This is a genomic window from Paenibacillus xylanilyticus, assembly GCF_013359935.1.
GTDB classification, from domain to species: domain Bacteria; phylum Bacillota; class Bacilli; order Paenibacillales; family Paenibacillaceae; genus Paenibacillus; species Paenibacillus xylanilyticus.
Genome location: NZ_JABMCB010000179.1, coordinates 57,672 through 173,014 on the forward strand (window position 1 = coordinate 57,672; position 115,343 = coordinate 173,014).

The 115,343-nt window shown below is 46.3% G+C and carries 112 protein-coding genes and 1 pseudogene (2 of these 113 cut by a window edge); 2 read left to right on the forward strand and 111 right to left on the reverse strand.

Features of this window, described 5'->3' with window-relative positions:
* From recA to HP552_RS14110, 90 genes and pseudogenes are all read right to left on the reverse strand, one after another.
* On the reverse strand, positions 1–624 hold the 5' portion of the coding sequence (gene recA, locus HP552_RS13670; protein WP_095358574.1) for a recombinase RecA. Its footprint begins 441 nt before the window's first position; the window shows 624 of its 1,065 coding nt (coding positions 1–624); the start codon lies at positions 622–624; its stop codon lies off the left edge, out of view.
* 238 nt (positions 625–862) lie between these two features.
* The gene (locus HP552_RS13675) at positions 863–2,119 is read right to left on the reverse strand and encodes a competence/damage-inducible protein A (protein ID WP_175396011.1); all 1,257 of its coding nucleotides are present in this window, start codon (positions 2,117–2,119) and stop codon (positions 863–865) included.
* Positions 2,120–2,227: 108 nt separating this feature from the next.
* Positions 2,228–2,815 (reverse strand): CDP-diacylglycerol--glycerol-3-phosphate 3-phosphatidyltransferase, encoded by a 588-nt coding sequence (gene pgsA, locus HP552_RS13680; protein WP_175396012.1) that lies wholly within the window; start codon positions 2,813–2,815, stop codon positions 2,228–2,230.
* A gap of 325 nt (positions 2,816–3,140) precedes the next feature.
* A complete protein-coding gene (locus HP552_RS13685; protein ID WP_175396013.1) occupies positions 3,141–3,632 on the reverse strand; it encodes a YajQ family cyclic di-GMP-binding protein in 492 nt (163 codons plus the stop codon).
* Between the two features lie 151 nt (positions 3,633–3,783).
* Entirely contained in the window at positions 3,784–3,948 is a 165-nt protein-coding gene (locus HP552_RS13690; protein ID WP_167350848.1) for a hypothetical protein, read from the reverse strand.
* Between the two features lie 74 nt (positions 3,949–4,022).
* Positions 4,023–5,081 carry a helix-turn-helix domain-containing protein gene (locus HP552_RS13695; RefSeq protein WP_175396014.1) on the reverse strand — a complete coding sequence of 353 codons (1,059 nt, stop codon included), beginning with the start codon at positions 5,079–5,081 and terminating at the stop codon, positions 4,023–4,025.
* 64 nt (positions 5,082–5,145) lie between these two features.
* A complete protein-coding gene (locus HP552_RS13700; protein WP_095287700.1) occupies positions 5,146–5,913 on the reverse strand; it encodes a DUF3388 domain-containing protein in 768 nt (255 codons plus the stop codon).
* Positions 5,914–6,100: 187 nt separating this feature from the next.
* Positions 6,101–6,364, reverse strand: a complete 264-nt coding sequence (locus HP552_RS13705; RefSeq protein WP_175396015.1) for a DUF3243 domain-containing protein — start codon at positions 6,362–6,364, stop codon at positions 6,101–6,103.
* A gap of 112 nt (positions 6,365–6,476) precedes the next feature.
* Positions 6,477–7,226: an elongation factor P 5-aminopentanone reductase gene (ymfI, locus tag HP552_RS13710; RefSeq protein WP_376768957.1), complete on the reverse strand. Its 750-nt coding sequence runs from the start codon at positions 7,224–7,226 to the stop codon at positions 6,477–6,479.
* Positions 7,227–7,249: 23 nt separating this feature from the next.
* Positions 7,250–8,530 (reverse strand): EF-P 5-aminopentanol modification-associated protein YfmH, encoded by a 1,281-nt coding sequence (yfmH, locus tag HP552_RS13715; protein WP_175396017.1) that lies wholly within the window; start codon positions 8,528–8,530, stop codon positions 7,250–7,252.
* Between the two features lie 4 nt (positions 8,531–8,534).
* On the reverse strand, positions 8,535–9,815 hold the full coding sequence (yfmF, locus tag HP552_RS13720; RefSeq protein WP_175396018.1) for an EF-P 5-aminopentanol modification-associated protein YfmF: 1,281 nt from the start codon (positions 9,813–9,815) through the stop codon (positions 8,535–8,537).
* Positions 9,816–9,945: 130 nt separating this feature from the next.
* Positions 9,946–10,773, reverse strand: a complete 828-nt coding sequence (gene sleB / locus HP552_RS13725; protein WP_175396019.1) for a spore cortex-lytic enzyme — start codon at positions 10,771–10,773, stop codon at positions 9,946–9,948.
* A 187-nt stretch (positions 10,774–10,960) separates the two neighbouring features.
* Positions 10,961–13,690, reverse strand: a complete 2,730-nt coding sequence (locus HP552_RS13730; protein WP_175396020.1) for an FtsK/SpoIIIE family DNA translocase — start codon at positions 13,688–13,690, stop codon at positions 10,961–10,963.
* A 90-nt stretch (positions 13,691–13,780) separates the two neighbouring features.
* Positions 13,781–14,011: a YlzJ-like family protein gene (locus HP552_RS13735; protein ID WP_175396021.1), complete on the reverse strand. Its 231-nt coding sequence runs from the start codon at positions 14,009–14,011 to the stop codon at positions 13,781–13,783.
* Positions 14,008–14,715 carry a ClpP family protease gene (locus tag HP552_RS13740; protein ID WP_246310890.1) on the reverse strand — a complete coding sequence of 236 codons (708 nt, stop codon included), beginning with the start codon at positions 14,713–14,715 and terminating at the stop codon, positions 14,008–14,010. Before HP552_RS13740 ends, HP552_RS13735 begins: the two co-directional genes overlap by 4 nt.
* Positions 14,716–14,997: 282 nt before the next feature.
* The gene (locus HP552_RS13745; protein ID WP_175396023.1) at positions 14,998–16,677 is read right to left on the reverse strand and encodes a ribonuclease J; all 1,680 of its coding nucleotides are present in this window, start codon (positions 16,675–16,677) and stop codon (positions 14,998–15,000) included.
* Between the two features lie 471 nt (positions 16,678–17,148).
* Complete coding sequence (gene dapA / locus HP552_RS13750) at positions 17,149–18,024, reverse strand: 4-hydroxy-tetrahydrodipicolinate synthase (RefSeq protein ID WP_175396024.1); 876 nt, start codon at positions 18,022–18,024, stop codon at positions 17,149–17,151.
* 45 nt (positions 18,025–18,069) lie between these two features.
* A complete protein-coding gene (dapG, locus tag HP552_RS13755) occupies positions 18,070–19,287 on the reverse strand; it encodes an aspartate kinase (protein ID WP_175396025.1) in 1,218 nt (405 codons plus the stop codon).
* 233 nt (positions 19,288–19,520) lie between these two features.
* A pseudogene (locus HP552_RS35800) lies at positions 19,521–19,657 on the reverse strand (Asd/ArgC dimerization domain-containing protein); the annotation flags it as partial.
* Between the two features lie 48 nt (positions 19,658–19,705).
* On the reverse strand, positions 19,706–20,302 hold the full coding sequence (locus HP552_RS13760; protein WP_175396026.1) for a dipicolinate synthase subunit B: 597 nt from the start codon (positions 20,300–20,302) through the stop codon (positions 19,706–19,708).
* The gene (dpsA, locus tag HP552_RS13765) at positions 20,299–21,198 is read right to left on the reverse strand and encodes a dipicolinate synthase subunit DpsA (RefSeq protein WP_175396027.1); all 900 of its coding nucleotides are present in this window, start codon (positions 21,196–21,198) and stop codon (positions 20,299–20,301) included. Before dpsA ends, HP552_RS13760 begins: the two co-directional genes overlap by 4 nt.
* 143 nt (positions 21,199–21,341) lie before the next feature.
* The gene (gene dut, locus HP552_RS13770; protein ID WP_175396028.1) at positions 21,342–21,788 is read right to left on the reverse strand and encodes a dUTP diphosphatase; all 447 of its coding nucleotides are present in this window, start codon (positions 21,786–21,788) and stop codon (positions 21,342–21,344) included.
* Positions 21,748–23,031 (reverse strand): M16 family metallopeptidase, encoded by a 1,284-nt coding sequence (locus HP552_RS13775; protein WP_175396029.1) that lies wholly within the window; start codon positions 23,029–23,031, stop codon positions 21,748–21,750. The genes dut and HP552_RS13775 overlap by 41 nt, the downstream gene beginning before the upstream one ends.
* A gap of 96 nt (positions 23,032–23,127) precedes the next feature.
* On the reverse strand, positions 23,128–24,123 hold the full coding sequence (locus HP552_RS13780) for a polysaccharide deacetylase family protein (protein ID WP_175396030.1): 996 nt from the start codon (positions 24,121–24,123) through the stop codon (positions 23,128–23,130).
* Positions 24,124–24,301: 178 nt separating this feature from the next.
* Positions 24,302–26,404 carry a polyribonucleotide nucleotidyltransferase gene (pnp, locus tag HP552_RS13785; RefSeq protein WP_175396031.1) on the reverse strand — a complete coding sequence of 701 codons (2,103 nt, stop codon included), beginning with the start codon at positions 26,402–26,404 and terminating at the stop codon, positions 24,302–24,304.
* A 231-nt stretch (positions 26,405–26,635) separates the two neighbouring features.
* On the reverse strand, positions 26,636–26,905 hold the full coding sequence (rpsO, locus tag HP552_RS13790; protein ID WP_056700672.1) for a 30S ribosomal protein S15: 270 nt from the start codon (positions 26,903–26,905) through the stop codon (positions 26,636–26,638).
* 159 nt (positions 26,906–27,064) lie between these two features.
* The gene (locus tag HP552_RS13795) at positions 27,065–28,003 is read right to left on the reverse strand and encodes a bifunctional riboflavin kinase/FAD synthetase (protein WP_175396032.1); all 939 of its coding nucleotides are present in this window, start codon (positions 28,001–28,003) and stop codon (positions 27,065–27,067) included.
* Positions 28,004–28,073: 70 nt separating this feature from the next.
* Positions 28,074–28,997: a tRNA pseudouridine(55) synthase TruB gene (gene truB, locus HP552_RS13800; RefSeq protein WP_175396033.1), complete on the reverse strand. Its 924-nt coding sequence runs from the start codon at positions 28,995–28,997 to the stop codon at positions 28,074–28,076.
* A complete protein-coding gene (locus HP552_RS13805; protein ID WP_175396034.1) occupies positions 28,991–29,968 on the reverse strand; it encodes a DHH family phosphoesterase in 978 nt (325 codons plus the stop codon). The genes truB and HP552_RS13805 overlap by 7 nt, the downstream gene beginning before the upstream one ends.
* A gap of 19 nt (positions 29,969–29,987) precedes the next feature.
* The gene (gene rbfA, locus HP552_RS13810; RefSeq protein WP_095287719.1) at positions 29,988–30,347 is read right to left on the reverse strand and encodes a 30S ribosome-binding factor RbfA; all 360 of its coding nucleotides are present in this window, start codon (positions 30,345–30,347) and stop codon (positions 29,988–29,990) included.
* A gap of 25 nt (positions 30,348–30,372) precedes the next feature.
* Entirely contained in the window at positions 30,373–32,979 is a 2,607-nt protein-coding gene (infB, locus tag HP552_RS13815; RefSeq protein ID WP_175396035.1) for a translation initiation factor IF-2, read from the reverse strand.
* Positions 32,972–33,301, reverse strand: a complete 330-nt coding sequence (locus HP552_RS13820; protein ID WP_029880929.1) for a YlxQ family RNA-binding protein — start codon at positions 33,299–33,301, stop codon at positions 32,972–32,974. The genes infB and HP552_RS13820 overlap by 8 nt, the downstream gene beginning before the upstream one ends.
* The gene (gene rnpM / locus HP552_RS13825) at positions 33,291–33,599 is read right to left on the reverse strand and encodes an RNase P modulator RnpM (RefSeq protein ID WP_095287722.1); all 309 of its coding nucleotides are present in this window, start codon (positions 33,597–33,599) and stop codon (positions 33,291–33,293) included. The genes HP552_RS13820 and rnpM overlap by 11 nt, the downstream gene beginning before the upstream one ends.
* 25 nt (positions 33,600–33,624) lie before the next feature.
* Positions 33,625–34,722 carry a transcription termination factor NusA gene (nusA, locus tag HP552_RS13830; protein WP_095287723.1) on the reverse strand — a complete coding sequence of 366 codons (1,098 nt, stop codon included), beginning with the start codon at positions 34,720–34,722 and terminating at the stop codon, positions 33,625–33,627.
* A gap of 123 nt (positions 34,723–34,845) precedes the next feature.
* Entirely contained in the window at positions 34,846–35,307 is a 462-nt protein-coding gene (gene rimP / locus HP552_RS13835) for a ribosome maturation factor RimP (protein ID WP_175396036.1), read from the reverse strand.
* Positions 35,308–35,563: 256 nt separating this feature from the next.
* Entirely contained in the window at positions 35,564–39,886 is a 4,323-nt protein-coding gene (locus tag HP552_RS13840; RefSeq protein WP_175396037.1) for a PolC-type DNA polymerase III, read from the reverse strand.
* A gap of 147 nt (positions 39,887–40,033) precedes the next feature.
* Positions 40,034–41,488 (reverse strand): proline--tRNA ligase, encoded by a 1,455-nt coding sequence (gene proS / locus HP552_RS13845; RefSeq protein ID WP_175396038.1) that lies wholly within the window; start codon positions 41,486–41,488, stop codon positions 40,034–40,036.
* Positions 41,489–41,551: 63 nt separating this feature from the next.
* Entirely contained in the window at positions 41,552–42,823 is a 1,272-nt protein-coding gene (gene rseP, locus HP552_RS13850) for an RIP metalloprotease RseP (protein WP_175396039.1), read from the reverse strand.
* A 114-nt stretch (positions 42,824–42,937) separates the two neighbouring features.
* On the reverse strand, positions 42,938–44,077 hold the full coding sequence (locus HP552_RS13855) for a 1-deoxy-D-xylulose-5-phosphate reductoisomerase (protein WP_175396040.1): 1,140 nt from the start codon (positions 44,075–44,077) through the stop codon (positions 42,938–42,940).
* Between the two features lie 76 nt (positions 44,078–44,153).
* Positions 44,154–44,948, reverse strand: a complete 795-nt coding sequence (locus tag HP552_RS13860) for a phosphatidate cytidylyltransferase (RefSeq protein ID WP_175396041.1) — start codon at positions 44,946–44,948, stop codon at positions 44,154–44,156.
* Between the two features lie 16 nt (positions 44,949–44,964).
* Complete coding sequence (gene uppS, locus HP552_RS13865; RefSeq protein ID WP_175396042.1) at positions 44,965–45,732, reverse strand: undecaprenyl pyrophosphate synthase; 768 nt, start codon at positions 45,730–45,732, stop codon at positions 44,965–44,967.
* A gap of 89 nt (positions 45,733–45,821) precedes the next feature.
* Complete coding sequence (frr, locus tag HP552_RS13870) at positions 45,822–46,376, reverse strand: ribosome recycling factor (RefSeq protein WP_175396043.1); 555 nt, start codon at positions 46,374–46,376, stop codon at positions 45,822–45,824.
* Positions 46,377–47,105, reverse strand: a complete 729-nt coding sequence (gene pyrH, locus HP552_RS13875) for a UMP kinase (RefSeq protein WP_095287801.1) — start codon at positions 47,103–47,105, stop codon at positions 46,377–46,379.
* Positions 47,106–47,336: 231 nt separating this feature from the next.
* Entirely contained in the window at positions 47,337–47,987 is a 651-nt protein-coding gene (gene tsf, locus HP552_RS13880; RefSeq protein ID WP_175396044.1) for a translation elongation factor Ts, read from the reverse strand.
* A 113-nt stretch (positions 47,988–48,100) separates the two neighbouring features.
* Positions 48,101–48,799 (reverse strand): 30S ribosomal protein S2, encoded by a 699-nt coding sequence (gene rpsB / locus HP552_RS13885; RefSeq protein WP_047842496.1) that lies wholly within the window; start codon positions 48,797–48,799, stop codon positions 48,101–48,103.
* A 271-nt stretch (positions 48,800–49,070) separates the two neighbouring features.
* On the reverse strand, positions 49,071–49,700 hold the full coding sequence (locus HP552_RS13890) for an endolytic transglycosylase MltG (protein WP_175396045.1): 630 nt from the start codon (positions 49,698–49,700) through the stop codon (positions 49,071–49,073).
* Between the two features lie 3 nt (positions 49,701–49,703).
* The gene (locus HP552_RS13895) at positions 49,704–50,273 is read right to left on the reverse strand and encodes a hypothetical protein (protein WP_175396046.1); all 570 of its coding nucleotides are present in this window, start codon (positions 50,271–50,273) and stop codon (positions 49,704–49,706) included.
* Between the two features lie 66 nt (positions 50,274–50,339).
* Positions 50,340–50,654 carry a hypothetical protein gene (locus HP552_RS13900; RefSeq protein ID WP_175396047.1) on the reverse strand — a complete coding sequence of 105 codons (315 nt, stop codon included), beginning with the start codon at positions 50,652–50,654 and terminating at the stop codon, positions 50,340–50,342.
* A 51-nt stretch (positions 50,655–50,705) separates the two neighbouring features.
* The gene (locus tag HP552_RS13905; protein ID WP_175396048.1) at positions 50,706–52,115 is read right to left on the reverse strand and encodes a flagellar assembly protein A; all 1,410 of its coding nucleotides are present in this window, start codon (positions 52,113–52,115) and stop codon (positions 50,706–50,708) included.
* A 60-nt stretch (positions 52,116–52,175) separates the two neighbouring features.
* Complete coding sequence (locus HP552_RS13910; RefSeq protein WP_175396049.1) at positions 52,176–52,964, reverse strand: FliA/WhiG family RNA polymerase sigma factor; 789 nt, start codon at positions 52,962–52,964, stop codon at positions 52,176–52,178.
* A gap of 15 nt (positions 52,965–52,979) precedes the next feature.
* Positions 52,980–53,426: a hypothetical protein gene (locus HP552_RS13915; protein WP_175396050.1), complete on the reverse strand. Its 447-nt coding sequence runs from the start codon at positions 53,424–53,426 to the stop codon at positions 52,980–52,982.
* 1 nt (position 53,427) lies between these two features.
* Positions 53,428–53,925 (reverse strand): chemotaxis protein CheD, encoded by a 498-nt coding sequence (locus HP552_RS13920; protein WP_175396051.1) that lies wholly within the window; start codon positions 53,923–53,925, stop codon positions 53,428–53,430.
* Positions 53,918–54,538 (reverse strand): chemotaxis protein CheC, encoded by a 621-nt coding sequence (locus HP552_RS13925; RefSeq protein ID WP_095287977.1) that lies wholly within the window; start codon positions 54,536–54,538, stop codon positions 53,918–53,920. Before HP552_RS13925 ends, HP552_RS13920 begins: the two co-directional genes overlap by 8 nt.
* Positions 54,539–54,547: 9 nt before the next feature.
* Positions 54,548–55,009 (reverse strand): chemotaxis protein CheW, encoded by a 462-nt coding sequence (locus HP552_RS13930; protein WP_175396052.1) that lies wholly within the window; start codon positions 55,007–55,009, stop codon positions 54,548–54,550.
* Between the two features lie 41 nt (positions 55,010–55,050).
* Positions 55,051–57,117, reverse strand: coding sequence for a chemotaxis protein CheA (locus HP552_RS13935; protein WP_175396053.1), 2,067 nt, complete (start codon positions 57,115–57,117; stop codon positions 55,051–55,053).
* 33 nt (positions 57,118–57,150) lie between these two features.
* Positions 57,151–58,563: a protein-glutamate methylesterase/protein-glutamine glutaminase gene (locus HP552_RS13940; protein ID WP_175396054.1), complete on the reverse strand. Its 1,413-nt coding sequence runs from the start codon at positions 58,561–58,563 to the stop codon at positions 57,151–57,153.
* A 33-nt stretch (positions 58,564–58,596) separates the two neighbouring features.
* Complete coding sequence (locus HP552_RS13945; RefSeq protein WP_175396055.1) at positions 58,597–59,481, reverse strand: MinD/ParA family protein; 885 nt, start codon at positions 59,479–59,481, stop codon at positions 58,597–58,599.
* Complete coding sequence (gene flhF / locus HP552_RS13950; protein ID WP_175396056.1) at positions 59,478–60,830, reverse strand: flagellar biosynthesis GTPase FlhF; 1,353 nt, start codon at positions 60,828–60,830, stop codon at positions 59,478–59,480. Before flhF ends, HP552_RS13945 begins: the two co-directional genes overlap by 4 nt.
* The gene (flhA, locus tag HP552_RS13955; RefSeq protein WP_175396057.1) at positions 60,827–62,860 is read right to left on the reverse strand and encodes a flagellar biosynthesis protein FlhA; all 2,034 of its coding nucleotides are present in this window, start codon (positions 62,858–62,860) and stop codon (positions 60,827–60,829) included. Before flhA ends, flhF begins: the two co-directional genes overlap by 4 nt.
* Positions 62,861–62,884: 24 nt before the next feature.
* The gene (gene flhB, locus HP552_RS13960) at positions 62,885–63,967 is read right to left on the reverse strand and encodes a flagellar biosynthesis protein FlhB (RefSeq protein WP_175396058.1); all 1,083 of its coding nucleotides are present in this window, start codon (positions 63,965–63,967) and stop codon (positions 62,885–62,887) included.
* Positions 63,968–63,991: 24 nt separating this feature from the next.
* Complete coding sequence (fliR, locus tag HP552_RS13965; RefSeq protein WP_175396059.1) at positions 63,992–64,780, reverse strand: flagellar biosynthetic protein FliR; 789 nt, start codon at positions 64,778–64,780, stop codon at positions 63,992–63,994.
* A gap of 10 nt (positions 64,781–64,790) precedes the next feature.
* Positions 64,791–65,060: a flagellar biosynthesis protein FliQ gene (gene fliQ, locus HP552_RS13970; RefSeq protein ID WP_024630226.1), complete on the reverse strand. Its 270-nt coding sequence runs from the start codon at positions 65,058–65,060 to the stop codon at positions 64,791–64,793.
* Between the two features lie 25 nt (positions 65,061–65,085).
* The gene (gene fliP, locus HP552_RS13975) at positions 65,086–65,841 is read right to left on the reverse strand and encodes a flagellar type III secretion system pore protein FliP (RefSeq protein ID WP_175396060.1); all 756 of its coding nucleotides are present in this window, start codon (positions 65,839–65,841) and stop codon (positions 65,086–65,088) included.
* On the reverse strand, positions 65,838–66,374 hold the full coding sequence (locus tag HP552_RS13980; protein WP_175396153.1) for a flagellar biosynthetic protein FliO: 537 nt from the start codon (positions 66,372–66,374) through the stop codon (positions 65,838–65,840). The genes fliP and HP552_RS13980 overlap by 4 nt, the downstream gene beginning before the upstream one ends.
* A gap of 11 nt (positions 66,375–66,385) precedes the next feature.
* A complete protein-coding gene (locus HP552_RS13985) occupies positions 66,386–66,751 on the reverse strand; it encodes a response regulator (RefSeq protein WP_095287820.1) in 366 nt (121 codons plus the stop codon).
* 28 nt (positions 66,752–66,779) lie between these two features.
* On the reverse strand, positions 66,780–68,045 hold the full coding sequence (gene fliY / locus HP552_RS13990) for a flagellar motor switch phosphatase FliY (RefSeq protein WP_175396061.1): 1,266 nt from the start codon (positions 68,043–68,045) through the stop codon (positions 66,780–66,782).
* Positions 68,035–69,033 carry a flagellar motor switch protein FliM gene (fliM, locus tag HP552_RS13995; RefSeq protein ID WP_175396062.1) on the reverse strand — a complete coding sequence of 333 codons (999 nt, stop codon included), beginning with the start codon at positions 69,031–69,033 and terminating at the stop codon, positions 68,035–68,037. The genes fliY and fliM overlap by 11 nt, the downstream gene beginning before the upstream one ends.
* A gap of 39 nt (positions 69,034–69,072) precedes the next feature.
* Positions 69,073–69,534, reverse strand: coding sequence for a flagellar basal body-associated FliL family protein (locus HP552_RS14000; protein ID WP_175396063.1), 462 nt, complete (start codon positions 69,532–69,534; stop codon positions 69,073–69,075).
* Positions 69,534–69,755: a flagellar FlbD family protein gene (locus HP552_RS14005; RefSeq protein ID WP_024630220.1), complete on the reverse strand. Its 222-nt coding sequence runs from the start codon at positions 69,753–69,755 to the stop codon at positions 69,534–69,536. Before HP552_RS14005 ends, HP552_RS14000 begins: the two co-directional genes overlap by 1 nt.
* Positions 69,756–69,820: 65 nt before the next feature.
* Positions 69,821–70,639 carry a flagellar basal body rod protein FlgG gene (gene flgG / locus HP552_RS14010; protein WP_175396064.1) on the reverse strand — a complete coding sequence of 273 codons (819 nt, stop codon included), beginning with the start codon at positions 70,637–70,639 and terminating at the stop codon, positions 69,821–69,823.
* Between the two features lie 81 nt (positions 70,640–70,720).
* On the reverse strand, positions 70,721–71,104 hold the full coding sequence (locus HP552_RS14015; RefSeq protein WP_175396065.1) for a TIGR02530 family flagellar biosynthesis protein: 384 nt from the start codon (positions 71,102–71,104) through the stop codon (positions 70,721–70,723).
* Positions 71,101–71,640: a flagellar hook capping FlgD N-terminal domain-containing protein gene (locus HP552_RS14020; protein WP_175396066.1), complete on the reverse strand. Its 540-nt coding sequence runs from the start codon at positions 71,638–71,640 to the stop codon at positions 71,101–71,103. Before HP552_RS14020 ends, HP552_RS14015 begins: the two co-directional genes overlap by 4 nt.
* A 19-nt stretch (positions 71,641–71,659) precedes the next feature.
* Complete coding sequence (locus tag HP552_RS14025; protein WP_175396067.1) at positions 71,660–73,030, reverse strand: flagellar hook-length control protein FliK; 1,371 nt, start codon at positions 73,028–73,030, stop codon at positions 71,660–71,662.
* Positions 73,031–73,067: 37 nt separating this feature from the next.
* Positions 73,068–74,006, reverse strand: a complete 939-nt coding sequence (locus tag HP552_RS14030) for a MotE family protein (RefSeq protein ID WP_175396068.1) — start codon at positions 74,004–74,006, stop codon at positions 73,068–73,070.
* 43 nt (positions 74,007–74,049) lie between these two features.
* Positions 74,050–74,502, reverse strand: a complete 453-nt coding sequence (fliJ, locus tag HP552_RS14035) for a flagellar export protein FliJ (RefSeq protein WP_175396069.1) — start codon at positions 74,500–74,502, stop codon at positions 74,050–74,052.
* 11 nt (positions 74,503–74,513) lie between these two features.
* Complete coding sequence (fliI, locus tag HP552_RS14040) at positions 74,514–75,833, reverse strand: flagellar protein export ATPase FliI (RefSeq protein WP_095358626.1); 1,320 nt, start codon at positions 75,831–75,833, stop codon at positions 74,514–74,516.
* Positions 75,820–76,674: a FliH/SctL family protein gene (locus tag HP552_RS14045; RefSeq protein ID WP_175396070.1), complete on the reverse strand. Its 855-nt coding sequence runs from the start codon at positions 76,672–76,674 to the stop codon at positions 75,820–75,822. The genes fliI and HP552_RS14045 overlap by 14 nt, the downstream gene beginning before the upstream one ends.
* Positions 76,667–77,683 carry a flagellar motor switch protein FliG gene (gene fliG, locus HP552_RS14050; protein ID WP_095287832.1) on the reverse strand — a complete coding sequence of 339 codons (1,017 nt, stop codon included), beginning with the start codon at positions 77,681–77,683 and terminating at the stop codon, positions 76,667–76,669. The genes HP552_RS14045 and fliG overlap by 8 nt, the downstream gene beginning before the upstream one ends.
* Before the next feature lie 11 nt (positions 77,684–77,694).
* Positions 77,695–79,278, reverse strand: a complete 1,584-nt coding sequence (fliF, locus tag HP552_RS14055) for a flagellar basal-body MS-ring/collar protein FliF (RefSeq protein ID WP_175396071.1) — start codon at positions 79,276–79,278, stop codon at positions 77,695–77,697.
* A 148-nt stretch (positions 79,279–79,426) separates the two neighbouring features.
* A complete protein-coding gene (fliE, locus tag HP552_RS14060; protein WP_175396072.1) occupies positions 79,427–79,738 on the reverse strand; it encodes a flagellar hook-basal body complex protein FliE in 312 nt (103 codons plus the stop codon).
* A 60-nt stretch (positions 79,739–79,798) separates the two neighbouring features.
* The gene (gene flgC / locus HP552_RS14065) at positions 79,799–80,248 is read right to left on the reverse strand and encodes a flagellar basal body rod protein FlgC (protein ID WP_175396073.1); all 450 of its coding nucleotides are present in this window, start codon (positions 80,246–80,248) and stop codon (positions 79,799–79,801) included.
* Positions 80,249–80,253: 5 nt separating this feature from the next.
* On the reverse strand, positions 80,254–80,661 hold the full coding sequence (flgB, locus tag HP552_RS14070) for a flagellar basal body rod protein FlgB (protein WP_175396074.1): 408 nt from the start codon (positions 80,659–80,661) through the stop codon (positions 80,254–80,256).
* A 993-nt stretch (positions 80,662–81,654) separates the two neighbouring features.
* Positions 81,655–83,055, reverse strand: a complete 1,401-nt coding sequence (gene hslU / locus HP552_RS14075; protein WP_175396075.1) for an ATP-dependent protease ATPase subunit HslU — start codon at positions 83,053–83,055, stop codon at positions 81,655–81,657.
* Positions 83,056–83,185: 130 nt separating this feature from the next.
* Complete coding sequence (gene hslV / locus HP552_RS14080; RefSeq protein WP_312884293.1) at positions 83,186–83,728, reverse strand: ATP-dependent protease subunit HslV; 543 nt, start codon at positions 83,726–83,728, stop codon at positions 83,186–83,188.
* 28 nt (positions 83,729–83,756) lie between these two features.
* The gene (gene trmFO, locus HP552_RS14085; RefSeq protein ID WP_376768958.1) at positions 83,757–85,100 is read right to left on the reverse strand and encodes an FADH(2)-oxidizing methylenetetrahydrofolate--tRNA-(uracil(54)-C(5))-methyltransferase TrmFO; all 1,344 of its coding nucleotides are present in this window, start codon (positions 85,098–85,100) and stop codon (positions 83,757–83,759) included.
* Between the two features lie 15 nt (positions 85,101–85,115).
* Complete coding sequence (topA, locus tag HP552_RS14090; RefSeq protein WP_175396077.1) at positions 85,116–87,215, reverse strand: type I DNA topoisomerase; 2,100 nt, start codon at positions 87,213–87,215, stop codon at positions 85,116–85,118.
* 111 nt (positions 87,216–87,326) lie between these two features.
* On the reverse strand, positions 87,327–88,457 hold the full coding sequence (gene dprA, locus HP552_RS14095; RefSeq protein WP_175396078.1) for a DNA-processing protein DprA: 1,131 nt from the start codon (positions 88,455–88,457) through the stop codon (positions 87,327–87,329).
* A 244-nt stretch (positions 88,458–88,701) separates the two neighbouring features.
* Positions 88,702–89,631, reverse strand: coding sequence for a succinate--CoA ligase subunit alpha (gene sucD / locus HP552_RS14100; protein WP_175396079.1), 930 nt, complete (start codon positions 89,629–89,631; stop codon positions 88,702–88,704).
* 183 nt (positions 89,632–89,814) lie between these two features.
* A complete protein-coding gene (sucC, locus tag HP552_RS14105) occupies positions 89,815–90,975 on the reverse strand; it encodes an ADP-forming succinate--CoA ligase subunit beta (protein WP_175396080.1) in 1,161 nt (386 codons plus the stop codon).
* Positions 90,976–91,222: 247 nt separating this feature from the next.
* On the reverse strand, positions 91,223–91,678 hold the full coding sequence (locus HP552_RS14110; RefSeq protein WP_175396081.1) for a MarR family winged helix-turn-helix transcriptional regulator: 456 nt from the start codon (positions 91,676–91,678) through the stop codon (positions 91,223–91,225).
* Positions 91,679–92,090: 412 nt separating this feature from the next.
* Here HP552_RS14110 and HP552_RS14115 point away from each other — a divergent pair, with 412 nt between their 5' ends.
* Positions 92,091–93,695: a YifB family Mg chelatase-like AAA ATPase gene (locus HP552_RS14115; protein ID WP_175396082.1), complete on the forward strand. Its 1,605-nt coding sequence runs from the start codon at positions 92,091–92,093 to the stop codon at positions 93,693–93,695.
* 268 nt (positions 93,696–93,963) lie between these two features.
* On the opposite strand, the gene HP552_RS14120 is transcribed toward HP552_RS14115, so the two are convergent.
* The 8 genes from HP552_RS14120 to rplS all read right to left on the reverse strand — a co-directional run bounded on the left by HP552_RS14120 (position 93,964) and on the right by rplS (position 101,158).
* Complete coding sequence (locus tag HP552_RS14120; protein ID WP_175396083.1) at positions 93,964–94,521, reverse strand: nitroreductase family protein; 558 nt, start codon at positions 94,519–94,521, stop codon at positions 93,964–93,966.
* A 257-nt stretch (positions 94,522–94,778) separates the two neighbouring features.
* Positions 94,779–95,192 carry a YraN family protein gene (locus HP552_RS14125; protein ID WP_175396084.1) on the reverse strand — a complete coding sequence of 138 codons (414 nt, stop codon included), beginning with the start codon at positions 95,190–95,192 and terminating at the stop codon, positions 94,779–94,781.
* A complete protein-coding gene (locus HP552_RS14130; RefSeq protein ID WP_110822623.1) occupies positions 95,186–95,494 on the reverse strand; it encodes an EscU/YscU/HrcU family type III secretion system export apparatus switch protein in 309 nt (102 codons plus the stop codon). The genes HP552_RS14125 and HP552_RS14130 overlap by 7 nt, the downstream gene beginning before the upstream one ends.
* The gene (locus tag HP552_RS14135) at positions 95,491–97,542 is read right to left on the reverse strand and encodes a TP0910 N-terminal domain-containing protein (protein WP_217506420.1); all 2,052 of its coding nucleotides are present in this window, start codon (positions 97,540–97,542) and stop codon (positions 95,491–95,493) included. The genes HP552_RS14130 and HP552_RS14135 overlap by 4 nt, the downstream gene beginning before the upstream one ends.
* 27 nt (positions 97,543–97,569) lie before the next feature.
* Positions 97,570–98,310 (reverse strand): ribonuclease HII, encoded by a 741-nt coding sequence (gene rnhB / locus HP552_RS14140; protein ID WP_376768959.1) that lies wholly within the window; start codon positions 98,308–98,310, stop codon positions 97,570–97,572.
* Between the two features lie 561 nt (positions 98,311–98,871).
* Entirely contained in the window at positions 98,872–99,735 is an 864-nt protein-coding gene (gene ylqF / locus HP552_RS14145; RefSeq protein WP_095287850.1) for a ribosome biogenesis GTPase YlqF, read from the reverse strand.
* Positions 99,736–99,897: 162 nt separating this feature from the next.
* Entirely contained in the window at positions 99,898–100,515 is a 618-nt protein-coding gene (gene lepB / locus HP552_RS14150) for a signal peptidase I (RefSeq protein ID WP_175396085.1), read from the reverse strand.
* Positions 100,516–100,816: 301 nt separating this feature from the next.
* Positions 100,817–101,158, reverse strand: coding sequence for a 50S ribosomal protein L19 (gene rplS / locus HP552_RS14155; protein ID WP_024630190.1), 342 nt, complete (start codon positions 101,156–101,158; stop codon positions 100,817–100,819).
* A gap of 311 nt (positions 101,159–101,469) precedes the next feature.
* Here rplS and HP552_RS14160 point away from each other — a divergent pair, with 311 nt between their 5' ends.
* The gene (locus HP552_RS14160) at positions 101,470–102,435 is read left to right on the forward strand and encodes a polysaccharide deacetylase family protein (RefSeq protein WP_175396086.1); all 966 of its coding nucleotides are present in this window, start codon (positions 101,470–101,472) and stop codon (positions 102,433–102,435) included.
* A gap of 10 nt (positions 102,436–102,445) precedes the next feature.
* Here the strand turns inward: HP552_RS14160 and HP552_RS14165 are convergent, their stop codons facing one another.
* The 13 genes from HP552_RS14165 to fabF all read right to left on the reverse strand — a co-directional run.
* Positions 102,446–103,687 (reverse strand): hypothetical protein, encoded by a 1,242-nt coding sequence (locus HP552_RS14165; RefSeq protein ID WP_175396087.1) that lies wholly within the window; start codon positions 103,685–103,687, stop codon positions 102,446–102,448.
* 140 nt (positions 103,688–103,827) lie between these two features.
* Positions 103,828–104,208 carry a VOC family protein gene (locus tag HP552_RS14170; RefSeq protein ID WP_175396088.1) on the reverse strand — a complete coding sequence of 127 codons (381 nt, stop codon included), beginning with the start codon at positions 104,206–104,208 and terminating at the stop codon, positions 103,828–103,830.
* Between the two features lie 252 nt (positions 104,209–104,460).
* The gene (trmD, locus tag HP552_RS14175; RefSeq protein WP_175396089.1) at positions 104,461–105,234 is read right to left on the reverse strand and encodes a tRNA (guanosine(37)-N1)-methyltransferase TrmD; all 774 of its coding nucleotides are present in this window, start codon (positions 105,232–105,234) and stop codon (positions 104,461–104,463) included.
* 1 nt (position 105,235) lies between these two features.
* Positions 105,236–105,748 carry a ribosome maturation factor RimM gene (gene rimM / locus HP552_RS14180; RefSeq protein ID WP_175396090.1) on the reverse strand — a complete coding sequence of 171 codons (513 nt, stop codon included), beginning with the start codon at positions 105,746–105,748 and terminating at the stop codon, positions 105,236–105,238.
* 320 nt (positions 105,749–106,068) lie between these two features.
* Positions 106,069–106,299: a KH domain-containing protein gene (locus tag HP552_RS14185; RefSeq protein WP_024630185.1), complete on the reverse strand. Its 231-nt coding sequence runs from the start codon at positions 106,297–106,299 to the stop codon at positions 106,069–106,071.
* Positions 106,300–106,322: 23 nt separating this feature from the next.
* A complete protein-coding gene (gene rpsP, locus HP552_RS14190; RefSeq protein ID WP_175396091.1) occupies positions 106,323–106,595 on the reverse strand; it encodes a 30S ribosomal protein S16 in 273 nt (90 codons plus the stop codon).
* A 54-nt stretch (positions 106,596–106,649) separates the two neighbouring features.
* Positions 106,650–108,026 carry a signal recognition particle protein gene (gene ffh / locus HP552_RS14195; protein ID WP_024630183.1) on the reverse strand — a complete coding sequence of 459 codons (1,377 nt, stop codon included), beginning with the start codon at positions 108,024–108,026 and terminating at the stop codon, positions 106,650–106,652.
* Positions 108,027–108,084: 58 nt separating this feature from the next.
* A complete protein-coding gene (locus HP552_RS14200; protein WP_175396092.1) occupies positions 108,085–108,435 on the reverse strand; it encodes a putative DNA-binding protein in 351 nt (116 codons plus the stop codon).
* Between the two features lie 261 nt (positions 108,436–108,696).
* Positions 108,697–109,344 carry a PAQR family membrane homeostasis protein TrhA gene (gene trhA / locus HP552_RS14205; RefSeq protein WP_064639088.1) on the reverse strand — a complete coding sequence of 216 codons (648 nt, stop codon included), beginning with the start codon at positions 109,342–109,344 and terminating at the stop codon, positions 108,697–108,699.
* A 135-nt stretch (positions 109,345–109,479) separates the two neighbouring features.
* Positions 109,480–110,502 carry a signal recognition particle-docking protein FtsY gene (gene ftsY / locus HP552_RS14210; protein WP_175396093.1) on the reverse strand — a complete coding sequence of 341 codons (1,023 nt, stop codon included), beginning with the start codon at positions 110,500–110,502 and terminating at the stop codon, positions 109,480–109,482.
* Between the two features lie 78 nt (positions 110,503–110,580).
* Positions 110,581–114,156: a chromosome segregation protein SMC gene (smc, locus tag HP552_RS14215; RefSeq protein WP_175396094.1), complete on the reverse strand. Its 3,576-nt coding sequence runs from the start codon at positions 114,154–114,156 to the stop codon at positions 110,581–110,583.
* A gap of 196 nt (positions 114,157–114,352) precedes the next feature.
* On the reverse strand, positions 114,353–115,051 hold the full coding sequence (gene rnc / locus HP552_RS14220) for a ribonuclease III (protein ID WP_095287860.1): 699 nt from the start codon (positions 115,049–115,051) through the stop codon (positions 114,353–114,355).
* A gap of 13 nt (positions 115,052–115,064) precedes the next feature.
* Positions 115,065–115,343, reverse strand: partial view of a beta-ketoacyl-ACP synthase II gene (gene fabF / locus HP552_RS14225; protein ID WP_175396095.1) — the 3' end only. 960 nt of this gene lie beyond the right edge of the window; only the last 279 of its 1,239 coding nucleotides appear in the window; its start codon lies off the right edge, out of view — the gene reads right to left on this strand; its stop codon occupies positions 115,065–115,067.

The following is a 115,343-nucleotide window of genomic DNA, read 5'->3' on the forward strand; positions in this document are numbered from 1 at the left end:
AGGTGTTGTCTCTGGGTTACCAAACATTACCCCAACTTTTTCACGAAGTTGGTTGATGAAGATGGCAATCGTTTTGGATTTGCTGATTGCCCCGGAAAGTTTACGCAGTGCCTGGGACATCAGACGTGCTTGCAAACCAACGTGGGAATCCCCCATCTCGCCTTCAATCTCAGCTTTTGGTACCAATGCTGCTACAGAGTCAACAACGATAATATCAACAGCGCCACTGCGCACAAGTGCTTCAGCAATTTCCAGCGCCTGCTCACCCGTATCAGGCTGGGACAAAAGCAATTCATCGATGTTAACGCCCAGTTTACTTGCATACTGGGGATCCAGTGCGTGCTCGGCATCGATAAATGCAGCTTGTCCACCGACTCTTTGCACTTCAGCAATCGCATGCAATGCCACAGTTGTTTTACCTGAAGATTCAGGTCCATATATTTCAACAATCCGGCCTTTTGGCAAGCCGCCTGTTCCTAGTGCTATATCCAGAGCTAAAGATCCGCTGGGTATGATTTCCACTTGCATGTGAGTTGACTCACCCAGTTTCATGATAGATCCTTTACCAAATTGCTTCTCTATTTGACGGAGCGCCATATCAAGCGCGGCACGACGGTCTGACAATATGCTCACACCCTTTACTGTTTATAAGATAATGATACCTTGTTTTAACACGTTTGCCAAGCTTTTTTTCGAACATACATTCGTTTTTTTTGTGAAGGCCGAGGCGCCTCTTCCTGGGCGAAACTTGCAATGAAACAGAAAAAAGAACCGCAAATAAGGCTGAAATGCCTGATTCTACGGTTCTTCCGTCTGTTTAGATTATACTTCATACTGCCTGCAAAAGCAATTCAGTGTCCAACTAGTCCACAGCAACGAGCTTGCGCCATAAACGGTACAAAATGGCTTTGGTTGAACGGATGCGGACCGTCTCCCGATTTCCGTTGATACGCAGTTCGTGGATCTCCGTCTCTTTTCCCCGCTCAGCCAGTGCGATAAAAACGAGTCCTGGGGGCTTGCGTTCCGAATAACCGGGACCTGCTACACCTGTAACCGACAGACCAAAATCGGAATCACCGATCATGCGTACCTGCTCAGCCAAAACTTTGGCCACTTCAGGACTCACAGCCCCGGGAGCCTCCTCACCTTCCAGATAATCATGAGGAACATTCAGCAGCTTTTCCTTTATTTCGTTGGAATAACATACAATTCCGCCTTTGAGCATGGACGCACTGCCAGGAACCGATGTCAGACTTTGCATGACAAGCCCTCCTGTACAGCTCTCAGCCGCGCTAAGGGTCAGACCCATATCAGCCATCATCGTCACGATTGTGTACTCTATAGGCACATCCTCGTTCGCGTAGAGGTGTTCTGGCAACCGCTCCCTGATTAGTACCTCCATTGCATCCAGTTTCTGCTTGGCCTCATTTTCACTCGGCGCCTTGGTGGAAACCCGTACTGTTACTTCTCCCTCACTAGCATAGGGAGCGATCGTCGGGTCAGTTTGACTATCGATCAGATCAAGCAGACGGTCTTCCAAAGCCGACTCGCCGATCCCTGCGAACTTCAACATTCTCGAATAGATGGGCATTTCATTCGTAAGCACGTGCTGGAACAGCCAAGGTTTGACCTCCTGCTCAAACATGGGGATCAACTCTTTCGGCGGCCCAGGCATGACAATATAATGTTTGCCATTGTCCGTAATGGCGTTCCCTGCTGCAAGACCCGTTTCATTAGCAAGCGGGGTTCCTCCCTCAACCACGATGGCCTGGCGCCGATTGTTCTCAGTCATCTCCACATTGCGATCCCTGAAGAAGCTTTCGATCTTATCCATTGCCATCCGATCAATATGTAGATTACGACCCAAAACTGCTGCTATCGCATCCTTGGTCAAATCATCCTGTGTAGGTCCGATGCCGCCAGAGAACAAAATAACGTCTGCGCGTCCCTGGGCTATTCGAATGGCTTCACTCAGACGGTTCAAATTGTCCCCCACTACAGTTTGAAAATAAACATCAATACCGATAGCTGCCAGTTCGCGGGATAGATATCTGGCATTTGTATTCACGATCTGCCCAAGCAGCAACTCTGTTCCGACTGCGATAATTTCTGCCTTCATTCAGCATCCTCCTGTGCACAATGTGAGTGATCAAAGGGCAATAGGATGTTTTCCTATTGCCCTTTGCGCAAGCTGTTCTTCATAAATTACCCGTTTGACCTCAAACGGTTACGCTTTTGATAAATTAAGCAAATTTTTGTTTTTGATGAAATAGTCAACACCTGACCAGATCGTAATAAGCGCTGCCGCCCAAACTGCAATAACATCAACTTGAATTCCCGTGTAGGAGAATGGGAAGTTGTTAAGCAGCAGCAATACAATGGCGATGATTTGCACCACCGTTTTCAGCTTGCCCCAGCTGCTGGCCGCAACAACCGATCCATCCAGCAAAGCAATTTGGCGAAGCCCCGTAACCGCAAACTCCCGACTGATAATAACAACAGCGATCCATGAGTCCAACTTGCCCATCTCAACAAGTGAAATGAGCACTGCAGTCACAAGCAGCTTGTCTGCCAGTGGATCAAGCAATTTGCCCAAATTGGTGACCATATTGTTTTTCCGTGCCAGATATCCATCAATTCCATCCGTACTGGCTGCAATGACAAATATAATGGCAGCGACCAGCTGATTGTACGGAAGCGATAAACTTCCAATCTGCAAAGGCTCCGGATAAAATGGAAAGTCCACGAGCAGAAACACCATCAAAAAAGGGATTAAGCAAATTCGTGCAAGCGTAATCCGGTTGGGTAAATTCACAAGACGCCCTCCCTCTTATCCTCCAATACTCCAAACAATCATCTTAATCCCGTATCCATCATCCGGAAGGTGAACATTTACAGTTTCACTGCGTACACCACTGCTCTCATATGTAAAAACGCAAAAAATAAAGTCAACCGTTCAAACGCAAAAACCGTTTTAAACGTTCCGGCGACTTCCAGAAGATGTACTGCTTTTCACAAAGTCAGCAAAACGATGATGACTGGGCTTTTATGCTTGTTTGCTAGCAATGCACACTTAGTATAATATACGCCAATTGCAGTGTCAAAACACGTTTTCCCACCACAAAGCGCGCATAACAAATTTATTTGAAATTGGTATATTGCAAATCAAGAGGCAAATTGGCACCATTCAAAAGCTGCATTACGGCCTGCAAATCATTTTTACTCTTACCAGTTACCCGGAGCTGATCTCCTTGAATCTGACTCTTCACCTTCATTTTGGAGTCCCGGATCAGAATATTGATCTTTTTGGCGATATCCTGGTCAATCCCTTGTTTAAAATTTAAACGCTGACGGACTGTCCCCGATGAAGCTGGCTCCACTTTGCCATAGTCAATGTTTTTGAGCGGCAGGTTCCGCTTCGCCATTTTGGATTGTAGTACATCAATAACAGCCTTAAGTTTGGTCTCATCATCGGATACGATCGTCAACGCATCCTTGTCCAATTTCAAACTGCTTTTGCTTCCCTTAAAATCGTAACGTGTGCCGATTTCCTTCTCCGTTTGTGTAACGGCATTCGTTAATTCCTGCAAGTCCATTTTGGACACGATATCGAACGAATTTTCTGAACTCAAACTGGTCACCCTTTCAATTAATCATTTGTTCTGTGTAACATTATAGAGGATTCGCCACGGAAAAGTCTAATTTTAAAGGGCTGATGGAACGAAAAAAGCATTTTTGGCCACCACTTTCGCAGTAGCCAAAAATGCTTATACGCACAGCAATCTAATATCGGCTGCGGTTGGGCTGTCTGAACATGTCAAGCACACCCAAAAGGACATGCGCAAGTCCAAAACCCAGAATTCCATAACCCCAAGCGCTTGGAGTCAAATAATACCCCAGGAGGCTGACAATGATACCCAAACCTGTGACGATCCAGCTTACTGTCATAGCCTTCCCACCTCGCTTTACCGAAAGTTAACTGCAAGTGAAAACAACCTTATTGTCCCCAGCAGTTAAAGCCCTTATTCGCTGCCTGTGCCAGAGCCTTCGTTTCCTGCTCCTGATCCTTCAGCAGAGCCTCCGTTCGTTTCGGTAGATGTGCTTGTACTTTCATCTCCCAATTGAAGACGAATCCGGTTTGTAGCCTTCCCATCCGTTACCACTTGCCCGCCAACCTCAATGGTCGTGGCCGCAGCATATCCGGATTTAATGTACAATCCAGTACTGTCCAGATCAAAAGACATACTGTCTCCATCGGCTGTCATGCCAAATTGCAGTTTTTCCCCGCTTGAATTTTCACCTTTATACACTTCAAGCCAGCTCTGGCCCGAAGCATTAATGGTAACCTTAACCGGTTTCCCTGCACTTCCATTTACTTTGAAATTAGTAATATTACCGGATTTACCATCTTCGGCAACCACTACAGCTCCGGCATTATCCGTATTTTCTTCATCTTCGGTACCATCTGGTGTTTGTTCATCCGTTTGACCTTCAGGATCCGTCTGATCCGTGACATCGGTACCACCACCATTGCCGCCTGCTTCCCCGTCGCCTTGCCCAGTTTCTTCCCCACCCGCTTCATTCGTAGGTGGAGTCGATGCCTGACCATTGTCCGTTGTCTCATCAGGTTGATCATTTGGTTGCTGCTGACTGTCTGTAATTTTGGTTTGGTCCACGCCTTGAGTATCTGCATCATCTTTGTTCATGACCACATACACGTACAGCAGGGCAACAATCAGAATCGGAAATGTCCACATTAACGCTACGGACATCCAGCGATTGCTCCGCTCCACCGGACGACTCGAACGCTTTTGGATCACGGGCTCCATGGTTGCTTCCGTTTCCTCTGCCGGTACATCTTTTTTGTGCCCCTCCAGCAGCTCATCAGGGTTCAGTCCCACCGTTTCCGCATAGGTTTTAATGAAAGCTCGCACATAAAAACTGCCAGGCAGCACCTTATAGTCCCCAGCCTCTATTGCTTCCAGATACCTCTTGCGAATTTTAGTCATTTCCTGTACATCATCGAGACTCATCCCTTTTTGCAGCCGGGCCTCTCTTAACTGCTGACCCAGTTCAGACATGCCATCTCCTCCTTATTTTTTCTCTTTAGTTGTTTCTATCTATTCCATGATCCCGTACGGAGCCTTACAGTTCATCGGTGTAGCTGGCCGTAAACGTATCATAAATAATTTCTTCGTTTGGATTGTTCCGAAGTTCAATAATAATATCAAAATCATTATAGTCATATTCCGATTCCTGCACAAAAATATCAGGATGCTCAATGACTTTGGTGCTCGGCATCGTCATAATATCCTGCAATAAGTTATAATGCCGTTCACTTGAACGAATTGTACTTACAATACCATCAATGATAAATACATTGTTTGGGTTCATTTCGTCCTCGGAGAGCTGACTCCTTATCGTTTGACGAAGCAAGGTCGACGAAACAAACGTCCATCGTTTCATCGCACAGACACTGCCCGCGATAATCGATTCCGTTTTGCCGACCCGCGGCATTCCCCTTAAGCCAATCACCTGATTGCCTTCCCTTTTAAATACTTCACCCAAAAAGTCTACCAATAACCCAAGTTCATCCCTTGTGAAACGAAAAGTTTTGCGGTCGTCCGAATCGCGGTCAATATAACGGCCATGACGCACGGCCAAAATATCCACCAGTTTGGGTTGACGCAAAGCCGACACGGTGATGCTGTTCACCTTTGCAAGCATTTCACCGAGCAAACGGATCTTTTCATCGTCATCGGATTCGAGCAGCATGCCCCGGGTTTTGCCTTCCACACCGTTAATGGTCAATATATTCACTTCAAGCATCCCCAGCATGGAGGCAATATCCCCCAGCAAACCAGGTCTGTTCTTATGTATTTTATATTCCATGTACCATTGTTTAGATTCCATTTAAACACCCCGTAATGCATTATTCCACATTATTCGACAGCAGCAGAACGTGTCCACAGGACAACGAACTGAGACATCTTCTAAAAATGGGTCACGTTAATGATATATAAAATGAAAATGAATTACAAGAACAGGTCTGTAATCATTAGAGAAAAGCCCCCTTGCGGGAGCTTTCCATCAGTGCAGCTTATGCGTTTTGTTTGGCCAATTTGACCATCAGGCGCGCAATCGTACGACGCTCTTCAGCATCGCCGACATCCCATATTTCTTTTAATGCCCGGTTGGAATGGTTCGCTGGGTCCACTTTCTCATCCAGAAAGTCACCAATCTCATACGCAAGTTTGTTGATGGTTTCTTCATTCATCCCCATCTTCTCTGCTTGCAGTACGCGATCACCCAAGAACTTCTTCCATGTGTCAAAGCTGCTGAGCACCGTTTTTTCTGTTGACATGATAAATCCTCCTTAGCGACGCATGAGATTTAAAATCAACAGTTGTAATATGTGCCTGCCGGGCAATTAATATACAGGATAAATTCTCCAGATAACAACGACCGGTCAAATTTTACGTAAGCCAGCCTCCATTGGGGCTAATGATCTGCCCATTGATATAACCGGACTCTGGCAGTGCAAGAAAATAGACAAGAGAGGAAATTTCATCAGGCTGTGCAAGTCTCCCAGCAGGAATTTCCTCTTCCAGCATTTTCATTTCATCCTGATCCAGATGATTCAGCATCGAAGTCTGTACCGCCCCGGGAGCTACAGCATTTACAGTAACTCCGGATGGGGCCAGTTCTTTGGCAAGAGCCTTCGTAAACGCATTTACGCCACCTTTAGTGGTGGAATACAGCACCTCACAAGATGCACCCGATAGCCCCCAGATGGAAGATACGTTAATGATTCTACCGTATCTTTGCGAGATCATGTGTGGCATCATGGTCTGAGTACACAAGAACGTGCCTTTCAGGTTAATCGCCATTACTTCATCCCAGATTTCCTCTGTCACGTCGGATAAGAGCCCATAATGCGAAATGCCTGCGTTATTCACCAGAATGTCAGGCATTAAGCCATGTGACTCCAGTTTTTCACGCATGCGTTCGATTTGTTCCCGGCTGCGAAGATCGGCAGATACGGTCATCACTTTGCCACCGCCCTTTTCCATGCATCTTCTGGCGGCTTCGTTGGCGGCTTCATGCGATTTCATATAGTGAATAACCACATTCATACCGACCGTTGCAAAACGCTCTGCAATGGCTGCTCCTATACCTCCGCTCGCTCCAGTAACAAGTACTGTCATATCTCCAATCGGCTTCATTTGTCCTGTTCCCCTCTCCATGTTTACGGACTCACGACAAGCGATACAGCCAGTTGATCCCAGCGAATATGCTCTTCCAGTCTACGGTTTACTTCTTCCAGCGTGATTGATTCATATATGGGAATCATATTGAAGAAATCACCGCCGCGAAATTGCTCATGAGTAAATTCATGCGCAATATTTTCCGGTGAGTTAAGCATGCGCAGATAACCACCTATTTTCTTTTTGCGTGCACGCTCAAAATCCGAAGCTTCAAATCCTTTCTTAACCATGGCATCGACCTCTTCACGTATGCGGGCAAGCAGCAGATCCGGGTCTTTTGTATCACCGCCGACGACGGAGAACGCATACTGCGACGAACTGATGTATTCATGTCCGAAGCTATCCGAGATGAGATCTTCATCATACAACTTTTGAAACAACGTCGTACTTGAACCAAACAAGAGATCCAGCATTAATTTGGTCGTCATGTCGCGTCGCAGCAGGTCTTCTCCCGAGAATCCAACATCCGTTTCCTTAAAACCAAAAAGACATTTTGGCAAAGAAACCGCCAATCGGGCTTCTTTTCTCGCTTCCACCACATGTGCCGGCTCCGGTTCAAATATCCGTTTGATCTCGCCTTGAGGTTCATAATTTTTCTCAGCCTGGTTCGAACGAACCATGTCCATCACTTCCTGCGGATCTACTCCACCTACAACAAACAAAAGCATGTTGCTTGGATGATAAAACGCGTTGTAACAAGTGTACAATGTCTCTTTTGTAATCGTGCTGATGGATTCCACCGTTCCTGCAATATCAATGTGGACTGGGTGTTTTTGATACATCGCTTCGATTAATCCAAAATAAACACGCCAGTCCGGATTGTCGGCGTACATATTAATTTCCTGACCAATAATGCCTTTTTCCTTGTCCACATTCTGATCAGTGAAATAAGGATTTTGCACAAAGTTGACTAATGTTTGTATATTTTCATTCACGTTTTCTGTGGCCGAGAACAAATAAACTGTCTGATCAAAACTGGTAAAAGCATTCGCAGATGCTCCATGAGACGCAAAAGTTGCAAAAATATCACCAGTTGGTTCCTCGAACATTTTATGTTCCAGAAAATGAGCAATTCCGTCGGGAACCTGCACTTCTTCTTGCCCTTCGACCTGAAAATGATTGTCAACAGAGCCGTATTTGGTTGCAAACGTGGCAAAGGTTTTCTGGAATCCGGGTTTAGGCAATATATAGACATGCAGCCCATTATCCATCACTTCGTAGTACAGCGTTTCCTGCAGATGTTCGTAATGTATGCTCTCCACTAGCTTATACCCCCTTCTCATCCCGCAAGAAGTAGATCGTGTCCAGACGGAATTGTTCTGCCGCCTCACGAACATTTTCTTTGCTGATTTGCTCAACCTGAGCCAGCAGCTCGTCAGCAGTTCGCTCTTTGCCTGATAATTGACGATTAAAATCGTATGCAATCATCTCGAAAGCGGAATCCTGCATTTCTTTTAGCAAATTGCGGATCATCGCCTTGGTCTGGGACATCTCCAGATCACTAATGGTTCCATTCTTCATTTCTTCTAACTGCTGCTTGATGATCGTAACGGCTTTCTCATAATTGGGAATTTCAATTCCGGATTGGATCGTAGCAATGCCTTTATGTCCGTCATACCGGGAAGAAGCATAGTATGCAAGACTCTCCTTTTCACGAACATTGACGAACAATTTGGAATGTGGGTACCCTCCCAGAATGCCGTTGTACATTAACGCTGCTGCATATTGTGGATCACCATACGTAATGGATGTGCGAAGCCCCATATTCAGCTTACCCTGGTTAACATTCAATCGTTCAACAACCGTCTCCACTTCTTTGTCACCGAGCATGGCTTTGTGAGTCTCATAATCAGCGGCTTTGGCACGTTCAACATGAAAATGTTTTTGCACCAGGTTTTCCACTTCTTCCAGTGTTGTGTCACCAACCACATACAGATCCATACTTGCCTGCTGCAGCCAGCTCTGATAAGCGTCAGTAAGCACATCGGGTTCAATGCCTGGCAGATCCTGACGCTCACCCAGCGGATGCAGGCGGTATGGCTCATTTTTGCACATTTCCTCAATGCAGCGCTCTGCTGCATAGCGCATTTTATCGTTAACAACGGACTCCAGCTGTTTGCGAACGGTCTCACGCTCTGCTTGTACATAGGAAGTCCGGAAATGACCCTTTTCAAGGGCAGGCCTAGTGAGCACTTCACCCAGAAATGCAAAGGAGCGATCCAACAGCTGCTCATCCCCGCCAACAAAGGAATCGTTTATGGTATCCATCCGGAATTGTACGATTTGATAGTCTCCACGTTTGTATACGTCAAACCCAAAACCAGCTCCATACAAATGCTCCAGCTGCTCACGAAACTCCGTTGTTTCCGGGTAGGACTCCGTTCCACGGCGAAGAACAAATGGCGTAAGAGCTACTTTGGTGACCGTATCTTCTTGCAGTGGGACTCCTGCATACAATGAGATAGCAAATGTCTTGAAACGTTTGGTGGGCAAAACATGGATACGAAACTCCTTTTGGTTGCCCCGTTCAAATCCTGATGTATTCAAATGTCAAAACCCCTTTACGGCGTCATTTGTTATGCAATATGTCGTTAAAGCTCAAGCGTAACAACCATTTTAACCCATGCAAAAGGCAAGAAGCAACCGAAGACACGTCTTCTGGTTGCTTCCAACATCATCACATACAAAAGATATGCTGACCGATTGTTTTCACCTGAGGACGGGTCCAAATCCATTTGGATGTAGCCGTCTTGGGATTAAAGTAATAGAGGCATCCCCCTGATGGGTCCCAGCCATTCATTGCCTGTTCAACTGCTTTACGGGCTTGGGCATTGGGTTCGAGATAGATCTGACCGTCAGCGACGGCCGTAAATGCACCGGGCTGAAAAATAACACCGGATGGTGTATTGGGAAAACTCGGAGATTTGACGCGATTCAATATGACGGCCGCTACGGCAACCTGACCTTCAAAGGGCTCTCCGCGGGATTCGCCATATACCGCATTGGCCATAATCTTAATTTCATTCTCTGACAGGCCCATCGAATTCGCAGAGCCCATATTGTCCTGTTCTTTATCGGCGTTGGTGTTTTTGTCTTTACCCCCGCCAGACGATTCTTTATGCAGCGGTGGCTCAGTTGGAGACCATTGTTTGGTTGCATTGTACAGCTTCAGCTTGGTTTTGGCCCCAACCACACCATCCGCCTTCATGCCAAATTCAGACTGAAACCATTTTACGGATTTTAATGTGCTGCTGCCAAAATTACTGTCGATTTTACCATTGTAAAATCCCAAGTACTTCAGTCTGCCTTGAAGTTCGTATACATCCTGACCATAGCTTCCATATTTCACGGCGTTGCTGCTGAAGGTGGGCATAGACTGCTCCTCCACCTGCGGTATACTTTGTTGCGAACTTTCGGTTGCCGATTTGTCAGGAAGCAAATAACGTATTCCCAATGCGGACATCAGCAAAATAGCAGTGAAAAGCCATATGTTCATTTTTCGCATCGACTGTGCTCTACCTTTCTCTTGTGGGATTAACAGAATCGCTAACGTTATTATGACAAGCCTGCTTACTTCCTATGCACCAAATCACCCGAACATTGGACAACATGGCAAACTTCAACGTCAATTGATAACAAAAAAGCCCCAACTTTATCGTTAGGGCTTCACTAGTTACGTATTCAATTTCAAATTAAGAACTTATTTTGTTTTGCTGATATTGTTCCAGCGAGATCAATACTTCTCTAGGTTTACTGCCCTCATAAGGACCGATCACTCCACGAGCTTCCATAGAGTCAATCAGGCGTGCAGCACGGGTATACCCTACCCTCATCCGCCGCTGAAGCAACGATACGGAAGCTTGCTTCGCTTCCAAAATAATTTGCACAGCCTGTTCATACAGTTCATCCTGTACTTCATCTGCTGCTTGAACGGAATCGTCGACTTCAGGCACAATGGATTCATCGTACTGGGCTTCCCCTTGTCCACGCACATAATTCACAATATTTTCAACTTCTTCATCACTCATAAAAGCTCCCTGCACACGTACTGGCTTGGAAGCGCCCATCGGCATGAAAAGCATGTCCCCGCGGCCCAGCAATTTCTCAGCGCCACCCATGTCCAAGATTGTCCGGGAATCCACCTGTGAAGACACACCGAACGCAATCCGAGAAGGAATATTGGCTTTAATGACACCAGTAATGACATCCACGGAAGGCCGCTGTGTCGCAATAATCAAATGAATTCCGGCTGCACGTGCCATTTGGGCGAGACGGGCAATGGCATCCTCCACATCGCCTGCTGCGACCATCATCAGGTCAGCAAGCTCGTCCACAATAACTACGATGTACGGCAAAACTGCGGCCGGATTGCCCTTCATCAGGTTATTATAACCTTCGACATTACGTGTACCCGATTTGGAGAACAGCTCATACCTTTTCTCCATCTCAACCACAATTTTTTTGAGAGCCAATGAAGCTCTCTTGGGGTCGGTTACGACAGGAGCCATCAGGTGTGGGATGCCGTTGTATACATTAAGTTCGACCATTTTCGGATCGACCATCAGAAACTTCACTTCATCCGGTTTCGCTTTGTATAGGATACTTGTGATAATTCCGTTAATACAAACCGATTTACCAGAACCTGTAGCGCCTGCCACAAGCAAATGGGGCATACGGGCGAGGTTGCCGATGATGGTCTGCCCGGAAATGTCCCGTCCAAATGCAATAGTCACTTTTGATTCTGCATCCTGGAACGTTGATGTTTCCATAACCTCCCGCATCGTTACAACTGAAACTTCACCGTTAGGTACCTCAATCCCGATGGCCGACTTACCAGGAATCGGCGCCTCCATCCGAATATCCTTGGCTGCCAATGCCAGTGCAATATCGTCGGTCAAACTCACAATTCGACTAACCTTCACACCAATATCCGGCTGAATTTCATACCGTGTAACTGCTGGTCCTCTAACCACTTCAAGCACTTTCGCTCGAACACCAAAACTCTCCAATGTCGCTTCAAGCTTACGGGCTGTCTGCATATAATCTTTCTGATCCCCGCCCTTGCCTCCATTGTTTGGTTTCGCAAGAAGACGGAACGAAGGAAGCTTATATGGCTTTGGAGGCGGAGGAGGCGGTTTAACTGGCTCCTTGTCCTGGCCCTCAACATGTTCACTGTTCAACCCTGTAGGGGCACCGTTTGAGTCAGTTTGTCCGTCCGGGTTGCTTTCCACCTCATTCAGATCATCCGGGCCAACTTCAGATACTGGCCATTCCGCAGTATCCACCAGCTCATCACTAATCTTAATCGGTATATCGTCTCCTTGGGTTTGATCCGAAATATCATCAGGGAAAGGATACGCGTCATCCAAATCATCATCCTTGATGTTATCCTCCGCTCTGACATGTTCGAAGAAATCACGGATGATTGGAGCAGAACTGGCCTTGGGTTGGGAAGCTCCTCCCACTTGGCTCGGTACATCCGAAACGAACGCCGGCTCTTCATTCCATGACTCTGCAAAATGATCTGAATTCGCACGATACACAACCTCTTCTGAAGGGGTTGGCTCCTCCTGCTCCATCTCACGGGCAGACCTGGTCGATTCCCGATCCGCACCCCATTTTCCGAACAATTGAAAGAAGATAGGCGCTTTTCGTTTCGGCAGCTGCATCTCTTCCATGTCATCCTCTTCATCTTCCTCGACATCTGCAGGAACAGGAACCACCTTGCGTGCCGCACTACCTTTTTTCCCCGAAGATGTTGCAGTAGAGCGCGCAGCCGGTCTCGACTCCAGTTTTTTATAGATTGAGCTGCCTGCATCCCAAACCTTGGTCCTGAAAATGCGCACCAGATCAACATAGGACAGACTGGTAATCAGCATAAAACTGATAATGAACATCACGATCATGATCAAACGCGCACCCAAACTGCCAAACAGCCATAAAAACAGAGCAAATTGAGCAGCTCCGATGTAACCGCCACTTATGTCCTTATTTAGCATCGAATCATGCTCACCAGGCGCAGGCTGTAGCAGCTCGGTCTGCATATCATTATGTACTTGTGTAATAACCGCCCCCGGCTCAAGAGCACCAACAGGAAGAAGTTTCTGATGCATTGCAGATACGGTACTCATTAAGGTTAACGCAAACACCAGAAGTACAAGTCCTGTCTTGCGTGTTGTCCAGCCGCTTGGCCACTTTCGGTGAATCATCACCATTAACCCGTAATAGATCCCGATCAACGGAATAGCAAAATAGAATTTGCCGAGCAACAACCCGAACATTTTAGATAATGAACGTCCTACCGTTGCTTCACCGGATAAAGCGATAACTGCAAGGGTAATCAGAACAATTCCGTATATCTCATATTTTAAAACGCCGCTAAACGCAGCGCCTTTTTTCTTCTTCTTTTTTCTTCTGGCCAAAATCAGGTCACCCCCAGAAGAATATTATACCATACAAATATAATCCGTACATATGTTCTTTTCTTGCCCAATTTGTCTTTTTTCGTCGTGTTATGTTGGTCCAGCGTTACCTGAAAGTGGAACCTTGGCGCCAGGCATATTGGCTGGGTTCAGATAAGCTTCAAGCGGGCAATCAAGCAAACGTACAATGACAGCTTCACTCTCACTAACTGGTCTGACCTGCATCAATAAACCATTAACCTTGACTTCACGGGTATCCTCCCCTTCATTCCACATTCCGGACCAGAGATGCTCAGGCGGCATAACGGTATACATGGTCATTGTGTAAGCCCTCCTGCCTGCAGTGTTTGCCTCTTATCTCCCATAAGTTTATTTAACTGGGCAATTGCTTGCCCAATGCCGCCAACTGCGTCCATTAATCCATATTTGACTGCATCGGCACTTCCTACTGCTGTCCCGATATCCCGATTCAATTCCCCCGTCTTGAACATGAGTTCCTTGAACATCTCTTCCGAGATATTTGAATGTGTTGTGACAAAGCGTACGACACGTTCCTGCATTTTTTCCATGTATTCAAACGTTTGTGGTACTCCAATGACAAGCCCATTCATCCGGATGGGATGGATTGTCATCGTTGCACTTCCAGCAATTAGTGAATAGGTAGAAGCCACTGCGATAGGAACACCAATGCTATGCCCTCCCCCTATGACTACAGTAACAGTGGGTTTGCTCAGAGAAGCGATCATCTCGGCAATTGCCAAACCAGCCTCCACATCTCCGCCCACCGTATTCAAAATGATCAATATGCCCTCAATACGGGGGTTCTGCTCGGCAGCAACCAGTTGCGGGATAATATGTTCATACTTGGTCGTTTTATTTTGCGGAGGCAGAATCAAGTGTCCTTCAACCTGTCCAATAATCGTCATACAAAAAATATTTGACTCCCCTGCAGGCGATTGCGTCTGTCCAAACTGTTGAATGGCCTCTGTAACCGGAGACAATCCTTTATCATCTTGTACAGGCATGTTTGGAGTCTCTACCTCGGGTTGATTCGACTTGGAGGTCTGTTTACCGTTTATATATTCACTCATTATGTTAATCCCCTTCCCCAGAACCATTTTAATGTACTCCTTAGTATGGGGAAATTGCCAGTCTACTTATACCCGATTAGATGCCAAAAGCCTCGTAAAAGCCATGCAGTAAACCGTAAAACTAGAAAAAGCCCCTTATCTACGAGGAACCGTCCAATATTACTCGTAGATAAGAGGCGACTGTGTGCCTGAATATATGATTGTTTAATGTATTTATTAAACTTCCATGATGATTGGCAAAATCATCGGTCTACGACGAGTTTGCTCATACAGGAAGCGACCCAGTGCATCTTTTACATTGGTTTTGAGTGAAGCCCATTCGTTTACATTCTCACTCATCAACTTTTGCAGAGTGCTGCTGACAATACGGTTTGCTTCATCAAGCAATCCTTCAGATTCCCGTACGTACACAAATCCGCGGGAAATGATGTCCGGACCGGAAACAATTTTGCCATCCTGTTTGCTCAGCGTAACAACAACGACAAGAATACCATCTTGTGATAACAGTTTGCGATCACGCAATACGATGTTACCCACGTCGCCTACACCCAATCCGTCGATCAGCACGTTACCCGCTGTAACTTTACCCGCTTTGCGTGCTGCTCCACCTTGAATCTCCACCACTTCACCGATATCCGTGATGAAAATGTTATCCGGATCAATGCCTACAGATTCAGCAAGAACCGCGTGGCGGCGCTGCATACGGAATTCACCGTGAATCGGCAGGAAAAACTTCGGCTTCATCAGGTTAAGCATCAGCTTGAGCTCTTCCTGGCTACCGTGACCGGATACGTGTACACCGCTGTTTGCGCCACTGTAATGAACATTAGCTCCAAGACGGAACAGTTCATCAATGGTACGGCCTACGTACTTCTCATTACCCGGTACTGGTGTTGCCGCGATAATAACGGTGTCACCAGGGAGAATATCTACCTTGCGGTGAGTCGAACGAGCCATCCGGGTCAACGCAGACATTGGCTCTCCTTGGCTTCCTGTGCAAAGAATAACGACACGGTCAGCAGCCATTTTGCCTACTTCTTCAGGCTCAATGATCATGCCATCCGGGATTTCAAGGTATCCCAGGTCAGAAGCAATGCCTACAACATTGACCATACTGCGTCCAATGACTGCCACTTTGCGGCCCGTCACTTCAGCTGCATTGATTACCTGTTGAATCCGATGTACGTTGGAAGCAAAAGTAGCTACAACAACACGTTGGCTCGCTTTACGGAAGATATCTTCCAGAACAATCCCAACGTTTTTCTCGGAAGGCGTAAAGCCCGGTTTTTCAGCATTGGTACTGTCGGACAAAAGTGCGAGTACACCGTTTGTACCAATCTGTGCCATACGCTGAAGATCTGCATATTGACCATTAACGGGTGTGTGGTCGAATTTGAAGTCACCTGTATGCACTACAGCACCTTCTGGTGTTTCAACACATACACCGACGGAATCCGGAATACTATGGTTAGTAGCAAAGAATGTTGCTTTTAATACTGAACCGAGTTGAATCTCGGAATCAGCGTCAATCAGAATGCGCTTCGTTTCACCCAGCAAGTTGGCTTCCTTCAGCTTGTTTTCCACCAGTCCGAGTGTAAGCTTGGTTCCGTATACAGGAACATTAAGGTGTTTCAGAACATATGGCAATCCACCGATATGATCCTCGTGACCGTGAGTCAAAATAATACCTCTTACTTTGTCACGGTTCTCAGTCAGATACGAAATGTCAGGAATGACAATGTCGATCCCAAGCATATCTTCTTCCGGGAATTTAAGACCAGCATCTACGACTACAATGTCGTTAGCGTATTGGATGACGTACATATTTTTACCAATCTCGCCTACGCCGCCCAGTGCAAAAATCATCAGTTTATCGTTGTTATTTTTCTTAGACAAATGAATCTAAACCTCCTATGGTAGTTGGACGTCGTACCTTATTATTTTATTTATTGTAAGTTAGAAAAGTAGTCTCCACATTACAAACCAAAAGATAGGCATGTATGCAAAAGAACACCTTTATTCACGATATTTGGAAGAAGTTCTTCGAAGTAATTCCCCTACACCAACTAGTTGGATTGAAATGATTCCTTCTTAGCCGTTCCTTCCCTTTTCACCGCAAAGCCACATCTCGAAACGATGTCGCTTTCAATTTCAAAAAAATACCGCACCCAGTCACTTGACATCATTATACATGATTAAAAACAAAAAAAACAAGTCACTCTGTCGTTAAGCCATAGGTTTCCCTCTAACAGCGAGGATGAAACGAGCCAAAATGCGAAAAAAAAGAACCGCTTCTTCTGGTTTGAAGAGCAGTTCCTGTTCGATCTAATATGTTTAAAATTAACAAAATAACGATAATATCTGTAGTTAGTTAAACAGGTCGCGAATAAAGCTCTGCTCATCCTCAGTCGGCGCAATAAGAGGAAGACGCACTGAACCAACGTCCAATCCACGCAAGGTCAGCGCAAATTTCACCGCTACCGGGTTCGGCAAAGGCTGTGGACACTCGAATAGACCTTTGAATACCGGGAATAACTTCTGATGCAATTGGGTTGCTTTTTGAGCATCTCCCGAAACAAAGAAATCAATCATCTGTTTCATCTCGGCCCCAACCACATGACTGGCTACACTGACAATACCGTAAGCTCCCACCGCAATTGCTGGTAAGCCTGAGGCATCATCTCCCGAATATACCTTGAACTGTTCGGGTGCAACTGCAGCGACCTGTGTTACTTGCTCCAAAGAAGCACATTCCTTCGTAGCCACGATATTCGGAAGCTGAGCCAGGCGAAGTGTAGTTGAAGCAGACAGGCTTGCTGCCGTACGACCTGGTACGTTATACAGCATCACGGGCAGTTTGGTTGAGTTCGCGATGGCTTCAAAATGTCTGTATAATCCTTCTTGGCTTGGTTTGTTGTAATAAGGAACAACCAAAAGGACCCCATCCACTCCGGCACGTTCTGCTTCTTGTGTCAGATGAATCGAATGGGCGGTATTGTTAGACCCTGTTCCGGCAATGATTTTGCATCTTCCGGCAGCATGTTTCACTGCAAATTCAAAAAGTTGCACCTTTTCACTGTCACTAAGTGTAGGAGATTCACCAGTCGTTCCGGAAACCACAAGTGCTTCAGATTTTTGATCTGCAATTAGATAATCTATGAGCCTTGCCGTTTCCTCCCAATGAATCTCTCCTTGTTCGTTGAACGGAGTGACCATTGCTGTAATCAATCTTCCAAAGTCCACTTCGATTTCCTCCTTCAAAACAGGTCGGGCTCCGCTCGCTTCTAATTACAGATGAAGTTCGAATGAGGCATGAAGCGCCCTCAGGGCCTGAACCATATCTTCTTTTTTTACAAGTACCCAGATGGTTGTGTTCGAATCTGCCGATTGCAAAATCTGAATGTCAGCCAGCGTTAACGATTCAACAATTCTGGCCATAATTCCTGGCACACCATTTATGCCACCGCCGATAACGGACACTTTGGCACAGCCAGACAGGCTATGAGGTTTAAGACCGATCTCTTGCAAAACTTGAATAGCTTTTTCAGAGTCACTGTCAAACACAGTATAGACGACTCCTGAAGGGGTAACATTAATAAAATCAACACTAATCGAATTTTCAGCCATGGTTTTGAAGACTTTCAGCTGCAGCCGATCCGCGCCTCCCGGCACGTCGACTGTGATTTGGGTTACATTGCTTACGTAAGCGATCCCGGTCACATAACGGTCTACAATGCCTGTCTGCACATCCTGGAATCCTTCCGGATGTGTAACCAAGGTTCCTTCACTATCCGCAAAAGTGGAACGCACTCGTACAGGAATTTGGGATTGCATTGCAATTTCAACTGCACGTGGGTGAATGACCTTGGCCCCCTGATGTGCCATATTACATATCTCGGCATAACTTACAACAGTCAACGGACGTGCATCTTCCACAATCCGTGGATCAGCGGTCAAAATGCCGTTTACATCCGTATAGATATCCACCATCTCCGCATGCAGAGCAGCACCTAATGCTGTTGCTGATGTGTCACTGCCCCCACGGCCAAGTGTGGTAAAGTCTCCACTCTCCGTTTGACCTTGGAAACCCGTAACAATGACAACACGCCCTTTTTGAAGTTGCTCCAGCACACGAACAGGACGGACATCCAAAATCCGGGCATTCCCGAAATTGTCGTCCGTCACAAAGCCCGCCTGCGCACCGGTCAGCACGGTTGTGGGGATGTTTTCGTGTTCCAGCAGACTGCTAAGCGTCGTAGCGGATATGATCTCGCCACAGCATAACAATAAATCCTTTTCACGTGCAGATAGTGAATTACCATTTTGTGCTGCCCAGTCGAGTAATGTATCTGTAGCATAGGGTTCGCCTCGGCGTCCCATAGCCGACACAACAATGACCAGACTCAGTCCTGCTTCAAGCTCACGCTTAATATGACGGAGCACGTGCTCTCTTGCCTGAACCGTAGAGAGCGACGTGCCTCCGAATTTCTGTACCATGATGCGCATCTTAATTCCTCCATTTGTGTACGCAAGAAGACTGGACACGGTCAAATCAACAAATGGATCAACCTAGGGAGCGTTCCGATGCAATAAATTCAGCAATAATTACGACATTTCATGCCGTCCTTCCCCTGAAGATTGCCCTGGGCAATTCACAAAATGAAGGTCAGTTGTTACCGGATTACGACATGCATATCTCCATGAACGCATCCCGCTTGCCTGAACTTCTGGTGCAAGCAGGAATGCCCTTCAACGACAGGAACGCGTACACGGGTAGCTATTACCGCCCGATGTATCGTCCCCCATGATTTTCTTTGTTTACCTTAACCAAGTTCATTTCTTCAAGCGTATAACCGTTATCCTGGAACTTCTCCACTGCGAAATCGAGCTCTATAGCAAACCATGAAACTTGGGTCAACAAATATCAGGCCTGAGCAGAACGCTCCACAATCATCGGCTGCAATTGTTTGCCTTCCAGCGCACTCCAGCACGCCTCAGGTATAAGTTCCATTTTTGCGACTAACGAGTTCGGCTTCTTCACCGGATCATCCTGCCCGAACGGTACAAAATACATATATTTTGCTACAAGCAGTTTGGCGATGTTCGCGGCATTTAATCCCAGACCATCATTCGTGGAGATGGCAAGCACAACCGGACGCTGATTCCGCATCTGGGCTTTGGCTGCCATCAGCACTGGGCTATCGGTCATCGCATTAGCCAGCTTACTTGTTGTGTTCCCCGTGCAGGGAGCAATAACAAGTACATCAAGCAATTTGGAAGGCCCGAGCGGTTCCGCCTCAACAATTGTAGAAATAATATCATTCCCGGTTATATCTTTCAACTGTTTTTGCCAGCTTTGCGAAGTACCAAAGCGTGTGTCCGTTGTTAAAACCGAATTGGAAATAATCGGTACCACATTCGCACCCTCAGCCACAAACCGGCTAATCACCGGCATAACCTCTTCAAACGTACAATGAGATCCTGTAATAGCATAACCTACCGTTTTTCCCTGCCAGTTCATTGTTCAACCTCCCGTGCGTTTTGTTCTTCCAAAAGCAAACGGATCAACGCGTCGGCAATAATGCCGCCAGCCGTTTTGGGAGCAACAATGCCGGGGAGGCCTGGCGCAAGCAGCGCTTTAATACCGCGTTTTTCAGCATACCTGAAATCACAGCCGCCAGGGGCGGATGCGAGGTCAATAATGACTGCTTTTTGCGGCATTCTGGACAGGATTTGTGCTGTGATTATCATAGTCGGTATCGTATTAAAAAGCAAGTCAACCCCCCCGGTTTGAGCGGCCAAATCCGTTGTCATAAAAGGCTTCCAGCCCATTATGTTTGCGCGCGCCGCATCCTCTCCCCGCCTGATTCCCACCCGTACATTTGCCCCAAGACCCTGGAGCGTTTTGGCCATTGTAAATCCCGTTCTGCCCAATCCGAGCACGATACATTCCGAGCCGTGGATCGTGAAGTCCGTCTCCCGAATCGCCATAGCGACTGCTCCTTCAGCTGTCGGTATAGAGTTGTAGAGCGCGATATCATCACGATCCAGCACTTCAACTAGCCGTAAGCCGTTATCCACGCATAACTCACGCAAAAATGGCTTTGCCATTCCCGTAAAAACAATACAATGCTCTGGCAATGCCGCTATCTGTTCTTTTTTCAGGAAAATCGGCAAATCACTGAACGAGGTGCTCACTTTTCCCTGATCATCACATGCAACCACAGGAAGCACCAGCACATCCGCAGAAGCCAACACTTCTTCCTCCAGTTCATGATGTTCGATCCCCGGAATGGAACGCTCAAGCTTGTCGAAACCGACCACACTTACCGTAGCATCAAGCTCTGCGCATTTTTGAATGACTTCAAGCTGCCGCGCATCTCCGCCCAGGACTACAATCCGGACTCCGGTCAGCATCGGGACGTCACTCCTTTCACCACATGTATGCCTTATCGTATGCAAGGGCCCACAGGGGGGTGAAAACAATACATGCTTTCCTTTCTCTGAATACAAAAAAAGCCTTCCCACGTGGGAAGGCCCTCATTGTCTATAGCCATTGCTTACTTTCCGGTATGACCGAATCCACCTTCGCCGCGAACCGTTTCCGAGAGTTCATTTACTTCGGTTAGTTCAACAGCCGGCACAGTCTGGAATACGATCTGGGCAATGCGTTCACCACGCACAATCGTGAATGGCTCCTGCCCCAGATTAACCAAAAGCACTTTAACTTCACCCCGGTAATCCGCATCAATCGTGCCCGGTGTATTCAGGCAGGTAATGCCGTGTTTAAACGCCAGGCCACTGCGCGGACGAATCTGTGCTTCGAGGCCGGCAGGCATAGCCATAGCCAATCCAGTCGGGATCAGTGTGCGTTGTCCCGGATGCAGCACAACGTCCTCCTGAAGCGCAGCAACTACATCAAAGCCTGATGCCAGCTCCGACATTTTTTGAGGCAGTTTAATATCTTCATTGCCCGGTAACTTTTGAATTTGAACGTAATGCAACAAAATCATCCCTTCTTAATCCAGCAATGGTGCGATCGGAAGCACCGACCATAGCGAGCGCAAACGGCTCCGCGAACATCAGGTCAAGTACAGCATCGATGTCATCCATCGTTACTTGTTCAATTTTGGCAATCATTTCATCCAGCGTGTGATGTCTGCCCAGCATCAGCTCGTTTTTACCGAGGCGGTTCATCCGGCTTCCCGTGCTTTCCAAACTGAGAATCAGACTTCCCTTCAGCTGTTCTTTTCCTTTGCGCAGTTCATCTTCCGACAGACCGTTCACAGCAAGGTCATGCAGAACCTCTTTGGTCAGATCCAGCACTTCCTTCGTCTGTTTCGGTGCAGTACCTGCGTATATAGTAAACAACCCACTGTCCGCATGAGAGCTGTGGTAGGAATATACGGAATACGCCAGTCCGCGTTTTTCACGAATTTCCTGGAACAGTCTCGAGCTCATTCCGCCGCCAATGGCGTTGTTCAAAACCACCATGGCAAACTGCAGCGGATCTCCGATTTTACAGCCCGGAAACGAAATACAGATGTGATTCTGTTCCGTTTTCTTTTTGTGAAAGAGCTGCCCACTCTGGAATTTAGGAATGGTAATTGGTTCTGGCGCACCATGAACGTCAAATGATCCAAAATGCTTTTCCATCAAATCAATCACACTGTCATCAATGTTACCTGCGATACTAATGACTGTATTTTCAATTGTATAGTGCTCTTTCATATATGCGCGCAGATGGCTGGAATCCATCGCTTTAAGGCGTTCCTCTGTACCCAGAATCGGGTAAGCCAGCGGATGTTCTCCATAGGCAGCCGTAGCCATCAGATCATGTACCATGTCATCCGGCGTATCCTCGTACATTGAAATCTCTTCCAGAATGACGTTTTTCTCCTTGATGAGCTCGCCATCATCCATTTTGGAACGGAAAAACATGTCGGACAACACATCTACGGCGATAGGCAGATGTTCATCCAATACTTTAGCATAATAGCACGTGTATTCTTTCGAAGTGAACGCGTTCACGTTACCGCCAATAGCATCAAATTCTTCCGCAATAGCCTTAGCATCATAACGATCCGTTCCCTTGAACAACATGTGCTCAATAAAATGTGATACTCCATTGTTCACAGGCTGCTCATTACGCGAGCCTGTCTTGACCCATATACCAAAAGACACGGAACGACAGGTCGGAATCTGTTCCATGACTACCCTGAGGCCATTGCCCAGCTGAATTTTTTTCACGGTTGGCCCTCCTACATCTCTATAATTGCCTTGATCTCCAAGAAAAAGAAATCGACATTTGGTTCCAACTGTTTGATATTAACAAAAAAACGCCGCTCACTCAACCGCTGGAGCTTTAATACGCTCGGAAGATAACGTTTCGCTCACGGTACCAAGTACAAGCCCTTTGGACCGTATCGATTGAATCATGCCTTTCAATGCGCCGGATGAAGACGCCGTGGGATGCATCAAAATCAACGTACCGGCCTCCACCTTTGCAGCAATTTTATCTACAATCGAGGCTGAACTTGGTTTTCGCCAGTCTACCGTATCCAGTGTCCATAGGACCGTTTGCAGTCCCATGCTTGACGCAATGTCCACCGTTTTCTGATTAAAATCACCTGAAGGGGGGGCAAACCATCGATTTTCCACCCCCAGTGTTTCTTTGAGCAAATCCTCGGTTTTTCCAATCTCGAGTCTGGCCCGTTCTGCACTTAAACGGCTCATATTGGGATGGGAGTAAGCATGGTTGGATAGTTCATGCCCACGTTTTTGGATCTCTTTGGCCAATTCGGCATTTTTCTTCAGCCAGCTTCCATCCAGAAAAAAAGTAGCCTTCACCTTCTCGGCCTCGAGAATATCGAGCATCGGGATAATGTGCTCATTCCCCCAGGCCACATTGATCATAAACGAAACCATCGGTTTCGCAGGATTCCCCCGGTATATGGGATGAGCTCCCAAATCCTTAAGCTGGATTTCCGGCTCAACCTGACGGTAAACATATGAAATTTTTGTATTCAAGTTCCCACCAAGCGCCTTGCGATACGTGGCTTCCACATCAATCTCCATGCCATTATATCCTGGTATTGCTTTCCATACCCGATCTACTTTGGCATTGACCGGAGCAATTTTTGTTTCGGCCGCTTTATCCCGGATCGCCGACAACAAGGCATCCTCTCCGGTCGCCTCTTTAAACATGTCAAATGCATTTTGAGTCCCAGGGCCATCACGGATCTCCGTAATGTATGTACGTACACTGCCTACTTGTCCGACCAGTATGACAGCTGCCACACCTGCCAGAACTGCAACCAGCTTTTTGGATTGGTTTTTCACAGTTCCATCCTCCCGCCGTCTTTGTCCCCATCATATGAGGACAAGGGCAAGAATATGAACAAATTCAGGCAGTCTTTCGAAAACCGCAAACGTTATGGAATTTTAGGCGTTAAAAAAAGAGCCAGAAATACACATTCTGTCTCTTCATTCAATCAATCTGTAGAACATACAGCAGGATTTAGGATTGTGCAGGAGCTTCAGCCGTCAATACTGCTTTGCGGGACAAGTTGATCCGGCCTTGTTGGTCAATTTCCGTCACTTTAACCGTAATGGAATCACCAATCGCTACAACATCTTCTACTTTGGCAACACGTTCTGTCGACAGTTGTGAGATGTGGACCAGACCTTCTTTGTTCGGAAGAACTTCAACAAAAGCACCGAATTTCTCAACGCGTTTTACTTTGCCGACATAAATCTCGCCAACGAGCACTTCGCGTACGATTCCTTCAATAATCGATTTTGCTTTATCGTTCATATCCTGGTTGGAAGAAGCGATAAATACACGTCCATCCTGTTCAATATCAATCTTAACACCGGTTTCCTCGATGATTTTATTGATAATTTTACCACCTGCACCGATGACATCACGGATTTTATCCGGATTGATATGCATGGTTGTAATTTTAGGAGCATATTGTGACAACTGCTCACGTGGAGTTTGCATCACTTCGGTCATTTTGCCAAGGATATGCATACGACCTTCTTTGGCTTGAGCCAAAGCTTCGGACAAAATTTGACGATCAATACCATCAATTTTAATATCCATTTGAATCGCTGTTACACCGTCTGGTGTTCCTGCAACTTTGAAGTCCATGTCTCCCAGGTGATCTTCCATCCCTTGAATATCACTTAGAATGGATACATGCTCTCCATCTTTGATCAGACCCATAGCCACACCAGCAACTGGCGCTTTAATTGGCACACCTGCGTCCATCATCGCAAGTGTACTTGCACAAATACTTGCCTGTGAAGTTGATCCGTTCGATTCAAGTACTTCCGATACCAGACGAATGGTGTACGGGAAGTCCGTTTCCGAAGGAATGACTTTAGCAAGGGCACGTTCACCCAGAGCACCATGTCCAATTTCACGACGTCCCGGAGCACGCAGTGGACGAGCTTCACCTACGCTGAATGGAGGGAAGTTGTAGTGATGCATGAAACGTTTTGTTTCTTCCAGGCTAATTCCGTCCAGAATCTGAACATCACCCAGAGCACCAAGGGTACAAATGCTAAGCGCTTGTGTTTGACCACGTGTGAACAAACCGGAACCATGCGTACGTGGCAGCAAGGATGTATCACACTCAATTGGGCGAATCTCCGCAAGTCCGCGTCCGTCCGGGCGAACCTTATCATGAGTGATCAGGCGGCGCACTTCTTCTTTAACGATATCGTGCAGCACTTCCTTCACGTCTTTGAGCAGTTCAGGCGTTTCAATGTATTTCTCTTCAAAGTGAGCAACAGTTTCGTCATTCACAACGTCGATGGCATCCTGACGAGCATGCTTCTCTGCAATCTTAACTGCTTCAACCAGGCGAGCGCTCGCAAATTCGCGTACACTGCTGTTGACTTCAGCATCCACGGCGTGCAGTTTGACAGCCATTTTTTCTTTGCCGGCCACTTGAACAAGCTGTTCAATAACAGCCACAATGTTCTTGATTTCATCATGTCCGAACATGATGGCTTCAAGCATGATTTCTTCCGGAACTTCGTTTGCTTCCGCTTCTACCATCATGATGGCATCCTTGGTCCCTGCAACTACAAGCTCAATCTCACTAACTTCAAGCTGTGCAATCGTAGGGTTAATGATGAACTCACCATCAATACGTCCAACTTTTACGCCACCAATAGGTCCGTTAAATGGTACGTCCGAGATGCTCAGTGCAGCCGATGTACCGATCATGGCAGCAATTTGCGGTTCACAGTCCTGGTCAACGCTCATAACGATATTAAGTACTTGTACATCATTACGGAAACCTTCAGGGAACAATGGACGAATTGGACGGTCTGTCAGACGACTTGCGAGAATGGCCTTCTCACTTGGTCTTCCTTCCCGTTTAATGAATCCGCCTGGAATTTTACCTACAGCATACAATCTTTCTTCATAGTTCACCGTGAGCGGGAAAAAGTCCAAATCTTTCGGCTCGCTGGATGCTGTCACGGTACACAATACAACGGTATCTCCGTAAGTTACCTTAACGGCAGCATTAGCCTGTTTGGCCAAACGTCCTGTTTCAAGCACAAGCGTTCTTCCACCAAGCTGCATTTCAACACGCTTTTCCATGAAATCCCTCCTTCTAATCGTTCCTTACACAATGGATTCTGCATTTCATCAGTATTTCCTGCTTGTCCTGCATTCATTAACCTGCAAAACAAAAGCCCCTTGCGGAGCTATCATCTACAAATATATGGCAACATGTTCATCTACAAAACAACCCGGCTGTAAACTCCGCTTGTCCCTCTAATGAGGAATGACGGAAAACAGCCAGGTTGGTTTTGAAAACATGTACGATAATTAACGACGCAATCCGAGTTTCTCGATCAATGCGCTGTAACGTTTAACATCTTTGTTTTTTACGTAAGCCAAGAGCTTACGACGTTGACCTACCATTTTCAAAAGTCCACGACGTGAGTGGTGGTCCTTCTTATGCGTACGCAAGTGGTCTGTCAAACTTCTGATGTTTTCCGTAAGGATAGCAACTTGCACCTCAGGTGATCCAGTATCGGACTCGTGAGTTTTGTGCTCGTCGATCAGTTGTTGTTTACGTTCTTGAGTCAATGCCATCCTATTCACCTCCTTCATTATAATCGCCATTAGCCTCGTCACCGCCGGTGAGAGCATGCAACCAAGCCAAGGTTATCTGTTGTCTAAAACGACAACGTAGTACATTATATCATAGTTGCCTAACGAAAGTAAATGTAAACATCCATTTTACCCAGAATTTCAACTTAAGAGTCGCGCAGCAGTCAGGGCATCTTCACGAATCTGACTGATCAAAGCATCAATGGAGTCAAACTTGCGTTCTGCACGGATGTAGTGAACCAGCTCCACCCTCAACTCCTGATCGTACAGATGCCCTTCAAAATCAAGCAAATGCACTTCAAACGTGGGTTTCATTCCACTATCATGGAATGTGGGCTTCACACCAAGATTCATTACCCCTCGCAGCAGCTGATCCCGATAATATACACGAACAGCATACACACCTTTTGCAGGTGCCACGTAATGATCCGTCAGTTCAAGATTAGCGGTTGGAAAACCAATTGTCCGTCCGCGTTTCTCTCCGTGAATGACTGTCCCCCTAATGCTGTATGGGCGTCCCAGCCACTGACTTGCTTCATCCATTTCTCCGCGTTTGAGCAATCCACGGATTAAAGAACTGCTGACTTTCTCACCATTGAGCAAAAATGGAGGCACAGTCTCTACAGACATTTGATCACTGCCCAGCGCCCGAAGCATCTGTTCATCCCCAGCTCCCTTATGACCAAAGCGGAAGTCAAAACCCACGACTGCTGTTCTGGTCTGAAGTGGAAGCAGCAGATCATGTACAAATTGCTCTGGTGTCAGCTGTGAGAATTCTTCATTAAATTCCACAACATATAACACATCAACGCCCATCTCTGCCAGGATATCTTCCTTATCTCTCAAAGGAGTCAGATAACCTTCGTAATCTCCTTTACGCATGACTTCCTTCGGATGCGGATGGAAGGTCATTACCGCTGCCTGCATGCCCGTTTCCCGAGCAATACGCACAGCAGACAGAATGACGCTTGCATGTCCGAGATGCATTCCGTCAAATTGGCCGATGGCCAGCACCTGCGGCTGTCTACGCAATTCATCGGAATTTAATGTCTGCGGATACGTTAGCATTACGGTTTTCATACAATCAATCACCTGCATTTCACTTGATAGACCGAGCTTAACACCACACTAATCTAAACTCAAGGCCTCTTTATTCCGGTAAAAAAACCTTAACTGCTCGAACGGTCGGTTTAAGTTCATCCCGTTCAAAAATACCGAGAAATGTCCCGTCCTGTGCGTATAACCGCAGAAGCCCAGGCTGTTCCACGGGTGGATCCAGTAAACGTGCGGACAATTTCTGACCTTGAAGAGCCCCTTTGGTGTGTTCCTCCAGAACCTTATGTGCAGGCATGGAGTTAATGGCTTCATCTACCGGAATCAGCACTTCAGCCAGTGTACCTGCAGCCATGTGCTGTTCCACGTCCTCGAAGCGAAGGCAACGTTCTGCTGTAATTCCTGCAGAAATGGTTCGCTCCAGCTGAACCATGGTTGATGGGTAGCCCAGTTCTCGGCCGATATCCACACACAATGTCCGAATATACGTACCTTTGGAACACAATGCGCGGAAAGAAATATCTGTTGTGTCGCCCTGCGTTTCGATTCCCGTCAGTTCAAGCTCATAGATCGTAACCTCACGGCTCTTGCGCTCCACTGTTTTCCCTTCACGTGCAAGCTCATATAGACGTTTGCCATCGACTTTGACCGCAGAAAACATGGGTGGTACCTGGGAAATTGTACCCGTGAACTGCTTAAGGACCCGTAGAACCTGCTCTTCTGTAACATTCACTGCCTTTTCTGAACGCTCGACAATTTCTCCCGTCATGTCCTCTGTGTCTGTGGACAGGCCTAATCGGAGTGTTGCGAAGTACTCTTTGGGAAGTTCCTGCATGTACTCAACTACCCGGGTTGCACGTCCAAGACATAGCGGAAGTACACCTGTGACCTGCGGATCCAGCGTTCCAGTGTGTCCAATACGCTTCATTTTCAGAATGCGCCGCATTTTGGCTACAACATCATGTGAGGTGAAACCTGCAGGTTTGTATACAGGCAGAATTCCTTCAATTGGTTTTACCATTGTGAATTCACCTGCTTCAGCACTTGGGCAACAATATCATCTAAGTCACCTTCCACGCGGCACCCGGCAGCGAGTACGTGACCACCACCGCCAAACGTTTGAGCAAGTGCAGCGACATCAACTTTCCCAGCAGACCGGAGGGATACTTTTACAGCATTATCGTTGATCACTTTGAAAAAGATCCCCACTTCCACGCCTTGGATATTTCGCGGATAGTTTACGACACCCTCCAGATCTTCATTGGCTGCACCACAAGCGATCATATCTTCCGGTGTAATGACCACCCAGGCAATTTTGCCATCCTCGGTCATTTTCAGACTTGAAAGAGCCTGATTCAAGATACGGACTTGGGGAAGAGTAACCTGTTCGAGCAAAATTTGCGCGAGGAAAGGTCCATTCACGCCATGTTCAAGCAGTTTGGATGCCGTAGTCATTACATTAGGACTGGTATTTGCATAACGGAAACCGCCTGTATCCGTCAGCAAACCTGTATAAATAGCCGTTGCAGCATCTTTATTTATCGTCACCGGGAACAAGTTTACAAAATCAAACAAAATTTCCGCGGTAGCTGCAGCATCCGGTTTAATGATATTTACCGTTCCATAAGCATCATTGGTTGGATGATGATCAATATTTAATATAACAGCATCTTCTTCGAAATAATGACGAGTTAAGCCAACTCTTGCAAAGTCTGCACAGTCCACACAAATCACTGCTTTATATTTACGCTGCGGTGGTTGTTCGGTCATGTTCACGATTGAGTCGGCTTCCCACAAAAAACGCATACGCTGCGGGATTTCACCTTCATTTATCATCGTGAATGTCTTCCCCAGACATGACAGCAGCCAGCCCACTGTTACCGTCGAGCTGACTGCGTCACCGTCCGGCTGTACATGCGACACGACCAGGTAATCATCATGCTCCAGCAGAAATTGCTTTCCCGCCTGAAGCGCCTGTTCATAAGTGTGCATTGCCGTCTCCTTTATGCTGTTACTGGGATTCGTTCTTGTCGGTACCGATGTCACCAAGCAGCTTCTCAATCCGGCTGCCATAAGCGATCGATTCGTCAATCTTGAATATCAATTCGGGAACATGGCGAAGTCTGATCCGCTTGCCCAGCTCGGAGCGCAAAAATCCATTTGCTTTCTCGAGTGCTTTAAGCGAATTGTCCTTTTGCTCCTGTTCACCGAAGACACTCAGATAAACTTTGGCTTGCGACAAGTCGTTAGTCACGTCGACACCTGTTACGGTAATGAAGCCGATACGTGGATCTTTCAGTTCAGACTGGATGAGCACGCTCAATTCTTTCTTGATCTGCTCGCCCACTCTACCTGTACGAATCTTGGCCATAGTTGTTCACCTCATGCTTCCTTGCTTATCGTTGTACCGTCTCCATAACAAAGGCTTCGATAACGTCGCCTTCTTTGAGATCGTTGTAGTTATCAAGAGTAATACCGCATTCGTAGCCCTGTGCTACTTCTTTGGCATCGTCTTTGTAACGTTTCAGTGAATCAAGCTTACCTTCGTAAAGGACAATGCCGTCACGAATCAGGCGCGCTTCAGCTGAACGTGTAATTTTACCTGAGGTAACCATACATCCAGCAATGGTACCCACTTTACTGATTTTGAACGTGCTGCGAACTTCAGCGTGACCAATCACATTTTCTTTGTAGATCGGATCAAGCATCCCTTTCATCGCTTGTTCAATTTCTTCGATAACACTATAAATGACACGGTGGAGACGGATATCTACTTGCTCTTGATCTGCAGTTGTTTTCGCCTGATTGTCAGGACGAACGTTGAAACCAATCACGATGGCATTCGATGCAGCCGCCAAAATGATGTCGGATTCGGTGATGGCACCAGCACCGCTGTGAATGATCTTCACGCGTACACCTTCAACCTCGATTTTTGCAAGTGAACCCTTCAATGCTTCAACCGAACCTTGAACGTCACCTTTAATAATGACATTCAGATCTTTGATTTCGCCGTCTTTGATGTGTTGGAACAGATCGTCCAATGTTACACGTGTATTTGTACCCAAATCGGATTCACGTTGCGTGATCGCACGTTTGTCAGCGATAGAGCGAGCTTTACGCTCATCTTCAAATACCATGAACGGATCTCCCGCACCTGGAACTTCAGTCAAACCTGTGATTTCTACAGGTGTTGAAGGTCCAGCTTCTTTCAGACGACGACCTTTGTCATTGACCATCGCACGTACGCGACCGAAGCAGTTACCTGCAACAAAGGCATCTCCGACTTTCAAAGTACCGTGCTGTACCAAAATACGGGCAACTGGGCCGCGTCCTTTATCCAGCTCGGCTTCGATAACTGTACCACGGGCACGTTTGTCCGGGTTCGCTTTGTACTCGTTCACTTCAGCAACGAGCAGGATCATTTCGAGCAGACCTTCCAGACCCATTCTTTGTTTCGCCGAAACGTTAACAAAGATGGTGTCACCGCCCCATTCCTCAGGAACGAGTTCATAGTTAGTCAATTCCTGTTTTACTCTGTCCGGATCAGCACCTGGCTTATCGATTTTGTTAACCGCTACGATAATTGGAAGACCCGCTGCTTTTGCGTGGTTAATGGCCTCAACGGTCTGTGGCATAACGCCGTCATCCGCAGCAACAACGATGATCGTAATATCCGTTACTTGAGCACCACGAGCACGCATGGCTGTAAACGCTTCGTGACCCGGTGTATCCAGGAACGTAATTTTTTTGTTGTTGATTTCAACTTGGTAAGCACCGATGTGCTGTGTAATTCCGCCAGCTTCGCCGCCTGTTACATTCGTTGAACGAATGGCATCAAGCAATGTTGTTTTACCATGGTCAACGTGACCCATAATCGTTACAACCGGAGGACGGGATTGCAGATCCGCAGGATCATCATTCTCTTCCACCGTTTCGAAACGGTCGTCTTCAACCACAATTTTCACTTCAACCTCAACACCGAATTCACCTGCGAGCAGAAGAATGGTATCAATATCGAGCTCTTGGTTAATTGTAGCCATAACACCCATACCAATGAGTTTTTTGATAACTTCGGAAGCATCTTTGTGAAGCAGCTTCGCTGTTTCACCTACAGTCATATCACCGCGTACGATGATTTTCTTAGGTGTATTATCAATTTTCTCACGTTGTTGGTACTGTTGTTGATTTCTGTTACGGTTGTTCTTGCCACCGCGGTTGCCACGGAAGTTGCCGCCACGGTTGTCGTCATAACGACGTCCGCCGCCGCCACTGTTTGAACGGTTGCCGTTGTTGCTGTTATTACCGGAACTGCCTTGGCCGCCTCTACGTTGGCCTTGACCTTGGCTCTGTCCTTGGCCACCGCTACGGTTGCCGCCATTGCCAGTGTTGCTTGGTCCAGCGCTTCTCACTTGGCCGCCGCCACTGTTGTTCGGACGTTGTCCTGAACCTTGTGGACGTGAAGCTGTGCTGCTTGTTCCGCCTTGTGGACGTGAAGCTGTACTGCTTTGTCCGCCTTGCGAAGGTCTGGAACGATTACCTGTTTGTCCGCCCTGGCTGGAGCCTTGGGAAGAGTTTGTTCTGTTGCGGCTATCTTGGCCGCTGGGTCTTTGGGAGCCGTTGTTATTGTTTGAATTTGGTCTGTTGTTCATACCTACCTGCTTTTCCTGTTGTATTTTTGTTTGTACGGGACTACCGGATGTATTACTGTTGTTCGGCGTGTTCGCTCCGCCGGCCGGCTTACTGCTGTCCACTGTTTTTTCACTGCGCACCGACGAAGTAGCGACTGGTTTTGCTTCGCTGCCTTGTTTGGATGCTGCAGTGGATTTTATATCTTTAAAAAATTGTTCCACCTTACCCACTGAACCATTCTCCATGACACTCATATGATTGTTTACGGGGATATCCAGTTTTTTAAGAATGGTTATAATTTCTTTGCTGCTCATATTAAGGGACTTCGCATATTCATAAACTCGCAATTTATCCTTGTTTTCCTGTTTACTCAATATACTCCACCTCCGACATTATACCGACTTGCTTGGAGATCATTTTTGCAAACCCTCGATCCGTTACTGCAAGAACAACCCGCGTTTCTTTACCGATACTTGAACCCAGACTATCCCGGTCAAATCCGATCACCAGAGGAACCTTGTATGTTCCACATTTGTCGCGAAATTTCTTTTGTGTATTGGCCGAGGCGTCACCCGCAACAATAACCATTTTAGCTTCGGAAGAACGGATCGCCTTAAGCACGATTTCTTCACCCGTCACCAGCTTGCCTGCACGCATAGAGAGTCCCAGATAAGACAACGTTTTGTTATTCATCATGATCACGCTCCTGCGCTGCGATGAAATCATCTTCAACAGAAGCGAAGTCAGCAGCCAATTGCTCGTAAATTTCAGGTGAAACCTTGCCTTTCAGCGCACGATCCAAAGACCGGTTTTTGAGTGCAAGTTTAAAACAGGATTCCTTGCCGCATAAATAAGCGCCACGTCCGGATTTTTTGCCAGTCAAATCGATCAGCACTTCATCCTCTGGCGTTTTAACGATACGGATCAGCTGCTTTTTGGGCATCATTTCTTGGCACGCCACACATTTGCGCAGCGGCACTTTTTTCTGTTTCATACGTTAGCGCCCCCCGTGCTTTACTTTAATCGACGGAGACGGAATCTTGATGCATTTCCGAAGAAGAATCTTTTTCTCTGCCGAATTCCTGTTCCGCCTGGCTCTCGCTCTTGATGTCGATCTTCCAGCCGGTCAGCTTCGCTGCCAATCGGGCATTTTGGCCTTTGATGCCAATGGCAAGGGACAGTTGATAGTCCGGAACGATGACCCGGGCCATCTTTTCTTCTTCAAACACTTGAACTTCCAATACTTTGGAAGGACTCAATGCATTAGCCACATATTCGTCTACCTGTTCGGAATAACGAACGATGTCAATCTTTTCACCGCGCAGCTCACCCACAATGGTCTGCACGCGCATTCCTTTGGGGCCTACACAGGATCCAACCGGATCAACTTCCTCATTGCGGGAATGAACGGCAATTTTGGAGCGAAAACCCGCTTCACGTGCAACAGAACGAATCTCAACCACTCCATCAAAAATCTCGGGAACTTCCAGTTCAAAGAGACGTTTCAACAGACCCGGATGTGTACGGGACAGAATGATTTGCGGCCCTTTGGTCGTATTCTCGACCTTGGTGATGTATGCCTTAATACGGTCACCATGAACAAATTTTTCGTTCGGCATCAATTCGGTTAACGGCAGAGCCGCTTCGATTTTGCCCAGATCGATGTAGATATTGCGCAAATCCTGACGCTGCACCACTCCCGTAACGATATCCTCTTCCTTGTCAACGAAAGCGTTGTAGATCAGGCCGCGTTCGGCTTCACGAATCCGCTGGGTCACTACCTGTTTGGCAGTCTGTGCGGCGATACGTCCGAAATCGCGCGGCGTAACCTCGATCTCCGCAATATCTTCCAGCTGGAAGTGTGGGTTAATTTCGCGTGCTGCAGGCAATGAAATTTCGGTGCGTGAGTCCAGGACTTCCTCCACGATTAACTTGCGAGCATATACCCGAATAACTCCAGTGTTACGATTCATGTCAACACGCACGTTCTGAGCGGTGTTGAAATTGCGTTTATAGCTGGAGATTAATGCCGCCTCAATCGCTTCAAACAGCACATCCTTGCTGATCCCTTTTTCCCGCTCCAATTCATTCATTGCTTCAATAAAATCCATACTCATGAATGTTGATCCCCCTTTCAAACATGGCATCTCATACGTAAAACGGCGAAAGGCTCAGAACTCATGAGCACCTTGCCGTTATCGTGAGATGTGTCTTTTTCATTAATAAAGTGAACAAGGCACTTAAAACAGAATGGCCAAGCGCGCACTAGCAACCTTATCGTAAGGAACCGTGTACTGCTTCTTGCCTGCTTCGATCACAAGCTCCCCGTTATCAAAGGAAAGCAGTTTGCCTTCAAATTCCTTCAATCCATTCACCGTTTCGTAGGTTGTAACAAAGACGTTTTTACCTACGGATTTCGCAACATCCTCCGCTTTTTTCAGTGGACGTTCAGCTCCCGGAGAAGACACTTCAAGGAAATAGACGGTTGGAATCGGATCGTTCTCATCCAGCTTGGCGCTCAGCTGTTCGCTGATCAAGACGCAATCGTCGATGTCGATGCCACCCTCTTTGTCGACATACACCCGTAAAAACCAGTTGCTGCCTTCTTTGACGTAATCGATGTCAACCAGCTCGAAACCTTGTTCATTCAAGTAGGGTTGGATCATTTCTTCCACGGTAGATTTAATCTTCGTTGTGCTCAAAACCGATAACCTCCAACTTAGGTTACACCGGCATATTAGGCCGGCAATTTCTTCATACCCAAGATTCTTGTATACCAAAGACTAAAGAGTGGGTTTCCCCACTCTTTAGAAATTCGTACTATCTCGTTCACTTCAGAAATTATAACATAGTCTGGTAATAGTGACAAGTAAGCGATCTTTCAGGGCATTTACGTACTAATGAAGAAAAAATTACGCATTCCTCTGAAAGGCAATCCTTTGACTAATTATGCATCCATTAAAAAAGGGAAAGCTGATTGCTCTCCGGCAAACCACGGAAACAACCCATGCCTGACAATAGTTCGACAATCGTTTTACTCGCCTTGGATTTTTGCTGGAAATCTTCAATGGAAAGGAATTCACCATGTTCTCTAGCAGCTGCAATATTACGCGCTGCATTATCACCAATACCAGCCAAGGCTGAGAACGGAGGAATCAGCGTTTTTCCGTCAACGATAAACTTCGTAGCTTCAGAACGGTACAGGTCAATCGGTTTGAGTGAGAATCCGCGAGCTGTCATTTCCAGCGCCATCTCAAGGACTGGCAGCATGTTTTTTTCTTTTGGCGGCGCCTGGAAACCCAACTGTTCAATTTCAACAATCTTCCGATAGATGGCATCGTATCCCTGACATACCAGCTCGATGTCAAACTCATCCGCACGAACGGTAAAATAAGTCGCATAGTACTCAATTGGATGATACAGCTTGAAGAAAGCAGTACGTACTGCCGAAATAACATATGCGGCTGCGTGGGCCTTTGGAAACATGTACTGGATTTTGAGACAAGAGTCAATGTACCACTGCGGTACTTTGCATTTTTTCATCTCGTCAATCCATTCCTGTGGCAAGCCGCGGCCTTTACGAACACTCTCTGTAATCTTAAAGGCCAGACTTGCATCCATGCCCGCCTTGTATATAAGGAATAACATGATGTCATCCCGGCAGCCAATTACCGTTTTAATGTTACATGTACCATTCTTGATCAGTTCTTGCGCGTTGCCAAGCCATACTCCTGTTCCATGAGACAGTCCCGAAATCTGCAGTAGATCGGCAAATGACGTAGGCTGGGATTCGATAAGCATTTGACGCACAAACTTCGTTCCCATCTCGGGTACACCAAAGGTTGCAACAGGAGAACGAATCTGTTCAGGAGTTACTCCAAGGGCATCCGTGGAGTTGAACATGCTCATGACTTTTGGATCATTCATCGGGATAGTGGTCGGATCGATTCCTGTCAAATCCTGCAGCATCCGCATCATGGTCGGATCATCATGTCCCAGTATATCCAGTTTCAACAGATTTTCTTCAAAGGCATGATAATCAAAGTGGGTCGTTTTCCATTCTGCATTGACATCATCCGCAGGATATTGAACAGGAGTAACGTCTTCCACTTCAATATAATCCGGCACCACGACAATTCCACCTGGATGCTGTCCCGTGCTGCGCTTCACCCCGGTACAACCGGAAGCCAGACGATTCAGCTCTGCTCCGCGCCATTTCTTATGATGCTCTTCCTCATATTTCTTGGCAAAACCAAAGGCTGTTTTCTCGGCAACGGTACCTATGGTCCCTGCTCGGAATACACTCTTCTCGCTAAATAGCACTTTCGTGTAGTTGTGAGCATGTGGTTGATAATCGCCTGAGAAGTTCAAGTCGATATCGGGGACCTTATCCCCTTTGAAACCAAGAAACGTCTCAAACGGAATATCCTGTCCTTCACCTTTCAGTCTGCCACCGCAATTAGGACACTCCTTCTCCGGAAGGTCAAATCCACTTGGCACACTCCCGTCCAGGAACCATTCGCTGTGCTTGCACTCCGGGTTTACGCAGATGTAGTGTGCAGGCAGCGGATTAACTTCGGAAATGCCGAGGAATGTAGCTACAACAGAAGAACCAACCGATCCCCGGGAGCCGACAAGATACCCATCCTGATTCGATTTTTTCACCAGCCGCTCCGAGATCAGATAGTTGGCTGAGAAACCGTACTTGATAATCGGCTGCAGCTCTTTCTCCAGGCGTGCCACAATAACTTCAGGCAGGTCTTCACCATATATCGACTTTGCCGTATTATAGCAGGTGTTCCGGATCTCTTCGTCCGCACCCTCCAGAATTGGCGTAAACAGCTTGTCCGGGAACAGCTTGATTTCCTCAAAACGGTCTGCAAGTTCAATCGTATTGGTGACGACAACCTCATAGGCTTTATCCTGACCGAGGAACTGGAATTCTTCCAACATTTCTGCTGTGGTTCTAAAATGAGCATCCGGCTTGCGCTGGTCTTTAAGCGGACTGAAACCGGTAATCCCGTGGATGGTAATGTCACGATAGATTTTGTCCCTCGGCTCCAGATAGTGCACATTGCCTGTAGCAATAACTGGTTTGTTCAATTTGGCTCCGATATCAACCACTTTGCGTACTGCAAGTTTCAATTCCTCTGGTGTGGCAACAAGCCCCTTGTCCACCAGATGCATATACATCGTCAGGGGTTGAATCTCCAGAATGTCGTAAAACTCGGCGATTTCTTCGGCCTCTTCCAGTGATTTATTGAGGACAGCCTCGAAAAACTCTCCTTTTTCACAGCCGGATATAATGACCAGTCCTTCGCGCAAGCTTACCAGTTTAGATTTCGGAATACATGCGACACGCTTGAAATATTCCGTATGAGACAGGGACACCAGCTTATACAGATTTTTCTTGCCCACATCATTTAATGCATAGATCCCGCAGTGGAAGGGACGTGTATTCGACAGGTCAACCCCGACGTAATCGTTTAATCGGTCCAGCATAGTTAATCCTTTTAATTGGGCTGCATCATTCACAAGACCATTTAATATACCTGCGAGTGCAATCGTATCATCAATCGCCCGGTGATGGCTTTCCAGCGCGACTTTGTATTTGTCAGCAAGTGTGTTCAATCGGTGATTTTTCATTTTTGGATACAAAAGCCGCGCCAGTTCCAGCGTATCCAGTACAGGGTTTGGCAGCTCTGGCATGCCCAAATTTTTAAGCGTGGCCTGAATAAAGCCCATATCGAATCGGGCATTGTGCGCGACCAGCACCCCATCCCCCGCAAATGCAACAAAGTCGCGAATGACGGGTTCAAGCTCCGGTGCATCTTTGACCATCTCATCCGTGATGTTCGTCAATTGCTGAATATTGTACGGGATCCGTTCATGCGGGTTTACAAATGTGGCAAACCGGTCGATCTCTTTGCCATCCTGCACTTTAACCGCGGCAATCTCTATGATTTTGTTCTGGGTGACGGACAGACCCGTCGTCTCGATATCGAATACGATATAGGTGGCTGTTTTCAGCTCAATTGGCTGTGGTGCCATGACAACAGCAACAGAATCATTCACTACGTTGGCCTCGAGGCCGTATATCATTTTGATGCCGTTTTTCTTCGCTGCTTTGGCTGCCTCCGGATAGACCTGTACACCGCCATGATCTGTTACGGCAATGGCCTTATGTCCCCACTCTGCTGCCGTTTTCACGTATTTATCAATGGATGTTACAGCATCCATCGTGCTCATGGTGGAGTGCAGATGGAATTCCACCCGTTTTTCCTGTGCTGTATCTTTTCGTGATGGAGGTGCTTTAATTTCGGTCAGATCCGAAGGAATCATGGCCAGTTCAGGTATTTGCATAAACCGGTCATACTCTACTCGTCCGCGGACCTTGACCCATTTTCCATTAGCCAGCAAGCTGAGGATTTTGACATCCTCTTTTGTTTTCGCAAACATCTTCATTTGCATGGAATCCGTAAAGTCGGTCAGATAGAAGGTAAAGAGCGTATTTCCGTTTCGCAGCTCCTTGCGGTCCAGACCAAAGATCGATCCCTGAAGCGTGATCTTCTTCTCTTCATCCTGAACTTCCTGCATCGGTACAGCCGGCTCTTTGATCTCATAGCCCATCTGCAAACGAACATCACCCTGATCCTCGTCCTCCGGAGCTTCCATCTCGGTGACTTCGCTCATCATCTGTTCAATGACCTGCCGTTCCTCGACCTTCTTCTGAGCCTGGAACTGTTCCATCGCTTCCTTATTACTTCCCACTTCACCAACTTGTAGTTTAATCCGCAGCGGCAGGTGGAAATACTTTTCATAGAATGTCGTAATCGCCTGGTCAATCTGCTTCTTGCGCGCCAGTTCCATCGATGTAGAATCACTCATGGTCAATTGCAGCAAGTCTGCTTCACATTCAAAGGTAGCCCGGTTCATCCATCCGTTTACGGATGGAATCTCGCGAGTGACCCACTCCAGAAACAGGTTCCAGTATTCGCTGACGATATCACCTGCCTGCACCTGCTCTGTATATTTAAAACCAAATGTAATTTTGGCGATATGATTCATTTTTTCCTGAATATGCAGGCTGAACGTACGATAGATCGGTGCAGGGACCAACGTATCCTTACAGATCAGGATATGCCATTCCCGGTTGCTGCGATTCGTCTCTACCCGTTCAATCCATCCATCCAAAAAATAGGGATCGGTCAGACCTGCCGGAAGCTCTGCCTGTTTCATCAACAATTCAAACCGTTTTCGTTTCTCCTCGAATCCACTCATCGTGTTCCTCCTTGTACCCCCTTAAAACATGAAAAGCTTCTGCAATCAAAAATGTCCCCGATCCGAACCCGCACCGACTCATTTTATCCGACAGAAGCCTTTCATTACTTACTCATACGGTGAATAGTGCTGGTCGTCCGTGATGACCTAGTAGGCTCTTGCAAACACTACCGTGTTCTTCGCCTTTTCACCACAAGCCAGACACGTATGCTTTTCTTCCGCAGGCTGGAACGGAATGTTCCGGCTTGTTGCACCTGTTACTTCTCTTACTTTATCTTCGCATGCTTCTGAGCCGCACCAGCCGGCCAGCGTAAAGCCGCGTTTGTTTTCCATCAATTCCTTCATCTCATCAAGTGTGTCTACAGAGTAGAAGTTGTCCGTCATAAACGTGCGTGCACGCTCAAGCATATCAGATTGAACCTCTGTCAGCATATTCTGAATTTCTTCCACCAGGTTTGCTTGTTCTACTACCTTTTTCTCCCCTGTAATTCGTGACACGAGCACACATACTCCATTTTCCATGTCACGTGGACCAATTTCAAGACGGATCGGAACCCCACGCATTTCGTATTCATTGAATTTCCAGCCTGGACGAACATCGCTGCGATCATCCATTTTAACACGAATGCCTGCTTTTTTCAGTTCAGCGAATAACTCATCCGCACGACCTACAACAGCATCACGGGTTTTTGGCGGTCCAATTGGAATCATCACGACTTGCGTTGGTGCAACTTTTGGAGGCAGGACCAGACCACGGTCATCGCCATGCACCATAATCAGTGCCCCGATCAAACGTGTACTTACACCCCATGAGGTTGTATAAGCATGCTCAAGCACATTTTCCCGGCTGAGGTACTGAATTTCAAATGCTTTCGCAAAGTTCGTACCCATAAAGTGAGATGTTCCGGCTTGAACAGCACGTCCATCCTTCATCATCGCTTCAATGGAGTAGGTATCCACCGCTCCTGCAAACTTCTCTGAAGGCGTTTTTTGACCACTGATAACCGGAATTGCCAAGTACTCTTCCACAACTTCACGGTAGATTTCAAGCATGCGCATGGTTTCTTCACGTGCTTCTTCTTCCGTCTCATGAGCCGTATGACCTTCCTGCCAGAGGAATTCACTTGTACGCAGGAAAGGCAGCGTTCTTTTCTCCCAACGCACAACGTTCGCCCACTGATTGATCAGAACAGGCAAATCGCGATAGGATTGAATCCATTTGGAGTACATGTGACCAATAATCGTTTCGGAAGTAGGTCGAATTGCCAGACGTTCTTCCAGCTTTTCTCCGCCTGCTTCTGTTACCCAAGGCAACTCGGGATTAAAGCCTTCAACATGCTCTTTTTCTTTTTGGAAAAAGCTTTCTGGAATGAACATTGGGAAGTAGGCATTACGGTGACCCGTTTCACGGAAACGACGATCGAGCTCATCCTTGATATGTTCCCAGATTTCATATCCATCCGGTTTGAATACAATACAACCCCGCACCGGAGAGTAATCCATCAGATCGGCTTTTTTAATAACATCAATGTACCAGCGGGAGAAATCCTCGCCCTGTGGTGTGATTTCAGTCACGAATTGTTTATCATTTTCCTTTGACATAAGACTCCAGCGTCCTCCCATAACGACCATCTCTGCAAAATACAGAACATGATCAAACCATAATTATCCGTTAATTAAACGTAGTATATCATTATATGTTACAGCCAGCATCAGTACAAACAGCATAGCGAACCCTATAAAATGAACCATACCTTCGCGGTTAGGATCAACCGGCCGGCCTCTGAGTGCTTCAATTCCAAGGAATACAAGTCGGCTGCCGTCCAGTGCAGGAATTGGCAACAGGTTAAAAATCCCCAAATACAAGCTCAAAATAGCCGCCCATCTCGTTAACTGCTCAATTCCCTGTTTGGCGATTTGACCTGTTACTTCGAATGTACGCACCGGTCCACCAATGTCGTCCATGTTAAATTGATTAATGAGATGCTTGAAACCTTCAAAGATAACTTTGGTTGTATCTACCATCGCTACACCGGAAACTTTAAAGGTCTCCACAAATCCGACAGACCGAGTTGGCAGCGTAGGTACAATTCCCACCTTACCTCCCTCTTGTCCTTCTACTGTACGAGGCGTTATCGTTATGTTAAACGTTTCTTCTCCCCGACGCAGTGTCCACTCCATCGGCTTGTCTTTGGACTCGGCAATCATGGTTACCATTTTTTGCGAATCCGTACCTATTGCAGTACCATTGATCGTCTCAATGATATCTCCCTCTTGCAAGTTTGCCTGATCGGCAGCTCCGCCTTCGAGTACTTCACCAATTTGCAGATTTTTCGGATTTTCAACCGGAACTCCCGCCATTTGCGCATATACTGCAAACAATACAAAAGCCAAGATAAAGTTCATCAATGGTCCTGCAAAAATCGCCATTGCCCGCTGTCCAACTGTCTTACTGCCAAATTGACGGTCTTTGGGTGCAATTTGAGTTTGTTTGCCGCGACTCACGAGCATCGCCTGTGGATGTATACGGTATTGTTGTACCTCTCCATCGACGTCCAATTGCAGCTTTAACGTATTCTCCATATCAATGGAGATCACTTCACCACGTATTACATTTTTACGATTATCCAATTGGTCCAAATAAATCATTTTTACTTGGTCATCCACCGGTCTAACCGCTATGGTCTGACCCTCCTGAATTTCAACAAGCTCAGGGTCTTCCCCTGCCATACGTGCATATCCGCCAAATGGAAGCAGGCGCAGCGTAAACTGGGTCTCGTTTCTTTTATATGAGAACAATTTGGGACCAAAACCGATCGCAAATTCCCTTACAAGAATACCGGCGCGTTTGGCAAAATAGTAATGCCCCCATTCATGAACCGTCACGATGACAAAGAACATGAGCACCGTTAAAAATACAACTTGTATGGTTTCCAATCCCTATCCATCCTCCTTCACGGCACGAACCGAAGTCTGTCCCTTTAGATTATCATTATTCCAAGGTGCCGCACAAGAGAATCACTTCTTCCATATTTGTGATGAAAAAAGGGATTACAGATTGAATGCGTGTTTACGACTTTCCCGGTCACATCTTGCGATTTCTTCCAGATCAGGTTTGTCCACATTACGGTGTGCCTCCAGCACTGAAGCAATAATATCCTCTATTTTAAGGAACGATATCTCTTTGCGCAAGAAGCGTGCTACAGCAACTTCATTCGCGGCATTAAAAGCCGTAGTTGCAGTCCCACCCATTTTACCACACTCATAAGCCAGCCTTAAACAAGGGAACCGTTCCATATCCATCTCGCGGAATTGCAGCTTGCCTGCTTGAGCCAGAGATAAACGCTGTGCCGGAGAAGGCAGCCGATCCGGATAAGTCAGCGCATATTGAATTGGAACACGCATATCCGGGTTACCAAGCTGTGCGATAATGCTTGTATCCTCGAATTCAACATAAGAGTGAATGATACTTTCAGGGTGAAGCAGCACGTCAATCTGATCATACGTCAGCCCGAATAACCAATGCGCCTCAATAACCTCTAACCCTTTATTCACCATTGTTGCAGAGTCGATTGTTATTTTGGAACCCATCGACCAATTCGGATGCTTAAGGGCATCTTCAACAGTTACTTCCCGCAGCTGTTCACGTGTCAAATCGCGGAAGGATCCTCCTGATGCCGTAAGAGTAATTCCTGAAACACGTTTGAGGTTTTCTCCATTCAAACATTGAAATATGGCCGAGTGCTCACTATCAATGGGTAACAAAGAGACACCTTTTGCCGCAGCACTTGCAGTAACAATATGTCCTGCCGTCACCAATGTCTCCTTGTTGGCGAGTCCAATCTGCTTCCCAGCCTCTATGGCAGCAAGCGTTGATTCGAGCCCTACACTCCCCATGACAGCCGTAATCACAGTATCAGCATCTGTCCCGGCTGCGACTTCCACCAAGCCCTCTTTTCCGTAGAAGAGCTGCGTACCTGAAGGCAGGTGAGGAGCGACCGTCTCAGCCAGTTCTTTGGAGCCAACCGACACCTTTTTCGGACGATATCGCTTGGTTTGTTCAATGATAAGTTCAGTATTTCCTCCGGCTGCCAGTCCCTCCACCTGAAAAAGTTCAGGATGCATATCGACTACATCCAATGTTTGCGTTCCAATAGAACCGGTAGACCCGAGAATCGCTATTTTCTTCATGCTGCACCTCATCTTCATTAATCCATTGCGTGTATAATACAAATCCGTTCATTACACACGTCTTGTGTTCAAAACATTAGTAGGGCAGAAGCATTAATATATGTACGAATGGAAACACCACTATCCAGCTGTCGCACCGATCAAGAATACCCCCGTGCCCCGGAAGAAGGTTGCCAGAATCCTTGATATTGTACACACGTTTGTATGCGGATTGGATTAGGTCACCCATCTGGCCCACTACAGCACATGCGACTCCAATCAGTATAGCTCTCTGCCAAGACAGAAGGCCATCTGATAACATGGAAAATACCACTGATGTTACAATGGCAATCACAATACCGCCAAGCGCACCCTCCACTGTTTTGTTGGGACTAATCGATGGCCAAAGTTTGTTTTTCCCCATAAGTTTTCCCACAAAGTAGGCACCAGCATCACTGGCCCATATGGAACCTAACAGTAGGAATGTCCAAAAAAGCCCGTGATGCAGATGTCTGGATTCGGCGATGTAATAAAATCCGATCCCAATGTACAGCACACCCAAAAAAAGCATGGCAACCGTGTTCACAGGAATCCTGTTTTTGGTTATCACTGAGGCCGTCATTAAAACAAGCATAACCAGCCAACTGATTTGGAACAATGTCAGCGGTCTGCCATCCCACACCATTTCCCATGGGAAGACAAGTGCAAAAACACCTGCATATCCAATTAGGGCTACACCAGAAAAAGGCTGTACCCCCGTCATTTTCACAAATTCATAATAACCGATGAGAGCCATGAGCAGTACCAGGCCATGATACCAAGGTCCGCCCAGCATGCAAAAACCCAAAAACAACACACCTGCTACTATCCCTGTCGTTAATCGCTGTTTCAACGGCTTCATCCTCCATCTATTTCAAACCGCCGTAACGCCTTGTTCTGCGCTGATATTCGGCTACTGCTTCAAGCAGATGCTGTTTGCCAAATTCGGGCCAGTATATATCCGTAAACCATAGCTCGCTATACGCAAGCTGCCAAAGCATAAAATTACTGAGCCTTAGTTCTCCACTCGTCCGAATCAACAAATCCGGATCGGGCATATCCACAGTCAACATATGTTGGTCTATGAGCTCAGGTGTAATATCCTCTGCCGAGAGTTCCCCCGACTGAACCTGTAACGCAATTTGCTTCACACAGTCCGTCATTTCTCTTCGACTTCCATAATTCATTGCGAAGTTCAATACAAGCCCCGTATTATGTTCCGTAAGACGAATCGCTTCACGCAAGGCATTAACGGTATGTGAAGGTAATTTCTCTTCCTGCCCCATCATGCGTATGCGAACATTCTTTTCTATAAGTTCATCCAACTCTATCGCCAGAAATTCTTGTGGCAGTCGCATCAGAAAATCCACTTCTTCTTTTGGACGCGTCCAGTTTTCTGTCGAAAAAGCATACATCGTCAGATATTTGATGCCCAGTTCATCCGCCGCGATGGTTGCACGTTTGACTGCCTTCATGCCATTTTGGTGCCCAGCTATACGCGGCAAACCCAGACGTTTGGCCCATCGCCCATTTCCGTCCATAATAATAGCAACGTGCTGCGGGATATTATCCTCGGATATAGTCAGCGTTTCCTGCTTTTCAGCCCCATTCCACCACGACCGAACCCGTTTGATCATTCCTGTTCCTCCAAAATCCCTGAAGTTTCTTCACCTGAAGACTAGAAAAAGAGACAAAACCCCACCGTATCGGAGGGGCTGCGCTTGTCTTACACTTCCATGATTTCTTTTTCTTTGGCAGCGAGTACCTTATCGACTTCAGCGATAAACTTATCGGTCGATTTTTGGATATCGTCCTGATGTCTCCGGGACTCATCCTCGGAAATCTCTGACTTCTCCATTTTTTTAATATCATCATTCGCATCACGGCGAATGTTACGAATCGCTACTTTGCCTTCTTCGCCGAACTTTTTCGTAAGTTTCACGAGTTCTGTTCTGCGTTCCTCCGTAAGTGGCGGAATGGACAGACGAATCATGTTACCATCATTGGCTGGTGTTAGTCCCAGATCCGACTTCATGATCGCACGCTCGATTTCGCCCATAGAAGATTTGTCCCATGGCTGAATCATCAGTGTACGGGAATCCGGTGTGCTAATATTCGCGAGCTGATTAAGTGGTGTCATCGCTCCGTAGTACTCTACCTGAACCCGGTCCAGAAGAGCCGGAGTTGCACGTCCTGCACGCAAAGTGGCAAGATCACGACGTAACGCTTGAATTGCTTTATCCATACGTTCTTCGGCATGCTTTTTAACCGCTTGTGGCATTTAGTCTACACTCCCTTTAACGATTGTCCCGATGCGTTCACCGAGAACTACACGTTTGATGTTACCTTGTTCCGTAATGGCAAATACGATCAACGGGATGTTGTTGTCCATACAGAGTGAGGATGCTGTAGAATCCATCACACCAAGGTTTTTGTTAAGTACATCCAGGTAAGTCAATTGTTCATATTTCTCAGCTGTACTGTCTTTGAATGGATCTGCCGAGTATACACCATCAACTTTGTTTTTAGCCATCAAGATGACTTCTGCTTCAATCTCCGCTGCGCGCAGTGCTGCTGTTGTATCGGTGGAGAAGAACGGGTTACCTGTACCTGCTGCAAAAATAACGACCCGGCCTTTCTCCAGATGACGAATAGCTCTACGACGAATATAAGGTTCTGCAATTTGCTGCATGGCAATCGATGTCTGTACACGTGTAGGCACTTCGATCTGCTCCAATGCATCTTGCAGTGCTAGCGAGTTCATTACAGTTGCTAGCATTCCCATATAATCGGCTGTTGCCCGGTCGATGCCGTTCTCGCTACCAGCGATTCCGCGCCAGATGTTTCCGCCACCACATACGATAGCAACCTGCACACCAAGTTCAACAACTTCTTTTACCTGCTGGGCAATCGACGAGATCGTCTCTGCATCAATACCATAGCCGTTTTGACCGGAAAGGGACTCTCCACTAACCTTTAAGACAACACGTTTGAATACTGGCTGTTCCAATTGTTCACCCTCCACTTTGAATTGAGCACCCTCGGTGTTCAATCAACAAAACTTCTCGCGCATGGCCTCCTGCTTAAAAAGAAAGGAACACGGCTGTGTTCCACTCTTTTAGGAAAAACGATCAACCGGTAAGGCATTGTTTTCCTGAGATATAAGGGAGCTCTGCTTCGAAGTTTTATCATTCTTATATCTTCGAAAACCATTTGTTGCTTGCCGGTATATAAAACCGTCTTATTTGTTCACTTGGGACATAACTTCTTCTACGAAGTTATCCACTTTTTTCTCCAGACCTTCACCAAGTTCGTAACGAACGAAACGACGGATCGAGATGTTCTCACCGATTTGGCTGATTTTTTCATTCAGCAATTGGGAGATTGTTTTGTCTGGATCTTTAACGAAAGTTTGTTCCATCAAGCAATACTCTTCGTAGTATTTGCTGATACGGCCTTCAACCATTTTTTCAACGATTTTTTCTGGTTTGCCTTCGTTCAGTGCTTGAGCTTTCAAGATTTCTTTCTCTTTTTCCAGTTCATCAGCAGGAACTTCTTCACGAGTAACGTACTTAGGACTAGCTGCAGCAATTTGCATAGCGATGTCTTTAACGAACTCTTTGAATTGGTCTGTTTTACCTACGAAGTCTGTTTCGCAGTTAACTTCTACCAGTACACCAATACGGCCACCAGCGTGGATATAAGATTCTACAGTACCTTCAGTCGCTGCACGACCTGCTTTGTTTGCAGCTGCAGACAGACCTTTTTCACGCAGCAATTCAGCTGCTTTCGTGATGTCACCATTTGCTTCTTCCAATGCTTTTTTGCAATCGAGCATACCAGCGCCCGTTTTTTCACGAAGTTCTTTTACTGCACTCGCGTTAACTGCCATTATTAATTCCCTCCAAATAAGTATTGTACGTACACTCTAAAAAAAGGGCAGTGAGAGGTTATCCACCTACCAACCACCCTTTTCATTTAGTTCATTCATTATGTTCGAATCTATTAAGCGGAAGTTTCTTCGCCTTGGTTAGCTTCGATCACGGCATCAGCCATTTTACCTGTCAACAGCTTAACAGCGCGGATTGCATCGTCGTTACCTGGGATAACATAATCGATTTCGTCCGGATCGCAGTTTGTATCAACGATACCCACAATTGGAATACCCAATTTGCGAGCTTCAGCAACAGCGATACGCTCTTTGCGTGGATCGATGATGAACAGGGCGCTTGGCAGGCCTTTCATATTTTTAATACCGCCGAGGAATTTCTCCAGACGATCTTTTTCTTTGCGAAGCAAGATAACTTCTTTTTTAGGCAATACAGCGAATGTACCGTCTTCTTCCCAAGCTTCCAGTTGTTTCAAACGATCAATACGTTTTTGAATAGTTTGGAAGTTAGTCAGGGTACCGCCCAACCAGCGTTGGTTAATGTAGAACTGACCAGCGCGTTCAGCTTCTTCTTTAACGGAATCTTGAGCTTGTTTCTTAGTACCCACGAAAAGAATTGTACCATTCTCTCCTGCGATTCCTTTAACGAAGTTGTAAGCCTCTTCGACTTTTTTCACTGTCTTTTGCAAGTCAATGATATAAATTCCGTTTCTTTCAGTGAAGATATAACGATCCATTTTTGGGTTCCAACGACGTGTTTGGTGACCGAAGTGTACCCCAGCTTCGAGAAGCTGCTTCATGGAGATTACTGCCATCTTCACACACCTCCTAGTGGTTTTTTATTGTGTCCTCCGCCGGCATCATTTTTCGCCAAGACTCTCCATCAGGAAAGCACCCTCAACAAAATTAGCACATGCGTGTGTTTTAACACCGTTATCTAATATAGCATAACTGCTTAGCTGATGCAACACTCTTTCAGTTCCAAAAAGAATCGGACACAGCATAATAATGTTTATGTGAACTTTTCGAACTTTGAGTACTTGTCAAACCCTGCAACAAACAAAAGAACCGCCTTGCCTGAAGTAATCAGCTTGACGGTTCCTTTGTAATTTTGGCGATGATCGATTCGAAACTCTCACCTTTTTCAAGCGCGTATGTACCCACTCGAATTTTGGTATTGATTCGCTCGGCCTTTCCCGCTTGAATAAAGGCTTGTGCGTCATCCACTATACCGGCTTTTTCAAGATTCCCAGCGACAATCGCCAAAGTGTTTCCTGAATGCACTCTAAAAGTTACCTTTGTGGCTTGAGGTGCGTTCGGTGACGTTGGCTCTGTTGATTTGGGTTCGCTCACTGTATTTTGTTTCTTATCTTCACTTGAAGCTGGTTGCTGAGGGGCCTTGGGTTCTTCTGGAGTGTTCGTATCCTCTGCTTTTTCAGGCGCAGTTGCTGTGTCCCCTTGCATCTCACTGCTCTCCTGTTTCTTCTTTGCCACCCACTCGGCTTCGGTATAAAGTTCGTCATCCTTTCCGACAAGCTTCATATCCAGTCCCTTAGCAGCCGTCTCCAATTGTTCCTTCGTCAGTTCAGCTGCAGATGTACCCGTTTCCAAATTGCTATCTGATAAAGCATTTTGCCCTACTGTGGCAAGCTGAAGCAGCACTGCTCCGATAATCATGCCCGTTCCGATTCCAATCCATAGGGAGCGCTTATCCATCACTCAGCCCTCCTCCCGTTCTGCCAACTGAAGAATCAGCTGCACTTCTCCACGTTGTATGCCTGTCTGTTTCGCGATTGCATCCACTGATCTGCCTTCATTATATAAATGAAACAATTCTGAGTATCGGTCCTTGATGGACTCTCGCTCATGAACAGGCTCTTGTGCAATTTGTGGCGGCTCGCTTTCTGAACCCTGTTTAGATGCGTCTTCTCTCACACTATCTACAAGAGCCTGTGCCTGTAATCCGTTTAAATGATCCACTGAAGCAGGCGGCACCTGATTCGTTTCAGCAGCTTTATTTTTTTCGAGTTCGTTTAAACGCTGTTGCAATTCTTCAAGCTGAATTTGCATGCGTTGATCTGCAGCTGCCGCCTCACCCTTCATTTCAGCAACACGCTGAATGAGAGCCTCATTATCGCTTTCGATTTCAGCCATATAATGTTCAAGCGTGGATTCCATCTCCTGCACCAATTGATACCCTGGTTCCTGCGCTTTATTTTTCTTGGGCATGATGAATGCATATGCAATGGCACAGGCACCTAATATGACAATAATGACCCATGGTGACAAATTGGTTCCTCTCCTTTGGATATGGCCTTCAAAGCTCAAGTCTTCATCTTCGTAAGAAGCAGCGGGTTACAACGACAGATCCACATGCTTTCCTTTGTACGGATGCTCGGCAGGTTTGAGGTGTTCTTGCTCCTGGGCAGCCTCCTGCTCCTGAGAAGCACCGTGGTGATCTCCGTCATTGGAATGACCGTCCCGTACACCTGTATGTGCAGTTTCCTCCATTGCCTCACTGCGCTGTCTTGCCTCTTCTGCTTCCTTGGCCGTTTGCACTGCCAGCAAATTTTGATCTGTGACCGGCCGCTGCTGATATTCACTCTGATACCGACCGGCTTCACTGGTTCTTGGTACCGCAATCTGCAACTCTACTGCCTTAAAACTCATACGCTCACCTCACGGTTTCGAATGGTTTTCTCCATGTGCCTGATGCTGTACTTAAACGTATGGGGCCATCGTAATATCCCCGTCATGATAATAAAAAGAAATTCTGCTTAACGGTTCTTTAATAAATTTAGTGTATCTGCCGATAACTATTTTAGAGCCGCTGTATATCATCTTAAGAATATCCACTCGAGCTCTGCTTGTATCTTCCAGTACCTTTTCAATTTCAAAAATTCGCATCTTCGTATCTTCGTTAAGTCGAAGTGCAGACTTCTGTGTAGCCGTAAGCTTAATCCGCATGGACATTTTGTCTGGACTCAGTTGACCGGCGGCAGCTAGTTGATCCAGTAATATCAGGGCTTTTTTCGTTTTGTCCAAGGAATCCATCTGTTCCCTAAGTCCCTTGCGCAAGTCACTCAGTTCATTACGGAGTTTGGGAAGGACACCAACTTCGATTGAAGTTACGGTTGACATACTGTTACCGATAATACGAGCTGACACATTTTCGCCGGCTTGAATGGATCCACCAACAATAAGTCCCTTGGTACCTGCGCAGATCACTGCCCTGCCTGCACGAATGTTGGAATGCATAATGCTTTGGGAGACGAGTACATCTTCACCTGCATCAACGTTACCTTCTTGGATAAAGGTACATTTAACATTATGGCCTGCTTGAACAAGTCCTTTGTTATATCCGATAATGCCACCAGTAATCTCGACAGATCCGCCTGCTTCAAGCTCAGCACCTTCGACACCGCCGACTACGCGTATATCGCCCGCTGCTCTTATTTTGAAGCCGGTAAGAACATTGCCACGTATGACAACTGTGCCTACGAAATCAATATTACCGACATTGTAATCTACATCACCATTGATTTCGTATACCGGAAATACATTCAGCTTGTTGCCTTCCGTCTTGGTAACCAATCCATCCAAGGCAGCATACATCGCAGAACCATCCGGATTAATGACGACATTCTTCCCAATTTTGAATCGGGCGTCCTTCCCTGGACGAAACGGAATCTCCTCACCTGTAACAGCTCGGCCCACTGTGCCCTCAACAGGCGGGATACGTTCGGCAATGATTTGACCTGATTTTACATTGTTTAATCGAGTTACTTCCTTGTAGTCTACCTTGCCATCTTCTGCTTCCAAAGGTCGACGTTCATTCGAATCATCCATCCCTACCAGTACTTTGATATAACCATCGGTTCCTGGGACAGCAGGGATACCTTCAGCAATTTTGCACTGCGAATTTATAAATGTTTCAGGTTGGTTCACAAAAACAAGCAATGCCTCGCGCAGCACACCATACTTAATGCCCTGACCGGCAATATATTGTTCCAGTTCATCCAATGTGCAGGCGAAACCTTCTTCCTGTTTGGAAAATTCAAGGTAGGCCGTACTTTTATCTTCCGATAAAACAACGCTTAGGCATTGTTCCAAAGCAATTCGCTGTGTCAATGCAATTCTTCCCCCTTTTAGACTTTCCACTCCCCGAAATCCGTATAATCAAGCTCTCTTTTAATCTTTGCGCATCAACAAATCCTTCTGTTTCTCCAGCGTTCCACGGAGTCTTAATATGGCTTTGGAATGCAGCTGGGATATACGTGATGGAGAAAGAGACATTACTTCAGCGATCTCACTAAGTGACAAATCTTCGTAATACAAGAGGGAGACGACCGTTCTCTCTTTTACCGTCAGCTTGTCGAGTCCCTGAACCAAGGCATCCTTCAGATAAAACTCATTTACTTTGTAATCCGGGTTTTTGGCCTTTTCATCCACCATCAAGGAAAGACGAGTCTCTGATTCTTCTTCCCGAATCGGATCTTCAAGGGAACAAAGTGACATTACGGCCACTTCCTGAAGCATATGTTGAAAATCTTTTGTAGACACATCAAGGAATTGACTCATTTCCTCATCGCTTACTGACCGTAAATAGGTTTGCTCCAACTGTTGATATGCATCCTCGATTCGTTTAGCTTTCTCCCGTACTGAACGAGGAACCCAGTCCCCTTGACGCAAACCGTCCAGGATTGCGCCTCGAACACGCCATGAGGCATACGTCTCAAATTGAAGGCCTCGTTCATAGTCAAATTTCTCAAGAGCATCGATTAATCCCATGACACCATTGCTCTCAAGATCATCTTTCGGGACATTTTTGGGTAATCCAACTGCCAAACGTCCGGATACATAATTAACAATGTGAAGATACTTTTCAATCAATGCTTTCTTGGCTTCAAGATCTCCGTGCTCTTTCCACTTTTCCCACAGATCAGCATGATTCAAATGTGAAGCTTTACGCTCGTCCAATTGCTTTCACCCTCCTTATTTGTCTGTCAGGTGACGAACGGCCTGCGCCAATTCTTCCGGATCTTTGGTCCGTACCAGTTTAGGCGGATCCAATGGGGCGAAACCCGTTGGAGCTTTCGTCTCGGATGGCGGAATTTCTTCCCCAGAGGAGGCGTTCTGTCCATTCTTGAGCAAGTCGTTCAGCTCTTGTCCATCGTCTTCGAGTTTAATGTCCACCTGTGAACCTCTTACTTCCGGACCGATTGGGGGATCATAATCGAATCCTTTACTCCCTGCGGATGAGGTCAGCAGCAGCCCTAGCCCCCAGCGCAAACCAAAAGCAAGGGCATACCAGGCTACGAATCCGATTAATCCGCGAATTAAACTGGTCATCAACAAATTGCTGCTGTATGCTACAAAAAAAGTCAGAATAAATCCGACTATGCCTGCTCCAAGATTAATGCGGTAGTTTCCTATCATCATTTTATAATTCCTTTACACCCATTTGTACACTTCTAATATTTAAAATACCTGTTTCACAGTCCATTTCAATGGTTCGGCCGTAATTACCACCGGTATCTTCAGCAAGAAGAGGTATATCAAGTTTTTGTAACCATTCCCGGCATGACTCAGCATTTCTCGGCCCAATGCGCATGGTATCTCCAGCGCCCGAAAAGGCAAACATCTGGGCACCTCCTGCCATCTTGGACACAATTCGTGAGCGAGATGCACCGAGTTTCAACATCTTTTCTAGCAGCTCAGGCAATGCCGTGTCCGCATATTTAGCAGTGTTCAATTTTCCTTCTCTAGCAATCTCTGAAGAAGGAAGCATGACATGCGCCATTCCAGCCAGTTTCAAATGCGGATCATACATCGTTAATCCTACACAAGAACCAAGACCAGTCGTGCGGATTATGCCAGGAAGGTGAGCAATGTTCAAATCCGCCATACCGACTTTAACGACGCTTTTTTCTTCAATCATGATCCAGCGGCACCCCTAAAGATTCAAATATCTTGGCAAATGACAACGGATCGGGAATCAGGAAAAATTGACCTTCAACCTGATCTTCACCTTCGAAGAACGAAGTGTCAATCAGTAGTGCGTCGTCTCCCATTTCACCGAACTGCAGCAAGCCGTAACTGAGTATTGCTCCTGCCATATCAATCGCTAGCCCAGGAACCGTAGGATACATCGACAGTTTTGTGAAATCTGCAAGTGATGAGAGATACGATCCGGCCAGGATATTACCGATTTCGGATAATGCAGACTGTTCCATGTCCGTAAACATGAGACCTTCCTTCAGATCAAATCCGGCAAGTCGGTTCAGCAGCATTTTGGCAGCCTCTGGAGTCATCATGAAAAACAGATTCCCCGGTGCCTCGCCTTCAACACGCAAAAAGACAGTAACCACGATTCGTTCGTCCCCGCCCACTTTTTCTGCAACTTCCTCAAAAGGGAGCATTTGTACTGTTGGCACACCCATGTCAATCGGTCTATTCAGAAGCTGAGACAACGCCGTTGCGGCGTTGCCTGCTCCAATGTTACCGACCTCTTTGAGCACATCCATTTGGAATCCCTCAAATCGGTTGAACATCTCCACGTGTTAGCCCTCGACACTTTCCAGCTGTACAACCTCGCTTTTGTTCAATACTTCGTGCAGATTCAGCATGATCAGCAAACGCTCATTTTCCAATTTAGCCACACCGCGCAGATATCGTGCTTTGACTCCACCAACCACTTCCGGAGGACTATCGATTGCACTGCTCTTAATATCAATTACATCATTGGCCGCGTCAACGATAAATCCGACCTGCATGTCACCTACTGCTACGATAACAATACGTGTTTGATCCGTATATTCCGTTTCAGGCAGGGAAAACCGACCACGCAAGTCAATAACCGGGATTACAACCCCACGTAAATTAATAACCCCTTTTACGAAGGAAAATGTCTTAGGGACACGAGTAATCGGCATCATGCGCTCAATTGTCTGAACCTTCTCGACCTCAATACCGTACTCTTCAGAACCTAATTTAAAGACGATGACTTTCAATTCTTCTTCCATGGATAAAACCTCCCTATTAAGTGTAAGGCTTACGTAAATGTTTATTTAATAAATGCGTTAGGATCAACGATCAGAGCAACTTGACCATCTCCCAGGATGGTTGCTCCGGAGATTCCTTCAATGGAAGGAAGATAGCTTCCCATCGATTTGAGTACAATCTCGCTCTGTCCAATGAATTCTTCGACGGAAACCGCTGCGAGGCGATCACCTTTACGGATGACGACGATTTCTGTCTCCGACTCATCTTCATCATTGAAGTCAGGCACCCCGAACACTTCATTTAGTGACAAGTACGGAATGAGCGATTCACGGAAAGTGATCATTTTGTTGCCATGAATATTCCGAACCTGCTCACGCTGCACAATTGCCGTCTCCACGATGGAGGACAAAGGAATCGCATATTTCTCTGAACCCACTCGTACAAGCATTGCAGCGATAATGGACAACGTTAATGGCAGTTGAACCGAGAAATTAGTACCTTTGCCAGGTGTGGAATGAATGGTCACATTACCGCCTAAGGAAGTGATCTTGGATTTTACAACATCCAATCCGACTCCACGTCCGGAGATATCCGAGATTTTGTCAGCTGTACTGAAACCCGGGGCAAACAGCAACTGATTGACTTCATCATCACTCATTTTGGCACCCTGTTCTTCCGTTACAACCCCGCGTTTGATGGCTGTTTGCAAAAGCTTCTCACGATAAATCCCCTTGCCATCGTCTTCAATCTCAATAAAAACATGATTTCCACTGTGGAAAGCACGAAGGTTAACTGTGCCCATTTCCGGTTTCCCGGCCGCAATACGTTCAGCGATCGACTCTACACCGTGGTCAACAGCGTTACGCAGCAAATGCACCAGTGGGTCACCAATCTCATCAATGACGGTACGGTCCAATTCAGTTTCAGCACCGGTAATGACCAGATCGATTTTTTTATCCAGCGTCTTGGCCAGGTCACGAATCATCCGCGGGAAACGGTTAAATACGGTATCCACAGGTACCATCCGCAGTTTAAGTACGATATTTTGTAGGTCTGAGCTAACTCTGCTAAGATGGGCAACCGTATCGGATAGATCATTATTACCCGTTTCGCTCGCCAACTGCTCCAGACGAGAACGATCAATCAGCAATACACTGAACAAATTCATAAGCACATCCAAACGCTCGATATCCACTCGGATCGTGCGCGAAGGTGCAGCTGCCTGTTTAGCTGGTGCAGCAGGTTTGGCTGCTGGCTTTTGTTCCGTTTTCACGGCAGGTGCAACCTCTTGTGATACAGCTGTAGCTATGGCGACAGTTTCAGCTTCAACCGCTGCTGCAGCCTGGTTGGTCATTTGCTGAAGAGTTTCCTGATCCAGCTGAATCACTTTGGCACTTTCTATCTCTGAAATGCTTAATATACTTTTTTCCAGTTCCTGCGCTTCCTTGGTTGTTATGTAATACAACGAGAAACTGCGCTCAAACTTCTCCTGCTCAATATCTTGAACGGTTGGGAAAGACTTCACGACTTCACCGGAACGTTCCAAGAGATCAAATACCATGTAGGCACGTACGCCTTTCAGCTGGCTATCCTCACTAACAAGCACATCGATGTAAAAGACACGATGCCCTTCAGCGATGGACTGGTCCAGCACGGAGTATTGGAACTCGTCCAAATCAACAGCAGAGGAAATGGACTCTACCGGCTTACTTGTTTCTGCAGCTGCTGGAGATTCACCACCTGTCCATTCCCCGCTTTCAATGGCTTGAAGGGAAGCTACAATGGCAGAAACGTCCGCCTTACCCTCTCCGCCACCAGTAATGTCCTGAACCATGGTTTCAAGCGCATCCAAACTCTTAAACAGGGTATCAAAAATATAATCCTTCATTTTCAATTTCTCATTACGTACCAGATCTAACACATTCTCCATTTTATGTGTCAATGATGCCAAATCCTCAAAACCCATCGTAGCGGCCATACCTTTCAAAGTATGAGCAGAGCGGAAGATGACCTGAACGATGCTAAGGTCCTCCGGATTGCCTTCGAGTTGAAGCATATTGTCGTTAAGGGATTGCAGATGATCATTAGACTCATCAATAAACATGGATAAATATTGGTTCATGTCCATTGTGAGGCACCTCCTCCATGAGTTACACTCCGTTTATTTCACTGCTTGAACAAGTTTTGGGGCGATCTCCTGCAAAGGCAAAAGATGGCGAACGCACTGCAGCTCTACAGCAGAACGCGGCATTCCATACACAACACAAGTCTCTTCATTTTCCGCAAAGGTGGATGTGACACCAGCTTCATACAGTTTCTTCATCATGCGAGCTCCATCACTACCCATGCCCGTCAGCAAAACCAAATGTCGCTGAAGTGATGTGAACGGCAATAACGACTCAAACATCGTATCCACCGAAGGCCTATGACCATTCACCGGATGCTCCTCAGTAAGCTTCAAAATAAACTTTCCATCTGCCGTGTTGCTTACTATGATGTGATATCCGCCAGGAGCGATATATGCAGATCCTTTTTTTAGGACCATACCATCTTCAGCCTCAACCACATGCAGCGGACTGAATGTATTCAAGCGTTGTGCCAAAGAACGGGTAAAGTTCGGTGGCATGTGCTGCACGATAATGACAGGTGCAGGCAAATCAGCAGGCAGTTCCTCAAGCAATGTTTTTAGGGCTCTTGGACCTCCTGTGGAGCAACCAATCGCGACAATCTTGTTAAAAGCTCCTTCAGTACCCGCTACTGCTTTTGAAATTGGGCGACTTGAGGCTGCAGCGACCTGATCCACTGCCGATCGTAATGGTTCAGAGTTCCGAATCTCCTTTGGTGTAGGGACGGGCTTAACAGGTTTCCGAGTTTTAGCTTCTCTTACGTCAGGAAGACGATCGGGACTCTTTGGAGCCTCTGCCTTTTTGTCTGACCGCTCTTTTTTCTGATCCCCCAGTGGTGCGTTTCGCTTCAGGGATTGGGATTGGAAACGTTCGCTTTGTTCGCTGGTTGGGCGTGTGACCGGCTGAACCGGGTCAATCCGTTTTTGTGCTGGTTCTCTGTGAACTTGGGCAGGCGTTTCTCGCTGTACCCGCTGAGATTGACGCAAGACGTCTTCCTGAATCTCTTTCCTCTTTTGCAAGGATGCCTCGCGGTCCGCTTTTCGCTTGATTTCATTCATGGCCGCCCGCATTCTCTCAACGAGGGCCTTACCTACCTGAGCAATATCCTGATCATGTGAAATGGAAGGCTTTCGGATAAAATCGAACGCTCCTGCTTCAAGCGCCATAATGGTTTCTTTCATCCCTTGTTCATTGATACCAGATAGCATGATGACAGGAACAGATGATTGCTGCATTATTGATTTTAGTGCATCCAATCCATTCATCTCAGGCATTTCAACATCCATTGTAATAACATCAGGCTTTACATCCACTGCTTTTTGTATTGCTTCCTTGCCGGTTGAAGCAGTCGCCGCAACTTTGAATTCCGGGTCCGCTTCAATTAAATCCGTGACAATTTTGCGCATAAAAGCGGAATCATCGACAACCAATACTTGATACACCGCCATGTTTTGTCCACCTCTGTTTCCTTTTTTCAGAAATCATGTTGTCTTCCTAAGCCACTTTTTCATAAATCCCCTGATTCCTGTCAAGGTTCCGGACTGGTTAACCGCAGGTTCAGCCAGATAGCGAAGGGCGAGTCGCTGTATATCTCTGGAAGCTTTTGATTGGGGATAGGCCAGACTATAAGGCACCTGTCTCTTCACCGCTTTTACGACATTCGGATCTTCAGAAACATACCCGAGCAAGGGGATATCGGTCTGCAAAAAACGTTTAGCTACCCCAGCTATTTTATCGGCCACCCGTTCCGATTCCTGTTCATTTTCAACGCGGTTAACGATCATCCGAAAAGGTGTAGCATTTTCCTGACCATGCATCACTTTGACCAGAGCATATGCATCTGTTATGGAAGTTGGTTCAGGTGTGGTTATAATCATACATTCGTCAGCTGCACCGATGAACTTCATATTCTCTCTAGAGAGCCCCGCACCGGTATCGAAAATGACATAGTCCATTTCTTGTGCAATCATTTCCACTTGCTCTGCAAAAAACTCCAAATCACGATCCGACAAAGAAAATAATTCTTTCATGCCCGATCCACCAGCTATATAGGGCAAGCCGTTCGCACCAAGCTGAATGATTTCCTGTATGGACTTTTGCCGATACAATAAATGATACAAATTATAGGGAGATGTGGTCCCCATAAGGACATCAATATTGGCCATCCCGATATCTGCATCAAACACAAGTACCTTCCGCCCCAGAGTTTGTAATGCAAGTGCAAAATTTAAAGTGAAGTTGGACTTTCCTACTCCGCCTTTTCCACTTGCAATGGTTAAGATCTTGGAAGAACGGCTGCGCTCCATACCGTCCTCTTCTCTGGGTGCTGACACCATACTTCGAAGTGAGGCTGCCTGGTCTCTCATTGTGCAAGTTCTCCCAGTAGTTGTTTAGTTAGGGACCCTGGATCAGGTTTTAACAAATCATCAGGAACGTTCTGTCCATTGGTCACATAGGCAAGTTTTAGCGGAAAACGATGCAAAAGATTAATCATCGGACCACACGTGCCGGTTTCGTCCATCTTGGTGAAGATGATTTTATCCAAACCATACTTACTGAAATGTTCAGTAATTTCGAACATATCCGTATTTTTGGATGTCATGCTCATGACCAGGAATGTTTCACTATTCTCTACAGGAGCCAGCAAGCTTTGTAACTCAGATACCAGCAGTTCGTTTCTATAGTTTCTTCCTGCGGTATCCATAAAGATCAGATCACAATCCTGCAGGCGGGATATCGCTCGCTGTGTATCTCCGGGAGACTGCACAACCTCAAGCGGAACATTCAAAATGGAAGCGTAAGTTCTAAGCTGTTCCACTGCTGAAATACGATATGTGTCCGAAGTGATAAACCCGACTTTGCGATGATGTTTAAACATCTGCTCAGCAGCTAGTTTGGCAATAGTTGTTGTCTTACCCACTCCTGTAGGTCCAGCAACATAGACAATTCGAGTCCCGGGTAATATGCCGGCATCAATACGTTCCTCTAGAAACTGTAAAATCTGTTGCTGAACTGACTGGACAATATCTTTTTCTTCCAGCACATTTGCATTTAACTGCGTCTCAGCCGCTTCAAACCATGACTCGAATACTTCTGCCGAAACTTCTTGGCCAATCAGCTGTTCTCGTAGAGAATGAAACTCTTCAGGTAAAGGGTCAGCCAAAGCACTCTGCTTGGATAATTGAGTCATCATTCTTTTGAGGTCTTTCAGTTCAGACATCAATTCAACTTGCTGCCCCTGTTTTTCTCCCTCCAGCAGGGGAGAAGATGCTGAACCGGAAAAATCCGCTCCTTCCGGTCGCGGTTTATAATCCATGCTTGAATCAAATTTACCGATCCCAAAGGCTGATTCGATGTTACTCGATCCAGACTTGGCAGCGGTCTCCTTGTGTTGTTCATTCACATCCTGATCTGCAACATTGGCAGGAGATTCATTAGCTTCGTTTGCAAATGAACGAGCCGTTTGCCGATACGCTTCAGGAACAAATGCACGCGGTACTGGTGTAAATGGATTCTGCACTTGCTTTTTTGCTTCTTTTTTCTCTTCTTCTTCAACTGCCGCCACAACTTCAATTCTTTTTTTGCGAAACATTCCCATCATTCCGCCCACCTTGATTTCTTTGGTGGACAGAATGACAGCGTCACTTCCCAGGTCTTTACGAATTTGAAGCATCGCTTCGGGCATGGTCTCAACAATATATTGTTTTACTCTCATAAGTTCACCACTCCGACACTTTGGATTTCAACATTCGGTTCCAACTCACTATAGGAAAGTACCGGTATGTCCTGCATGGTACGTTCAATGACTTGACGCAGATACATACGAATGGTTGGAGAAGTTAATACAACAGGTTGTTGACCTGATTGGATCAGTCGATTGACCTGTGCGGTCAATTTTTGATATACACTCTGTGTGGAAGCAGGGTCCAATGCAAGATAACTACCCTGATCGGATTGCTGCACACTCTCGGCAATTTTCTTCTCCAGTCCAGGTCCAACCGTAATCACTCTGAGCGTTTCACCTTTTTGGGAGAACTGTTGAGTGATTTGACGGGAGAGCGATTGTCTTACGTACTCTGTCAGAACATCCGGGTCTTTTGTATACGTCCCGTAATCTGCCAGTGTCTCGAAGATCGTGACCATATCTCGAATCGAGATCTTCTCACGCAGAAGTTTAGCCAACACTTTTTGTACATCCCCAATGGCCAAAACCGAAGGAATCAGCTCATCCACAAGTGCAGCATAGTTCTCTCTGAGATTATCCACAAGCGCTTTCGTCTCTTGTCTGCCAAGCAACTCATGCGCATGTTTCTTGATCAGTTCCGTCAGATGGGTTGCAACAACGGAAGGAGGATCCACAACCGTGTAACCTGCAAGCTCAGCGCGATCTTTGGTCACTTCGTCGATCCAGAGGGCAGGAAGACCAAAAGCCGGTTCCGTCGTTTCAATACCAGTGACAGACTCTTCTTCATAACCTGGACTCATAGCCAGATAATGGTTAAGCAGCAATTCACCGCCTCCAACCACATTACCCTTGATCTTAATGACATACTCATTAGGCCTTAATTGAATGTTATCTCGAATCCGTATCACCGGAACCACGAGTCCCAATTCAAGTGCACATTGTCTACGTATCATAATAATCCGATCCAATAGATCTCCGCCCTGCTGATTATCAGCGAGAGGGATCAAACCGTATCCAAATTCGAATTCGATCGGATCCACCTGAAGCAAATTAATTACGCTTTCTGGACTTCTAACCTCTTCAATCTGCTGCTCCTCCTCCATCTGTTCTTCTGCCTCCTGTTTGGATTTCAGATTATTCTGCATCCTCCAAGCGGCAAATGCCAATATACCCGCCAAAGGTATTGTCGTTATGGCATGAATCGGAGTGAAGAAACCAAGCATTGCGATTACAAAAGCTACAATATAAATGAGCGTCGGGTATGTAAACAACTGCCCCGTAATATCATCTGCCAAATTCCCTTCGGATGACGCTCTTGTGACAATAAGTCCCGCTGCTGTTGAAATCAATAGAGCAGGAATCTGACTTACCAATCCATCCCCGATTGTTAATACAGAGTACGTGGATAATGCATCTGCAAACGAGAGGCCATGCACGGTCATACCGATGATAAACCCACCAATGAGATTGATCAGCAAGATGATAATACTTGCGATGGCGTCTCCTTTTACGAATTTACTCGCCCCGTCCATTGCTCCGTAGAAATCAGCTTCTCTCTCAATTTTGGAACGACGCTCACGCGCCTGTTGCTCATTGATCAAGCCTGCATTTAAATCCGCATCAATACTCATCTGTTTACCAGGCATCGCATCGAGTGTAAAACGAGCTGCAACTTCTGCTACACGTTCTGACCCCTTGGTGATAACGATAAACTGAACAACGACCAGTATAAGAAAGACGATAAAACCAATAGCAATCTGACCGCCTGCGATCCAGCTACCAAACGTTGCTACGACAGATCCCGCGTCTCCATTTCCGAGAATCAGCTTCGTTGTTGAAATATTTAAAGCTAATCGAAACAGTGTCGTAATCAACAGCAATGCCGGAAAGATGGAGAATTGCAACGCTTCCTTGCTGTTCATTGCAACGAGCAGTATCATCAATGCAAGTGAAATGTTAACAACAAGCAGCATATCCAACAACCAGGTTGGGATCGGGAGAATCATCATCAACACAATGCCGATGATACCCGCAAGGACAGCAATATCTTTAGTTTTCAATGAATGTACGGCCTCCGATCCCTTTTATTTCGTTCTGCCCTTTAATTTATATACATAAGCCAGCACTTCGGCTACCGCTTGAAACAAATCAGCCGGTATGGCGTCGCCAATCTCGGCCCTCTGGAACAATGCCCGTGCCAGCGGCTTGTTTTCCATTGTAATGACACCGTGCTCTTTGGCAATTTCCCTAATGCGCAAGGCGACATAATCCTGACCTTTGGCAACAATCTGAGGTGCTTCCATCTCGGAACCTTCATACTTTAGCGCAACCGCAAAGTGCGTCGGGTTCGTGATGATCACATCTGCATTGGGAACTTCTTGCATCATGCGCTGTACAGCCATACGACGCTGTCGTTCCCTGATTTTACCTTTGATCAGCGGGTCACCTTCCATTTTTTTGTACTCATCCTTGATGTCCTGCTTGGACATCCGAATGTTTTTCTCGTAATCATATTTCTGATACATGTAGTCGAATACTGCAAGTACCATTAAGGCAACAGCAATCTTGACACCCAGATTCAGGGTGATTGAAGCTGAAAAATGTAAAATGGCATCCAGAGAATAATGAGAAAGCGATGCAATTTCCGATTGGTAACTTATAATCGTACTGTAAACAAGGTATCCGATAATCAACATTTTCAAAATGGATTTTGCAAACTCCACCAACGAGCGGAGTGAGAAAATGTTTTTGAATCCTTTGATTGGATCTAGCTTTTCAAGCTTTGGCTTCAATCCTTCTCCTACAAGGAGAAAACCAACCTGCATATAATTGACTATCAATCCGACAAGTGCAGCACCAAGCAGTACGGGGGCAAGCAGCAGCATGACTTCAATGCCATAACGCATCATAAGGGCCATTACATTCTCGCCGGTGATCTCCAAGCTCAGTCGATTCATAAAGATATCCGTGAATAACCGGACGATGCGTTCTTTGTAAAAGTTACTAAATACCATCATGATTAAAAAGGTGAACAGGAGAATGGATGCCCCAGAGATCTCCATACTTTTGACAACCTGTCCCTTTTTGCGCGTATCCTGCCTTTTTTTCGGGGTGGCTTTCTCTGTCTTCTCCCCTGCGAATAACTGAAGGTCCAGTTGAAATTTCATTTTAAATCCTGTCCTCCGTTTCCTTTAACCTGGCCTCTGTCCGATCGTCCCAAGCAATTTTTCCATAGATCTAAACATTGCTTCGAACAATTGGCCAAATACAAAGGCGAAGCTCGGAACCATCAAAAGCAATATGGCGATCCCCACCAGGACCTTTAACGGCATACCGACAGCAAACACATTGAATTGAGGAGCAGTTTTAGCCAGAAAGCCCAGTCCCACATCCGTCAAAAACAAAGCCACTACAATAGGTGCCGACATTTGAAAGGCAAGCATAAAGGCCTCCCCTAACGTATGAACGAGAAACTCAGCAATACTCCCATCGGCCAATCGTATGAAAAAGGCATTGGATAACGGTATCCAGCGATAGCTGTAAACTATGGCATCCAGAAGATAGTGGTGACCATTCATCGTCAGGAAAAGCAGCATAGCAAAAGCGTATTTGAAATTACCTGTCAGCGGTGCCGAAGCCCCCGTCATCGGGTCAAAAACATTCGCCATACCAAAGCCAATCTGAAGATCAATAAATGTTCCAGCGGTCTGCACAGCTGTCATGATCAAATAGGCTACAAACCCTAGCAGCAAACCTATTAGTATCTCTCGGATAATCAATAGGATGTAACTCAGATCGGTAGGCACTTCCTGATTCATGCCATAAACGACATAAACCGTTAATGTCACAAATGCCGATAAACCCACCTTAATGGAATTCGGGACATTTCGAGCTGAAAACACTGGTGCAGTTACAAAAAATGATGCAATTCGACAAAACATAAGCAGAGCGACAGGAAAACTTTGCAGCAATGTCTCCATCGGCGAAAGCCTACCCTATATATCTGTATAAATTATCAAGAATGTTATACGTGAAATCTACCAAAATATTTAAAATCCATGGCCCAAATAAGAGCACTGCCAAAAGTACGGCAATAATTTTAGGAACAAAGGCTAATGTCTGCTCCTGAATTTGGGTTGTTGCCTGAAATACACTGATAATGAGACCCACAACTAGAGCCAGTATAAGCATGGGTGCGCTGGCCAGCAGTGACGTATATACTGCTTTCCCGGCCAGACCTATAATAAATTCTGAAGTCATGACCGTCCTCCTTTAACTTTCCTGCTCATGTGTTAAAGCTCAGCAACAGTGACTTCACTACAAGATACCAGCCATCGACAAGGACAAATAACAATATCTTAAATGGTAATGAGATCATGACCGGTGGAAGCATCATCATCCCCATAGCCATTAGCGTACTTGCAACCACGATGTCTATGACCAGGAATGGTATGAATATCATAAATCCCATCTGGAATGCTGTCTTCAATTCACTTATTGCATACGCTGGCACCATGACAGTGATCGGTATATCTTGATAAGTTTCCGGTTGTTCGGTCTGATTATATTTCATAAATAGCAGTAAATCCTTCTCCCTGGTATGGGAGAACATAAATTTCTTTATGGGATCCTGAGCCTTTTCAAGCGCTTCCGTTTGCGTGATGTCTCCTTTGAGATAGGGTTGAAGTGCTACCTGATTAATAGAAGACAGTGTCGGTGACATGATAAACAGTGTCAGGAAGAGCGCTAAACCGACAAGCACCTGATTGGGCGGCATTTGTTGCGTTCCCAAGGATGTCCGTATAAAACCGAGAACGATAACAATTCGGGTGAAACTGGTCATTAACACCAGTATTGCAGGCGCTATACTTAACACCGTAATTAAGAGAATAATGGACAGAGAACTCGTACTAGGTGTTCCCCCATCTCCGCTTCCGATTTGAATATCGATGTTCGGTATCGGTTCGGCAAAGGCGACCGTCACAGATGCCAGGCTGATAAGCCCCATCAAACAACATGCTAGCCAAATCTTTTTCTTCATGAATCCCTCGACCGATCTGTAGTATTGTCTTCTTCCAGGAGCTTTTCCATCTTTTCTTTTCGGTTAGGCATCTGCCGAAGTTTCGACTCGAACAGTTCGTGAAAAGAGGCTGTGTCCTCAATTTCCATTTCCCGTGGCGGTTCTTTCTTACGCAAGCGGGCTGCCAACTTGTCAATTATCGGTGAAAGGCTTCCCTGTTGTGAAGAAGCTTCTCTCTCAAATGAATCAACAATTCTTTGCGCCTCTTCCAGATCCGAGATTTTGTCCAGCAATTGTATATTCTCGCCTACGCCAACCAAATAGACATTGCCACCAATTTCTATGATCTGCAGAGACTTGTTGGGCCCCAGCCCCACACCACCCAAAATACGGACTGTGCCGCTTCGAAACCATTGTTGATTTCGTTTGTTCAAAAAACGGAGCAGGTAAACGATAAGGACCAGGATGACGGCCAGGACGACAATCACCCATACAAGCTGAAAATAATAGTTGGTCCCAACGTCAGCTTCTCCAGGAATTCCACCCTGCGCCATCATCATGTGTCTTAAACTCCCAGCGTTTTGCTGATTGCTTCGATGACCCGGTCAGACTGGAATGGCTTAACGATGAAATCTTTGGCACCAGCCTGAATTGCATCAATTACCATTGCTTGTTGTCCCATAGCTGAACACATAATGACTTTAGCGTTCGCATCGATTTTCTTGATTTCTTTCAGTGCTGCGATTCCATCCATCTCAGGCATGGTGATATCCATCGTGATCAGATCAGGACGAAGTTCCTTAAATTTCTCAATTGCTTGTGCTCCATCCTGAGCCTCGCCAACGACCTCGTATCCGTTTTTGGACAAAATGTCCCGGATCATCATTCTCATAAATGCAGCGTCGTCCACGACTAAAATTCGGTTTGCCATCTTGATTCAAGTCCTCCCTAAATTGTGCTTATTGTAATTTCTGAATTCGGTCCCATTGGCTTACGATATCTATAACACGAACACCAAAGTTTTCATCGATGACGACAACTTCTCCCTTGGCGATCAGTTTGTTATTGACCAAAATATCGACAGGTTCGCCGGCCAGTTTATCCAGTTCGACAATTGAACCTTGTGAGAGTTCCAATATATCCTTAATTTGCTTCTGGGTCCTTCCTAATTCTACGGTGACTTTAAGGGGAATGTCCATCAATAAATTCAAATTATTTTCGTCCACTTGACCGTAAGCCCCATTTTGTAAATTAGCAAACTGGACGGGTTGTACATTTACATTCCTGTTCGGCATTCCGCCGTAATGCTGTGGTACACCGTATGGTTGCTGCGGAGGCATGCCATAAGGCTGTTGTGGCGGCATTCCTTGTGGCATACCCATTGGTGCCTGTCCATATCCGTTATAGTCTGGAGCAGGCGGCTGAGAAGCCTGTGGAGGCACTTGTTGCTGAACCGGTGGCTCAGGTGCCACTGGTGGAGCTGCTGCTGCCGGTGCCGTCTGTGATGGTGTTGTTACTGGTGCATTAGCCGTTGATTCCTGTGCACCACCAATCAACATGTCCACCATATGTTTGGCGAAATCAACAGGCAAAAGCTGCATCAGATTGGAGTCAATCAGATCACCAATCAGGAGACGGAACGAAACTTGAATCAACGTCTCGTCATGCGGAAGACTGCTGACACCCTCGCCACTTTCCATGTTAAGAATATCAATGCCTGGTGGAGAGATATTTACAAATCGATTGAAGATCGTAGACATGGAGGTTGCAGATGAACCCATCATTTGATTCATGGCTTCCTGAACTGCACTAATATGGATTTCGTTCAGTTCTTCATCTGCAGGATTGCCTTCACCCCCGAGCATCAGATCAGCAATGACTTGGGCATCACGCTTTTTAATCACAAGTGAATTAATTCCTTCAAATCCATCCACATAATTCACATGTACCGCAACATGCGGCTTGGGAAAAGCTTCCTCAAATTGCGAACGGCTGATGATGGATACTTTCGGTGTAGTAATATCTACTTTCAATCCCAATAGCGTGGACAAAGCTGTTGCAGCGCTACCGAATGTAATATTACCAATCTCCCCCAATGCATCTTGTTCAAGCTCAGTCAAAAAGTCGTCAACCGTTTTTTCAACCGGTTCCGTGCTGCTCATCGATTCGGATTGCCTGAGCAAAGCATCGATTTCTTCTTGGGACAAATAATCCTTACTCGTCAAATTCTTCAACTCCTTCGGTGACAATCTTGTCTATTTGCACAGCCACACGGTCTTTAATCGTTCCCGGACTGCCCATATACTTCAACCTGTCGCCAACTTTGATGGATAATCCCTCTTCAACCGGTTTGTTTAACGTAATAACATCGCCAACCGATAGGCCTAGGAATTCCGAGATCGAAATCCTGGATTCTCCCAACTCAGCTACAATCGGCAATTTGGCTTTATTCACACGTTCTCTAAGAGCATCGTACTCTTCAGGAGCCCTCGTTTTTTTCTCTGAAACAAACCATTGATGTGTCGACAACCTTGACATAATGGGTTCAAGAACGACATGCGGGATACACAAATTGATCATGCCAGTGGTGTCACCGATTTTGGTGCTAAGCGAGATCAGTGCGATCGTTTCGTTAGGTGATACAATCTGCATAAACTGCGGATTGGTCTCCAGCGCTTCCATTCTAGGTGATATGTCCAGCACCGTCTTCCAGGCTTCCTGCAAACTTTCGAACGCGCGGCTGAAGATCCGCTCCATAATCGTCGTCTCAATTTCAGTCATTGAAGCTATTTTAGTCGGTGCACTTCCTGTACCTCCCAGCAATCGATCCAACATCGCATAACCAACATTGGGGTGGACTTCCAGTACCATTCGACCTTGTAATGGTTCTGCTTCAAATATGTTTAATATCGTCATTTTAGGAATTGAACGTATAAATTCATCATAGGGCAACTGTTCGACCTGAACGACGTTAATTTGAACGAAAGTCCGCAATTGGGCTGAAAAATAAGTGGTGAGAAAGCGTGCAAAGTTTTCGTGAATTCGAGTCAAACTTCGAATATGATCTTTGGAAAAGCGTACCGCCCGTTTAAAATCATACGATCTAATTTTTTTCTGAGTTTCTTCCTTTTTCAGTTCCTCGGCATCCATCTCACCTGAGGAAAGTGCTGCTAATAGGGCATCAATCTCATTTTGTGATAATACATCCACCATGTTCTCACCCCCTTACCGTTTTACAGCGTGCTCTGTTCATTACATTGATGCCATCAAAAAATAAGTAAAGTTCGTGCTGCTCAGCTTCGGTTCAGGCAGTGCCTCATTGATCAGTTTTGTAAGTTTTTCATTAAACTGAGAACGCCCCTTGGCTGTTTTTAATTCTTCTGGCTGTGCATCCGCAAAAGTTTGAACAATAATTGGTTTTACAGTGATTTCTTTGATTTTCTCAAAATCTTCTTTTGCTGCGGCATCGGCCATTTTAAAAGCCAGGTTAACTTGTACGATGTGATTGGTATCTGCCAAATTTGTTTTGATGTCTGTAATTTCAGAAGTCACCTCAACAATTTCATCAGCAGTCATCTTTTTAACCTCTGCAGCCGAAGCTACATCTTTCTCCGCTTTGTTTCCTACCTGTCCCTGCATAAATACAAACACAACCACCACAATGAGTGTTATGGCCAGCAATATCGTTGCGAGCCAGGGCATCATCTTTTTCATCAGGATTCCTCCGTTTGCTGCACTTTGATAGTGGCTGCCTGAACCCCGATTTCACGGTTGTAATCTTTGATTTTGGAAATGACTTCATCGGCCTTTTCAAGGACAATCAGTCTCTTCCCAGTCACCAGAGTAATATACGTATCCGGCGTTTCTTCCACAATCTCTACCATCAGCGCATTTAACCACATGGGAGAACCGTTTAACCGCGTAACCGAAATCATGCTAAGCCCCCTCGATCAATGTGGAGGAGCAAGCCCCCCACGCATTAAAATTTGCTAATTAGTTATTAACGTTTCAGGTTAACAACTTCCTGAAGCACTTCATCCGATGTTGTAATGATCCGCGAGTTCGCCTGGAAGCCACGTTGGGCCACGATCATCTCTGTGAATTCGCCTGTAAGGTCTACATTGGACATTTCCAGTTGACCTGCAATGATTGAACCAGTTCCGTTTTCAGCATCATTCGCTGTTAATGTATCAAGAGTGCCATCAGGATTAGCATTAGCCGTCATTCGGTAAAGGTTGCCGCCTATTTTTTCTAACCCTTCAGGGTTGACAACTTTTCCAATTCCCAGCTGAGTTTCACTTTCGATGGTTCCATCAGCCATAGTCTGGTTAATCATACCGTTTTGACCGATCGTAAAAGAAACAACATCATCTGCAATCGTGATCGGTGCACCTTCACTGTCTAATACGAAGAGGCCGTCTGATGTAACGAGATTACGAGCCGCATCTACATGAAAATCTCCAGCACGAGTTAAAAATGGAATTTCCTGATCCTCTCCCATGGAAACAAGGAAAAAGCCATCTCCGTTAATTCGCAAATCTGTGGGATTGTTTGTTGTCATTGGACTTCCTGCAAGATGTAATGTATCAATAGAACCTACAGACACACCTAAACCGATTTGTTTCGCATTCACACCACCGGTTGGAGTATCTGTCGGGGCTGTTACTCCCGCTGTGGTTTGACTCATAATATCCTTAAACATAACACGACTGCCTTTGAAGCCAACGGTGTTTACGTTTGCGATATTATTACCAATGACATCAAGTTTTGTTTGAAAACCCCGCATCCCGGAAACGCCAGAGTACATCGATTTTAACATTTTAAAAAATCCTCCCAGCCATAATTTGGTTACCGCATCAGTCGGTCAGCGGTATTCCGGCTCCCGAGAAGGGCCAGCCGGTTAAGAAATGATTACAGCACTATCTATTTGTGTAAACACGTTATCCTTCATGCTTTCACTATCCATGGCGGTAACGACAGTGCGATTCTTGACATTGACGATAAAGGCCATGTCCTGCATCAGGATCAGAGACTCTTTTGCGCCTTTTGCAGCAGCCTTGTCCAGTGCAGTTCCAATCTGCTGCATCTGCTCACTTTTTAGCTCAATTCCACGCTGTTCCAATCTTTTGGCTGCATGATTGCTAAGCTTAAGAAGATTATCCTCAAGCACCTGGGCAAAAGGTCTTTCTGGAGTGAGAGTTGTCTCGCTCTGTTTGACACGATTAAGCAGGTTAGGCGTTACTGGCCCTGTATATAGTTGTCCTACCGTTATTCGATCACTCATAATGTGTTCCCACTATCTTGAACCGACTTTTCAGCTTCCTCACTTTCACTCACTGGTGCTGAAACATCTGCAATACTTTGACTCTGGGATTCTTCTTCACTTTGAGTGGGATTTGCAACCTGAATAATTTCATTCAGTTCAATCTCGTCTTCGCCCACTTTAGCGTACTGTACACCATCCCGTACGATGATTGAATCCACAATCCCCTGACGAAGCGTTCCGTTGTCCTCTTTATTAGAAGAAAGCCAGCTGATTTCTCGCCCGATCATGCTTGAAACTGCACCAAGAGACTGATTCAGCGCTTTAAGTTGGGATGAGATATTAACTAGTTGTTCAACCGAACTGAACTGAGCCATCTGAGCAATAAATTCCTTATCCTCCATAGGCTGCATCGGATCCTGATTCTGAAGTTGGGTGATTAGAATTTTAAGGAACTGATCCTTCCCTAGCTCCTTTGTAGCTGCACTAGTTGTTGCCTTGTTTGCGGCCGAATAGTTAGGCCAAGTATTATTGGTAGAAACAATTTCAGTAGCCATATTTTCACCTCATTTCCGATTAAGCTTTAGCAGTAAACGATCCTCCCTGGAAGTCGTTCCCTTCCTCATTTTCACTGCGCCAATTGCGCAGTTCCTCCTGAAGATTTGCCGTAGTTATTGCATCATCCGATTGCTCTTCCCGTTCTCGTGACCGGCGCTGATCCTGCGAGTTATTTCCTTGTTGACGCCCCCCATCATGATACATTTCAGATCCTAGAGAGCTGCTCTGAGTGACCTCAATTCGTTCCACTTGGATCCCTTGGGATTGAAGCGAGGCACGAAGCTGTGTCATTTGCTGTTCAAGCATATCCTTCGCCATCGTATGTTCTGTCATGAAGCGTGCAACCAACTGTCCGTTTTGCAAAGTAATCTGTACATCCAGCTTACCCAGATGTTCTGGGCGAAGTGAGATTGTAGCTTCGGAAAACCCTTTTTGCTGAACGATATCCAGCTTATTCACCACAAATTGCGTCATTTCTTTTGCAAACTGCGATGCTTGCATTACGGGTTCAGCTGGCTTAGCTACCGTTGTGCCTGACGTTCGCATGGATAACTCCCCGGCTGTAATGACTTTTGAATGATCTACTTCTCCACCATCATTGACAGTAACCGAGGTGTTCGTATCTTCTTCACCTGCCACTTTAATTCTGGTATTCGGAGCAGACATAGCAGTCAAGTCTTTTTCCGAGGACGGGGTAACTTTTGTTGGAACAACCTGATCTTTTAATGTGTCTATTGAGTCAATGACAGTTTTAAGATCTGTCCACCCTTTGTTGTTGCTCAGATCAACTCCAGCCTCCTGTAACTGATTCTGGAGAGTTTGAAGCAATTGTTTGAACTCAGTCGTATTTTTGGCAATCGGACTATTCGGTTCAGACATGCTTGCAACCATCTGAGTCAGGACATCCTGCAACACAAAGCGAACGGCTGATGGATGCTCGGTAAGATCCATTACTGGTGCAGCTTTAACGGCTTCCAGTACATTTACAGTCTCATCAGAATTCTCTGTTTCTGCCGAACCACCATTTAGTTGTACATACATCTGTTGAATCAGATTCTGTAAATCCGCCAGTAATGTTGGATCATTTTCCAAAGCTTCATCGAGCGAATCCAAGCCAGCAAACAGTGAATCTAAAATATCTGCAAGAGAAGTTTGTTCCCCTTCTTCACCGGATGCAAATGCTATAGCAAGCGGATTTACAGATAATCCCCCAGCAGCTGCCGAGTTATTTTCTTCAGAAGTACTTGCATTCAGTGTCTGTGCCAGTGTTTGCAAGAATTCACCGTTGCTCCCTGTAACTGTACCTTTGGATTGCGTTCCAGACGAGGTTTGCACTGCACTTGCTGCCTTGGATGAAGATGCAGAAGTCATTTGATATACGATCGACATTTGTTTCACCTCCTTCCGGTAATAACCACATCCAACCTTACTTATTGCCCATTAAGCGGTTTAAGATCTTGGCCGTTTCAGCAGAATTCTCTGTGGACATATTCTCCAGCAACTGTGAGCGTGTAGCATCGTCTACCGAGTTCAAAATGGTTAGCGTTTTATCCGGGCTGAGTTTGTATGTCTCTAAAAGCAACTTGGCACCGCTGGAAGCTGACATTGATGAGAATGTTTGACTAAGCTGTGTTTTGTCCAGGTTTTTCGAGTTACTCGTTGACGTCGTTGTGGTTGCGGCCGTTTCTTTCTTCAATCTGGATTGCAATGCATCCAATGCCAAATCACCGGATGGTTTGGCGTCCTTCATCATCATGGTGACATCTGCAGCCGTTTTCGGATCCATTTTCTCCAAAACTTTTGTACGCGCAGTTGACTGCATTGAACTCAGAAGCAAAACCATCTCTTCATTGGTCATGTTCTGTAATATAGGAGCTGCTTTGCTCGGACTCATGTCCGCGTACATCTTGGCCAAATCCTTAATCTGTTTCTGATAATCCGACTCCGTCTCAGAGTTACTCGCTGCCGCAGCTTCTGCTGCTTTTTCCGCTTCATCCAATTTTGCTTGCAGATCGCTTGCTTTTTTTGCTTCTGTCGTCGTAGCCTCTTTCGCTGCCTGAAGTTCTGTTTCTTTTTCCGCTACCTGAGACTTCAGTTTTTCGATTGTTGCTTCAGCACTTTCAACTTGTTTCTCGCTTTCGTCCAGCTTTTCTTTTTCCGGATCCAATACAGGATCAGGTACCCAATCCTTAACGACCGGAATTTTGTTAGCTACCTCAAGCATGTTGTTGCGAATATCCACATTAAATAAGGTGAGCAGCACACCGAGCAGCACTACGGTGAAGACAATTGGAATCGAGATCATTAGAAATTTTTCCCAACCGCCGCCTGACTCTTTTTCGATATCTGTATCTTTAACAGCCATTGTTCATTCCTCCTTCACGAGACAACTTCGCTTCCGAAGCACATCAAATTGCGCGTCCGGCCTTGGCAGCGAAGCGTACAGTAGCCATCTCGTCCAGATCGTTCTGTTCCCGGAGGAGCATCTCCTGCTGAAATTTGATTTTGGCCTTGTCCCTCGCTTCAAGCCACACTTTTTCATCAACCATTTTACCGTTCAAGAACGTCTGATTCTGCTGTACATTGACCTGTGCGTGTTTAACATCCGAATTCTTTTTGGAAATGCACTCATCCAGGTGATAAACGTATCGCTGCATTTCTTGCAGACTGGATACTGAAGCTCTGCTCTCCGTTGCGGATTGAATGACGCTAATCAGATTATTTTTATCATTCATCAGTTGTAAAAGGTGTTCTTCTTCCGTTTGAAGTTTGCCGATCGCTGTGGATAACATCCACTCCGCTTGTGTTTTTTCATTGCTTTTCAGGTCAACAACCTTTTGGAAATGATATCGAAATTTCATCGTTTAACCTTTCATCTCCTTGCAAATTCAAGAATCAAACGTTCCTGCACTTCACTCAGTGTTACTTTTTCATCCACTTTTTGCTTGGTAAAGTTCCATATACTTTCGATCTGATCCATTGCTTCATCAATCGCTGCGTTCGAGCCTCTCTGATACGCACCAATGTTGATCAAATCCTCGGATTCTTTGTATACAGCCATTAATCGCTTCATATTATTAACAGCTTCGAGCTGTTCTTCAGGTGCTATGTCTTTCATGACACGACTAATGCTGGCAAGCACATCAATCGCTGGAAAATGACCTTTGTTAGCAATGGAGCGATTCAGTACAATATGGCCATCCAGAATACCCCTGACAGCATCCGCAATCGGTTCATTCATATCGTCACCATCCACGAGCACCGTATAAAATGCTGTAATGGAGCCGGTTGGTCCTGTCCCCGCACGCTCGAGCAATTTAGGCAAACTTGCAAATACAGAAGGTGTATAACCTCTCATCGCTGGAGGCTCACCCACAGCAAGTCCGACTTCCCTTTGAGCCATGGCATAACGAGTAACGGAATCCATCATTAACATGACATTCATGCCTCTGTCCCTGAAGTATTCCGCAATCGTGGTTGCAATGACTGCTCCCTTAATTCGAATTAACGCGGGTTGGTCTGAAGTTGCAACAATGACGACTGAACGTTCCAATCCTTCTGGTCCCAGATCACGTTCGATAAAGTCACGCACCTCACGTCCCCGTTCACCTACGAGTGCAATGACATTCACATCAGCTGCTGTATTGCGAGCAATCATGCCCATCAAGGTACTTTTACCAACACCGGAGCCGGCAAAAATACCAACCCGCTGACCCTTACCAACAGTCAACAGACCGTCAATGGCTCTAACACCTACACCCATCGTCTCCAGTACCCGCGGCCGTTCCATCGGATTTACAGGTTTGTTTGATGTCGAAAACATCGGCATTCTTGAAGGAAGCAAGGAACCATCCAGCGGCTGCCCAAGTCCATCAAGCACTTTGCCCAGCAGTTCTGAACCAACCTGGACTCCAAGTGGCTTCCCGGTACCTACGACATCGCATCCGGGACCAATCGACTGTAATTCACCCAAAGGCATCAGTAGTACTTTGTTATCCCGAAAACCAACGACTTCGGCCTGAATCGGTTTTTCCGATTTCCCCGGGTAGATGTAGCATACATCACCGATGCTCGCATCTGGCCCTTCCGATTCCACCATGAGACCGATAACCTGGGTGACCTTACCATTAATCCGGACAGGATCAAATTGGCGTAAATGCTCCATATAACGCTGTGAACTAAGAACCTTCATGTTGATTTTTTCGCCCCTCATCCTCAAGTGCTATGCGGACCAGTTCTTTTTTAATTTCGGACAATTGTGTATCGATACGGGCGTCCACGCTTCCGAAAGACGAACGAATCACGCAGCCTTTGTCTTTCACCGTTGCATCCGGCAAAATCTGGAGTTCGGCCTGTGAGTCGATCGACAAGGACAACTCTTCACGCGCAGCTTGTACAAAAGCAAATTGCTCTGGAGCAACACATAGAGCAATCATTCCTTGTTCACGTTTGCGTGCCAAATTCTGACGAATCAATTCAAGGGTATGATCCGGTTCAACTGTGAGTTGTTTATCAATGACCTTTTCAGCAATACCACATGCCAGTTCAACAAGAAATGGCTCAGCTTCCTGAATAATTTGATCTTTTGCTACGTAAGCCTCTTGGAGTACTTCCTGAGCTTCTTTCATCATCTGTTCGATCTGCACCTGGAGATCCAGTTCAGCTTGTACTTTGCCTTCATCAAAACCCTGCTGAAAACCTTGTGAGCGCAGCGCCTCAGTCAAATGCTCATCCTGCTCACGCTGCTCCTGCCACCAGATATCGATCTGCTCACGGGCTTCTTTAAGCATGCGCTCCGCTTCCTCGGAGGCTTCACGTACCTGCTTTTCTGCAAACTCCTTCGCATCTTCCAGCATCTCCGCAGTCAGACGTTTCGTCTCTTCGTCTACACGTGCCTGCAACGCCGCAGCCTCTGATCCTTCTGATTCACTATCAAATTCCGCTGTTTCAGATCCACCATAGTTATGATGGTTTTCAAGGCGTTTGCGGTCATCAACGGGTACATACTGGAAAGATTTAATCAAATTAGACAATGATATCATCTCCTCCGCCGCGAGCAATAATGATCTCACCAGCTTCTTCCAGTCTGCGGATCGTTCCTACGATACGAGTCTGGGCTTCTTCCACATCACGCAACCGAACAGGTCCCATGAATTCCATTTCTTCCTTGAATGTTTCGGACATCCGTTTTGACATATTGCGGAATACCGCATCCCGTACTTCTTCGCTGGCCACTTTGAGTGCAAGCTGCAAGTCTGCGTTGTCGATATCGCGGATAATGCGTTGAATCGAACGGTCGTCCACATTGACAATATCTTCGAATACAAACATGCGTTTTTTGATTTCCTCGGCGAGTTCCGGATCCTGAATCTCCAGAGAGTCCAGAATGGTACGCTCCGTACCCCGGTCGACTCCGTTCAGAATCTGTACGATCGACTCGATACCGCCTGCATTTGTGTAATCCTGAGTAACCGTTGAAGATAACTTTTGTTCCAATACACGCTCCACCTGAGAGATAACTTCAGGGGATGTACTGTCCATGACAGCGACTCTTCGAGCTACATCGGCCTGCTTTTCCTGAGGCAACGATGATAGAATTGCTGCTGCCTGCTCAAATTGCAGATAGGATAGCACCAAAGCGATCGTCTGCGGACTTTCATTCTGGATAAAGTTTAAAATTTGGTTTGGATCAGCTTTGCGTGCAAAGTCGAATGGTCTAACCTGCAGCGTAGCTGTCAAACGATTAATAACTTCAAGCGCTTTTTGCGATCCGAGCGCCTTCTCCAGAATTTCTCTCGCGTAAGTAATACCACCTTGAGAAATGTATTCCTGAGCAAGACAGATCTGGTGAAACTCAGCCATAATCATATCTTTTTCTGAAGCATCGACTTTGCGAACATTGGCAATTTCCAATGTTAATTGTTCAATCTCCTCATCACGCAGATGTTTGAAGATTTGCGCTGACACTTCCGGACCTAATGTAATCAACAAAATTGCTGCTTTTTGTCTTCCAGTCAAACCCTGACTGCTTGCCTTTGCCAATGCGTTCACCTCTATTCGTCAGCCAGCCACGTACGCAGCAGATTGACGAATTCGTCCGGCTTTTTCTTCGCCAAACTCTCCAATTGTTTGCGCACTTGACTTTCGTTCGTTACACTGTCCAACGTAATGGACGGGAACTCTGTTGCTACTGGGAGAGGAATCTCTTCTTCTTCCTCTTCGTTTTGTTTGCGTCGACGACGTACGAGCAAGATAACGACTGCTGCGATTAACGCTGCCACCAGCGCTCCTATACCCCACATCATGCCTGTCGAAAGCTGGAATCCTGTCTCTGCAGCTGCTGCAGTTTGGAAGCCTTGGGAGATAACCGAGACTTTCTTGGTCAGATCTGCGTCTGTTATTGCATCACCTGAATCTGCAAGTGAAGCTCGAACGATATTCACCAAAATGTTTTCAATGGCATCCTGAACAGGTTGTTGTAATTCTGTTTGTCCTTCAGGTGGTTCAACCGCCACGTTAATGGTTAAATCTTTTACAGTGTAAGGACTGGAAATGATATCTTTGGCAATTCGATTCACTTCATAGTTGACAGTGCTTGATGATTCCTCAGAGGTAGAATTCCCCGTTGCATCCGTTGAAGGATACCCCGGAACTTCTTCTTGCCCAGTTCCTGCGACACCGCCTGTTGGCGTGCTAGCACCTGTATAACTCTTTTGAATCTCCTGCACACTGATCTCGATGCCCTTCATGTTTTCTTCATCGACAGGTGTAACCAGATTTTCTTTGCTTGTCACTTTATCGAAGTTAAGCTTGGAAGCTACCAGTACATTTACTTTGTCTTCGCCTACGATTTGTGAAAGAAATTGTTTTACATTATTACGAACGTCATTTTCGAACTTCTTCTGCAAAGCCATGTTTTCTTGGACTTCAGAAGATAATCCGCCGCTGCCACCACGAGCCGTTGGAATTAACTCGGCTTCATCCGTGTTAGTGATCGTAATATTTTCGATCGGCAGGTTGGGAATAGCCGTCTTTACCAAATTAAAGTATCCGTCAACTGCTGCCTGATTCGGGTGATATCCCGGTTTAAACTGCAATGCTACGGAAGCTGATGCTTTGTCCTGCTCTTCAAGGCCGGCAAAGATGTTATCCTTGGGCATGTTGACCAAAACTTTGGCGTCTTGTATGCCTTGCATGCGCTGAAGTAATTGTTCCACTTCTCCGTTTATCGCATTGTTATACTTTACATCGAATTCTTTGTCCGTCATCCCGATTGGTGATGAGGATTCCTCGAATGATTTGTAACCCAATGAACCATTTTGAATAATCCCCTGTGATCCGATGTTCACTTTTGCAAGTGCAACATCCGTGCTCGGTACCGATATGGTTTTCCCGTCTGCACTTAACTTGTAGGGGATACTTGATGAATCCAGGTAATTAATAACTCCTGCGGAGTCACTGGCATTCAAATCGGTAAATGCAACTTCATATTCTGTTTTGGACAATTGCATCGTTAATACAACAGCCGCCAGAATTAAGAATAAAAAGGTGGAAACCAGTAATACTTTCTGTTTTTTGCTGAAGCTATTCCAATACTGGGTTGCTTTATCCCTGTACTGGGCAATTCTCTCATTCACTCTGTCACCCCATCCGAAACTTTGCTTAGTCTGTCCTGAGTAATTTACAGTACTTCTATTAGTAAGCACCTAATTAAGATTCAGGAGCAGCATCGCAGCTGCTTGTTGTAATGATCAGCGCTGTTATCGAAGCGCAAGCATGCTCTTTTTACATTTGCGTACGCATAATCTCCTGATACGCTTCGACTACTTTGTTTCGGACTTGAGTCGTGAGTTGCAGACTCAACAGGGCCTGTTCTGAAGAAATCATTACTTGATCCACGTTCACATTCCCCAATAAAAATTGATTAGACATTTCATGCGCTTGGGACTCCTGTGCAGCCACAGACCCTAATGCCTCTTGTAAGTATGTACCGAAGCTTTGGATGGTTTCGGCTGGTGTCGATGGTTTGCTAACCGAAGCATTTTGCATCTGTAATGGTTGAACCACCTGTGTGTTAAACATGTTGTTCTGAATCATTAATGTCCCTCCCCTTATCCTCTTATTAAATGAAAAAACGCTCATTGCCCTTGTTGCAATCTATCTTCCTATCTCCAAAGCTTTTGTTATCATCGCTTTAGTTGAGTTCAATGCTGTTACGTTTGCCTCATAAGAACGAGATGCCGAGATCATGTCAACCATCTCTTTTGCAATATCCACATTCGGCATGTACACATAACCTTCAGCGTTGGCATCCGGATGGGAAGGATCATATACAGGTTTCAGAGGAGACTGATCTTCACGAATCTCTGATACTCTAACTCCTTCACCAGAAGCCTTATTGCCCATCTGATTCTGTAGGATGCTGCTAAACGAAGTTTTGTTTGGTTCAAGCACAACCATTTTCCTTTTGTAAGGAACTGCTTCACCATTGGCTACACTGGCGCGAGTCGTCTCTGCATTAGCGATGTTTGAGGATATTACGTCCATCCTCAAGCGTTGGGCTGTCAAGGCTGAGGAACTAATGCTAAAACTGTTGCTGATATTCACCTACTCTATCTCCCTTCCACTCCAACACGCATCATTTTAATCTGTTCATTCACTTGTTGAATATAAGCGTTGTAACGCAACTGGTTCTCGGCCAGAAGACTCATTTCTTTGTCGATATCGACATTATTCTGGTTGTTATTCATGGATGTCGACTGATCCATTGTAACTACGGGTGTAGGAACGGAAGAGGAAGGTCCTATGACAAAATGCCTTGAGTCCGTCACTTTTCCTTTAAGAACTGGCATATCTCCGTTCGTTTGTTGCTGTAAAATTTCTTCGAAAGAAACGTCAGAACGCTTGTAATACGGGGTGTCAGCATTCGCAATGTTGTCTGCAATCGTTTGTTGTCTGGTGTTGGACGCATCGAGTGCACCTTGCAATCTTTTAAAGCTAATATCATTCAAAAGATTCATGTTTTCCCTCCTCTCCTTAGAAATTATGGAAAAAGATTGAATCCTTCCCCCGTAAAATCGCTTATGTTTTTCGACAAAAACATTCGCCATTTCGCATTTTTCTAGGACTTAAGTAGAATTAACTCTGATGTTGTCGTATAACATAAGTTTCTTCGAGATTGGCATTTATTACAATAAGAAAAAAGCCCTATCTTTTCTGAAAGACAGGGCTTTTTGTGTATTTTCTGTAAATTATGAATTTTTTCGCAAATGTTGAGGCCCAAAACAAAATCAAGTTCACATCTACAAAACACACGCTTAAACATTTTTAAAATTTAATAAGGATTCTTCCATCTTCTCCATATGGCTATATCACCTGTCGTACATACATTTGGGAAAATTTCTCTGAATTGTGTTAGCATTTTTTGCCGTTATAATAAGCTTTTTATTCACTTGAATTCTATAATGATTCATTCTATGTACTAAATAATTGACAACTTGAACAATGTGTTCCACTTGTTTACCTTGTTATTACACAACACTTTTTTAACAATTAAAGATTCCTGTAAACCTGGAAGTCAACGAAAATATTTCACTACATCTGAATATCGTCGTTCTCGACTTTTTGCGTATTTGCGCAAATTTTCTCGTCATTGTAATTAAACCGATGACCAGACTTGGATAAAACAAACAACCTTTAATTGGAAATAGATCCATTCAAACACATGGACAGTTTTGTATTTATTCATTTTCCACCACTAACAACTGCGGCACAAGTCCTACTTTTTCCCGGCTTCAATTGCAACTCCACTCTATTATCGGCATATTTGTAGAAATCCATTAGACTAGAATAAAAATAGGCGATATCCACCTGGTGTAAAGATAAGACACCCACCAACAGATCAGGAAATCCATCCTTGAATCCGAATAGTCGTCTCATTCTTACGAACACAGTGAATACCACCATTACACTAATCTTTTGTTTAAATTATGCTTATTTCAGAGATAAATCTGTTACAGAATATACTGACTCAGATCACGATCCAGTGCAATATCATTCAATTTCTCACGCACATACTCCGGAGTGATGACCATTCGCTCCAGAGTAAGTTCAGGAGCCTCATAGGACAAATCCTCAAGAAGTTTCTCCAGAATCGTATGCAGTCGACGTGCACCTATGTTCTCCGTATTTTGGTTCACCGACTCGGCCAGCTTGGCAATCTCACGGATTGCCTCATCCGAAAACTCAATTTCGATATTTTCAGTACGCAGCAAATCGACATACTGTTTGGTTAATGCATTTTGAGGTTCAGTCAGGATAGACACAAATTCTTCCAAGGATAGACTGTTCAACTCCACACGAATTGGGAATCGTCCCTGAAGCTCCGGAATAAGGTCCGAGGGTTTAGCTACATGAAATGCGCCAGCCGCCATAAACAGAATATAATCCGTTTTGACCGGTCCGTACTTGGTCATGACCGTGGAACCTTCCACGATAGGCAAAATGTCCCGCTGTACCCCTTCACGGGATACATCTGGACCGCTTCCACGTCCCTGGCTGGCTACCTTATCAATCTCATCAATGAATATAATACCCGTTTGTTCTGCTCGGCGAATGGACTCTTGTGTGACATCATCCATATCGATCAGTTTCCCTGCTTCTTCCTGAGTCAGAACTTTACGAGCTTCCTTAATGGGCAGCTTGCGTTTTTTCGTACGACGTGGCAAAAGGCTGCCAAACATCTCCTGCATATTCATGCCCATCTGGTCATTCCCCTGACCTGCAAACATATCCATCATATTCGGCGCAGTGTCTTCAACATCGATTTCAATGATGTCTTCCTCCAGCTTGCCGGATAACAGATCAAATTTGATCTTGCGACGTCGCTCAGCGACATTGGTGTCCGGCTCGGGCTCTTCCTGTTCAGGTGAATTGTTTCCGTTATTGCCAAATATCATTTCAAACGGATTACGTTGATTTTTGGACTTGGATTGGGAAGGAGCCAGAATATGTACGATCCGCTCATTGGCAGCTTCTTCGGCCTTATCTTTCACCTTTTCAGTCCGTTCCTGTTTGACCATCCGCATGGACGTTTCGATCAGGTCACGAATCATGGATTCAACATCCCGACCAACATAACCCACTTCCGTGAATTTCGTCGCTTCCACCTTTACAAACGGGGCTCCCACCAGTTTAGCCAACCGGCGGGCAATTTCGGTTTTACCTACACCTGTGGGTCCAATCATCAGTATATTCTTAGGTACAATATCATCCTGGGTATGCTCTGGCAAAAGGCTTCGGCGATATCGATTACGAAGGGCAACAGCCACCGATTTTTTGGCCTGTTTCTGACCTACAATATATTTATCAAGCTCTGCAACGATTTGTCTGGGTGTTAATGCCTGTGTTAGCATTTTCGCTTCCCTCCTACCAGTCTACTTAAATTCCTGCTTGAAAATATGTTATCAAAATTAGGGATAACCCCGCAAATTGATAGGAATAGCCCTGAAGGCCATAGTCCATGTTACATTTTGCGGGGTTATTTTACAGCTCTTCTACAATAATATTATTGTTGGTATACACACATAACTCAGCTGCGATCTGCAGTGACTCACGGGCAATGTCTTTTGCCTCCAGGTCCGTCGCATGACGTTTTAAAGCACGCGCAGCGGACAGGGCGAAGTTGCCTCCTGAACCAATCGCGATCACGTCGTCATCTGGCTCAATAATTTCGCCTCCACCAGAGATCAGCAGCATTCCTGTCTTATCCATCACGATAAGCAACGCTTCGAGTTTGCGCAAAATCCGATCTTGGCGCCAGTCCTTGGCAAGTTCTACCGCAGCACGCTGCAAATTACCGTGATGCTCCTCCAGCTTGCCCTCAAACTTCTCGAACAGGGTAATAGCATCCGCTACGGAACCAGCAAAACCGGCCACTACCTGTCCGCGATACAAACGTCTTACCTTCTTGGCCGTATTTTTCATGACAACACTTTGCCCCATGGTCACTTGACCATCTCCGGCAATCGCTGCCTTGCCATTATGACGAACTGCGCAGATCGTTGTAGCGTGAAATGACATATCCACGATTTCAGCCTCCTCCCACGAATATAATTTATACGCGTTCCGGAACAGTTAGACCTTCTGCAGCAGCAAAACGGGCAATACCATCCAGCGCGCGCTGTGCAAGAGCTTCATTTTTTTCTTTTTTGTTACGAATCTTCGTCTCCAATTTTGGCAGCAATCCAAAGTTGGCATTCATCGGTTGGAAGTGTTTGAAATCAGCCGTTGTAATATACTGGGCCATACTTCCCAGAGTCGTCTCTACAGGCAACACAACAAGTTCCTGCCCGAGTGCCGCTTTGGCCGCATTCATACCTGCAATCAGTCCCGATGCAGCAGATTCAACATATCCTTCCACACCTGTCATCTGGCCTGCAAAGAACAGGTTTGGACGGTCTTTGAATTGATACGTTGGACGAAGCAGTTTGGGAGAATTGATAAACGTATTGCGGTGCATCACACCATAACGCACAAACTCAGCATTCTCCAGACCGGGAATCAGAGAAAATACCCGTTTCTGTTCTCCCCATTTCAGATGCGTCTGGAATCCGACCAGGTTGTACAGCGTACCTGCCGCATTGTCCTGTCTGAGCTGAACAACCGCATGAGGTAATTCTCCTGTATGCGGGTTTACCAAACCTACTGGTTTCATCGGTCCAAACAGAGCAGTTTGTTTCCCGCGTTTCATCATGACTTCGATTGGCATGCAGCCTTCAAAGTAGATTTCCTTTTCAAATTCCTTCAATTGGGCAACCTCTGCCGTAATCAGAGCATCATAAAATACATCAAACTCTTCTTCTGTCATCGGGCAGTTTAAGTAAGCCGCCTCACCTTTGTCATAACGGGAAGCGAGGTAAACTTTGTTCATATCAATGGAATCTTTTTCAATAATCGGTGCAGCCGCATCGTAGAAATAGAAGTACTCCTCACCCATCAGCGACTTGATTTGTTCAGATAATGCAGGTGAAGTCAATGGACCTGTGGCAACGACAACAATGCCATCCTCCGGCAATGAGGTCAGTTCTTCATTTACTACTTCAATGAGTGGATGTTGATGAAGCGTTGAAGTAATCTCTCCCGAGAATCCATCGCGGTCCACAGCAAGTGCTCCTCCGGCAGGAACCGCATTGCGATCCGCTGCACCCAGCACCAGGGAATTCAGCATTCTCATTTCTTCTTTCAGTACGCCGACTGCATTCGTTAAACCATTGGCACGCAGCGAATTACTGCACACCAGTTCTGCAAATTTATCTGTATGATGAGCCGGCGTTTTTACAACCGGTCTCATCTCGTATAGCTTCACACGTACGCCGCGACTTGCAATTTGCCAAGCTGCTTCAGTACCGGCCAGCCCGGCCCCAATTACAGTTACTACTTGTTCATTCGTCAAAATCATTTACCCCCATATATGCTAATCCGCTGTTTCTTCTTCCGGTTCTTCAACCGGCTCCTGATGGTCACAGGAAGTACATTGCAAACGCGTTCCCTGTTTGTTACGTTTCTCAATCATGAGAGAACCGCAGCTTGGGCAAGGTTTTGCTGACGGTTTATCCCAAGATACAAAATCACACTCCGGATACTTGTCACAACCATAGAAAATGCGTCCTTTTTTACTGCGACGCTCCACAACATGCCCTTCCTTACACTTCGGACAAGTTACACCGATATCCTTGATAATCGGTTTCGTATTCCGGCAATCCGGGAATCCGGAACAGGCAAGAAACTTGCCAAATCGGCCCAGTTTGTATACAAGCGGCTTGCCGCATTTTTCACAGATTTCATCCGAGACTTCGTCTTCAATCTCAATTTCTTTCATTTCTTCTTCAGCGAACTCAAGCCGTTTTTCGAATGATTCGTAAAATTCAGCAAGTACTTTGACCCAGTCTTCCGAACCTTCTTCCACATGGTCAAGATCACCTTCCATATTGGCTGTGAACTCTACATTCAGAATTTCGGGGAAAAACTCTTCCATCTGTTCGATGACCAGCTCTCCCAGCTCGGTCGGCATGAATTTTTTCTCTTCGATTGCAACATATCCACGCTTTTGAATGGTTTCCAGGGTTGGCGCATATGTACTTGGACGCCCTATGCCCAGCTCTTCCAGCGTACGAACGAGTCTCGCTTCCGTATAACGTGGCGGTGGTTGTGTGAAGTGCTGCTTCGGCTCTATCTCCTGTTTCTCCAGCAGATCCCCACTTTTCAATGGAGGCAGCAAACGATCTTCTTCAGTAGTACCATCGTCGTTTCCTTCCACATAAACCTTCATGAAGCCCTGAAAGCGGACTTTGGAACCTGCTGCACGGAAAATAGTATCTCCGGCTGCGATATCCACAGAGAGAGTGTCCAGAATAGCGGAAGACATCTGGCTGGCCACGAAGCGCTCCCATACCAATTTATATAGTCTGAATTGATCACGGCTCATAAATGACTTGATGGAGTCAGGATCACGCAGAATGGATGTTGGACGAATAGCTTCGTGAGCATCCTGTGCATTAGCTGCTTTTTTGGAATAATTTCTTGGCGTCTCAGGCGCAAAAGCTTCCCCATACTTGCCGATAATGTATTCCTTGGCTTCTTCCTGGGCTGATGCCGCAATCCGGGTGGAGTCTGTACGCATATACGTAATGAGACCCACTGTGCCTTCTTTTCCGAGGTCTACACCTTCATAGAGCTGTTGAGCCACGGACATCGTTTTGGAAGCCCTGAAATTCAATTTCCGTGCAGCTTCCTGCTGCAAGGAACTTGTGGTAAACGGAGCGGAAGGGTTCCGGCTGCGTTCTTTCTCTTTCACTTCCTTGACGGTAAAGTCCGCATCCTCAATTTGTTTTAAAATGGCTTGAACTTCAGCTTCGCTCCCCAGTTCGGTTTTTGCACCGTTTAACTGATGGAACTTGGCTTCGAACGGATTGCCATCTGCGGTGAGTTTCGCCGTAATGCTCCAGTACTCTTCTGGAACAAAGTCGTCTATTTCATTTTCACGATCCAAAATGATTTTGACCGCCACTGACTGAACGCGTCCTGCAGATAATCCTTTTTTGACTTTCTTCCATAATAGTGGACTAATTTTATATCCAACAAGCCGATCCAAAATACGTCTCGCCTGCTGCGCATTCACCAGATCCATATTGATCTTGCGCGGTGTTTTGAACGCATCTTTGACCGCCTGTTTCGTAATTTCATTAAAGACAACCCGGCAATCTTCCGTGTCATCCAGTTCAAGTGCATGAGCCAAATGCCATGCAATAGCCTCGCCTTCGCGATCCGGGTCAGCTGCGAGATACACTTTTTTCACTTTCTTTCGTGCATCCTTCAGTTCTTTCAAAATCGAACCTTTGCCGCGGATCGTAATATATTTCGGATTAAAATCATTTTCCACCTCAACGCCGATCTGACTCTTCGGCAAATCGCGCACATGTCCCATCGAAGCTTTCACGATGAACTTGCTGCCTAAATACTTGCCGATTGTCTTCGCCTTTGAGGGCGACTCCACGATTACGAGTGAATCCGCCATAGGTTCATCCTCCTCTCAGTCATGAAACTGCTTAAATCTTGTCATGCTTATCAGCAATTCAATAACTTCCGTTAATAATCTATTTTCACATGCCGCTTGGTCACAGCATTGTCATACCCTTGCATATTTTGTTCCAGGTAATTGGCTAATCTGCTTTTTTATGATTAAAGATAACAGAACTGAATGCAAATGTCCAAAATCCCAACCGAGCTGCTCTACGAGTTGATCCAAAGATCTTTCGTCCTGCTCCAGGATTGAGATGATCCGCTTCTCATCCGATGAGAGACTTACCTCAGGGAACAACCCCGGTTTGTGATCCTCTCCGTTTTCAGGGGAACGTCCTCTATTGTAAGGAAGTTGTTCGGGATTTGGCAAGTCCATTCGATACTCTTCAAGCAGATCGTCTGCACAAGTGACCAATTTTGCCCCCTGACGAATGAGGTTATGAGCGCCACGACTCTTAGGAGATGTGATTGGACCAGGAACTGCAAAAACATCCCTGCCCGCCTCCAACGCTGCATCTGCAGTAATCAATGAACCACTGCGTATATCTGCTTCTACGACCAGTGTGCCCAGTGTCAAGCCCGCAATAATTCGATTACGCTCCGGAAATAATCCCTGATGAGCACGCGTCCCTGGTGGATATTCCGACAATAGCAGACCTGTTTCGGCAATCCGCTCAGCTAACACCTTATTCTCGGGTGGATAGATTCTATCAATACCTGTGCCAAAGACTGCAATCGTTCTACCACCTGCTCGGAGAGCTGCCTCATGGCACACGCTATCAATTCCTCTGGCCAGTCCACTTACAATGGTTAACCCTGCACCGCAAAATTCTGCCGTCAGCTTTTCCCCCACTTTGCGCCCATAGACTGTAGGCATTCGGGTGCCTACCATCGCAATAGCCTTTGTATGCAGCAAATTCATGTCACCACGACCGTATATAACCCAGGGTGGCTGAACGGTTTCCTTCATTAATATGGGGTAATCTTCATCCAGATAGGTAATAACCTGAATTCCTTGTTTATAAACCAATTCCCGTCTTTGCTCAATCCAATCCATATGAAAACTTTTGGCGAGTCTGCTGGCTTGGTCTTTGCGCAAACCTGCTCGCAGCCAGTCTCCTTCTTCATAATTTAGGAGATCCGTAAGGATATGCTGCCCTGACATTAATTTCGAGATTGTTCTCTTCCCAACACCATCCATCTCATGCAAACCGAACAAAATCCAACTTTCTTCCATAATATAGACCTCCCGGTCGGGAAGAACACTTCCCTCATATTGTGTAGGTTGTGACCACAGAATGCAAGCGTTTACTTTGACAGGAGCTGTTCACCACCCTCATTTGGCAAGCAACACAACGCAAAAAAGCAACCCTTCGCCCTGATTAGGGACAAAAGGTTGCTTACCTTTTCCGTATCACAATAGTCGGTTATCAGAGTAAACAGCATCTCTGAACCGTTTCTACTATTATAACGGAAAAGAATTAATGTGTCGTGCACAAATTCAGAATACCGCGTTCTTCAAGCACGCTTACCAGTGTGGAACCCATCTCAGCTGGTGTAGGCGCAACTTTAATACCACAGGATTCAAGCTTTGCAATTTTTTCCTTGGCTGTGCCTTTACCTCCTGAGATAATGGCACCTGCATGACCCATCCGTTTGCCTGGAGGCGCTGTAACGCCCCCGATAAAGCCAACCACCGGTTTCGTCATATTGTCTCGTACCCACTCTGCAGCATCTTCCTCAGCTGTACCACCGATCTCACCGATCATAATGACCGCATGGGTCTGTGGATCTTCATTGAAACGTTTCAGGATATCAATGAATTCGGAGCCTTTTACAGGGTCTCCCCCGATTCCCACAGCTGAAGACTGCCCAATACCGCGCGTAGTCAATTGATGAACGGCTTCATAAGTGAGCGTTCCACTACGGGAAACGACACCAACATGTCCCGCCATATGGATGTATCCAGGCATAATTCCGATTTTACATTCACCCGGTGTAATCACGCCAGGACAGTTTGGTCCAATCAGAACTGTTTTTTTGCCATCCATGAAACGGTCTACCTTGACCATGTCAAGGACAGGAATACCTTCTGTGATACAGATTACGAGATCAAGCTCGGCATCAACAGCTTCCATGATGGAATCTGCAGCAAACGCCGGTGGAACATAAATAACGCTCGCTGTTGCACCTGTTGCTTCCTTCGCTTCTTGTACCGTATTAAATACCGGAAGACTAACCACTTGGCCATTTTCCAGTGTGATATCAACATTGGTTCCGCCTTTACCTGGCGTCACACCGCCTACCATCTGGGTTCCGTAATCCAATGCGCCCTTCGTGTGGAACATTCCCGTTGAACCCGTAATGCCTTGCGTAATGACTTTTGTATTTTTATCAATCAAAATACTCACGTTGCTTCACATCCTTACGGTTATTTTTCAAGTTCCGGATCGTTCCGGAACTAAGGAAGCAATTTATATCATTCAATTCCATCGCTAGCAGGGACATGAATTAGACGGACTGAAGCATTCCGATCCAATTCATGAAGATTGCGAACCGCTCTTTGGATTGATATAAATGGCCCAGGAATGAACTTATTTTACGAGGGCAACAATTTTTTGTGCACCGTCAGCCATGGAATCAGCAGGAACAATATTCAGGCCGGATTCACCCAAAATCTGTTTACCAAGCTCCACATTCGTTCCTTCAAGACGAACAACCAGCGGTTTCGTGAGACCAAGCTGCTTCGCGGCTTCAACGACACCGTTCGCAATGACATCACAGCGCATAATGCCGCCGAAAATGTTAACGAAGATACCCGCCACTTTGGCATCAGACAGAATGATTTTAAATGCCTCTGTCACTTTCTCCGTTGTTGCACCGCCCCCAACATCAAGGAAGTTGGCCGGGTCACCACCGTAGTATTTGATGATATCCATCGTAGCCATCGCAAGTCCCGCACCGTTAACCATACAGCCGATGTTGCCATCAAGTGCTATGTAGCTGAGGTCGTATTTGGAAGCCTCGATTTCTTTTTCGTCTTCTTCATCCAGGTCGCGCAGCTCCAGAATGTCCTTGTGACGGAACAAGGCGTTGGAATCAAAGTTCAATTTAGCATCCAGCGCGATAACGTTTCCATCTCCAGTTACAACAAGAGGATTAATCTCGGCGATGGAGCAATCTTTTTCAACAAAGGCTGTGTACAATGCAAGCATAAATTTAACTGCTTTGTTCACCAGCTCGTTCGGAATGCGAATGCTGTAAGCCAATTTACGCGCTTGGAATACTTGCAATCCAATTGCAGGGTCGATAACTTCTTTGAAAATTTTCTCAGGAGTAGCTTCAGCCACTTCCTCGATCTCGGTACCGCCTTCTTCGGAAGCCATCATAACAACTCGGCCCGTTGCACGGTCAACCACAACACCCACGTAATACTCTTTGCGGATATCGCAGCCTTCTTCGATCAAAAGACGCTTCACTTCTTTGCCTTCCGGTCCAGTTTGGTGTGTTACCAATACTTTCCCCAGAATTTCGGAAGCATAAGCACGAACTTCCTCTGCGCTCTTCGCTACTTTTACGCCACCGGCTTTTCCCCGGCCACCTGCGTGAATTTGCGCTTTGACTACAGTCACCGGACTGCCCAGTGCCTCTGCGGCCGCAACCGCTTCATCGACTGTATAAGCAACCTTCCCATTAGGAACGGCAACTCCATACTGTTTCAGTACTTCTTTTCCTTGATATTCATGGATATTCATTCTCGAATCCTCCTATCAACATGACTGCAACAAGGCGGGTTGGTTGACTACCAAAAGACAATTGTTGACTATTTTCACTTAAACCCAATTCATTGTAACACGTTTTTAAAACGCTTTCCTTAAAAAAGTAATGATTAATAGACAGCTTTTTGATATGGATATCATCCCATATTGTGAATGCTTGGATATAACTGGAAAAACCCCGGACTAATATGTCCGAGGTTACTTCCTTTCACTGTGCCTTAGTTTATTTTTTAGCTGCTTTGGTATTCGTTTCATGAACCTTCTGAAGAAGCCCCTTAAACTGACCAAGCAAAGATTCAAACTCAGAACTGCTCAGACAAGCATCTCCCTGAATGGAATTCGGAATGGATAGCGCCTTGTTGCGCAGCTCCTTGCCCGAATCGGTAAGCGTGATAAGCACTTTACGCTCATCCTGTGCTGAACGTTCACGATGAATGAGTCCGGCTGACTGCAGACGTTTCAACAGAGGAGTCAATGTACCCGAATCCAAATACAGTGCCTCTCCGATTTCTTTTACCGTGCATTCCTCTCGCTCCCACAAGACCATTAAGACCAAATACTGCGAGTAGGTTACGCCCAGTACTTCAAGATACGGCTGGTACATCTTCGTGATTTCACGTGAACAAGCATATATGGCAAAGCATAATTGGTTATCCAACTTCAAAGCATCCGTTTGCATAATATTGATCTCACCTGCCTAATGTGCATTGAATTCCTAATGACAGCAATGATTATAGCGCATATTAGAAACTCTCTATATATCTTATCACAAATTAGAAAAAAAACAGAATAATTGAGCACAAGGAATTTTACTTTTCTATTTTATTGTGTTAAATTAAATTGTGTAAAATATTATGCAATAAATTGAAATTTCAATAATACATCCAATCCAAACTATGAATTTCTAATCCTTTTACGAAGGGAATGCCAAAAATTCAGGAGTCAGGGTTCGAAATGCAGCAATGATGAAGACAGGTTGACGCCCTGATTTCTTTTATATACAATGCTTAATAGAAGCTGAGGAAGCACCTTAATTCGTAGACTGGCCCGTATTATGCGAGCCAAAAACGGAGTGAGGTGTTTCTTTAATTATGTACGGAAAATTGTATAGTGCCTGTTTATATGGGATTGACGGGGTATTAATTGAAGTGGAAACCGATTTGTCCAACGGACTGCCCCAGACTTCCATTATTGGCTTGCCGGATTCGGCTATTCGTGAAGCGGTAGAGCGTGTTCGTGCAGCCGTCAAAAATTGTGGTTATCAGTACCCTTTGCAGCGGATTACGATTAATTTGGCCCCTGCTGATCTGCGTAAAGAAGGATCTTCTTTCGATCTAGCCATTGCCGTGGCATTGCTAATGACAAGCGGGCAGCTCGTACTGCCACCTCAGGAGCGAACACTCATGTTAGGTGAACTCGCGTTGGACGGCTCGGTCAGATCAGTACCGGGTGTACTCGCCATGGTGGATTTGGCCAAACGTCAGGGCTTTACCTCTGTCCTTCTCCCAGCTGACAATCTGGCAGAAGCTTCTTTGATCAGCGGTATAAACGTATACGGAGTTCGTCATCTGCAAGACATCACACCAGACACGACTGATTTCAAAACCAAAGAAGGCGGCCTGTCTACAGCGGGGCCCATTGTTTTGGGTAGCTTTGCTCACCTCATCAAACCTGGATATGAACAAAGTTCTTCCACCAACAGTCATGCGAGGACTCAGAAACCTGTGTCATTCACGGAAGACTATAGCGACGTTCTCGGCCAACATCATGTGAAGCGTGCACTGATGATTGCCGCAGCCGGGATGCATAATATACTGCTTGTGGGCCCACCCGGGACAGGGAAAACAATGCTGATCAAACGTCTGCCCACCATTCTTCCTCCGCTGTCGGAGGAAGAAGCGCTGGAAGTCACCAAAGTGTTAAGTGCTGCAGGGAAACTAAAAGAAACATCAAGCGGTTTGGTCACAGAACGTCCCTTTCGTTCACCCCATCACACGATATCCACTTCCGGCCTGATCGGCGGCAGTGGTATTCCCAAACCCGGTGAAGTCAGCCTGGCACATCGCGGCATTCTTTTCCTTGATGAACTTCCCGAGTTCCATCGTCAAGTGCTTGAAGTTTTGCGGCAACCGCTGGAGGATCATACTGTCACGATAAGCCGGGCAAGGGCTGCTTTCACGTTTCCGGCCCAGTTTATGCTCGCATGCTCCATGAATCCCTGCCCCTGCGGGTACTTGTCCGCTCAATCAGAGGATCAGCGCTGTATATGCAGCCCTTCACGCGTTGCTGCTTATCGGGCAAAAATCTCGGGACCTTTGCTGGATCGGATAGATCTTCAGGTCGAGGTTCCTCCACCTGGCGAATGGCGTAACGCGGCACCTTCCCCTACTTCAGCCGAGATGCAAGCCAAGGTTGTTCATGCTCACCACATTCAGGCCAAACGATACGCTAACAGCTCAGTCCGTTGGAATAGTCAGTTATCCGGAAGATTGCTGCGTCGTACCGCCCGCCTTCCCGCGGAAGCCGATCATTTGCTCCAGCACACCCTACAGGCACTTAACTTGAGCATGCGTGCTCATGATCGGATTATCAAAATGGCACAAACGATTGCAGATTTGGACCATGATGGTGAAATTTTGACTTCCCATGTAGCTGAGGCGATTCAGTATCGGCAGCTGGATCTGAATCTGTTTTGAATGAACATTTAATACATGAGCATTTTGTATAAATCCAATAATCGACTTCCAACCTTCAATATATAGATCAAAATGGTCCTATTGGTCTATATATTTTACCCCGGAGCGAGTGGAATCGAATAATGCAAAATGCTGACATACATGACAATGAACAATTACGTCGAAGATACAAGATACTCACTTGAAAAAAACCGTCCAAGTATGCTCCTTCATTGGAAAGAGTCTTGAACGGTTTTTTCATAAAATTATGGACAGGAATCCGTCTTAATTAGTCAAAAAGGGTCAATTTGTCTTTGGCTGGCGTGCGTTCTTTTGCAGAAGGAATGACGTCCGGATAGCCCATGTACACCATGCCAATGATCTTTTCACCCGCTTGAATACCCAGTGGTTTGCGGAATTTCGGGGCGTACAGGAACGGTTTGGTTACCCAGAAGGTACCAATGTCTTCGCTCCATGCAGCCAGCATAAAATTCTGTACGAGCGCGCTGACTGCCGCAAAATCTTCGTCCCATATATTTTGTCTTGGATCTTCTTCCAAAACCACAAGCATGATCGATGGAACTTGCATGATATTGGCTGAGAATTTGTTGTCTTCGCCCATTTCTGCTTCAATCGCATCAGCAAGCTTCTTCCGTCCATCTCCGGTAAACAATAAAAATCTCCATGGCTCACGCAATTTATGGTTAGGTGCCCAGACTGCGGTATCCAACAACTCAATAATTTGTTCTGTTGGAACAGCATCTTTCTTAAACTTTTTGACGGTGCGCCGGTTTTGAATGGCACTTCTGACTTCATTGATCGTATTGGTTTTTGTCGATTTGGTCACGAACTTACCTCCCTATTGATATTTCTCCATGTAGCAAATCGAATTGCTAACTTAACGGATTTTTATGATAAACAAAAATGCAATAAGCTTGGTTACATCCTTGATTATACAACGAACTGTTCGTCAGATTCAAAGAAGGCCAATTCAATCAGGTTTGGCTGCTTGTTACAATAAAGAAGGTGCCTCTAAAATATTGAATCCACTTAGGATACATCTATTTCGGAAACACCTTATTTAATCTATTTAATTTCAATAAATTAAAACGCATTTACAATATGATCCATCGTTACGATCCGACCTGTTGTATCCAGCATCACTGCAATCATATCAAACCGGATTTGAAGTTCCTTCTCTCTGGATTGTTGAAGGTATATGGCTGCCGTTGAACGAACCTGCTGCATTTTACGGACATCCACTGATTCCTGTGGTGTGCCATAATGTCCCGCTCCACTGCGGCTGCGCACTTCTACAAAGACAAGCAATTCGCCATATGAAGCAATAATATCAATCTCTCCACGGCGACAACGCCAGTTTTGTTCGATAATTTGATAATTATGCTCACGCAGCCATCTGCAGGCTGCTTCTTCACCCAGCTTACCTTTTTGTTGACGCGTAAGTTTTGGAGATGGGTTATTCCCCCCAGGTCCAGGTCCTGGTAAGTGGCTCACCATGTATCCTCTCCCTCTCGTCCGGAAGCCAGCCGATCCGCCCGATAGATATAGGTCAATACCTCAGCTACCAGCTGATACAGTTCAGCTGGAATCTGCTCGTCCAGATCCAGTTTGGACAAGACTTCCACTAATGCAGCATCTTCCTGAACAGGGACCCCGTTTTCCTTTGCTTTATCCAGGATCGCTTCGGCAACTTTGCCGCGACCTTTGGCCACGACGACTGGAGCTTCGCTTTCTCCCGGTACGTATTTTAAGGCAACAGCCTTTTTGGAAAGAAGATCTGGCTGCGGCTCATCTTTCATACTCGCATATCCACCCCTTTGTACCGATCAGGGCTGAAATCAGACGCACTGATTTTCCGCTCAGCGCCCGGCTCCTGGCCAACAGGCCAAGGCTCCGTTTTGAAGGTCAATAATTGGTATCCCAGCTTATCCAGCGCCTCCTGGATAACTTCCCGTCCACTATCCAAAAGCGGACCCATGCCTTCCCGATCGTTGAGCACCCGCAGGCTAACAATATTGTTGACGACATGCACATCTACCAGTGTAGGACCCAGACTCCTCATGTCCAGATCGAACCACAAACGGCAGTTGGATGCATCCAGTTCCCCGCGCTGACCCCGACGAGATTGTATCTGAACAGAAGCCGTTTCTTCCCCATTGGGTCCAGTAATCGGAATGAACCAGTGCATTTGGGCAAAAGTTGAGCCCCGGTCCGTTGTCAGCAACAACTGCTGACCCGTCAGATACTGCACAGCCTGCCCGGCGGCTTCCTTCAGGGCCGCCGGGGCGCTGTCGCTGCTCGCAAGCTGCAGCAGCAAGCCCTTCAGCGAGTCCGCGGTGCCTGGACTCGCCGCCTCACCCACGCGCGCCTGCGCAGCCGCGCCGTGCACGGCCTGCTGCTCGTGCTCCGCACCGAGCAGCTTCAGCACGCGCCCCACCCACGGGTCCCCTTCGTGGGTGACAGGCGCGTGCAATGCGGCAGCGCCCGCAGGTGCTGCCGCACTTCCCCCAGCCGGCGGCGCATCAGCGCCGGCTGGCAAGGGCTGCGGCACGCCTCCGGCAGCCGCAGCCGCCTGGCCGCCCTGCGATGCAGGGGCGGCCTGTGCTGCCGCACCAGGCTGTGCCGGTGCGGCAGTGGACGCGCTGCGCAGCGCGTCCAGCAGGGCCAGCAGCTTCGGCGCCAGCTGTGCTGCCGTTGGTGCTGCTGGCCCTGTTTGCGCCGCTGCGGGCGAGGCACCCGCAGCAGCAGGCGCTTCAGCGCGGCCATCAGTTCGCCCGGCCGCGCCACCTTCTTGCTGGCCCACAAGCCCTCGGCCAGCTCCAGGATCAACCGTTGCCCCTAGTGTACCGGGGCGACCCGCTTCAGCAGCGCGCGGGCTCTCTCCAGGAATCCCGGTCCCGGCCTGAATGCCTGACCCTGACTTTCCAGCCGTTTCCGCTTGGCTGGACCCCGGCTTTATTCCCGCTTCGGCATTCTCTGTCCCCGGGCTGGTCTGTACCGCGCTTCGCATACCTGCGCCTGCCTCCGCTGTACCGCTGTTCGACAATGGAACAGCTCCTGCGGGTACTGCTGGTGAACCTTGGGTCAATGGCGCAGACAGGCCGGGGGTTCCCGCTTGACGTCCCCCAGTTGGCAACATTGCCGCATCATCCGTCTGCTGCCCTCCAGCTGACATAACAGGCAGACCACCCGACACAGGTAACTTCGGTGCACCTGCCTGCTCTCCCGCCAGAGCTGTTTTGCCCGCATTTTGAGTAAGGTACGTTTCCAACTGCTCAGTTAACCCATTCAACAGCTGATGGAGAGGGGGACCAAAGACGGTCTGATGCAGACCTTTTACCGTCTCCGCCGTGATTGGAAGACCACGCTGAAAAGCAATACCTGTCGCCTGCACCCATTCCTCCACAGGCACCTGCGTCGGTTTGGCGGACATCATATTTTGAACCATGGCCACATTGTCCTTCGTAAGCGGCAATCCACTGCGCTGCATGGCGAGCAGTAGTTCACGATTCCCCTTGGTATCCGGCAAATCTACCTCTTGAAGCAGATTGTTCAACGAGGCTTGCGGCAATTCAGACAGCGTACCTGCCAGCGGCTTCATGACTGTCACGCCATTCTCTCCAGGTGGCTGTACCTGCAGCAGCGTGGTTTCCCCCGGACGAAGTGGTGTTTCAAGCTTGGCACGTACCTGTACCCCCTGAATTTGCAGGACTGCGTCTCCACCATCCTCCGAAACACTAACGACAGATCCCCGTACCACCTGTCCTTCCTTTAATTCCAGCGGCTTGGCATTTCCCGGTTTGCTGTCACCCAAAAGACCACGAATCATTGAGCCGATATTCACCATTCTCTCCCTCCTTTCTTTCCGTCTTGGTTAAAATAAAGTGTGCTGTTCACCGAGCAGATTACCCAAAAAACTCCGCCGGTGCATAGGCGTAGCTCCAAGGGCCATAATCTGTTCGCGATGAAACTTAGTAGCATATCCCTTATGTATCGACAAACCATATTCCGGATATAACGTCTCCCATTCCTCCTTGCACAGCCGATCGCGGGTTACCTTGGCAATTATGGATGCTGCTGCAATGGACTGGCTGTTGGCATCCCCTTTGATAATGGAGACCTGCGGTACGTTCACGTCCACTTTTTCGGCATCGACCAACAGATAGTCCGGCACACCGTCCAACGCCTCCACTGCACGTTTCATTGCCAGTCGGGTGGCCTGTTTGATATTGAGACGATCAATCGTTTCTGCATCCGCAAAGCCAATACCTACTGACACAGCTTTTTCCATAATGATGTCATACAACGCATCACGCTTCTTCTCTGTCAGCTTTTTGGAATCATTCACACCTTCCAGAATCAGATCGCGAGGCAATATAACAGCAGCAGCTACTACATCACCGAATAAACAGCCCCTACCCACTTCATCAATGCCTGCAATTCGCTCAAACCCACTCTCCCAATACTCCCGCTCATGAATTAGCAGATCACGAGGTTCACTCTCTGCTTTTTTCTTCTTCGATTCGGCAGGAATATCCTGTTGTATCAGTTCGTTCATTACATTCATTTCATTCTGTTCAGTCAATGCTTTCATCTCCTCTGCCCACTCATTCAAGACGTTTCTCTATTTAGCCATCTATAGTACTTCAATTCAGCATGAAGCCACTTTCACCAAAGAGCATTCTTAACAAACGACTGTTACTGTTGTACATTGGAGCATCTAGGAAACAAGACAAACCCTTTTATGGCAAACTCATAAATTTTGTTCACTTTGCATCCTACAGAACTCAGCCCTCTAGTTTATAGACGCAGTTCTTGCCCTTTTGTTTTAGGAATCTGCTTAAATCAAAGTAAATAGATTTAGTAGCTTCATATGCATATAATAATAAGATACTGGTATCTTAATTTATCGGTATTTGAAGATTTAAATTGTAGATATTCTGCTATAGACCGGACAAATGGCTTAACTATCATCATAGCATGATTTTCTTTCCTCAGATATACAGACAGGACAATCCCATACATTCCTATCTGTTGAACCTTTCTTTGCCTACTGCTACGACTACGAGTCTTAAAAAGCTTACTATCTTTGCTGTGAACAAAACAAAAGCGGCCGTTCCCGGTTATCCGGTAACGGCCGCTTCTTGCAGCTCTTATTCATCATATGAAATCAGCTCTAATATGGAGCTTCCATGGAGAAACGCCCCATCTTGCCAGCACGCAATTCACGCAGAAAAGCTCGTGATGCCTTTTCCAAATCCACACGTCCGCCGCTTACAATACAACCCCGTTTACGACCAACCTGTTCCATGATGGCAATAACGCTGTCCGAATCGTCTGCATCCTTGGAGAATTCCTGAAGTTCGTAACGTTCCTCAAGAGCATCCCAGTAGTAGCGCATCAGGTAACTGATGGCAAAGAAGGCGATATCCTCGGCATTGAGAATCTCTTCCTTGATGGCTCCTGTAACCGCAAGCCGATAACCTACGTTCTGATCCTCAAATTTAGGCCACAAAATACCCGGAGTATCAAGCAGTTCCATTTCTTTGCCGACTTTAATCCATTGTTGACCCTTCGTTACGCCAGGGCGGTCTCCTGTTGCGGCGATGTTGCGTCCAGCAAGCCGGTTAATCAATGTCGATTTCCCTACGTTGGGAATACCTACAATGAGTGCACGAACCGCACGCGGGTTAATCCCCTTCGCCAGTTGACGGTCGATCTTCTCTTTGAGCAGCAACCGGGCCTGCGCTGGAATGTCTTTTACATTGGTACCTGTGGATGCATCCACAGGAAATGCAGTAATTCCCTCATTTTTAAAATGGGCAATCCATTCCTGAGTCACCTTGGCATCAGCCAAGTCAGATTTGTTTAACAGAATCATCCGGGGTTTCCCCTGTAAAATCTCGTCAATCATCGGATTTCGGCTGGAGACAGGCAGACGGGCATCCAGCAGTTCGATGACCACGTCAATCAGCTTTAACTTATCCTGAATCTGGCGTCTGGCCCGGGTCATGTGACCTGGAAACCATTGTATCGTCACCTTGTCTTCACCTCATTATTTAATGATATATAAGCTAAACCTACGATTCCACTCCTCACGTTCATTGGCAAAACATTTTCCGGTCAGTGATATCCCCATCCTTATTTTGCCCTCTCTGTTATCGAGTAAACAATATATTTAGCTTATACATCCTGAACTTGATTAGTGGTTAATCCACTTGATATCACCGATCGGCCAGAAAATAACATCTGCACGTCCTACGATATCTTCCAGAGACACATACCCAATCATTCGGCTATCCGTACTGTTTGGACGATTATCGCCCATTACAAACACATGGCCTTCTGGTACCTTGCCATCTGGGAATTGCTCATTCGGGAAGTCCTTCACATTATAGGTTCCACCATTCGCTTCGGCTGCATCAATTGCTCCCTGAATGTAAGTCTCATTCACTTTCTCTCCGTTTACCATAACCGTATCGCCACTCACCTGAACGGTATCACCCGCTACGGCAATGACACGTTTAATGAAATCACGTCCTTCCGAAGGGACATGGAATACGATAACCTCTCCACGCTGGGGTTCCCGGATATCGTACAGGATTTCATTCACAATGACACGTTCACCTGTATGAAAATTCGGCTGCATGGAAGGCCCGTCCACGACAAACGGTTTGAATAATAACCATCGAATTAAAATAACGAGCACTAATGCGATCACGATCGCTTTGAGCCATTCGACAATCTCATTTTTGGCCTTTTTGGATCGACTGCCTTTCTCTTCGGCAGATTTGTCCTGGTGTTGAACTTCCTGTTCCATTATTGATCTTCCTCTCTTCACGGTACATGTTATAGCAGTTTACACATCCAGCATTTCACATCATTCAATTCATTAAATCATGCAAAATTCTCAAATCAGTTATGTACTCCTACACGAGCAATTCGTTTCATTACAAATCATCCATAATTCGTATGCCCTTCTATAACTGATTACACAAGCCTCCCGGACTCTCACGCGTGTGCCGCCATACCATTTTACTCGGAAGTGTACCTCCGGTTCAACTTTTCCCGGACAAAAACGAAAAGGGCTTGTCTCCAAGCCCTCTCCGGTATCCGTTATATTAACGAATTTCTTTAATTCTCGCTGCTTTACCGCGCAGTTCACGAAGATAATAAAGCTTCGCACGACGCACTTTACCACGGCGAGCCACTTCGATTCTATCGATTTTAGGGGAATGAAGCGGGAAAGCTCTTTCCACACCTACACCGTAAGAAATTTTACGAACTGTAAAAGTCTCACTGATTCCACCACCACGGCGTTTAATCACAACACCTTCGAACAATTGGATACGCTCACGAGTTCCCTCGATTACCTTAACGTGCACTTTCAAAGTGTCACCAGGACGAAAACTCGGAATATCTTTACGAAGTTGTTCTTGTGTAATCGCTTGAACGATATTCATCTATGACTCCCTCCTTCCGTACAGGCGTTCATACTTCTTCCAGAGATCACCTTGTCTCCTTCATTATCCATAGAGGACCGCCGTATTCCACATAACAGAATTATTGTACCATGCCATATATCAAAACACAAGGAGAAATAAACTTATTGTCATAGTGTCATCTTCAATCTGAAGTCAACCACATTACGGAAAAAATAATGTAACTTTCTGTCAGGTCTGTTCGTCTATGATATAACTTGTTGGCATACTGAAGAATGCCTTCCTAGTATTTCCCTAAGAAACGAATTTGTATAAGGAGAAACAAACGAACGATGAAATATTGGAAAAGATTCACCCTTGCGGCCCTCGCCGTGATCACTTGCATCATTACGCTGTACGCATACGCTGTTAATCATCCGACAAATGCACTCTCACACAAAGCATGCACATCCTGGGACATGGTCAAACGCAAAGCGTTCCAGATGTCGCACGCGGATTACTCGAGCAAAACCGGACTGAATATGGCTAGTTTTCAGATTACACCTGGTACGGCTACAGAAGTTCCTGTACTCATGTATCATTACATACAGCCCAAAGTGAATAATCATGAAACAGGGAACAAATCCATTATTAATCTTGAGGACTTCGAAGACAACATGAAGTATTTGCATGATGAAGGATACAACACGATTACATTGGAGCAGCTTGAAAACTATCTGAATGGCTTAATCTCACTGCCGAAAAAGTCTATCGTCATTACATTTGATGACGGTTACCAGAACAATTATACACTTGCCTATCCTGTGCTCAAAAAGTATAACTTCCACGCTTCCCTTTTTGTCATTGGCAGCAAAATTCAGGATCAGCCCGCTGATTTTGATCCCGCCAAAAAAACGTTTATCTCCGAACCGGAGATGCAGGCTGCAGCAGACGTATTTGAGTTTAACAGTCACACCTACAACTTGCATCACAAAGGGTTTATGCGCTGCGGTGAGAGCGTGCCTGTAGGACTTGACACAAGCCTGCTGAACGACGATATCAAGCTGATGAGAGAAAAGGGAATCGACACACCGTATCTGGCATATCCTTTCGGTTATACCAGTACACAGATGATTTATCAACTTCAGCAGAATGGATATCGCATGGCCTTTTCGGTCCGTCCCGGGTTTGTTCGTCCGGGCGATAATCCGATGAAGCTCCCAAGACTAACGGTTACGACAGGAACCGATTTGGCAAAACTGCTTAATCCCGAAGCGGATCACTCGGATGCTCTCCCTGTAGTCGATATCAGTCAATAGAAACTTAGATTTACACTTCCCCGCCGGGATAAAGAGTCGAGCTGTACAGTCGTTTGGACTGTGGCTTGGCTCTTTGTTGTATCACTGTTTTTAGCTCTGTGAAAGAGCTCGAATAAATGACAGCTTCATTCGCGTCGTAGATGATGATCTGCTCCTTACCGGTTTGACACAAATCCGCATGTAAGGCATATCCCTCTTTTCCGAATTCCGCAACCGTTTGCATCTGACCATTTACCAAAGAAGGCAGCACACCTCCGCCCCTGCGGTAAGCCAATATATAATCCAGACCGCTGTCATCCCAGCCACGCACAGGTTCTATGATGGTTAACCATCCAAGTGTGGTACGATTTTCCTTCCACAGTTCCTTTCCCTCGCAATCAAGCAAAAACATGCCGTCTTTTCCATGCTCATCACCGCGGATAATGCGGTCAAGTCCAGCAATCTGCAAACCGGTTAATCCGTCGCAAAACTTTCCTAAAGCGATATGTTGTGATTCGATCGAATCGGCGTAACGCCATCTCTCATTGCCATAACGATCCATCATTACCGTTACACTGCCGCCAATAACAATCTCATTCTCTCCGTCACCGTCCACATCCCCAAACCAGATGCAATCGGCATGATCCTCCAGATTCGTACAAGACCACAGCAAGGTTCCATCGTGGTCCAGCATGTCGTACCCTGCCATAACCTCATCCTTGCCATCTGCGTCGATGTCGTATACCCATGGAAAATGTCCAACATTGCCTTCATGCTTCCATAAAAGATTGAATTCGTGATCTAGTGCCCATAAGGTTTTATAACGATCTTTAAGAATGACATCCATCTTCTGTTTATTTCCGGTCAAGTTCGCAAGAATAATACAGTCATGTGCCTCATCACCCGGCAAATCATGTGTATATTTAACTTCTCCGGTTCTTCCATCCAAAACTAGAAATTGTTTATTCATAATACAGACGACTTCATTGTGCCCGTCTCCATCCCAATCTGCGATTTGAGCAGGATAATCTGACCCAGGACCACCAGCATCCGGATCAGGTGTTCCCACTTGCCAGATCAACTCTCCATCCAGGTCAAATGCGGTCAGGCAGCATACCTGATGCGGAACATAACGGTCATCAATACCACCATCGGCTTGTACCAGCAGCATTTCTAAACGACCATCTCCATTCAAATCTCCCAAAAGCATTTTGCAGCGTTCCCCTGACTTGCGAATATCCACTCTACCGATCTCGTAAGGCTGATGATGCATAATCTTCCTCCTCCGTTTTATCGTGATACATATCTCTATCTTAATGTAACATAAAGATATCATTCATTTTTTACGACTCTTGTTCAGTAGTTATGAAAAAATAAACATCCGGACTATTTATGCAGCACACTCTTTAGAGATCATGATTTAAACCATTCCATAAATTCAAGTCGATTACCAAAAGGATCATTTACATAAAAACGGTATACCCCTTCATCGTCCCTCACATGGTCATCAATGACTCGAATTTGATTGTCTTTTAGGCGTTGTTTTAATGCTTCTAGGTTCTGAACGTGAAATGCCGGATGGGCCTTTGTGGCGGGCACAAAATCATGTTGAACCCCGATATGTACTTGGTGAGTGCCGCACTGGAACCAAACTCCACCGCGCTTTTTTAGAATTTCAGGTTTAGGGATTTCCGTCCACCCTAAAATGTTTTGGAAGAAATTACGTGCTTCAACTTCACAATTCTCCGGTGCTGCTAGTTGAATATGATCAATTCCATAAAAGGTGTAAGACATTTAATACCGCCTCCCTGTTTCATTTAGTAAAACTTAGTTTCACAAAATGATTGTACACTGGTTTGGTTCACCAATCCACCTTTTTACATTTATTATTATAGAACTCCATTTAAAATAGACACTTACGTTGTGACAATCTCTACATCCCAGTATTCATAACAAAAAAAAGACCAACCTTTGCCTACTTAAGGATGGTCTTTCTAACTTGTGATCCAGCTATACGATTGCGCACAATATTCTAACTACTCACGCTTACTCGGAATTACGTTCCGTCTCAGAACGAAGCTTGTCTAGCCATATCCGCTCTTTATCCGTCAATTCCGCGGCCTCCAGCATATCCGGTCTGCGCTCCAGCGTACGAATGAGGGATTGCTCTCTGCGCCACGCATCGATATTCAGATGATGTCCTGATAACAGCACATCGGGTACTTTCATGCCTCTGAATTCAGGTGGCCTTGTATAATGCGGATATTCAAGCAGCCCGGTGCTGAACGAATCCGTCACTGCACTCGTTTCGTTTCCGAGGACACCTGGGATCAGACGAACTACACTGTCAATGGCAACCATGGCAGGCAGTTCACCGCCAGTTAACACGTAATCCCCAATGGATAACTCGTCGGTTACCAGAAACTCGCGAATACGCTCATCATAGCCTTCATAATGTCCACAGATAAAGATCAGATGATCTTCCTGTACCAGTTCTTCCGCTTTTTTCTGCGTAAACGTCTCACCCTGCGGACACATTAGAATGATGCGTGGAGCTTTGGTCGGTACCGTTGTCGTCTCTTCGTTTCGCTTTTCAAGTACGTCTTCCACAGCAGCAAAAATCGGATCAGGCTTTAATACCATGCCCCCGCCGCCGCCATACGGGGTATCATCAACGGTATTGTGCTTATTCGTGGCATAGTTCCGGAAGTTCACTGCATTCAGTGACACAAGGCCCTTCGTCTGAGCTTTACCAAGAATACTTGTCCCGAATACACCATCGAACATCTCTGGAAATAACGTTAATACGTCCACTCTCATGTTAGAGCAATCCTTCCATCAGATGAACCTTGACCAGTTTCTGATTAACATCGACATCTAGCACAACATCATCAATAACCGGAAGCAGAATTTCTTTGCCAGCAGGTGTTTTAACCACCCAAACGTCGTTTGCACCAGGCGTCAAGATTTCGGAGATCGTCCCCAGATCTTCGCCTTCTTCTGTAATGACAGAACAGCCAACGATTTGATGGAAGTAATACTCGTTCTCTTCCAGTTCAGCCAAATTCTCTTTGGATACTTTGGCTATGCCGCCCTTGAACTTTTCCACTTCATTGATATTTCCATACTCTTTCAACCTAACGATGTACATATTTTTATGCAATCGTGCCGATTCCACATGAACCAGCACAGGATGGTTATCTGCTGTAAACAGATACAACTCCGCATTTTTCGCAAAACGTACTTCCGGGAAATCGGTTAAAGGCATAATTCTCAACTCGCCACGGATCCCGTGCGTATTGACGACTTTACCTACATTCATAAACTCTGCCATACGTTCCTCCTGCATTTGATTCTATAGAATTCAATCCTTATTACACTGCACACTACGCAGTCAGAACAATCTTCCGATCACTGTTACCCCCAGCTTTCTTTGATCCCCTTATCAAAGGACAGAAATCCGCTGGTAAAGGTGAGTTAATGCTTACGAAGTAGCTTTCTTCCAGAAAGCTTTTAGCTACGCTTCTTCAGATTTGTTCTGCTCTCTCCGTTATCGTGTAATACTAAAATCAATTTATATAATGGGTTTATTGATAAGTTCAGCATGCACGAAAAGGGGCTAGGACATGCATCCTAACCCCCTTTCGTATATCTTTAAGATATGATATCGACGGTAACCCGTTTATCCATCTTAACTGCTGCTGATGTGACGACCGTACGAAGAGATTTTGCGATTCGCCCTTGTTTACCAATAACCTTCCCGACATCGTCAGGATGAACAGTTAACTCGTAAACGACAAGCCGGTCTTTCTCAACCGTCCGAACCGCCACATCTTCCGGATGATCGACCAAAGCCTTAGCAATTATGCTTACTAATTCTTCCATAGATGACCCTCCGAATCAGCACCTTATTTTGCTTGTTTGGACTCATGGAACTTCTTCATCACGCCCGCTTTGCTCAGCAAGTTGCGGACAGTGTCAGATGCTTGCGCACCGTTTTGAAGCCATTGCAATGCTTTATCTTCATCGATCTTAACAACAGCCGGTTGTTCAACCGGGTTGTAGTAACCGATCTCCTCGATAAAACGACCGTCACGTGGGGAACGGGAATCCGATACCACTACGCGGTAGAAAGGAGCTTTGTGAGCACCCATACGTTTCAGACGAATACGAACTGCCATTTGAAAATTCACCTCCTTCAATGAAATCTGTATATTCATTAGCAAGCCTTGAAATCAACGGAAAGGAAACTTCATTCCTTTGCCTAGACCTTTTAGCTGCTTCATTGCCTTGTTCTTGCCGCCTTTAGGTCCCATCATATCCGAGAACTGTTTCATCATGCGGCGCATTTCATCAAACTGTTTGATTAGGCGGTTAACCTCAGCAAGGGACGTACCGCTACCTGTAGCAATCCGTTTCCGGCGGCTATGGTTGATCATGTCCGGGTTGCGTTTCTCCTCTGTAGTCATGGAGTACACAATTGCTTCGATCCGCCCCATTTGCTTGTCATCCACTTTCAGGTCCTTGGCTTGCTTCATCTTGCCCATGCCGGGAATCATATCCATAATTTGATCAATGGGTCCCAGCTTCTTCACCTGATCCATTTGCTCCAGGAAATCCTCGAACGTAAACTCTGCGTTCCGCATTTTACGTTCCATTTCCTTGGCCTTTTCGGTATCAATGTTGGATTGGGCTTTCTCAATCAGGGAAAGCATATCCCCCATGCCAAGAATCCGTGAAGCCATCCGTTCCGGATGGAAAGGCTCAAGAGCATCCAATTTCTCACCGAGTGACGCAAACTTGATTGGGCAACCGGTAACTGCTTTTACTGAAAGTGCAGCACCACCACGTGTATCCCCATCGAGTTTAGTCAAAACGACCCCGGTCAAGTCAAGCTGCTGGTTAAAGTGTTCCGCCACATTAACGGCATCCTGACCGGTCATGCTGTCGACTACAAGCAGGACTTCATCCGGATTCACTACGCTGTGAATCTGGCGTAATTCTTCCATCAGTTCCTCATCTACATGCAAACGTCCCGCGGTATCGATAATGACATAGTCATTGCCGTTATCCTTGGCGTGCTGCAGACCCTGACGTGCGATCTCCACAGGGCTTGTCTGATCTCCCAATGTAAATACCGGTGCCTTGATCTGCTCACCCAGCACTTGCAATTGCTTGATCGCTGCCGGACGATAAATATCTCCCGCGACCAGCAATGGTCGGCTGTTTTGCTTCTGCAGCATTTTGGCCAATTTACCGGATGTCGTCGTTTTACCAGCACCCTGCAAACCAACCATCATCAACACCGTAGGCGGTTTGTTCGCTTTGGCCAGTTTTGACTGGCTTCCGCCCATCAAATCCGTCAGTTCCTTGTTTACGATGTCGATAATAACCATGCCTGGCGTGAAGCTTTCCATTACCTCTTTGCCGACAGCTTTCTCTTTCACCTTGGCGATGAATTCCTTGACCACTTTGAAGTTTACATCCGCTTCGAGCAATGCCAGACGTACCTCGCGCATAGCTTCGGCAACATCTTCATCCGATACCTTGCCTTTGCCGCGCAGCTTGCTGAACACATTCTGCAATCGGGTCGTTAATCCTTCAAATGCCATGATCCCACCTCCTTAAGCTGTAATACTGTTTTTAGAACCGATACGTTCCGTTCAATTCCTATTCCCGGAGCTGATGAACGATATCGTTTATTTGTTGGTTGTTATCAATGGAGACACCTGCGCGCTCCAGTGCATTTTGCAAATCTTCAAGATTGCGGCTGCGTCGTTCATGCTTCTCCAGCAAGCCAAGCTTGCTTTCGTAATTTTCCAGCACTTGTTCAGCACGCTTGATATGCTCGTATACCGCCTGGCGGCTGATCTCAAACTCGGCTGCAATCTCACCAAGGGAGAAATCATCATGAAAGTAATATTTCAGAAATGTTTGCTGTTTCTCGGTAAGCAAACGTTCGTAGAAAGCAAACAGCAAGTTAATCCGGTTTGTCTTCTCAAGCCGGTTTTCTTGACTCATATCGGGGCACTCCCTTCGTCAAGGAAAAACACTTTACACTCTTGCAACGTTCCTAATAATACCGAAAACAATTCAGGTTGTCAAGCAAAAATACTTGTCACAATAAAAACCTTCATTTTACACTCATTTTTCGTACCTATATGATTAATCTTAGCCATTCCTATACATCAGAATACGACCTGCTGCATCCTTTATATAGAACAAAAAAACGAATGGGTCTCCACAGATGGAGCCGATTCGTTTTACACTATCTATCGTGTTCTAGCGAAGTGGTGTCAGGTACAGCAGTACCATAAAGAAATGAAGAATACTGCCTGCCAACACAAAGAGATGCCAAATCGCATGGTGATACGGAAATCCACGCCACACATAAAAAAGCGTACCCAGTGTATACATCAGACCTCCAGCAACCAGCAGCACGATTCCGCCTGTAGGAATGGCAGCCATAAGCGGTTGCCAGGCAATAACGATGAGCCAGCCCATCGCAATATAGAAAATCGTGGACATGAATAGAAACCTTTTCGTAAAAAACGCCTTAAAGATCACCCCGAATAATGCGATTCCCCAGATTACCCCGAACAGGGTCCAACCAAGTGTGCCGCGAACAGCAATAAACAGAAGCGGAGTGTACGATCCCGCAATAAACAAATAAATGGAAGAATGGTCGAAAATCTCAAATAAATCTTTCATTTTCCCATCTTTCCATGCATGCACGAGTGTAGAGCTCGTATAGAGCAGCAACATGGTGATCCCGTAGATCGTGAAACTGACCACATGCCAAGCCGTGCCTTTCATACTCGAGAATACAATCAACAGCACCAGTGCAGCTACACTGAGCGCGGCGCCGATTCCATGAGTCACCGCATTGGCGACTTCCTCACGACGGGAATAGGTATAGGTATTGGCCATATCAACCGTCCTTTCTAGCCCTTTAGCCTTGCCTTCTTTATTCCCATTATACACGTATTGCCAGTGACATTACACGTGACACTTATCACGTATATCACTGGCAATACCGTTAACGCTATTAAATCATCCTATTTATTAATGGTTCTCAGAACTTGCTTCCTCATCTTCTGCGTCCTGATCCGGTTGCTCTTGGATCAGTCCAGCAAACAACGCATGCACGAATTGCTCTGAGTCGAATGGCTGCAGATCATCAATTTTCTCACCAAGACCTACCATCTTCACTGGCAGATCCAGTTCCTGACGAATGGCAACGACAATACCGCCTTTCGCCGTACCATCCAGCTTCGTCAGTACGAGGCCAGTCACGCCGCTTTTCTCCCCAAACAGTTTGGCCTGATTCAATGCATTCTGTCCAGTTGTCGCGTCGAGAACCATCAACACTTCATGCGGAGCTTCCGGGATTTCACGCTGAATGACACGATAGATCTTGTTAAGCTCCTCCATGAGATTGGATTTGTTCTGCAGACGGCCTGCCGTATCACAGAGCAAGACATCTGCACCCCGCTGTTTGGCTGCCTGCACGGCATCGTACATGACCGCAGCCGGATCTGAACCCGCCTGCTGCTTGATGACTTCAACACCGGCACGTTGACCCCATACCTCAAGCTGTTCAATCGCACCGGCACGGAACGTATCGCCAGCAGCCATAATGACTTTTTTGCCCTGCTGTTTGAAGCGATGTGCCAGCTTACCAATCGTTGTCGTTTTACCTACACCGTTAACACCAACAAACAAAATGACGGTAATGCCATCCGGGTTCATCTTCAGTTCGTTATTCTGTTCGCCGCGCAGCAGGTCGGTCAATTTTTCGGACAATACAGGCTGCAACTCAGCCGCATCTTCGATCTTGCGCTTTTTGACCTCAACGCGAAGGTCTTCGATCAGATTCATAACCGTATTTACCCCAACATCCGCTCCGATCAGGATTTCTTCCAGTTCCTCATAGAACTCCTCATCGATTTTTTTGCGGCGGATGACAAGATCGGATACTTTCTCCACAAGCCCTTTACGCGTCTTCTCGAGTCCATCCTTGAACTGTTTTGTCACGGACTCCGTTTTGCTTGCAATGCTGTCTCTTAGCTTTTTAAAGAAACTCATAAAGCCCCTCCATCGTGTACGTAATCTTAGTGCGGTTTATTTTTTTATTAACAAGTTCCTCGTTCATATCCATTCTATTTAAGCACTAGCAATTTCGGCTTCCTCATCTTCCAGTCTAACCGAAACCAGCTTCGATACTCCGCCCTCTTCCATCGTGACACCATATAGAACATCGGCTTCTTCCATCGTGCCTTTCCGGTGAGTAACGACAATAAACTGTGTTTGTTCAGAGAATTCGCGCAAATACTGGGCGAAACGCACCACATTGGCTTCATCCAGCGCTGCCTCAACTTCATCCAGCACACAGAATGGTACCGGCTTAACGTGCAGGATAGCGAACAACAGTGCCATCGCCGTTAATGCCCGTTCCCCACCCGACAGTAGCTGCAGGTTTTGCAGCTTTTTGCCTGGTGGCTGGGCCACGATATCAATTCCGGTTTCCAGCAGCCGTTCCGGGTCCATGAGAACCAGGTCCGCACGTCCGCCACCAAAGAGCTTGGTAAATACGGTACCGAATTCACGGCGGATTGCATCGAACGTTGTCTTGAAACGTTTGGCCATCTCATCTTCCATTTCGCGGATGACTTGATATAACGTCGTTTTGGCTTCCACCAGATCATTTTTCTGTTCACTAAGGAACTCATAGCGTTCATTGACCCGCTGGAATTCCTCAATCGCGCCAAGATTGACATCACCCAGAGCCGAGATGCTGCGCTTCAGCTTCTGTACCTCTGCCTGAGTGCTCTCTACATCTTCCGGTACGGGGTATCGTTCTTTTGCAAGTTCATAACCGAGTTCATAATCATCCATCAGCTTGCGCAGTATATTTTCGAGTTCAACGTCAAGCCTGTTGACGGAAATTTCCGTCTGGCGCAGCTGCTCCTCTACTGCTTTTAACTGTGTACGCTGTTCCTTTGTTTCACTCTCCGCGAGTTCCAGCTTCTTCGACAGTTCGCTTCGTGCGGCACGTTTGAAGTCCAGCTGCTCGGAAGCTTCCGCTTTCTTCAGCTTGAACTGGTTGAGATCTTCAATCTGTTTGACGCTCTCCACCTGTGTTTTCTTCAGATCTGCTTCCATGGATGCCAGCAGCGTCCGGTTCTGACGCAAATCTTTGACCAGAGATTCGACTTCCCGCTCCAGCCGGCGCAGCTGCTCCTCATTCGAGAACCGCTCCTGATCCAGCTTACCTTCTCTGACTTTCAGTTCGGTCAACTGACTTTGCAGCTCTTCCTTCGCAGACTCATTTGCTTTGCGGGCGAACTCTGCAGCATGAATGGCACGGTGAGTCGCCTTCTCTTCCTCTTCAAGCTGCTCCAGCTTCTGCACAGCTGCTGCGCGTGCGGTATCCATCTCTTTGATCTCTTCGGTGAAGCCGCTCTTCTCCTGACCTGCCACAGCCACCTGTTCCAGCACGTGACGGAGCTCGTGCTCGACCTGTTTCATTTCCATGGATGCCTGCTGCTCAGCATTTCGTGTATCGTCACCTGACTGACGCAGCTCGTCCAGCTTGTCCTGACATTGCTCCAATTGGGTTTTCACATCATCCACACTGCGATGCAGCTTCACAATTTGGTTTTCGGTATCCAGAATATCCTGATCCAGTTGATCCAGCTGCCGTTTCCGGCTGAGCAGACTCACATTCTTTTTATGCTGGCTCCCCCCTGTCATGGAACCACCGGCATTAACCACATCCCCTTCAAGGGTCACGACGCGGAATCGGTACTGACAGCGGGCAGCAATTTTATTGGCGTATTCCAGTGTTTCGGCAATAATAACATTTCCGAGCAGGCTTCCAATGATATTGGCATAACGGGAATCATATTGTACGAGATCAGCACCAATGCCTACAAAACCATCCATGCCTTCAATCATCGAACGCTCACCGGAACCTACCGTACGTGGACGAATAACATCCAACGGCAGGAATGTGGCTCTACCCAACTGACGCTGCTTGAGAAAAGCAATGGCTTGTCTTGAAACCGACTCGTTTTCCATAACAACGTGCTGCAAAGCAGCACCCATTGCTGTTTCTACAGCCAGTTCAATTTTTTCCGGAACTTTGACCAGTTCAGCCACAGCTCCATGTACACCACTAAGAGTGCCTTTACGCGAAGCTTTGAGGACTTCTTTGACCCCCAACATAAAGCCGTCAAAATCATCCTGCATCTCTTTCATCGTATCCCGGCGAGACACCTGGGCTTCCCGTTTCTGTTCCCACTTGCGAACCGTGCTGCGACTCTCTTCCAGCAGCTTCTGCAAGGATTGCAGACGTTCACTTTCGGTAATGTATCCGCCGCGCAAATCGCTGATTTCCTTACCTAAACGGACAACTTTTTTCTCGATATCCGCTTTTCGGGCTTCCAGCGTTCCCTTCTGCTCTTCCCACTTGCCGGATTCCTCGGTTGCCCGGTTCATTCGACGCTCGAGCGATTCTTTCTGCTGATCTGCATATCGAATCTCATTGCGCGTTTGAGCCATCTGGTTCATCAGTTCCAGCAAATTACCCTTGAGGCTTTCCTCCTGCTGCTGACTGATTCCTCCAGTAACCCCTATGAGTTTCGCTTCCTCTTCAGAAAGGCGATTTCTCACTTCATCAAGTTCCTGTTCCAGCTTGCCAAACTTCTCGCGTAATGCAAGCAGCTCAGTCTCACGCTCCCGATGTCTTTCCTCACTTGCAGCCAGCGTAACCGTTAACTGCTCATGATTGGTTTGTAAATGGCGTGAACGCTCCTTGAGCAATTCTCCATGCCCTTCACTTTTCTCCGTTGCTTCACTGAATTGCAGCAAAGCGGATTGCAGCTGTTCCGTCTCCGTTTCCAGAATTCGCAGTGCATTCCGGTCGCTTTCCAGCTTGGCATCATGGGTGGAGACAATTGCAGCCAGGCCGACCTCTTCTTCTTTTAACGAGTGTAACCGCTCGTTCGCCTTGCTCCAGGATGCATGAATCTGCTCGATCTGGTACACGTACATGGAGATTTCCTTCGATTTGAGCTGTCCACGCAATTCCTTGTAGTGAATCGCTTTTTCCGATTGTTCTCGGAGCGGGCCAATCTGGTCCTCCAGTTCTGTAACCAAATCATGAATACGCAGCAGGTTTTGCTCCGTCTCGTCCAGTTTGCGTGTAGCGTCACGTTTACGCGATTTATATTTCACAATACCGGATGCCTCTTCAAAAATACCTCTGCGATCCTCGGAACGGGTACTCAAAATCTCCTCGATACGTCCCTGTCCGATAATCGAGTAAGCTTCCTTTCCGATCCCGGTATCCATAAACAATTCCGTTATATCCTTCAAACGACAGGACTGCTTGTTGATAAAATATTCGCTGTCCCCGCTGCGATGTACACGACGAGTCACCGTCACTTCACCAAAATCAAGGGCAAGTGCGTGATCCTCGTTATCCAGCGTCAGGGACACTTCACCATAATTGACGGCTTTCCTTGCATCACTGCCAGCAAAAATGATGTCTTCCATCTTGCCACCCCGCAGCGATTTGGCACTTTGTTCTCCAAGTACCCAGCGAATGCCGTCTGAAATATTACTCTTGCCACTTCCGTTCGGACCTACAACTGCAGTAATACCACGAACGAATTCCATTTCTGTTTTGTCGGCGAATGACTTGAATCCACCCAGTTCAATCCGTTTCAGAAACATAGGGTATCCCGTCACCTCCTCTTGCTTATTTCAAGTGTTCCTCCAGCGCTAATCATGGATCAGGGATGAATAAAGCTCCCGAACCCTCTCTTTACAAAAAAAAGAGCAAAAAGCAGTCCGGCCGATAATTTCCGCCGGGGCGGACCCGAGGGGCTGCTCTTTGCTCTTCGTTTGTCTATGCGCTACCCGGTAAAACTCAGGCTTCCGGAAGCTTTAATCGATCAAGCGCTGCGGATGCAGCCTGCTGCTCGGCTTCCTTTTTGGAACGTCCTGTACCTCGGCCAAGCCGTTCTTGGCCCATATGGACCTCCGAGACAAACTCACGTTCATGGGCAGGGCCCCGTTCTTCGACGATCCGATACTCCAGAGCTCCCATATTGTGATGCTGAGTGAGTTCCTGCAGTTCCGTCTTGTAATCGCTCATCTGGAGCTTACCGCCCAGAACGATTAACGGAAAAACATGCTGGTCCAGAAACGTTCTGACTGGCTCCAGTCCCTGATCCAGATACAATGCACCGATGAAAGATTCAAACACATCAGCCAGCAAAGCCGGCCGTGTTCGTCCTCCCGTCAGTTCCTCACCTTTACCAAGAAGTACATACTGCCCAAAACCAAGTGCTTCTGCAAATTTGACGAGGGAAGGTTCGCAGACAATGGATGCCCGCAGCTTCGTTAATTCACCTTCCGGACGGTTAGGATACAAATGATACAAGTATTCCGATACAGTCAACTCAAGCACCGCATCGCCCAGAAATTCCAGACGTTCGTTATCCTGGTGCTGACTGAACCGGTGTTCGTTTACATAAGAAGCATGGGTAAACGCTTGTTTTAAAAGCTGCCTGTTGTCAAATTTGATTTGAAGTTTGTGTTGTAACTGCTTCAGATCTTCACTCAAACGAACTAGCCCCTTATGCTTCAAATTTTTTGAGAATAATGGTGGCATTGTGACCGCCGAATCCAAATGAGTTGGACATGGCAACATTCACTTTGGTTTGACGCGGAACATTTGGCACATAATCCAGATCACATTCCGGATCCTGATTTTCCAAATTGATCGTAGGTGCGAGTGTCTGATGAGTCAGCGACAGTCCGCAAATTACAGCTTCCACGCCACCGGCTGCACCCAGCATGTGACCTGTCATTGATTTGGTAGAACTTACTGCGAGCTTGTACGCATGATCACCAAA

Excerpts from the sequence above, each read along its gene's own strand:
- lepB (WP_175396085.1), bottom strand. The coding sequence starts at position 100,515 with ATGGAACAGGAAGTTCAACACCAGGACAAATCTGCCGAAGAGAAAGGC.
- HP552_RS13925 (WP_095287977.1), bottom strand. The coding sequence starts at position 54,538 with ATGTTCAACCGATTTGAGGGATTCCAAATGGATGTGCTCAAAGAGGTC.
- HP552_RS14115 (WP_175396082.1), top strand. The coding sequence starts at position 92,091 with ATGTACGGAAAATTGTATAGTGCCTGTTTATATGGGATTGACGGGGTA.
- HP552_RS13935 (WP_175396053.1), bottom strand. The coding sequence starts at position 57,117 with ATGGACATGAACCAATATTTATCCATGTTTATTGATGAGTCTAATGAT.
- HP552_RS14005 (WP_024630220.1), bottom strand. The coding sequence starts at position 69,755 with ATGATTTCGGTTACGCGGTTAAACGGTTCTCCCATGTGGTTAAATGCG.
- flgG (WP_175396064.1), bottom strand. The coding sequence starts at position 70,639 with ATGTTAAAATCGATGTACTCTGGCGTTTCCGGGATGCGGGGTTTTCAA.
- HP552_RS14160 (WP_175396086.1), top strand. The coding sequence starts at position 101,470 with ATGAAATATTGGAAAAGATTCACCCTTGCGGCCCTCGCCGTGATCACT.
- HP552_RS14200 (WP_175396092.1), bottom strand. The coding sequence starts at position 108,435 with ATGAGTCAAGAAAACCGGCTTGAGAAGACAAACCGGATTAACTTGCTG.
- ffh (WP_024630183.1), bottom strand. The coding sequence starts at position 108,026 with ATGGCATTTGAAGGATTAACGACCCGATTGCAGAATGTGTTCAGCAAG.
- frr (WP_175396043.1), bottom strand. The coding sequence starts at position 46,376 with ATGCCACAAGCGGTTAAAAAGCATGCCGAAGAACGTATGGATAAAGCA.
- HP552_RS14025 (WP_175396067.1), bottom strand. The coding sequence starts at position 73,030 with ATGTCGATCGTATATCAAATGACTTCTGCATCTTCATCCAAGGCAGCA.
- rpsO (WP_056700672.1), bottom strand. The coding sequence starts at position 26,905 with ATGGCATTGACTCAAGAACGTAAACAACAACTGATCGACGAGCACAAA.
- HP552_RS14125 (WP_175396084.1), bottom strand. The coding sequence starts at position 95,192 with ATGGTGAGCCACTTACCAGGACCTGGACCTGGGGGGAATAACCCATCT.
- HP552_RS14015 (WP_175396065.1), bottom strand. The coding sequence starts at position 71,104 with ATGAGTGATCGAATAACGGTAGGACAACTATATACAGGGCCAGTAACG.
- HP552_RS14135 (WP_217506420.1), bottom strand. The coding sequence starts at position 97,542 with ATGGTGAATATCGGCTCAATGATTCGTGGTCTTTTGGGTGACAGCAAA.
- HP552_RS14185 (WP_024630185.1), bottom strand. The coding sequence starts at position 106,299 with ATGGAAGAATTAGTAAGCATAATTGCTAAGGCTTTGGTCGATCATCCG.
- dpsA (WP_175396027.1), bottom strand. The coding sequence starts at position 21,198 with ATGCTGACCGGAGTCCGGATTGTAGTCCTGGGCGGAGATGCGCGGCAG.
- fliQ (WP_024630226.1), bottom strand. The coding sequence starts at position 65,060 with ATGACTTCAGAATTTATTATAGGTCTGGCCGGGAAAGCAGTATATACG.
- nusA (WP_095287723.1), bottom strand. The coding sequence starts at position 34,722 with ATGAGTATGGATTTTATTGAAGCAATGAATGAATTGGAGCGGGAAAAA.
- HP552_RS13855 (WP_175396040.1), bottom strand. The coding sequence starts at position 44,077 with ATGAAGAAAATAGCGATTCTCGGGTCTACCGGTTCTATTGGAACGCAA.
- HP552_RS14130 (WP_110822623.1), bottom strand. The coding sequence starts at position 95,494 with ATGAAAGATGAGCCGCAGCCAGATCTTCTTTCCAAAAAGGCTGTTGCC.
- tsf (WP_175396044.1), bottom strand. The coding sequence starts at position 47,987 with ATGGCAGTTAACGCGAGTGCAGTAAAAGAACTTCGTGAAAAAACGGGC.
- hslU (WP_175396075.1), bottom strand. The coding sequence starts at position 83,055 with ATGCTAACACAGGCATTAACACCCAGACAAATCGTTGCAGAGCTTGAT.
- trmFO (WP_376768958.1), bottom strand. The coding sequence starts at position 85,100 with ATGATTTTGACGAATGAACAAGTAGTAACTGTAATTGGGGCCGGGCTG.
- HP552_RS13795 (WP_175396032.1), bottom strand. The coding sequence starts at position 28,003 with ATGAAAACCGTAATGCTAACGTATCCGCAGACATTAAATTCCGATGAA.
- rpsB (WP_047842496.1), bottom strand. The coding sequence starts at position 48,799 with ATGGCAGTAATCTCCATGAAGCAGCTTCTCGAAGCTGGGGTACACTTC.
- pnp (WP_175396031.1), bottom strand. The coding sequence starts at position 26,404 with ATGGAAAAGCGTGTTGAAATGCAGCTTGGTGGAAGAACGCTTGTGCTT.
- dapG (WP_175396025.1), bottom strand. The coding sequence starts at position 19,287 with ATGCGCATCATGGTACAGAAATTCGGAGGCACGTCGCTCTCTACGGTT.
- HP552_RS13945 (WP_175396055.1), bottom strand. The coding sequence starts at position 59,481 with ATGAGAGACCAGGCAGCCTCACTTCGAAGTATGGTGTCAGCACCCAGA.
- trmD (WP_175396089.1), bottom strand. The coding sequence starts at position 105,234 with ATGAGAGTGGACGTATTAACGTTATTTCCAGAGATGTTCGATGGTGTA.
- HP552_RS13890 (WP_175396045.1), bottom strand. The coding sequence starts at position 49,700 with ATGGATAAGCGCTCCCTATGGATTGGAATCGGAACGGGCATGATTATC.
- smc (WP_175396094.1), bottom strand. The coding sequence starts at position 114,156 with ATGTTTCTGAAACGGATTGAACTGGGTGGATTCAAGTCATTCGCCGAC.
- rbfA (WP_095287719.1), bottom strand. The coding sequence starts at position 30,347 with ATGGCCAAGATTCGTACAGGTAGAGTGGGCGAGCAGATCAAGAAAGAA.
- HP552_RS13985 (WP_095287820.1), bottom strand. The coding sequence starts at position 66,751 with ATGGCAAACCGAATTTTAGTCGTGGACGACGCTGCATTTATGAGAATG.
- ymfI (WP_376768957.1), bottom strand. The coding sequence starts at position 7,226 with ATGAAGCCGATTGGAGATATGACAGTACTTGTTACTGGAGCGAGCGGA.
- fliP (WP_175396060.1), bottom strand. The coding sequence starts at position 65,841 with ATGAAGAAAAAGATTTGGCTAGCATGTTGTTTGATGGGGCTTATCAGC.
- flhF (WP_175396056.1), bottom strand. The coding sequence starts at position 60,830 with ATGAGAGTAAAACAATATATTGTTGAGACCATGCCCGAAGCGATGCTT.
- HP552_RS13840 (WP_175396037.1), bottom strand. The coding sequence starts at position 39,886 with ATGAGTGGATTCGAGGAGAAACGAAAACGGTTTGAATTGTTGATGAAA.
- dprA (WP_175396078.1), bottom strand. The coding sequence starts at position 88,457 with ATGGAAGAAAGTTGGATTTTGTTCGGTTTGCATGAGATGGATGGTGTT.
- rnpM (WP_095287722.1), bottom strand. The coding sequence starts at position 33,599 with ATGAAACAGAAAAAAGTGCCGCTGCGCAAATGTGTGGCGTGCCAAGAA.
- HP552_RS14030 (WP_175396068.1), bottom strand. The coding sequence starts at position 74,006 with ATGGCTGTTAAAGATACAGATATCGAAAAAGAGTCAGGCGGCGGTTGG.
- proS (WP_175396038.1), bottom strand. The coding sequence starts at position 41,488 with ATGTCAAAGGAAAATGATAAACAATTCGTGACTGAAATCACACCACAG.
- topA (WP_175396077.1), bottom strand. The coding sequence starts at position 87,215 with ATGGCGGATTCACTCGTAATCGTGGAGTCGCCCTCAAAGGCGAAGACA.
- HP552_RS13740 (WP_246310890.1), bottom strand. The coding sequence starts at position 14,715 with ATGCCTGTACAAGATGATAAAGGATTGTCTCCGGTTACAGAGGCCATT.
- flgB (WP_175396074.1), bottom strand. The coding sequence starts at position 80,661 with ATGAATCTTTTGAATGATATTAGCTTTAAAAGATTGCAAGGTGCACTC.
- HP552_RS13675 (WP_175396011.1), bottom strand. The coding sequence starts at position 2,119 with ATGAAGGCAGAAATTATCGCAGTCGGAACAGAGTTGCTGCTTGGGCAG.
- fliJ (WP_175396069.1), bottom strand. The coding sequence starts at position 74,502 with ATGAAATTTCGATATCATTTCCAAAAGGTTGTTGACCTGAAAAGCAAT.
- HP552_RS13690 (WP_167350848.1), bottom strand. The coding sequence starts at position 3,948 with ATGACAGTAAGCTGGATCGTCACAGGTTTGGGTATCATTGTCAGCCTC.
- uppS (WP_175396042.1), bottom strand. The coding sequence starts at position 45,732 with ATGATCAAACGGGTTCGGTCGTGGTGGAATGGGGCTGAAAAGCAGGAA.
- trhA (WP_064639088.1), bottom strand. The coding sequence starts at position 109,344 with ATGGCCAATACCTATACCTATTCCCGTCGTGAGGAAGTCGCCAATGCG.
- HP552_RS14170 (WP_175396088.1), bottom strand. The coding sequence starts at position 104,208 with ATGTCTTACACCTTTTATGGAATTGATCATATTCAACTAGCAGCACCG.
- HP552_RS13920 (WP_175396051.1), bottom strand. The coding sequence starts at position 53,925 with ATGATTGAAGAAAAAAGCGTCGTTAAAGTCGGTATGGCGGATTTGAAC.
- HP552_RS13820 (WP_029880929.1), bottom strand. The coding sequence starts at position 33,301 with ATGATGAATAACAAAACGTTGTCTTATCTGGGACTCTCTATGCGTGCA.
- fliE (WP_175396072.1), bottom strand. The coding sequence starts at position 79,738 with ATGATTCAGAACAACATGTTTAACACACAGGTGGTTCAACCATTACAG.
- flhB (WP_175396058.1), bottom strand. The coding sequence starts at position 63,967 with ATGAAATTTCAACTGGACCTTCAGTTATTCGCAGGGGAGAAGACAGAG.
- truB (WP_175396033.1), bottom strand. The coding sequence starts at position 28,997 with ATGGTAAAACCAATTGAAGGAATTCTGCCTGTATACAAACCTGCAGGT.
- sucC (WP_175396080.1), bottom strand. The coding sequence starts at position 90,975 with ATGAATATCCATGAATATCAAGGAAAAGAAGTACTGAAACAGTATGGA.
- HP552_RS13735 (WP_175396021.1), bottom strand. The coding sequence starts at position 14,011 with ATGACCATGTATACCGTTATGCCGCCTGAGCATCTCTGGTCCGGAATG.
- HP552_RS13980 (WP_175396153.1), bottom strand. The coding sequence starts at position 66,374 with ATGGCGCAGGGTGGAATTCCTGGAGAAGCTGACGTTGGGACCAACTAT.
- rpsP (WP_175396091.1), bottom strand. The coding sequence starts at position 106,595 with ATGGCAGTTCGTATTCGTCTGAAACGTATGGGTGCTCACAAAGCTCCT.
- fliI (WP_095358626.1), bottom strand. The coding sequence starts at position 75,833 with ATGAAGGTTCTTAGTTCACAGCGTTATATGGAGCATTTACGCCAATTT.
- sleB (WP_175396019.1), bottom strand. The coding sequence starts at position 10,773 with ATGCGAAAAATGAACATATGGCTTTTCACTGCTATTTTGCTGATGTCC.
- HP552_RS13700 (WP_095287700.1), bottom strand. The coding sequence starts at position 5,913 with ATGGAATCTAAACAATGGTACATGGAATATAAAATACATAAGAACAGA.
- HP552_RS13760 (WP_175396026.1), bottom strand. The coding sequence starts at position 20,302 with ATGAACTGGCAGGGAAAAACGGTAGGTTATGCTATTACAGGATCTCAT.
- HP552_RS14020 (WP_175396066.1), bottom strand. The coding sequence starts at position 71,640 with ATGGCTACTGAAATTGTTTCTACCAATAATACTTGGCCTAACTATTCG.
- ftsY (WP_175396093.1), bottom strand. The coding sequence starts at position 110,502 with ATGAGTTTCTTTAAAAAGCTAAGAGACAGCATTGCAAGCAAAACGGAG.
- HP552_RS14110 (WP_175396081.1), bottom strand. The coding sequence starts at position 91,678 with ATGCAAACGGATGCTTTGAAGTTGGATAACCAATTATGCTTTGCCATA.
- HP552_RS13940 (WP_175396054.1), bottom strand. The coding sequence starts at position 58,563 with ATGGCGGTGTATCAAGTATTGGTTGTCGATGATTCCGCTTTTATGCGC.
- HP552_RS13915 (WP_175396050.1), bottom strand. The coding sequence starts at position 53,426 with ATGATGATAGGAAACTACCGCATTAATCTTGGAGCAGGCATAGTCGGA.
- rimM (WP_175396090.1), bottom strand. The coding sequence starts at position 105,748 with ATGGCAGAGTTTATGAATGTAGGTAAAGTCGTCAATACGCACGGGATC.
- HP552_RS13695 (WP_175396014.1), bottom strand. The coding sequence starts at position 5,081 with ATGTCTGAACTGGGTCAGCAGTTAAGAGAGGCCCGGCTGCAAAAAGGG.
- rplS (WP_024630190.1), bottom strand. The coding sequence starts at position 101,158 with ATGAATATCGTTCAAGCGATTACACAAGAACAACTTCGTAAAGATATT.
- HP552_RS13930 (WP_175396052.1), bottom strand. The coding sequence starts at position 55,009 with ATGGAAGAAGAATTGAAAGTCATCGTCTTTAAATTAGGTTCTGAAGAG.
- fliR (WP_175396059.1), bottom strand. The coding sequence starts at position 64,780 with ATGGAGACATTGCTGCAAAGTTTTCCTGTCGCTCTGCTTATGTTTTGT.
- HP552_RS13705 (WP_175396015.1), bottom strand. The coding sequence starts at position 6,364 with ATGTCAACAGAAAAAACGGTGCTCAGCAGCTTTGACACATGGAAGAAG.
- HP552_RS13900 (WP_175396047.1), bottom strand. The coding sequence starts at position 50,654 with ATGAGTTTTAAGGCAGTAGAGTTGCAGATTGCGGTACCAAGAACCAGT.
- fliM (WP_175396062.1), bottom strand. The coding sequence starts at position 69,033 with ATGGTGGATGTATTATCACAAAATGAGATTGATGCCCTATTAGCAGCA.
- HP552_RS14000 (WP_175396063.1), bottom strand. The coding sequence starts at position 69,534 with ATGAAAAAGATGATGCCCTGGCTCGCAACGATATTGCTGGCCATAACA.
- HP552_RS13805 (WP_175396034.1), bottom strand. The coding sequence starts at position 29,968 with ATGCACACTTATGAACAGGCGCTTCAGGCGGGAAAGCAATTTCTGCTG.
- HP552_RS14165 (WP_175396087.1), bottom strand. The coding sequence starts at position 103,687 with ATGCATCATCAGCCTTACGAGATCGGTAGAGTGGATATTCGCAAGTCA.